The sequence below is a fragment of the Rhizobium tibeticum genome (assembly GCF_900110205.1).
Classification (GTDB): Bacteria; Pseudomonadota; Alphaproteobacteria; order Rhizobiales; family Rhizobiaceae; genus Rhizobium; species Rhizobium tibeticum.
The window spans coordinates 113,770-226,208 of the sequence record NZ_FOCV01000001.1 but is presented as its reverse complement, the minus strand read 5'-3'; the positions used below and the strand labels follow the sequence as shown (position 1 = coordinate 226,208).

Genomic DNA, 112,439 nt, shown 5'->3' with positions numbered 1-112,439 from the left:
GGTGAACCTGGTGCCGGAGCCAGGAGTACTGTCCACGGTGATGCGGCCACCCATCGCGCGGCACAGGCGTTGGCTGATGGCAAGCCCTAGCCCGGTGCCACCGTACTTGCGGGTCGTAGAACTGTCGGCCTGACTAAACTCTTGGAACAGATTCGCCATCTGTTCCGGCGTCATGCCGATACCGGTGTCGGCGACGGTAAATATCACGCCATCGCCTTCATCAAGCGTCGCGCAGGTCGCCCCAATCGTCACCTTGCCATTTTCCGTGAACTTGCAGGCGTTACTCAATAGGTTGAGGAGTATCTGGCGCACCCGAAGCTGATCGGCGCGCATGTTGCCAATTTCATCTGGGCATCGGATGATGATGCGGTTGCGGTTTTTCTGCGCAAGTGGCTGCGCGGTCATCGCTGCATCTTGAACCACGCCTGCGATATTGAATTCCTCAACATGCAATTCCAGGCGGCCGGCCTCGATCTTTGAGAGATCGAGGACCTCATTAATGAGCTTGAGCAGGTGCTTGCCGGCGCGCGCGACCCGCTGAAGCGGTTCGATCAGTTCGCCTTGGCCAGCCTCGCTGGCATCTTCCTGCAGCATTTCGGTAATGCCCAGGATGGCGTTCAGCGGCGTGCGCAACTCGTGGCTCATGCTGGCAAGGAATTTGCTCTTGGCCTGTGTCGCCGCCATGGCCGCGTCGCGGGCGATCTCGAGCTCCGTTTCATGCCTCTTTAGCTTACTGATATCGGTGTAGACCGCGACCGTGCCGCCGCCGGTAATGCGCCGCTCATTTACCTGAACCCAGCGGTCATGGCTGCGATGTTGAACCAGCGTCTGCTTAGGGTTGCAGTGTGCCGCAAGCCGCGCGGCGAGCCATTCCTCCTCCTGACCTTTCGCATCCTCGACGAGGCCCTGTTCCACTGCCTTACGGACAATCGTCTCAAATTGCGCACCCGGCACGACGGCATCGGCTATGCCGGGATAGAGGATTTCCCTATAGCGGCTGTTGCACAAAACAAGCCGGTCCTCACCGTCGTAAAGGGCGAAGCCCTCGGAGATGCTCTCGATTGCATCGACGAGTCGCTGGCGCGCTTCGGCGACCTCTCGCAGATTTTTTTCCTCGACTTCGACCGCAGTGTCACGGAACAGCAGAAGCGCCTTGGCCATGCGGCCGATTTCGTCGCGGCCCGTGGCTGGCAGTGGTGCCCGAAGATTGCCGCCAGCGATGGCAAGCATGCTTTGGCTCAGCCCCGACAAGCGGGCAAGAAGATTGCGGTCGACATACAACCAGACGATCAGAACTGAACTCAGGAGGCTCAGAACGGCTGAGCCAAGAACAACTCCGGTACCGTAGCGCTGGACGGTCGCAGCTTCACGACCAGCCTCGGTGATGTCACGGTTAGCTGCAGCTACCAGGCGATCCACGGCAACGGTTAAATTGCGCGAGAGCTGAGCGTTCTCGACCAAAAGCTTCCCGCCATCTGTTAGTACTGCCAGCTCCTCCTCACGCGCTTGTACAATGCTCTTCGGACCTTCGATAAGCGCACTGTATTCGGCCACACGCTGGCGAAATCGTGTCCGCAGCTTCTCATCCATCTCGGGCGTCACCGCCGCAAGCGATTCGACCGAGCGGCGCATCGGAAACGACATCAGCGCCAGGTCGCCGGACGTCGGCGCGACTGCCGTTTTGAGCAGCGCTTCGTTGATCGCCGAAATCTCCCGTTGTGCCTTTTGTTGCGGGATGTAGGCGGAAATTGCCTGCGCAAGGTCTGTCGTAGCCGCCGCGCGTGCTTCGGGTGGTGCGGCGGCATCCGCCACGGTTACACGCCACTGGGGGGCCTTGGAGTTCATCACGAGGATGCCGGGGGCTACAAGACGCTCGCTTGCGATTGTCGTAGCCGACAACCGGCGCAGCAGCTCCTCTTTGCGTGCAACCACGGTGAGGCGAGCGGCGACAAGATCGTTGAGAGCGTTCAGGTTGCGCCGCAGACCAATCACCGCGGCTTCGATCTCCGCCACCGCCGCCGTGCTGACTGCTGTGCCTTTGAGCGCGGCAAGCAACTCTTCGAGGCGCGCCATCTCCACCCCGATCGCAGCCGAGACCTCGTTGTGCTGAGCCGTGCTGGTCGTCGCAAGTACGGCCGGCGCCGTGGCGGCGACCCGCTCGGCTTGGCGGGAAAGCTCCAGCGATGCAAGCGCGAATGGGACCCGGCGCTCCGTGATCCGCTCGACGACATCGCCTACTTGGAGGAAGGCATACACGGCGGCGGCGGTCGCGAGGACCGCGAAGGTACTGATACCAAAGAAAGCGAGGAGCAAGCGGCCACGTATGCCAAGACGTTTAACCATCGCGGCAACCATCGATCCGGCTGATGTGCTCAAAATGGCCTGCACAGATTTTTGTCTCGAGCGCGACCCACAGTGATCAGCGTTGGGTTATTCCAACGGCACGTATTCGCCACCCTTCCAAACATACCATACCCAGCTCTGAACCGTGAGGTCGCCCTTGTCGTCAAAGTCGATACGGCCCAATACCGTATCAAACGAGTGGGCGCGCAATGAAGCAACCACCTCGCGCAAATCCAGCGAGCCGGCTTTCTCGACCGCCTGCGCCCAGGCCTGAACCGCGCCGTAACTCAATAGAGTGTAGCCTGCAGGTTCGAAGTTTTCTGCACGGAACCGCTCCACGACTGGGGCGGCTTCGGGGTTTCGCCGTGCGTCCGAAGAGAAGGTGAAGAGGGTTCCCTCGGCGGCTGAACCGGCGATCAGAGCAAATTCCTCGGTGGCCATTGTATCGCCTGAGATGAACTGAACCGCGTAGCCATGGTCGTGCGCAGCGCGAACCATCAGGGCAACCTCAGTGTGATAACCGCCGACATATACCACGGCGACCTTCGCAGCCTTTAGTGCCGCGATTTCAGCCGAATAGTCGCTCTTCGCAGGACTGTACGCCTGGTAGATCGCTTCGCTCACGCCCCGCTTGTTCAACTGCTTTCTGGTCTCATCGGCAAGGCCCCTGCCATAGGTGGTGCCATCGTGAAGGATCGCAATCTTCTTGTCGCCCCAATGATCGGCCAGGTAGTTGCCGGCCACAACGCCCTGCGCATCGTCACGACCAATGACGCGGAACACGTTGGCACGGCCTTGTTCGGTCAGCAGAGGATTGGTCGACCCCGGTGAAATCTGCAGAACTCCCGCCGCCTCATACACCTTTGATGCTGGGATCGAGGCTCCAGAGCAGTAGTGCCCGACGACGAGCATCACACCGTCAGCCACGAGTTTATTGGCGACGGCCACCGCTTGCTGTGGATCGCAGAAGTCGTCGACCGCGATGAGCCGAACCTGCTGGCCTAAAACGCCGCCCGCCGCATTGATATCGGCCACGGCCAATTCTGCGCCACGCTGTCCCTGCTCGCCGATCCACGCGAGCCGTCCGGTCATCGCGGCTGAAACGCCGATCAGCACCTCAGCATGCGCGGTATAACTGACCACCGCTGCAAGTGCGAGAATAGCGACGGCAACGATGCGGTGCATGGAAAAGCCTTCCGCCTTGATACCGGAATTTTGTGTACGAGAGCGGTACCGCAACCGCGCGGCGAGGCGCCGCCGTCATGATGTGACAATCGCGACCAGCCCGATCAGCAATCCACTCCCAGCGGCGCCTGATCGCCATCCCTCAAAATATACCATGCGGTGCTGGGGAGTGATATGGCCTCTGGTATCGAAGGCGCTGAGCAGGGCACGTTCATGGCGAGCGCGTGAGCGGCTCCGTCGCGAACAGGGCTGTCGGCGGGGCTTGCCGAGCTCGGTTCTGAGCAATGTCGACGCTTTTAGATGCCTGCGTTCTCTGCGTGCTCACGTGGCACGTGATGGGGTGTGGAGCGGCTTGGTTGAAATCGCAGTCGGCCGATGCGAACGGCCGTGCGCTACAGAATCGGCGCCGCTCGGGAGCTCGTTTCGGTCTCCTGTCTCGTCGGCGGTGCTCCGTTAGGCGGCCGTGAAGACGGTGTCGTGCCTGAGCATCGCATGCATGATGATGGCCAGCCGCCTGGCGAGCGCGATCCGTGCCTTGCGCATGGTGGTGCGCTTGACAATCGCCAATGCCCAATCCTTCAGCTTCAATGCGCCTCGATATCGTGTCAGAATGACATTCGCCGCCGCATACAGCAGCATGCTGACTCGTCGGTCGCCGCATTTGGCGATGCTGCCCGGGTAGTCGACCTCGCCCGACTGGAAGCGACGTGGCACCAGGCCGAGATAAGCGCCCAGATCGCGGGGCGCGCCTGAAGCGGCACGGGTCATCCACGACGGCAAATGAAGGCGAGCGCAGTGGGGTGGCCGACGCCGGGGATCGTCCTCAGTGGCGGCATGCCGTGGAAACTTTGGCCATCTTCTTGATGTCGGCATCGATTGCCGCGACGGCCGAGAGCACCGCGGCACGCGCTGCAATGAGGCCCTGCATGGCGGCAGACAGTCCGGCTATTCCCGCGCTGGCCCGCAGCGCCTGTTTGATGACGGCGGGCTGAGTGCCCGCGGCAGGCGGACACCGAAGGTCTCTTCCAGCACCTGAACGGGAAAACGTGCACCTGGTCTAAGTCAAATTTCCGTCGCTTCTTCGAAGCTGACATTTGCATGGCGAGAAATGTCGGCTGAACTCGATCCTTTAGCTATCCGCGCCTCTCTGCCTTCAAATCTCTTTCGAAGCGACGTAAACTCCCCCGGTGGAGGGGCTTTGGCAGATGTAGCAAAACACGCACTCCTGCCCCAGAATTCCGGGGGCCGGGGAGCGGATCGGACGGGTGGTGGCATGAACGAGGCGACGGGGGATTTTCGCGACAGTTCAGGCGCGGCAGTACGGCCGCCGATCGTCTGGGCGCTCGCGGCGATCGCCGGGCTCGCGCTCGACTGGCTCTATCCGCGGCCGTTCCTGCCGGCGGCAGTGCCGGGCGGCTGGCTCGGCGGCATCGTGTTCGTCGCCGGCCTGGCGCTGCTGATCTGGGCGGCGGCGACCTTCCGCCGCGCCGGGACGCAGGTCCCGACCACCCAGCCGACGACGAAGATCGTCGACGCGGGCCCTTACCGCTTCACGCGCAACCCGATCTATATCGGCATGTTCCTCGGCCTCATCGGCCTCGCCGTCGCCTTCGACAGCCTGTGGCTCATCGCCCTATTGGTGCCGTTCTGTCTTGTCATCCGCTACGGCGTGGTCGCCCGCGAGGAGGCCTATCTCGAGCGGAAGTTCGGTGACGTCTATCTCGCCTACAAGGCCCGCGTCAGACGGTGGCTGTAGCGAGACGAAGAGGGGTCAACCTGCTGGAATGTTAGACCGTTTCGAGCAGACCAAACTGAACCGGGATAAGTTTGCGGATCTTGAGTTGCCCTGCCGCATTTTTGTCAATGACAGTCAGGAGCTGTCCTTTTTCAGATCCCAACGGCATAACCAGGCGTCCGTCGGGTTTGAGCTGCTCAAGTAATGCCGGGGGCAACCGCTCGGCCGCCACCGTGACCAGTATCTTGTCGAACGGGGCGTGCTCAGGCCAGCCGCGAGATCCGTCTCCGACACGAATGCCGACATTAACATAGCCCAGGCCCAGCAGCAGAGCCTCGGCACGGCCTGCAAATTCCTCGATGATTTCGGCGCTCCAGACCTGCCCGGCGAGCTCGGCGAGGATTGCGGATTGGTAGCCCAGGCCGGTGCCGATCTCGAGCACTGCCTCGTGCGGTTGGGGCGCGAGGAGATCGGTCATGAGAGCGACGATGAACGGCTGCGAGATGGTTTTATCGAAGCCGATCGGCAGCGGCGTGTCCTGGTAGGCATACGGCGCAAGCGGGGCTGGCACGAAGAGATGCCGCGGCACCCGCTGCATCGCAGCCATGACCCGCTCATCGAGCGACGCCCTGCCAAGCTCTTCGCTCGCAAGGTCGACATGGATTGCAATCAACTCGACCATGTGCCTACGCAGGACCGCGAGGTGCTCTTCATTCATTGGTTTCATGATCACGGGCTTTCCTCAGACAGTTTATTCCCAGATAGCTCTGTGATCAAACTCAGGAATGACCGGAATGGAGTCCACTTGTGCCATAGCGCGAGCAAACCCCAGTGGCCGCAACGGGTCGATACGCGGACCTTGGAGACATCATCGGCGAAGGTCCCGATGTGGCGCATTTGAGCCGTGACGGCATTCAGCTCCAAAGCGAACCTTGTCTCCTATCCAGTTTTCCAATCGGTCACCGAATTCCAAACGTGGATTCATGAAATCACTCGATCGACGCGGACAGCTTCTGAAGTCGAGGAACCTTCGAGAAAGCGGCGGTTCGACCCCAATGGACCGAGTGAGCGCTGGCGAATCCGCGAAAGCCAGCGCCTGATCAAGGATTTTTCTGCCAGAACGCGAAGCCGCTTGGCTCTAGCACATAAACCTGCCGCCCAGTCGCGGAGGAGCGGAATCATCTTCCGCCACGAAATCCAACTTTCCGGCCAGCCAGGGAGTAGCGCCACCGGTTCGCCCGACCAGCGACCACATAGTGTACACGCACGCCGTTCACACGCACAACGTGACGCAGGACATCGGCAAAGGGATCGGTTTTTGGCGCATGGGGTGTGCCCTTGCCTGCCACCTGCGACGCCGCCCATGCTTTTGCGGGGGCATCACCTGTGGGCTACGGTCCTGGGCATCAGGTCGCTATTAACGCCGAAACGGGATCCGGCACGTCCGAAAAACTAAGGGAATTTAGCGAAAATTGGCTGGGGAACCTGGACTCGAACCAAGATTAACGGAGTCAGAGTCCGTCGTTCTACCATTGAACTATTCCCCAGCAGAAGCTGCCGAAGCATGGCTTGGCTGCTGTGCGGCGCTTATAACCAAAACATCACGGATTGCAAATACCCGTTTCGAAAAAAATCCACAGCGACTTGGTGATGTGTTTTTGATGCGCGCCAAAAGGTCCATTCTCGCCCGTGGCAAAAAGAATTTGGCGATTTCGCCATGCGCTGGTATCTTCGCGGCAACGCAAAATCGAATGAGCGCCTGCTGCATACCTTTGGACTTGCGCGGCGCGATGGAAAAAGAACGTGGAAGACCCCGAAGGCGGCTCAAGGCCGCAAGGTAACGGGGCGTTGGCGGCAGGGCGCAAGGACGGCAAGAAGTCCAGGCGCCGCAAAGGCAAGCGTGGCGGGCAATCCCGCAATGCGAACCAGTCCGCTCAGCATGTCCTCTCCGGCGATACCGGAGAGGCGGCACGCCCAATCGAAGCCGGCAACGCGGCGCACAAGCGAAAGCGTCGCCGTCGTGGTGCGAGCGCCTCCGGCACAGCCGGACAGCAGCCGCAACGGACAAGCAATGAAATCTCCGCAACCGCCGGACAAGGCGTTCGCAGCGACAGCGAATCCGTGCCGAGCCGCCGCAATCGCCGCAATCGCCGCAAGCATCGCGGCAAGCGCGGCCTCCAGGGACGTCCGCTGGTGCATGAAAAGCCGGTGGGACATCCCGCCCAGCCGCAGCAGCCGGCGCCAACCGGGCGGAACGGCGTCGCTGAATCGCGAACCGGCCAGAACGACAATCGTGCGGCACGCCAGTCCGATGGCGGGCAGCGCAGCCAAGTCGAACATCCATGGCCGGATGAGCTTTATGCTGCTCTCGATCTCGGCACTAATAATTGCCGTCTGCTGATCGCGCAGCCAACGCGGCCGGGCCAGTTTCGCGTTGTTGACGCCTTCTCCCGAATCGTCCGCCTTGGTGAGGGATTGGCGGCAAGCGGTCGCCTCTCCGACGACGCCATGGATCGCGCCGTCGATGCGCTGCGCGTCTGCGCCTCCAAGCTGAAGAACCGCGAAATCCGCCGCATGCGGCTGATCGCGACCGAAGCCTGCCGGCAAGCGAGCAACGGGGCGCAATTCCTCGAGCGTGTGATTGCCGAGACCGGTCTTGAACTCGAGATTATCGATCGGGAAACCGAAGCGCGGCTCGCCGTTTCCGGCTGCTCGTCGCTCGTCGGACGGGAGACGCGCTCGGTCGTCCTCTTCGATATCGGCGGCGGCTCCTCTGAAATTGCGGTCATCCGCATCGGCGACAACCGTTTCAATCGCCTCGCCAATCACATCACCCACTGGACCTCGCTTCCCGTTGGCGTTGTCACGCTTTCGGAGCGCCATGGCGGACGCGATGTCACGCCGGATGTCTTTGAAGGCATGGTCGTGGAGGTGGAAGGCATGCTTGGCAGCTTCGATTGCCCTGCAATCGATATCGGTCATGCGGACGATTTCCATCTCATCGGCACCTCGGGAACCGTGACGACGCTTGCCGGTGTTCATCTCGACCTACCACGCTATGACCGGCGCAAGGTCGACGGCATCTGGCTTTCAGATGACGAGGTCTCGGCGATGCAGGCAAAGCTGCTGTCGTGGGATTTCGCCAGCCGCGCCGCCAATCCCTGTATCGGGCCCGATCGCGCCGATCTGGTGCTGGCCGGCTGCGCCATTCTGGAGGCGATCCGCCGCCGCTGGCCGAGCCCGCGCATGCGTGTCGCCGATCGCGGCTTGAGGGAAGGCCTGCTCACGGACATGATGGCGGATGACGGCGTCTGGCGGCGCCACCGCAACCGCCGCGGCCAGCGCGGCAAATAGGGGACAAGCATGGCGAAGCCAACGATTGCGGGTAACCGCACCGGCCGCAAACTCGGCCAGCGCGTCAAGAATAAGAAGATGAAGGCATCATCGCGGCAATGGCTGCAGCGCCACATCAACGATCCCTATGTGCAGCGTGCACAGCTGGAGGGTTATCGCGCACGCGCCGCTTTCAAGCTGCTCGAGATCGACGAGAAGCACAGCATCCTGAAGGGCGCTCGTCGCATCATCGATCTAGGTGCTGCACCCGGAAGCTGGTCGCAGATCGCTGCCAAGGTAACAGGCTCCACCGATGAGGATATCCGCGTCGCAGCGATTGACTTTTTGGAGATGACTCAACTGCCGGGCGTGAAGATCCTGCAGCTGGACTTCCTGGATCCCTCAGCGCCGGCTCAGTTGATCGAAGCCGTCGGCGGCACCCCGGATCTAGTGATCTCAGACATGGCGGCGCCCACCACAGGCCACCATCGCACGGACCATCTGCGCACCATGCACCTCTGCGAAGTGGCGGCTCAGTTTGCCGTCGAAGTGTTGGGTGAGGGCGGTCATTTCCTGGCAAAGACCTTTCAGGGCGGCACCGAACGCGATCTGCTCAACATGCTGAAGCGACATTTCAAGCAGGTCGTCCACGTCAAGCCGGCGTCGTCGCGCGCCGAATCCGTGGAGATGTTCCTGCTGGCGAAAGGCTTCAAGGGCCGCCAAGCGGAGCCCGACGTCACGGAAGCTTGATCTTTGGGCTGGTCTTGAGTGATGATCGGCCTCCCAAGACTTGGAACGCCCCGGTACCATGCTCTTATACGTCACCCTCGGAACCAACGACATCGATCAGGCGCGGCGGTTTTACGACATCGTCCTGCCGTTGCTCGGCTACCGCCGCCAACGCTACTCCGAAGAGGAAATCGGCTACGCGGCAGATGGTGATGCCCGCTGCCGGCTCTGGATCGTCACCCCATTCAACCGCCGGCGGGCGTCGAGCGGAAATGGTTCGATGGTCGCGCTTCATGCCGCGCGCCGCGCGGATGTGGATGCATTCCATGCCGCGGCGCTTGCCGCCGGCGGTGTCGATGAAGGCGAGCCGGGATTGCGGCCGTTCCATGCCAATTTCTATGCCGCCTATGTTCGCGATCCGGACGGCAACAAGCTCAGCGCCGTCTGCGAGACTCCGGAATAGCCCTTACTTCACGGCCTGTTGCTCTGCCTCGATCGCCGCCGGGGCGAGGCGCTTTGCCTGGTGACCAGAGACCAGCGCGCCAGCGCTCTTGTCCATCCGGATGAAAGGGATAGTCGCCACGACGGTCAGGATCGCGATCACGTAAAAGGCGATGTGGAAGTCGGCAACCTGCAGCGCCTCGCCGCGGAAGTAGATCGACGTCTCCAGGATCGCGGCGGCAACCGCGACGCCGAGCGCCAGGCTGATCTGCTGCATCACCGAACTCATCGACGTTGCCTGGCTCGCCTGCGCATCATCGATATCGGCAAAGGCCAGGGCATTAACACCGGTAAAGAAGAACGAGCGCGAGAAGCCGCCGACGAGAAGGATGGCGATGATGACGAGGTGCGGCGTCTGTGGCGTGAAGAAGCCGGTCGCGACAGTCACGATCGTCGTCACTCCTGCTGCCGAAAGAAGCGTGGTGCGGAAGCCGGCCGCGGCAAAGACGCGGCGCGCCATGAACTTGGTGGTGATCGCACCGATCGCGCCGGCAAAGGTGATCAGGCCCGATTGGAACGGTGTCAGGCCGAAGCCGAGCTGCAGCATCAGCGGGGTCAGGAAGGGCATGGCGCCGATACATATGCGAAACAGCGTGCCGCCGGTTGTCGATGCGCGGAAGGTCGGATTGCGGAACAGGTTCAGGTTGAGGATCGGCGCCGGATGTCGTTTGGCGTGGCGCACGTAGAGAAAGCCGCAGACGAGACCGATTACCGTCGCGGTGATGCCGATAACAGGCGGCAAGGCCGGCAGGCTGACGACGGAAAGGCCGAAGACGACGCCGGCGGCCGAAAACGATGTCAACAAAAAGCCGATGAAGTCCAGCCTCGGCGGCGCCGTCGCTTCAACCTCAGGCAGGAAGATCGTTGCGAGCCAGACACCGATGATGCCAACCGGCACGTTGATCAGAAAGATCCAATGCCAGGTGAAATAGGTTGTGACGAAGCCGCCGAGCGGCGGGCCGGCCAACGGTCCGACGAGTGCCGGAATAGTCAGCAGCGCCATCGCGGAGACAAGCTCGCTTCGTTTCGTCGTTCTTAGAAGCACGAGGCGCCCGACCGGCGTCATCATCGCGCCGCCCATGCCCTGCAGGAAACGCGCGAAGACGAACTCGATCAGGCCGGATGAGATCGCGCAGAAGATGGAGCCGATGACGAAGACGCAGATGGCCAGTCGGAAGATGCGCTTGGCGCCGAACCTGTCCGCCATCCAGCCGCTGATCGGAATGAAGACCGCGAGTGACACCATGTAGGATGTCAGCGCCAGCTTCAGCGTGATCGGCCCGACGTGGAGGTCGTTGGCGATTGCGGGCAGGGCGGTCGATATGACGGTGGAGTCCATCTGCTCCATGAAGAGAGCGACGGCGAGGATCAGCGGAACGATGCGGTTCATGCGCGAAATGCCTTGGAGGTCGTGCGAAGGCGGCTCGGGAAGCCAGTGCTCTGTATTCCTAGGGAAAGGCTCTGCCAACCCCTCATTCCGCTTCTGAAAGACGTTTGCATCACGTCTGCGTGAGACCGCTTGCTCAGCAATTTCAACGACAAGATTGACCTATGTTTGTTTCGGTCGGCCGAAAGAAACATGGGCTGCGCTTCGTAATTTGGGGGCTGTGCGACAAAGATGCCGCGCGTGATCGGAAGGATGGGATATGCGAGTAGCGTCGGGGATGAAGTGGCGTGCGTTGTTTGCAGCGGGCATCGGTCTGCTGGCGGCGCCGATGATTTTGAAAGAGACGGCCGCAATGGCCGCAAGTGGAGAAAAGACCAAGATGAATGCGACGACGCAGCCCCAATTTAATCAATTCAAGCTCGGCTCTTATAGATTTACGGTCTTCAAGGACGGCGCCAGCATTGGTGAAAAACCCTATGAGACCTTCGGGGCCAACCAGAAGCCAGAGACTGTCCAGGAACTGCTCGCGAGGAATTTCCTGCCCACCGATAAATTCGTCAATTCCTATGCGCCGACACTGATCGATACCGGATCGGATGTCATCCTCGTCGATACCGGCTTTGGTGAAAGCGGCCGCGCCCGCGGCAGCGGCCAGCTTCGCGATGGGCTTAAGGCTGCCGGCTATTCGGCAGACGACATCACGCTGGTGGCGCTGACCCACCTGCATGTTGATCATATTGGCGGCCTGATGGAAGCTGGCGCTCCAGCTTTCAAGAATGCGCGGTATCTCATCGGCCAGATCGAATACGATTTCTGGACTGACAAGGCCCGCGAGGGCACGCCCGCCGAAGGCGGCCACAAAGCAGTTCTGGCCAATGTCGTGCCTCTTGCCGAGAAAGCGACCTTCATCGGTGACGGCGGCAAAGTTGCAGGCGGCATAACGGCGATGCTGGCGCCAGGGCACACGCCCGGACACATGGTTTTCCATGTCGAATCGGAAGGCAAGCGCCTGGTCGCGACGGGCGATACCGCCAATCACTACATCTTGTCGCTGCAGAAGCCCGACTGGGAGGTTCGCTTCGACGCGGACAAGACGCAGGCAGCAGCCACGCGGCGGAAGGTATTCGACATGATCGCCACCGATAGGATCGCTTTCCTGGGCTACCACATGCCGTTCCCGGCAGTCGGCTTTGTCGAGACGTACGAGGATGGATATCTCTTCGTTCCGAAGACCTACCAGTTCGACCTGTGAGGTCGCTGCATGGCAGCCATACCACGCCCGGCGGACAGGTCGGGCTTTTTGCTATTCCCTTCCTGCCATAGACGTGTTACCAGCCCTCGCCAACTTCCAAAGCAACCCTTGCACACCGCCGGTGCGGACGATTCGTTCCGGGAGGCGTTGCATTTTTCTTAATTGAAGGAAATTGGCCATGGCTCGCATCATAGAAACGCCAACCGGTTTGGACGCACTCACCTTCGATGACGTGCTCCTGCAGCCCGGTCATTCCGAGGTCTTGCCCGGTCAGACGAGCGTCGCAACGCGGATTGCGACCGATTTCGAGTTGAACATCCCGATCATCTCCTCGGCGATGGACACCGTCACGGAAAGCCGCCTTGCCATCGCCATGGCGCAGGCGGGCGGGCTTGGCGTCATCCACAAGAACCTGACGCCCGCCGAGCAGGCCGAGCAGGTCCGCCAGGTCAAGAAGTTCGAAAGCGGCATGGTGGTCAACCCGGTGACGATCGGTCCCGATGCGACGCTGGCCGATGCGCTCGGGCTGATGAAGACCTACAGCATCTCTGGCATTCCGGTCGTCGAAAAGTCCGGGCGTCTCGTCGGCATCCTGACCAACCGCGACGTCCGCTTCGCCTCGGACCCGAAGCAGAAGATCCACGAGCTGATGACCCATCAGGGTCTCATCACCGTCAAGGAGAACGTCGATCAGCAGGAAGCCAAGCGCCTGTTGCACGCGCACCGCATCGAAAAGCTGCTGGTGATCGACGGCGAAGGTCGTTGCGTCGGTCTCATCACCGTCAAGGACATTGAAAAGTCGCAGCTGAACCCGAATGCATCCAAGGATGCGCAGGGCCGCCTGCGCGCCGCTGCCGCCGTCGGCGTCGGTGATGACGGTTTCGAGCGGGCTGAACGCTTGATCGAGGCAGGCGTTGATCTCCTCGTCGTCGATACCGCGCATGGCCATTCGGCCCGCGTTCTCGAGGCTGTCACCCGCGTGAAGAAGCTTTCCAACTCCGTGCGCGTCATGGCCGGCAACGTGGCAACATCGGAAGGCACCAGGGCATTGATCGATGCCGGTGCGGATGCCGTCAAGGTCGGTATTGGTCCGGGCTCGATCTGCACGACGCGCATCGTCGCCGGTGTAGGCGTTCCCCAGCTCGCTGCCATCATGTCGGCCGTCGAGGCTGCGCAAGCACAGGATGTTCCCGTCATCGCAGACGGCGGCATCAAGTTCTCGGGCGACGTCGCCAAGGCGATTGCATCAGGCGCCTCCGCTGTCATGATCGGTTCGCTGCTCGCCGGCACCGATGAAAGTCCCGGCGAAGTTTACCTCTACCAGGGCCGTTCCTTCAAAGCCTACCGCGGCATGGGCTCGGTCGGTGCCATGGCGCGCGGCTCGGCAGACCGCTATTTCCAGGCTGAAGTGCGCGACACGCTGAAGCTCGTGCCTGAGGGCATCGAAGGCCAGGTTCCCTACAAGGGCCCGGTCTCTGGCGTCCTGCACCAGCTTGCAGGCGGCCTCAAGGCCGCCATGGGTTATGTCGGCGGCAAGGATATCAAGGACTTCCAGGAGCGTGCGACCTTCGTGCGCATCTCCGGCGCCGGCCTTCGCGAAAGCCATCCCCACGACGTGACGATCACCCGCGAGAGCCCCAACTATCCGAGCTCCGGCGGCTGAAAATGAACCCGGGCAGCCGTATTCCGCTCTGGATTATCGCGCTGCTCGCAGCCATCTGCCTCGGTGTGCTTGCGTGGACGACATTCGGCTTTGTCGTCCCCTTTAAACATGAGACCGGGCAGGCCGTTCTCGACGTCTATTTCGCCGGTTATGACGAATTGACCGTCGGCCGGATGCGGCAGCTCCTCGACCACAACGAGATCGCCAGCAATTTGCTGCAGGCGATGTATGCCGGTCCGGAGATGATCTTCCCGGCGCTTCTGACCGCACTCCTGCTGCTGGTGTTGATGAGGTTGAGACCTAACGGCTCCCACTTCAATCGCCCGATCCGTCCTTCCCTGATCGCGCTCGTCTATGCGCTTCCTTTCATCTATGGCCTTGCCGACTACGGCGAAAACATCTCCAGCCTGATTGCTTTTGGAGACAGCGCCTGGACGGATCATGCCGCACGCCTGTTGCCGTGGATGACGCGAGTGAAGTTCGCGAGCCTCGCCATCTGCCTGATCGTCATTGCCCGCTTCGCCATCGTTCGCGCGATGCATCGCGAAGAGGGCGAGACATAGTCTCACCGCTGCCATGGCCATGCCCGGCCCGACGGAAACAATGGGCCTGGTCGAACTCGCCGGCAAGGAAAAGGAACAGCAGCAGGGCCTCCTTGACTACCTCAGTTCGCAGGTCGCGATGGGTCGCGTCGGTCGCGCCGAAGAGATCGCGCCGCATTTTATCTAGACTGGCGTCGGACGAATCAAGCTTCGTCATGGGTGCCGAGATCTTCGCCAATGGTGGCATCGCCCAGATCTGATGCAGCCTTGCCCACCGCTGAGTTGCCGCGGGCATTTGCGGCGCCGACGCTTTTCCTCTACAGCACGGAAACCAAACGGAAAGCGGCAGGAAGAGACAGCATGACCGGCTACGAAATGTTCTGGCCCATCATTGCCCACGTAGCCCTAGTCTATTTCCTCTACATGCTTCTCGGCTTTCGCCGCCGGAAACTGGTTCAGGCGGGAAAGGTTCGCCGATCGAACTACCGCGAAAACCGCGATGAACCGCCAGAAGGCCTCTTCGTCAAGAATTGCCTCGCCAATCAGTTCGAGTTGCCGGTGCTTTTTTACGCCTGCTGCGTCCTCCTCTACATCACGCAAGCCGACAACCTCGTTGCTGTCGTGCTTGCCTGGGTCTTCGTGGCGCTGCGCTATCTGCATGCCTTCGTGCATGTCACCAGCAACAACCTCCGCTACCGCAGCCCGCTCTTTGCAGCCGGCTATGTGGTGCTCGGTGCAATGTGGCTGTGGCTTGCCGTCTGGATGGTCTTCCCGAACGGCTGAGCGACTTGAAGTAACGCAGTTTTGTTCCTGCGTTACCGGCCACTGACCTATCTTCCCTCGCAGGTGAAAGCCGACAGGTAGGGAACAGGAGGACTCAAATGGGCAGGCCGGAAATCACGCAGGCGATGATCAACGCCTACGACGAATACACGCATCTGACACTCGACCGCCGCGGCTTCATGGACAAGCTGACGAAGTTGGCCGGTTCCGCCGGTGCCGCCGTCGCCATCGCGCCGATGCTCGCCGCCAACAAGGCAAGTGCGGAAATGGTCGCCGCCGACGACCAGCGACTGGTTGGGAAGGACGTAACCTATCCGGGCGGTGCCGGTGAGATGAAAGGCTATCTGGTCGAACCGAAGGGTGCTTCGGGCAAACTTGGCGCGGTGATCGTCATCCACGAAAACCGCGGCCTCAACCCGCATATCCGTGATGTCGCGCGCCGCATGGCACTGGAGGGCTTCATCGCGCTGGCGCCGGATTTCCTTTCGCCCCAGGGCGGCACACCGCAGAATGAGGACAAGGCGCGTGAGATGTTCAGCACGCTCGATCGGGCCGCCACCGTGGCGAACGCCGAGGCGACGCTCGCCTATCTGACCAAGCTCGACAATTCCAATGGCAAGGTCGGCGTAATCGGATTTTGCTGGGGTGGTGGGCTGGTAAACGACTTCGCCACCAAATCGCCGGAGCTGAAGGCCGGCGTCGCCTACTATGGGGCGCAGCCGCAGGCGGCCGACGTGCCGAATATCAAGGCAGCACTGATGCTGCACTATGCCGGTCTCGACGACCGCATCAATGCCGGCATCGACGCCTACAAGAAGGCGCTGCAGGAGAACGGCAAGGACTTCCAGATCTTCGTTTATGACGGCGTCAATCATGCCTTCAACAACGATACATCGTCGGCCCGCTACGACAAGAAGGCCGCCGATCTGGCCTGGAGCAGGACGGTCGAATTCCTGAAGAAGAATCTCGCCTGATCAGGCCACCAGTTCGTGCGGGGCAGGGGCGACGGCGATGATCGCCTCTGCCAGCGCCTCCATCTCCTTGCCGCGATGATTGCTGCGCCGCCAGGCGAGGCCGATTTCGCGCGACGGCTGCGGATCGGTGAACGGCAGTATGCGAATGGAATTGCGGCTGGTTTCCGTGGGAATGGCCATTTCAGGAATGAGCGTCATGCCCATGTCGTGCGACACCATCTGCAGGAGCGTTGCCATCGACGTCGCGCCGAAATTCACAAGGCTGCGCTTGCCGGCGCTGCAGACGGCGAGCGCCTGATCGCGTAGGCAATGTCCCTCCTCGAGTAACAGGAGCCGGTCGACGTTCACCTCATGCTCGGTCAGCGGCGACATCAGCACTGCCTCTCCGTTGTCGGCCACTGCCATGAAGAAGCGGTCGGCGAAGAGCGGCCGCGTCTGGATGCCTTCAATGTCGAGCGGCAACGCCGCGATCACGGCATCCAGTTTCCCTGTCAGAAGATCTGCCATCAGGCGATCGGTCACCGCCTCGCGCAGTTCCACCTCGACGCCGGGGTATGTCCTGCGCAGATGTGGAACGAACTGGGGGACGAGGTAAGGTGCGACGGTGGGAATAATTCCGATGCGGATCAGACCTTCGAGTGTTCCGCCGCCTTTTCGTGCCGTCTGCTCGAGCAGGTCGACTTGATGCAGGATGGCGCGGACGTAGTGCAGCACCTCTTCGCCCTTTGGCGTCAGAAAGGTGTTCTGCCGCGTGCGCTCGACGAGCTTGGCGCCGAGATATTCTTCCATCTCCATGATCTGGGTCGACAGCGCGGGCTGGCTGATGTGGACCATTTCGGCGGCCCGGCCGAAATGGCGCGTCGTTGCCAGCGCATCGAAATAGCGCATCTGTCGAAGTGTCAGCATGATAATTTCTTCCAATCGAATGTCTCAATGAATACGACTGGAGATTATCGAAGGTCAATGGCCAACTATTCCGGTGGCGCTGGGCGGACAATCATCAATAGCCGACTTCAAGCGCGCCCACGCGGATGCGAACCGCGCCTTCGTCGAGGACGGTTATAAGATCGATACGATCAGCACTGAGGCGGAGGCAGCCGGGTAAATTCGCGGCCTGAAGATGATCAAATCGGGGCGTATCACCCCGATTTTTTTATACTTTTCCCGATTCAGACAATCCGATCTATCTCGTTTACGAGTCGTGAAGACCTGCATGTCATATCGGCCGGATGGCGCCGGCATGAACCACCTCCGTCGCTTCAAATAGAACAAATGGGAACGACATGAAGGTCGGAAGTTTGGATCGTATTGGCCTCCGCCGGAAGCCGAAGCAGGAACGCAGTATTCAGAGACTCGACCTCATCTTGGCGGCCGCGGCGGCAATCATTGCCGAGAAGGGTGTGAGCGCCATGCGGATGACGGAACTGGCCGTCGCCGCCAAGGTGCCGATCGGCTCCGTCTATCAGTATTTTCCCGAGAAGGCCGCGATCGTCAAAGCTCTCTTCGACCGCCATGCGTTGACGATCCAGACGCGGATAGCCGATGCCTTTGCGTCCGTGCACTCCGTCGATCATGCGCTCGATGTGCTCGCCGCAACGATTGACTGGCACTACGACGACTATCGCAGAGACGCCGCCTATCTCGGCATCTGGATGGGCACCGAGACCGACCACGACCTGCTGCGGCTTAACATCGAGCACAGCAAGCGGATTGCGGACATTTTCCAGGACGCCGTCCGCCGCGTCGCACCGGAACTGTCCACAGCTGACATGCAGGCCCGCACCTACCTGTTCAGTCACCTGCTGGGGGCCTCGATCCGCCTTGCGGTCGTCAGCGAGGATTCCCTTGCCAGGCGCATTCTGGATGAGTGGAAGCGCGTGATCCGCACGGCCTTCCTCTCGCCTGTTGCTGCCTGAGCGCCTACCAGCTGGGCACGGCGTTGGCGATCTTGAGGCGGGGTTGCACCCGCCCATAGGCGTTTTTCACATCAGGCTCGAGATTGTCGTCGACGACGGCGGGCGTGATGTTGTCGAGGCAGGCGGTGATATGCGCGGTAATGGCGTTCATCAGCGAGATCGAGACACCGGGCCGTTTCATGATGCCGATCTGAACCGGGGGCAGGGCGGGGAAACCATCCGCCTGGCTCAGTACCTTCATCCCCGTGCGCAGCGCCGATTCCGGCATAACGGAAACGGCCATGCCGGCGAGGACTGCGGCCGCAACCACGGTGCATGACCAACTGGTGAACAGGATCTGGTGCTCACGTCCGACCGCATCGAGCGCCGAGCAGGCGAGCTGGCGCCACTGGCAGTCGCGGCGACCGACGGCAAGTGGCACCGGCGCATCGTCACGGATCGGATGGTTGGCCGAACCAACCCAGCAGAGCGGTTCGGTCCGCACGACGTCCGACATGCGCTCGCGCGGGTTATGCGTCACCAGCGCGATATCGAGCTCGCCGCGATGAATGCGCTCGGCAAGGTCCACCGAGGGCTCGCAGACGATGTAAAGCTCGACATTCGGATGCGTCTTGGCGAAGCGGCCGATGATCTCCGGCATGTAGCGGTCGGCGTAGTCATCGGGCGTGCCGATGCGCAACGTGCCCTCGAGACGGTTGTCGTCAAAGGCTGCAATCGCCTCGTTGTTCAGACGAATCATGCGCCGCGCATAGTTCAAGAGCTTTTCGCCCTCGGCGGTCAGGCGGTTGCCGCGACCGTCTTTGATGAAAAGCTGCTTGCCGATGCGTTCTTCCAGCCGCCGCATCTGCATGGAAACGGCCGACTGCGTCTTGTAGACCCTGTCGGCAGCCTTGGTGAAGCTGCCGGAATCGACAATCGCGATAAAGGTCTGCAACTGATCAATATCAAGAGGTGCGGACATGAGTTCACCTATAACAATCTCTGATGATAATCATTAGAAACATTCGTTGGACTGATCAATAGGTGTTTGGCATCTTCGGGGTGCAAATCAAACAAAGTGAAGGACAGACACCCCGCCTGTCCGCTCCGATTTCAACCCGATGCCTTCCCGCTCGACCTCGCGGGAGGGGTGGGTTGTTGCGCGCCAATGAAAGGATCAACCATGCGCACGACAGACCGGATAATCGAACTCGACTGCAGCCAGACTACGCTGACGTTTTCCCAGCGTCTCGCAAATGGCTTTGCAACGTTGTCATCCGTACTGCGCGTGTTTCGCAACCGTATGGAGATCAACCGGCTGCACGAGCTCGATGACAATCAATTGAAGGATATCGGCCTTAGCAGGGCCGATCTCACCTCGGCGTTCCTGGCGTCCACCTTCTTTGAGGATCCGTCGGAACATCTGACGCGTTCCGCGCACAATCGCGGACCAAAGTCGCTCTTCCGGTCCCGAAAGGATTAAGGCCGGCTCAGTTTTTCCCCGCAGGGTGATAGCCAATAGCCCTGCCTCTTGCCCGGTGACCGGCCTCCCAGCCGTCTCCGGGTTTTTTTATGCCTTTGGAGGAGTGGAAGGAGGTGTCTTCGGCATATAGGTCTCAAAGATGGCTTCCATGCTTTTCTGGTAGCTCTTCTGCACCTCGAGCCCGCTGTCGAACATGCTGTTCAGCATGTCCATATAGGTTTCAGTCTCTGCCTTTGCCTGCTCCTTCGGAGCGTCCACGGGTTTCGGCTCAACCGGCTTTCCGAGCGAGCCCATCATTTCCTGAAAGGCTTTTGCGAAAGGATTGTCGAAAAACGGGTTGGTGACCGCCCTCTCTGCCTCCGGTTTCCGCATACCGAACATCAGCTGCATGGCCTGAGTGAAGGGGTTATCGAAGATGCTGGGCTCGGGAGTGGGCTTCTGCTTCGGTGCGAAGCCGGTACTTTCGAGCCATTTCTGGATGGTTTCGCCCATCGCCGTGTCGACGAACGGGTTGACCGGGGTCGTCATCTGCCCCATCGACTGCTTGAACAGGCCGCCCATCAGCGTATCGGCCATCACCGGCAGCATCTGCTTGTAGATTTCCTGTCCGATACCCGTCATCTGGGCCGCCTGCGCGGCCACCGCGCGCGAGACCTCCTTGGAGCCGAACAGCTGTGCAAGGATGTTGTTGCCGTCCGATATCCCCTGCGGCGTGAAGGCTTTGCTCATGTCCTCGAAATATTTGGCATAGTTGCCGGAGGCGACCGCCTGCATCAGCCCCATGAAGTCGTAAGGGTTGCTGGTGCTGCGCTTCAGGCCGGCGGAAAACGCCGGCATGAGCGCTGCCATCGCCTTGGCGGCCTGCTCCTGAGCAAGATTGAACTGCTTGGAGACAGCATCCATCGCCGCGCCGTTTTGGGCCTGCATCATCATGTCGAAGAGTGGCAGCATGGAAATCCCCTTCCCGGTTCGCAACGCGCAATTGCGTCACTATAGCCGGAAAAAGGAATGCGCAAACCGCTTTTTGCAGAAGCGCTTAGTATTGATATTCTTCGAAGACCGGCTCCACGGAACCGTTCCAGCGGCCGTGGTAAAGCGCCAGCAGATCCTCGGCCAAAGTCGCCTTCTTTGCCATGACTTCGTCGAGCGGGGCAAGGAAGATGGTTTCGTCCTGGCCCTCCCTGTTGAGCTTGTTGCGCGCCCTGAGACCCGCCTTCGAAACGGCGATGACCTCACGCGCTGTCTCATAGAGTTCATGCCCGCGGAACTTTGCCCTCAAGCCCTGCGCCGGCACGGCATCGCGCAAGGCGTTCACCTCCTCGAACGTCCAGTCTTTGGTCAGCATGTCCGCATCTTCGAGCGCCGCGTCGTCATAGAGAAGCCCGACCCAGAAGGCCGGCAACCCGCAGATGCGCCGCCAGGGGCCGCCATCCGCGCCACGCATCTCGAGGAAGCGCTTCAGCCGCACATCCGGGAAGAGCGTCGAGAGATGATTCGTCCAGTCTCCCATCGTCGGCTCCCAGGCGGCGATTTCGCCCTTCAGTGCGCCGTTCATGAACTGCCGGAAGGTAACATGGGTACAGTCGTGATAATGCCCGTCGCGCACCACGAAATACATTGGCACGTCGAGGGCCCATTCGACATAGCTGTGAAAACCGAAGTCGTCGCGGAAGGTGAAGTCCAGCAGACCGGAGCGATTGTTGTCGGTATCGCGCCAGATATCGCCGCGCCATGAAAGCAGGCCGTTGAGCTTTCCTTCGGTAAAGGGCGAGGAGGCAAAGAGGGCGGTTGCCAGAGATTGAAGCTTCATCGAGACGCGCATCTTCTTGCGCATGTCGGCTTCCGAGGAGAAGTCGAGGTTCACCTGGATCGTGCAGGTACGGTACATCATGTCGAGACCCTTGGCTCCGACCTTCGGCATGTAGCGGGTCATGATCTCGTAGCGTGATTTCGGCATCGCGGGCGTTTCGGCCAGCGTCCATTTGGGGCTGCCGCCGATGCCGAGGAAGCGGATGCCCATGGGCTCGGCGATTTCGCGCAGCGTTGCCAGGTGCGTGTTCGATTCCTTACAGGTCTCGTGGATCGTTTCCAGCGGTGCGCCGGACAGTTCGAACTGGCCGCCGGGCTCGATCGATATCGCGCCCATTCCCTTCGGCTCGCCAAGGCCGATGATGTTGTCGCCGTCCGTGATCGGGTCCCAGCCGGATTTCTTCTGTAGGCCTTGCAGCAGCGCCGAAATGCTGGCCTCGCCGAAGTACGGCACGGGGCTGTTGTCGGCCCGGAAGAAGGCAAACTTCTCATGCTCGGTGCCGATGCGGAATTTTTCCCTCGGCTTGTTGCCCGCGGCGAGATAATCGGTCAGCTCCTGAACCGAAGAGAGCGGGGTCTGGTCGGTGGTATCGCGAGCCATTCAAGTCTACCTGCAATGGGAGAGCGCCTGGGAAAACCCGGGCAATTGGAAGGGTGATTAGGACCGCTCCCACGTATGTTGCAAGTGAAATTGTTTCAACGGCCCATCAAAAAAATAGCAGCATATTTCGGCCGCAAGCGATCCTAAGGTTAATTCCAGTCGCCGATCGACGCCTGAATGACTGCCATGGCAGCAACCGCAGCTGTATCGGCCCGCAGGATCCGCGGCCCGAGCGGGATTGCAGTGATGAAATCGAGGCTGCGAAGCCGCGCGCGTTCCTCCTCGGAAAAACCGCCCTCGGGGCCGACGAGCAGAGCCAGCTTGCGTTCGCTGATTGCGGACAGCAAAGGCAGCGGGTTCTGCCCTGCGTCGCCCTCGTCGCAATAGATGATGCGGCGGTCGCTCGGCCAGGTATCCAGGAGGTCGAACAGCTTCACAGGCTCGGCAACATCAGGGATGTCTAGTATGCCGCATTGCTCCGCCGCCTCGATGACATTTGCCTTCAGCTTATCGCGATTGGTGATCTTGCCCTGCACATGCTGGGTCATCACTGGGCGCAGAACGCCTGCTCCCATCTCCACCGCCTTCTGCACAAGATAGTCGAGGCGCCCGACCTTCAGGGGGGCAAAAAGATAGTGCAGATCGGACGGCGCGGGTTGCGGCCGCGTCTGCACCTCGGCAATCAGCACAATGCGTTTTCGCGTCGGAAAGGAGAGACGCGCCTTCCACTCGCCGTCGCGGCCGTTGAAGACAAGCAGCTCGGCGCCCTCGGCCATACGCAACACGTTGGCGAGATAGTTGAAGTGATCTGCCGTCGTCTCTACCGTCGCCCCGGCGGCGAGGGGAGCCTCCACGAACAGCCTTTGCATCCGAAAATTGGCGCGCATTGAGAAGTCCTGCTCAAACAAAGAGCGCGAACATAGCCCAATAGATGACGGCTGCAAGCGCTGCCGAGGCCGGCACAGTGATGATCCAGGCGGCGATGATCGTCATGAAATGCGACCGGCGGACGAGATAGCGCCGGCGAACTTCGTGCGTGTTCGGATCTTCCGGTTCGTCGAGCGCCCAGCTCTCCGCCCTGCGGTGCATGTATTCGATACGACGCTTTGAATGCCGCGTATACCACTCACGGAAGAAACCGACACCAAACACGGAACCTACAGCGATATGCGTCGTACTGACCGGCATGCCAAACCATGAGGCAACGATAACCGTGAGGGCCGTTGACAGCGCCACGCAATAGGCGCGCATGGGGTTGAGCTTGGTAATCTGCTCGCCGACAAGCCGGATCAGGCGCGGCCCGAAAAGCAGAAGGCCGACGGAGATACCGAAGGCACCGATCAAGAGCACCCAGACAGGGGGATTGCCGTGCACATCTCCGGCGGACGCGCCGACCGCACGCACGATTGCCGAGAGAGGGCCGACGGCATTGGATACGTCGTTCGCGCCGTGCGCAAAGGAAAGCAGTGCTGCCGAACCGATCAAGGGGATTTGAAAGAGAACGCGTAGCGAGCTGTTGCGGTTTTCCAGTCCCACGGCCTGCCTACGGACGAACGATCGTGCGGCAAGCCATCCGAGGCAGCCGACCGCAATGCCGAAGAGAATGATTGTAATCGGCGAAAACTCGTTGGTCGCTTCGATCTGCAGGACCATGTACGACGCGAAGCCGCCGATCATCATAGCGATCAGCACGGGCACCCAACGCCGCGCTGCAGCGATCTTGTCATCACGATAGATGATGAAGGTCTTGACTATGAAAAGCAGACCGGCTGCGATCACGCCACCAAGCAGGGGCGATGTCACCCAGGCCGACGTGATCTCGATCATGACGCGCCAGTTCACCGGTTCGGGGCCGACCGCGCCGACGCCCGCTCCTATCACCGCTCCGACGATCGCATGCGTGGTCGAGACCGGCGCATTCAGCCAGGTGGCGAGGTTGATCCACAAGGCGGCGGCCATCAGCGCCGCCATCATGATCCAGCTGAGCGTCCCCGGCGGCACCTGCACCGTATCGACGATGCTTGAGGAAATCGTCTTGACGACCTCGCCGCCGGCAACCGTCGCCCCGAGAATTTCGAAGATTGCGGCGATGACAAGCGCTTGGCCCATGGTCATCGCGCGCGCACCGACCGCGGCGCCCACGTTGTTGGTGACGTCGTTTGCGCCGATGTTCATGGCCATGTAGGCGGCAAGTGCTGCAGCGGCGATCACGAGGACGGCACTTGGCCGGTCGAAGACGTACACGCCCGCAAAAAGCATGGCCAGTCCGAGGAAGATCAGCCCGAGGCCCGGGGCCACCAGTTTGCGCGAGACAAACTTCGTCGCGTCCTCAACATGCGTAAGCTTGTCGAGATCCTTGTCGAGAGTTCGTTTCGTGAGGACGGCTGGTCGGTCGGGCATGCTATTCCTTGGCGTTCAATCCCTTTAACGTCGCCAAGGTTAGCAGCGCAAGATGGCAGTATCATTCCGCGGGAATTTGCTTCGGCATCCTTGCCGCAAGCCGCTCCGCCATACGGCGCTTGAAGAGCAAAAAGATCTCCCGCAGCTCGGGCTCGTAAACCCGTTTCGCGGCTTCGGCACAGGAAACCCACTCGGTCTTGCGCTCGCCTTTTTCCTTGAAATTCTTGGCGATGTTGACGACCTCAAGTGCATAGACCTGAACCTTGCAGGTCACGCTGAGCCCATTCTTCAAAGCCTTCGGATACGAGTAAGTGCCAAGGATTTCGTTCTCGACCGTCCCGCGCACGCCCGCCTCCTCAAAGGCTTCGCGGGCCGCAACCTCGTAGGCTGTACGCCCATCCATCGGCCAGCCCTTGGGAATGACCCACCGGCCGGTATCGCGGCTCGTCAGCAAAAGTACCTCAAGCTCGCTTGTCTTCTTCTTCACCCGATAACAAAGCGCAGCATATTGTTGACGCGGTGGGCGTCTGAACATCAGCTGTACGTCTGAAGCGAGGCGGGCAAGAAGAGTCAACGGTCGGGTCACCTTTTTAGTTCAGCTCCTTGAAGCGGCTATATTAGTATCCACTGGAAAGCTTGCGCAATCCATACGTGTTTCAAGTTTTCCAGTGGGATTTGATACTTATCAATAGGCAGCTTCCGTTTCGCCACGGTTCGGAAAACCCGCCAAATACCATCCTGATTCCGCCATTGCACAGGCGTTCAATATGGGCCTGTCTTGCATTTCAATCAATGACGGCGTCATGTCGTGCACTGTTATGTCAATACTATGGTACCCATGCGTCTTCCTCCCTTAAAAGCGGTCCGGGCCTTCGAAGCCGTCTGCCGCCACGGCAGCATTCTCGGCGCTGCCGCAGAACTTGGTGTCGTGCGCGGCGCCGTGCGCCAGCAGCTTGCCATCCTGGAGAGCTATTTCTGCGAGAAACTGTTCGAGCGCGATGGACGGAAATTGACTGCTACGGCGAAAGCGGCACGGTTCGCGGAGGCAGCCAACGCGGCCCTGGTTGCGCTCGAGCGCGCCGCGGCGGAATTTGCGGGCGGCGAGCATCGCCGCATCCGCCTCGGCGTGCCCTCGGCCTTTGCTATATGGTGGCTTGGGCCGCGACTTTCAAATATGCAGGCTGCACTCGGCAGCGTCGATGTCGATATCGTGCCGATGTCGATCGTCGAGCCGTTGTCGCTGCATCCGGAGCTTGATGCGGTCATCATGGGCGGTGAATACCGACCGGCGGCGGGCGTGACGGCGGTCAAATTCATGGAGGATGAATTCGGACCCGTTGCCACGCCGGATCTTGCGGACGGGTTCGCCGACGATCCCGCGCACATGGCGCAGCTCACCGCTGTCGTCAGCCGTAGCGCGCTAACTCTCTGGCAGGAATGGTTTGCAGAAAGCGGCACTCAGGCCGTGACGTTCCGGCGCAAGCAGGAGTTCGAGGATTTGCCGCTCGCACTCGGGGCGGCGCGATCGGGTGTGGGTGTCGTGCTCGCGCCCCGCGCCGCCATTGAGGATGATTTGCAGCGCAATCTGCTTGTGGCGCCCTATGGCTTCGTTCGCCGGCCGGCAGGCTATAGCCTGTCGTGTCGCAACGCCGACGCCAGGAAGCCCGCGTTCACCGCTCTTCGCGACTGGCTGCTCCGTTCCGGTGTGTCGACGCAATAGGGCAGATTTTCTGCCCTATTGCGAAGAATTATCTCCATGGCCGAAAGCCGCTGCCGGGTCTAACACTGCGTTGAGAGCAGAAGGACATGGATATGCAGAGAGACGCAACCCGCATCGAATGGATCGGCAACAGCTGCCGGTTGCTGAAGGCAACGGCGGCAGAGTTCGCGAAAACCCAGCCGTTCGGCGGCTTGACCATCGGCACGGGTATCCATCTGGAGCCGAAGACCGTGGCGCTTCTGATGACGCTGAGGGCCGGCGGTGCACGGCTCGTCTGCACCGGCAATCTGAACACCACGCAGCCTTCGACCGTCGAGTTCCTCCGTTCACAGCGGATCACTGTGTTTGCAACCGAGACGACGGACCCGGTCACGCATCACAAGAGCCTGGAGGCGGTTGTCGCCGAAAAGCCGGATCTGCTGCTCGACAATGGCGGCGACCTCTTTACCATCGCGGCCGAGTCTCCTTACGCCGGCCTTCTCGGTGGCACCGAGGAGACGACATCAGGCTGCACGCGCCTGTTGCCGCTGCGCGAGAAGCTCGGCATGCCGATCTTGATCATCAATGATAGCCCCATCAAGCAGTTCGCTGAAAACAGGCATGCGGTGGGGCAGAGCCTTTTCGAAAGCTACATGCGCTTCACCAACCGCTCCACCAACGGCAAGCGCGTGACCGTCTTCGGCTACGGCGCCTGTGGGAAGGGGACCGCAGCCTGCTTCCGCAACGCGTTTTCAAGCGTCAGCGTCGTCGATATCGATCCCGTGACAGCGCTGGAAGCAAATCTCGACGGCTTCTCCACGCCGCTGCGCGGTGAGGCGATCTCCTCCGCCGACGTGCTCATCACGGTTACGGGCGTCGCCGGCATCGTCACTGCAGCCGACCTTCCATTGATCAAGGATGGTGCCATCCTGATGAACGGCGGGCATTTCCCGCATGAAATCGACGTTGCCGCGTTCCGGCAGCACCCCGATGTGGTGCGGATCGATCGCTACGAGGCTGATCGTATCGAGAGCTTGCACCTGAAGGATGGTCGCTGCTTCCATATTCTCGGTGGCGGGCATATGGCGAACCTTGCTGGTCCGCGCCCGCTTGGCAATTCCGTGGAGTCGATGGACCTCGGCTTCACGCTACAGGCGCGCTGCCTCGAGCGTGTCGCCAGGCGCGAGGTCGGCGCCGAGAGCTGCATTGTTCCGGTGCCGAAGGATATCGATGCCATGGTGGCAAGCGCCTATCTCGATCTGGTGCGGTCGGAAAGTGCGGCAAACATGCGCCGCACTTCGTGACCTCAAGCGATCTCAACCACGAGCTTCCCGTTTGCCTTGCGGGTTTCGATGAGCGCATGTGCCTCGGCCACATCGGAAAGTCCGAAGCGGTGCGCGTCCAGCCTCGGCATCACCTTTCCGGCCTCGACGAGCTTGCTCACCTCCCGCAGGATTTCGCCGTGATGGCTGCGCCCTTCGCCGGTCAGAAGCGGCAGCAGCGTGAACACGCCCGAATAGGTCGCCCCCTTGAACGACAGAGGGGCGAGGGCATGCGTCCCCCATCCGAGCGCGCTGACGACGTGACCGAACCGACCGACAGCCTGGAAGGCTGTATCGAGGCCGGTGCCGCCGACGGTGTCGTAGACGACATCGAAGCCTTTGACGCCCGCATGATTGCGAACATAGTCCCCCACCGTCGCTGCCTTGTAGTCGATCGGGGTTGCTCCAAGGCTTGCGAGGTAGGCAGCCTTGGAAGCGCTGTCGACCGCAAAGACATCGGCGCCTCCGGCTTTTGCGATCTGCACGGCAATGTGCCCCACACCGCCGCCAGCGCCTAGGACAAGAACCTGCCGGCCATTCCGGACATTGGCGCGATCGACCAGCCCTTCCCAAGCTGTAATTGCGATCAGCGGCAGGGCCGCTGCCTCACGCATCGAGAGATTGTGGGGCTTCGGCGCGATCAGTCGAGCGTCGACGGCCGCGAATTCAGCCAGCGAGCCCTGGATGCCGCCGACTCCACCGGTCATCCCGTAGACTTCATCGCCGCGGTGGAACCCGGTGACGCCGGGGCCTACTTGTTCAACGACCCCAGCCATATCTATCCCGAGAACTGCTGGAAACGGATGGCGCGCATGGGCGGCATTGCCGGCGCGGATCTTCGTATCCAGCGGATTGACGCCGCTCGCCTTGATCCGGACCAGCACTTCACCCTCACGCGGAATCGGCCTGGCGATCTCGGCTGAACGGAAATCGGCTTTCGGCGCGTCAATCAGCAGCGCCTTCATCCTAGTGGTCGCAGACATGCAACAATCCTTTCGTCCGTATCGGAAGGAGAATGCACGGTTGAAATGCGAATGGGAATGAAAGAGATTGCATGAAGTCCATGCGCTTGTGTTTGGGAGATGGGTCATGGAATGGAGTGATCTCAAGCTGTTCCTGGCGATTGCGCGCCAGGGCACTCTGGGTGCGGCTGCTCGCAGCCTTGGCCTGACGCAGCCGACGATGGGCCGCCGTCTGCGCGCTTTGGAAGTCTCGCTGGGCCAGACCCTGTTTCAGCGGACTGCGGACGGCTTCGTGCTGACGGATGAGGGCGCAGCCGTCTTTGCGCACGCCGAGCGCATGGAAGAAGAAGCACTCGGCCTTGAGCGGGAACTCGCCGGGCAGAACCGGCAACTGAGCGGCTTTCTGCGCTTGTCCTCTTCGGATTGGTTTGGTGCGCATGTGCTTGCGCCGGTGCTTGCGGAATTCTCGCTGAGCTATCCGAAGATCGTCGTCGAATTGCTCACCGATAGCCGCCTGCTGAGCCTCTCCCGCCGAGAGGCGGATGTCGTTTTTCGGATCGCGCCCTTCACCGAGCCGGAGGTGATATCGCGCAAGCTGCTCCACATCGACTATCGGCTCTACACAAGTCGTGGCGAGGAGCATCCGAAAGCAGGCGATGGCACAGGCGCGCGTCTGGTAACGATGGACGAGGCATTTGGCGGCATGCCGGATGTCGCATGGCTGACGCGCCTGCTGCCAAAGGCCGAGATTGCCATGCGTAGCAACAATCGCGATGTGCAGGCGACGCTTTGCAGGAATGGCGCCGGCCTGGCCGTTCTGCCGCGCCCTCTTGGCGATTCAATCGCTGACATCGAGCCGGTCGACCTCGGCGAGGCTCCGCCCGGGCGCGACACCTGGGTCGGCTATCACCGGGACATGAAGCGGCAGGCGCGCTTGCGGGCACTTCTCGATCTCGTAATCGGGAGGCTGGCGAAGTGAGCGTCTCTGTGACGGGTTCTCCCGAACCAATCCCTTGTGAGCTCAATCGCTCGCCGAGTGCTTGCTTCTGTGTTCCCAGTCGGCGCTTCCGCGACACCATCATTGTGAGGGACGACACCAGCCATTCGAATCGAGCTGGCTGGGCTCCGTCCGTTCCACCATCTAGCGTTCCCAATAGGGAACCGGTCCGTAAACTTCGGCGAGATAATCGATGAACAGCCGCACCTTTGCCGGCAGGAACTGGCGGCTCGGGTAAACCGCGGAAAGCGTCACGTGGCGCGATCCTTCGAAGGCCGTAAGGATGTGCACGAGCCGGCCATCCTTCAGTTCCCGGCTGATGTCCCAGGTGGAGCGCAGCGCGATGCCAAGCCCTGATATGACAGCCTCCCGGACGACCTCGCTCGAATTCGTGACGAGCATCCCTTCCGGCCGCAAGGAAAGCGGGCCCTCGGGCCCTTCCAGGCGCCAGGCGTCGTTGTTGTGCGCGGGCAGGCAACGATGTTGCTTCAGGTCTTCGATCGTCTGCGGTGTACCGTTGGCCGCGAGATAGTCTGGCGAAGCGCAAAGCAGGCGCCGCACAGGCGCAAGTCGCCGCGCGACAAGACTCGAGTCCGTCAGTTCCGCGATGCGGATCGCAAGGTCGAAGCCTTCGCCCACGATGTCGGTGAATTCGTCACTGAGTACGAGTTGAATCGCAAGCCCAGGATGCATATCCATGAAGGACTTCAGGTGCGGGGCGACATGCGTGCGTCCGAACGAGGTCGGTGCCGTCACCTTCAGCGTCCCCTGCATCTGCGCTGAGCGTCCGGAGATGTAGTATTCTGCCTCCTCGATGCCGGCGAGAATGCCGAGCACGCGGTCGTAGAAGCCCTGGCCCGCCTCGGTCAGCGAAATCTGCCGGGTCGTGCGCTGCAGGAGCCGCGTGCCCAGCCGATCCTCAAGCCTTTTGATCCGCTTCGAGACGACCGCCGGCGAAAAGCCGAGCGCCCGGCCGGCGAGCGACATGCTTCCCGTCGAAACGACTTTTGCGAAAATTTCGAGGTCACCGAGATTGGTCATGCGTCTGATTGTTTATCCTTTTGGAATAAGTGCTTAGCATTTGCGCCGCAATCGCGAAAGTGCTAAGCCGATTGAGCCGGAAGCGTGGAGGATGCGTCCGGTTTCGCTGTCGCGAGCGAAGGGAGAGAGAGCCATGTCCAACACCATTTCGTTTCTCGCCCCGCGTGCCGATGTGCTTGCCCGCCGCCGGCAGATCGTTGCTGATCTCATCGACCTATTACCGCCGGAATGCCTGGTGCACGAGGCTCGCGAACTGATGCCGTTCGAGACCGATGCCTTCGTTTCCTATCGCCGGATGCCGCTGGCGGTTGCCTTGCCGCGGACGACCGCCGAGGTGGCCGCAGTCATGAAGTACTGTCATCGCTATGGGGTTCCAGTTGTCCCGCGCGGCGCGGGGACCTCGCTCTCGGGCGGAGCGATCCCGCAGGAAGATGCAGTCGTGGTTTGCGTTTCCAAGATGAACCGCATTCTCGAAATCGATCTCCCCAATCGTGCGGCGGTCGTCGAAGCCGGCGTCACCAATCTGAATATTTCGGAATCCGTCTCGGCGGACGGTTTTTTCTATGCTCCTGACCCGAGCTCGCAGCTGGCTTGTACGATCGGCGGCAATATCGGCATGAATTCGGGCGGCGCGCATTGCCTGAAGTATGGGGTGACAACCAACAATCTGCTCGGCGTAAAGATGGTCCTCACCGACGGCACCGTCATCGATCTCGGAGGCAAGGCACTGGATGCCGCAGGCTACGACCTGCTTGGCCTCGTGTGCGGGCACGAAGGCCAGCTCGGGATCGTCACGGAGGCGACGGTCCGGCTGATCGCCAAGCCGGAGGGGGCGCGACCGGTCCTTTTCGGCTTCGATACCTCGGAAGAGGCGGGGTCCTGTGTCGCCGATATCATTGCATCAGGCATCATCCCCGTCGCCATCGAATTCATGGACAAGCCGGCGATCGAAATCTGCGAAGCCTTCGCCAAGGCCGGCTATCCCCTTGATGTCGGCGCGCTGCTGATCGTGGAGGTCGAAGGATCGGAAGCAGAAATGGACGACATGCTGAAGAGCATCGTCGAAATCTCGCGCAGGCATGGCGTGAAAACCGTCCGTGAGTGCCAGTCGGCAACCGAGGCGGCGTTGATCTGGAAAGGCCGGAAATCTGCCTTCGGTGCAACCGGCCGCATTGCCGACTATATCTGCATGGATGGAACCGTTCCGCTCAGCCAGCTTTCGTATGTACTGAGGAAGACGTCCGAGATCGTCGATCGTCATGGGCTTCGCGTCGCGAATGTTTTCCATGCCGGCGATGGCAACATGCACCCGCTCATCCTCTTCAATGCCAACGATCCTGAAGATGCCGCCCGCGCGGAAGCTGCGGGGATGGAAATCCTGAAGCTCTGTGTCGATGCGGGCGGTTGCCTGACAGGCGAACATGGCGTCGGTATCGAAAAGCGCGATCTGATGCGCCACCAGTATTCCGAGGCGGATCTCGCACAGCAGATGGCAGCACGCGCTGCATTCGATCCGGCCTGGCTCCTTAATCCGTCCAAGGTCTTCCCGCTTGAGGGACGTCCGGCCGCATGATCGATCTATCGCCTACGACGGACGAAGAGGCTGCGGCAATCGTCCGCAGTCATGCGCGGGAAGGCAAGCCGCTTGCAGTCTGCGGCGGCAACACCCGCTCCGGTTTCGGAAATGCCGTCGCCGCGGGAAACCGCCTGCGTTCGTCCAATCTCAGCGGCATCACTTCCTACAATCCCGGAGAGATGGTTTTGACCGCCCGTTCCGGAACGCCGCTCGCCGAAATCGAGGCTGCCCTGGCGGAGAATGGTCAGATGATGGCCTTCGAGCCAATGGACCATCGTCCGATCATGGGCACATCAGGTGAGCCGACGATCGGCGGTGTCTTTGCCGCCAATGTGTCCGGCCCGCGCCGTTTCGTGGCCGGGGCCGCGCGCGATAGCTTGCTTGGCGTGAGCTTCATCAATGGCAAGGGCGAGGTGATCAAGGCCGGCGGCCGCGTCATGAAGAACGTCACCGGGCTGGACCTCGTCAAGCTGATGGCCGGCTCGCATGGCACGCTGGGCTTCCTCACCGAAGTGACCTTTCGCGTGCCGCCGCGCCAGAGAACCGAAGCAACGATCGTCATCTCCGGCCTGAACGACGCCGAGGCTGCGAACGCCATGGCGGCGGCGATGGCACTGCCCGCTGAAGTCTCCGGTGCCGCGCATTTGCCGATGACCGTCGCCTGGAAATTTCTCGACAGCACGCTCTCCGAAGGCGAGGGGACCTGTCTGCGGATCGAAGGCCTACACGGCTCCGTCGATGCCAGGGCAACCAAACTCGCTGCCGCCATGGGGGCGTTCGGATCCGTCACGCGCCTCGAGCAAGAAGAGAGTGTCCGTCTCTGGAGAGATATCCGGGATGTCGCTCCCTATGCCGACCATACGCCGCGACCGGTCTGGCGCGTCTCCGTCGCCCCAGGCACCGGCCATCAGCTGGTCGCCGCACTTCGCCTCGAAGTCGGGGTCGATGCGTTCTACGACTGGCAGGGCGGCCTGATCTGGATGCGGATGGAGGCCGACGCGGATGCAGACCTCCTGCGCCGTTTCATCAAGGCGCTGGGCGGCGGCCACGCGACGCTCATCCGCGCATCCGAACAGATGCGGGCAATGACCGCCACCTTTCAGCCACAGCAGGAGGCGGTGGCCTTGCTGTCGCGGCGGCTGAAACTGAAATTCGATCCAGCCGGTATCTTCAATCCTGGGAAGATGGCAGGAGCCTGAGGCAATGCAGACCAATTTCACGCCGGCCCAGCTTACCGATCCGCAAGTCGCCGAATCTGAAAAGATCCTGCGCAAATGTGTGCATTGCGGCTTCTGCACCGCGACCTGTCCGACCTATGTGACGCTCGGCAATGAGCTCGACAGCCCGCGCGGGCGCATTTACCTGATCAAGGATATGCTGGAAAATGGGCGCCCGGCAGACACTGAAGTCGTCACGCATATCGACCGCTGCCTTTCATGTCTGGCCTGCGTAACGACCTGTCCCTCCGGCGTCGACTACATGCACCTCGTCGACCATGCGCGGGCGCATATCGAGAAAACCTACAAGCGTCCTTTCATGAACAGGCTCGTGCGCGCCATCCTCGCTGCTGTTCTGCCCTATCCCGATCGATTTCGCCTGGCGCTCAAGCTGTCGTCGGCGGGCCGTCCGTTCGCAGGCCTTCTGCGGCGCACGCCCGCATTGAAACCATTTGCCGCGATGTTGGCGCTCGCGCCGCGTCGCATTCCTCCGGCTTCCGCCTATGCCGTGCCGGCGAGCCACCCCGCGGTCGGTGAGAAGCGTGGCCGCGTGGCGATCCTGACCGGTTGCGCGCAACCGGTGCTGGATCCCGGCATAAACGAAGCGACGATCAGCCTGCTCACGCGGTTCGGACTCGAAGTCGTCGTTCCCGAGGGAGAGGTTTGCTGCGGCTCGCTCGTCCATCACATGGGACGCGAGGAGCAGGCATTGGCGAGCGCCCGTGCCAACGTTGACGTGTGGACGCGGGAAATCGACAGGGGTGGGCTCGATGCGATCATCATCACCGCCTCCGGCTGCGGCACGACGATCAAGGACTACGGCCATATGCTGCGGCTGGATGCGGCCTATGCCGAAAAGGCGGCGCGCGTCTCGTCCCTGGCGAAGGACATCACCGAATATCTCGTATTGCTCGAGCTGCCCGCGCAGATGCCGAAGGGCATCACCGTGGCCTATCATTCGGCTTGTTCGATGCAGCACGGCCAGAAGATCACAATGGCGCCGAAGCAGCTGTTGAAGGCTGCGGGCTTCAATGTCCGTGACCCTTCCGAAGGTCACCTCTGTTGTGGCTCCGCCGGCACCTACAACATCCTGCAATCGGATATTTCCGATGCGCTCAAGGCCCGCAAGGTGAAGAACCTCGAAGCGACGAAGCCGCATGTGATTGCCACCGGCAATATCGGCTGCATGATGCAGATTGCGACGGGGACGGCCGTTCCGATCGTTCACACAGTCCAACTGCTGGATTGGGCTTATGGCGGCGATGTAACGGAAAAATTAAAGGGTTTGCCCCTAGCTTAGCGGCGCCGGATCGTCCGGCGATCTCGGGAGCCCGATATGCATCGCACAATCCTCGCGCTTATGGCTTTCTGCAGCGCGGCTGGAGCCGCCCACGCAGACACTCGCTTTTTTTGCTCGGCGGATGACAAGGATGTGCGCTTCACGGTGGAAAGCGGCTTCGAGGCTGGTGGCGGGCACAAGCTCAATCATTTTCGCGGCGCCCTGGTGGTGAAGAGCGGCGACATCCCGCAAGCGCTCAAGAAGATTGCCGTCAATTCGGAAAACCTGACGCACCATTGGTCACATGATGGCGAACTGCGGCTGGAGGTGTTCTATGACGGCGGCGACGATGCGAGAGGTCAAGGTCTCAGCCTGGTCGTGACGGCCGGCCAGCGCGGCAAATCCATGACCGCGTTCTCAGGGACCTATGAACTGGCAATCGAGGGCGGTGTAAAGCCGCTTGCGGCCAGCGGCAAGGTTAGCTGCGGATCGAAATAGGCGACCGGTTGCCCAGCCGCCTTGTGGTTTGCCTCAGCCGCCGAACAGCGTCCGCAGCACGTCGATGCCGCGATCCTCGAAGCTTACCTCGCCCTGCTTGTTGCCGGGGCCGATGACGATGACCTTCGTGCCGACAGGGGCACGATCGTAGAGATCGATGACATCCTTGTTCATCATTCGGATGCAGCCGGACGACATGTTGAGGCCGATCGTCCAGGGTTGGGTCGTGCCGTGAATGCGAAAGATCGTATCGCGGCCGCCCTTGTAGAGGTACATGGCGCGCGCGCCGAGCGGATTGTCCTCGCCGCCTTCCTGGAAGGCCGGGATGATATGACCCTTCGCCGCCTCGCGAACGCGCATTTCAGCCGGCGGCGTCCAGGTCGGCCACTCTGCCTTGCGGCCAATCTTGACCACACCGGACCAGCCGAAGCCTTCACGGCCGACGCCGATGCCGTAGCGGGTCGCGCGGTTCCTGCTTTCGACCAGGTACAGGAACTTATTGTTGGTATCGATGATGATCGTTCCGGGCGCTTCATTCGTGACGAGGTGCACGCGCTGGCGCTTGAACTGCGGCTTGACCGACTTCGGCGGCGAGGCGACCCGCACGACAGGGGCGCCATCGTGAGCAGGCGTGATCGGCTGCGCCGAAGCCGATGCGGACATGGAAGAGACCAGAAGGCCGGCGGCTGTAAGAGCCGTCGCGAATTTCAGCATGGTTGATTCCCTCAAAGCAAAACCGGACCGAAGCTACCCGAACTTCGATCCGATTCAAGATATTAGACGTCGAATGAAGCAGTAGCGATGTTTAATTGCAACTGTTCTTGGCGACGCACCGGTATTGATGAGCCTTTACATGACGATCACGCGGGTTCCGACGTTTACGCGTTCGTAAAGGTCAACGACGTCTTCATTGCGCAGCCGGATGCAGCCGGAGGAAACGGCGTTGCCGATCGTCCACGGCGCATTGGTTCCATGAATGCGATAGAGCGTCGAACCGAGATACATGGCGCGCGCGCCAAGCGGGTTCCCAGGACCACCGTCCATGCGCGCCGGGAGATAATGGCCCTTGGCGGCTTCGCGGCCAATCATTTCCGACGGCGGCGTCCAGTCCGGCCATTCGGACTTGCGGGTGATCTTGTGCACGCCGGCCCATTCGAAGCCCGGCTTGCCGACGCCGACGCCGTAACGCCGCGCTTTGCCGCCGTCCATCACCAGATAGAGGAAGCGGTTGTTGGTATCGATGACGATCGTGCCAGGCCGCTCCTTGGTGTCGTAGGTGACGATCTGCGGCAGGTATTGCGGCTCAAGCTGGCGACGGATGACGGGAACGCCAGGGTTGATGGCGGACACCGGCTGCGCCGTGGCGGCGGGAGCGCGGCGGAAGGCGCCGGGCGTGAACAGCCCGCGCTGCGCAACGACCGGCCGCTGGTAGACGACGGGGCGAACCTTGCCGCCGAGCTGCATGATCCAGGGCGCTGCAAGGTCTGGGCTCAAGACCACCGGCGGGCGCGTTGCGTAACGGTCGTCGCCAAGCGCGGCCGTGGAAAAGACGCCGAGCATTGCTGCGGCGAGCAGAAGCGATTTGATCATCGGACGGACTCTCTACAAATGGCCGAACATGTGCGGACGGCAGCGGCCGCCTGCCTTCAAGCTGCCATCGTTCCCGCCAGCGAATGGTAAATTTGAATTCATTCAAGTCAGAAGCGAGAGATAAACTTTTCGTCAGGGTTATCGTTCGGTTTGGAAACAGAGTTTGCAAATGGTAAAGCCGGATTCGGAGCAAGAAAGCGAAGCGGGATCATGAGCGATACGGGCATCATCATCGGCGAAGACGGCAGGGGCCGCTGTCACTGGCATGCCAACCTCCCGGATTATCTCAGGTATCACGACGAGGAATGGGGACGGCCGGTAACGGATGATCTCCGCCTGTTCGAGAAGATCTGCCTGGAAGGGTTCCAGTCCGGCTTGTCCTGGCTCACCATCTTGCGCAAGCGCGACAATTTCCGTGCTGCCTTTGCCGGCTTCGATTTCGAGAAGGTTGCGCTCTTCGAAGACAAAGATATCGACCGTTGCCTTGCCGATCCCGGCATCGTCCGGCATCGCGGCAAGATCGTCTCGACGATCAACAACGCCCGGCGAGCGATCGAACTCCGCGCGGAATTCGGGTCGCTGGCGCATTATTTCTGGAGCTTCGAACCCGGTCACAACGAACGGCCGAAGGTGGTCGATCGTGCCGCTGTCATGGCAAACCCGACGACACCGACATCGGTCGTCATTTCCAAGAATTTGAAGAAACGCGGCTGGACGTTTGTCGGCCCGACCACAGTTTATGCCTTCATGCAGGCAATGGGACTCGTCAACGATCACATCGAAGGTTGCTTCTGCCGCGCCGAGGTTGAGGCGATGCGCGACGCGTTGGTGCGCCCATGAAGCGGCTCGCGGTCACCGTTGCCTTCTGCGCCCTTATGGCGTCTGTGTCATTTGCTCAACAACAACCAGAGCTGCAGCCAGGAGAGCGACTGGAGAAGCTGCAATTCCCGGCCGCGACCATGGAACTCAAGGGCTGGACAAAGTTCGGCAACGGCCCCGTCTACACGCTGCCCGTCAAGGCGGGCCAGCATGTGAAGGTCAGCTTCGCGACGAAGAGCAAGTTTGCCTTTCTCTCGATATTCGATCTCGCGATGCCTGACGAGGAGGCAATCTTCGGTACCGACGAGGATGGCAGCAGTTACACCATCACTGTGAAGGACAGCACCACCTGGCTGCTGCGGCCTTACTATTCCAAGGTATCGCCGCGCCGCGGCCTCGGCGCACCCTACAGCATTCTCGTCGAGCCGCAGGCAACGCCGCCGCAACCCACCGCTCCGACCGAAAAGCAATCGCCGTCGCCGCTCTTTCCCTCAAGGCAGTGACAACGGGTTAGTCTAGCCCCTCGATCAGGCCGCGCAGCTCTCCGAGATGTTCGATCTTGCGAAAGCGCGGTGCGTCCTTCGGTTCCTCGACATGCTCGACGACCCAGGTGAGTTCATGCGGCACGAACACCCCGTAGCTGCCGGCGGCGATTGCCGGGACAATGTCTGATTTCAGCGAGTTGCCGACCATCATGGCCCGTTCCGGACCGCCGCCGACTTTGGAGAAGATCCGCCGGTACGTTACCGCGGTCTTGTCGGAGACAATCTCGACGGCGTGAAAGAAGTCGCCGAGCCCGGATTGCGCAAGCTTGCGCTCCTGATCGAACAGGTCACCCTTGGTGATCATCACCAGCAGGTAGCTTTCCGAGAGCGCCGCCAGCGTCTCCTGTACGTGCGGTAGGGTCTCGACCGGGTGGGAAAGCAGGTCGCGGCCGGTGTCGAGAATACCGGCAATGACGCTGGCAGGAACCTTGCCCTCGGTGATCTCGATCGCAGTCTCGATCATCGACAGGGTAAATCCCTTGATCCCGAAGCCGTAGTGGCGGAGATTGCGCTTCTCTGCCTCCAGCAAGCGCTCCGAGATCCTAGGGCCGTCTGCAAAATCGGCCAGCAATTCGGTGAAATGCGCCTCGGTAAGCCGGTAGTATTGCTCATTCTGCCAGAGCGTGTCGTCGGCATCGAAGCCGATGGTCGTCAGCGTGCGGGTCGTCATCGCCCATCTCCGAGTGATCTAATTGGAATCTATTGAAAGATGGCCGCGAAACAAGGGGATCGCAAAGCCGTGAGGCGAGTACACGGTGTGTTGAAATGCCGCTCTCTCGCCTTACATCGATAGTGCCTCCCGCGCAGCCGCATTCGGGCTGTTCCTGTCACGGGCAGGCCAATAACCAAAAAATGAATTCATCTGTCCGTGGACAAGCCCGCGGCCGTCACAAGGAAATGTTCGATCATGCGTTACAACCAACTTGGAAATACGGGCCTATTCGTCTCCGAAATCTGCCTCGGCACGATGACGTTCGGTGCCGCAGGCGAAGGCAATATCTGGGGCGCCATTGCCGACGTCGATCAGAAGGCAGCCGACCAGATCGTCGAAAGATCGCTTGCCGCCGGCGTGAATTTCATCGACACGGCTGACGTTTATTCCTTCGGGGAATCCGAAAAGCTGCTCGGCCAAGCCCTGAAGAACCTGCGCGTTCCTCGCAAGGACGTCGTCATTGCCACGAAGGTCTACGGCGTCATGGGCGACAAGCCGAACGATCGCGGCGCCTCGCGTGGCCACATCATGGATTCGGTCGAGGCAAGCCTGGAGCGCTTGCAGACCGATCATGTCGATCTCTATCAGATCCACGCCACCGATACGGTTACGCCAATCGACGAGACGTTGCGCGCGCTCGACGATCTCGTGTCCCGTGGTCTCGTGCGCTATGTCGGCGTCTCGAACTGGCAGGCATGGCGCATCGCCAAGGCGCTCGGTATTTCGGACCGCCGCGGCTTCGCGCGGTTCGAAGCCGTGCAGGCCTACTATTCGATTGCCGGCCGCGACCTCGAGCGCGACATCGTGCCGATGATGCAGGAAGAAAAACTTGGTCTGATGGTCTGGTCGCCGCTGGCTGGCGGCCTTCTCTCCGGCAAATACGGGCCGGGAGCACCCGGCAACGGGGAAGGTCGCCGTGCCTCGTTCGACTTTCCTCCGGTCGACAAGGATCGCGCTTGGGCCTGCGTTGCCGTCATGCGCGAGATTGCCGAGAAGCACGGCACGGGCGTCGCGACCGTGGCGCTTGCGTATATTCTGGCCAAGCCTTTCGTGACGACGGTGATCATCGGTGCCAAGCGCGTCGAGCAGCTCGACCAGAACCTGGCGGCTGTCAATCTGAAACTCGATGCCGCCGACCTGAAGAAGCTGGACGAGGTCAGCGCGCTGGCGCCTGAATATCCGGGCTGGATGCTTGCGCGCCAGGAAGCCGGCCGCCGGCCAGAGCCATTCCAGCCGAAGGCCTGATCTGCCGTCTTGTGGCGGCGGACGCCGGGGCTTGCTCCTCCGGCGTCCTTCGCATGCTACTTGCCGTGTGCCTTCAGCCAGGCCAGCATGTCGGCGATCTCCGCCTCCTGGGCCTTGATCACGGCTTCTGCGAGCTTGCGAATTTCAGGATCCTTGCCGTATTGCAGCTCGATCTTCGCCATGTCGATTGCGCCCTGATGGTGCGGGATCATGCCGCGGACGAAGTCGACGTCGGTGTCGCCTGTATACTCCAGCGTCATGTCCTTGTGCATCTTTGCGTTCGCCTCGGCAAAGGCGTGGCTTGCTGCGCTGTGGTCGCCCGTCGGCTTGCTCATGTCCATCTGCATATCTTCCGCGAAGGCAGCCGCGGTGGAGAGTGCAAGAGTTGCAGCAATGGCGAGAACTTTCAGAGACATGGGATTTCCTTCCTCTATCTGATATTGGAATTCAATGCGCGGCGGGGCGCCGCAACTGTTCATGAAAACCCGTCAGACAGCCGAGGAGGAGGCGCCAGCGGCGCAGGGCGTGCATCCCGCATGGCATGAGCCGGTCCGGGAGCAGGATACGAAAACACTTGCTTGCCGGCCGCGGCGACAACGCTCGACGGCGGAATGACAAGACAGGCAGAACAGAAGGGCATGTGCACCATGCCGCTGGCTGAGCAGGGATCCTGTTGTGGGGGCGGCGATTTGGCTTTCTCGCCCACATCCATCCCGGTCATGTGCTGATGCTCGCCGCTGACATTCGAAGCGACCGTCTGCATGGATAGGCATGTCGGACAGCCAGCCCAGGCTGACATGGTGCCGTAAGCGAGCCAGGCGAATACCATCGCTATGATTGCAAGAAAGCGCATTCGGTCAAGATAAGAATACGACGCGAAGAAGCCAAGGTGCTGTTTGCGGATTTGGCAGACGCTCCCAGTGCAGCGGCGGCATTCGGTCCCCAAGCGGCCATCCCATTGGGCGATGGGCCGAGGATGATAAAAAATATCAAGAGTTATCGGCAAGACAGCCGGTGGAACGTCCTCTGAGGTGCCGGGGTTGCAAACGCACGGTGTTGTAGTTGGAGCTCATTGGGGAGTATCATTCAAAGCTAAAATAGAAGCTCATGAGCGGGATGCGAGCGGAGAGCTGCCATAAGCGCGAGGAAGCCCATGCTTCGGGAGGAAAAGATGAAACATACGGAGACCAGAGGGAGACCGTCGCGCCGCAGATTTCTAAGCGGGACGGCCATGGTCGGTGCGGCGATGATCGCGGCACCAAGCGTCGTCAAGGCGCAGGGACCGGTCAACATGCGTTGGCAGAGCACATGGCCATCCAAGGACATCTTTCACGAATTCGCGCTTGATTTCGCAAAAAAGGTCACCGACATGACCGGCGGCGATCTCAAAATTGAAGTGCTGCCGGCGGGTGCCGTGGTGCCCGCCTTCGGCCTGCTCGACGCGGTCTCCCAGGGGACGCTCGATGGAGGGCACGGCGTGGTTGCATATCATTACGGCAAACAAGCGGCGCTGGCGTTGTGGGGCTCGGGGCCGGGATTTGCCATGGATGCCAACATGTTGCTCGCCTGGCACAAATACGGCGGCGGCAGGGAGCTCCTCGTAAAGCTCTATGAATCGATCGGGGCCAAGGTGGTTTCGTTCCTCTATGGGCCGATGCCGACACAGCCGCTCGGCTGGTTCAAGAAGCCGGTCGCCAAGGTCGAGGATATTCAGGGACTCAAATTCCGCACCGTCGGCATTTCCATTGATGTGTTCACCGGCCTCGGTGCCGCGGTCAATGCGCTGCCGGGTGCCGAGATCGTGGCGGCATTGGACCGCGGCCTGCTTGACGCGGCCGAGTTCAACAACGCGTCGTCCGACCGGGCCCTCGGTTTCCCGGACGTCTCCAAGATCTGCATGCTGCAAAGCTATCACCAGAATGCCGAGCAGTTCGAGGTGCTGTTCAACAAGGCGAAATATGATGCATTGCCTGACCAGATGAAGGCGATCATCTCCAACGCCGCGGAGGCGGCCTCCCAGGACATGGCCTGGAAGGCGATCGACCGCTATTCGACCGACTACGCCGAGATGCAGACCACCGAAAAGGTCAAGTTCTACAAAACGCCGGAAGCGATCCTCAAAAGGCAACTGGAAGTCTACGACGAGGTCGTGAAGAAGAAGGCGGCGGAAAACCCGCTGTTCAAGGAGGTTATCCAGTCGCAAATAGCTTTTGCGGCGCGGGCAACGCGGTGGGAACAGGATACCGTCGTCAACCGCCGACTGGCCTTCGATCACTACTTCGGCCCGAACGGGGTTGCCAAGGAACTATAACGTCATCACCGGACAACATGCTTCTGACGAAGGTATGGGCTATCTCGGGGGAGACCCGTGGACGTTCAGCAGTTTCTCATCAGGATCGATGCGATCAGCGTGTGGGTCGGCAAGGCTGCGGCGTGGCTGATCATCGGCCTGATGACGCTCGTGTGCATCGAAGTCTTCAAGCGCTACATCATGAACATGCCGACGGCGTGGATCTTCGATGTCAGCAACATGCTCTATGGCACCCTGTTCATGCTCGCCGGAGCCTATGCGCTGGCGCAGAATGCCCATGTACGGGGCGACTTTCTCTACAGCTCGCTGCGGCCTCGCATACAGGCGGCGCTCGATCTCCTCCTGTATGTCCTATTCTTCCTGCCGGGCGTCGCCGCGCTCATCTATGCCGGTTACCACTATGCGGCGCTATCCTGGCGGATCGGCGAGCATTCGACTGTCACGGCGGAAGGCCCGCCGATCTACTACTTCAAGACCGTCATTCCGGCAGCGGGCGTACTCGTCATGCTTCAGGGCCTTGCCGAGATAGCGCGCTGCATCATCTGCCTGAAGACCGGCGAATGGCCGCGCCGGCTCAAGGATGTGGAGGAAATCGACGTTGTCGCCGAGCAGCTTGCGAATAGCGAGCACATAGACGCGCAGACGCGAGACGACGCGATCGAGCGCGCCCAGGATATCGACAGGGCGGCGCGGCAACGGGGCCGGGGGGGAGACATCGAGACGTGAGCGATCCGTTCCTCGGACTGACGATGCTAATTCTCATCGTGGTCGTCATCGTCATGGGATTCCCGACAGCCTTCACGCTGATGGGGCTCGGCATGCTGTTCGGCTTCTATGCATTCTACAATCCGGCCGAGCACTGGATCGACAACCGCGTCTTCGACCTGATGGTTCAGCGCACCTATGGGGCGATGACCAACGATGTCCTGATCTCCATCCCGCTGTTCGTGCTGATGGGCTACGTCATGGAGCGCGGTGCGCTGGTGGACAAGATGTTCTACAGCATCCAGCTTTCCTTCCGGCGGGTCCCCGCCTCGCTTGCCGTTGCAACACTCATCGTCTGCACCTTCTGGGGCATTGCCAGCGGCCTTGTCGGCGCCGTGGTGGTGCTGATGGGTGTCATTGCAATGAACCCGATGCTGCGCGCCGGCTATGACGTCAGGCTTGCCTCCGGGGTGATTACCGCCGGCGGCACGCTGGGCATTCTGATCCCGCCATCGGTGATGATCATCGTCTATGCGGCGGTTGCTGGACAATCGGTCGTCAAACTCTATGCCGCCGCGATGTTTCCCGGCTTCTTCCTCGCGCTTCTCTATCTTGCCTACATCCTCGGCTGGGCGGCGATCAGTCCGAAAATCGCGCCCGCATTGCCCGAGCAGCAGACAAAAGTCCCCGTGCCCACCTGGATGAAGAGCTTTCAGGCGCTCTATTCCCACAACATGTTGGTCGGGCTTCTCCGCGCATTGCTCTCGCCATCAAAGGCGATGGCGCTCGAAACGGGCGAGGGGCGGCTCAGCTACTGGAAGCTGGTCAAGAACGCTTGCGCAGCGCTCGTGCCCTTCTTGCTGACGGCATTCACCCTCACGCTCGTGTGGTGGTATGTCGTCATCTATCCTCAGGCATCGGCGGAGGCGGAAGCACCGGAAGGGCTGGAACAACTCGGCGCACCCGCATCTGACGCCGCACCGGTGGCGGTGAACGGGCCAGCAACCACTTTCTACGTGGCCTTCGGGATCATCGCCGCAATCGTAGCGGCGGTGCTTGTGCGCTACTACAGGAATATGAGTGCGGAGCGGCTGCAGGTTGTGAAACTGCTGGTTTCGTCGGTCATGCCGCTCGGGATCCTCACCGTCGTCGTGCTCGCCGTCATTCTGTTCGGCATCACGACGGCGACCGAGTCCGCCGCGGTCGGTGCCGCCGGCGCCTTTCTGCTGGCGTTTCAGGCCCGGACGCTCAACTGGAAACGCACGAAGGAGGCGGTCTTCCTGACAGCGAAGACCACGGCCATGGTTTGCTGGCTCTTCGTCGGTTCGGCGCTGTTCTCCGCTGTCTTCGCCATCCTCGGCGGCCAGGCGCTGGTTGAAGAGTGGGTGCTGGCGCTCGATCTCACGCCTGTGCAATTCATGATCCTGTCGCAGGCGATCATCTTCATTCTCGGCTGGCCGCTCGAATGGACCGAGATCATCATCATCTTCGTGCCGATCTTCCTTCCGATGCTGAGGCACTTCGATATAGATCCGATCCTCTGGGGCGTGCTCGTCTTCGTCAATCTGCAAGCGGCGTTCCTGTCGCCGCCGGTGGCAATGTCGGCCTATTATCTCAAGGGGGTCTCACCACCGCACGTCACCCTCAACCAGATCTTCGCCGGCATGATGCCCTACATGCTGATCGTCATCCTGTGCATGATTATCATGTATGTGTGGCCGGGCATGACACTCTGGCTTCCGGAATATCTTTACGGCTAAGAGACATTGCCGTTGGCGGCGGCCCCTGCCGCAACCTTCACGACGATGCCCTGTGCTGTGAGGTTGCTCGGACTTCACCGACCGTGCCCAGGTGTCGGATGGGCCTCCCGGCGTGACGGCCGAGGTGGGCCACCAACGTCAATAAGCGGCAACGACCTCGTGGACGATCCGGTAGTCCGCGCTCTCTTCTCCGAGCGGCGCCACGGGCCATTTCCAGTTGGCTTGAACCGATGACAGCGACACGCCGTGCAGCAAGTCAGGCTCCTCGTGAACCTTCCCATTGCGGTCGATGACGGCATAGGAGATATCGGTAATCAGGCAAGTTCTGCACGGCGCTGCCTCCAACGCCGACCGGTGCGCCTCGATCAGTTGCGTGACGGTATCGGCGGGCATGGCGCCATTCTCTTCCGCCTCGTAGCGGCGTTTTGCGCCGCGACCGATCTGGGAGAGGAGGTTGGCCGAGACGACGAAGTCGAGATACGGAACTGTTCTGAGAAACGCGAGCGGCTCCGGCTGCCTACCCACGGCGAGCTCGTCATAGCCCGAGAGATCGCGCTCGATCAGCCGAACATTGCTGTAGCCTTTAAGCCGGAGCCACAGGCGCACCGAGGCAAGATGCACGAGGTCGACGAGCACAACGGTGTCGAAGTTCTCGGACAGTTCCTCAATCGGGACGTCGCGCAGCAGGCCTGACCCCAGGACGACCGCGGTCCTTTTCTGCCGCAGGCCCGCCATGGCGCTCGTTACGGCGTTTCGGCTCCGCTCCTCGTGCTCCGCCCATTGCCGGCTGCAGCGGCCGGCGCGGGACCATAGATCAACGGAGTATCGGATGAACCGGCGATGCTCCTTCAATGTCATCGGAACGGTCGCAGCATAAAGAAGCGCCTCGGCGATCATGATAGAGCTCCTGCCATTCGATCCATTCTCTCTCGTTCAATCGATTCTGTGTTCCGGATCAAGGGCCTTCGCCCTTGCCGCACCGGGTCCAATCCGCTAGGAAACCGCCACTGTCACAGTGAGCGGAAGACGTTGGAAATGAACGACAAGCAGAAGAAACCACAAAAGCTCAAGGCCAGACTTCCCCGCGGCTTCGTCGATCGTTCGGCAAACGATATTCGCGCCGTCAACGAGATGACCGCGAAGATCCGGGAAGTCTATGAGCATTATGGTTTCGATCCTGTCGAAACGCCCCTGTTCGAATACACCGATGCACTTGGCAAGTTCCTGCCGGATGCCGACCGGCCGAACGAAGGTGTTTTCTCGCTGCAGGACGACGACGAGCAGTGGATGTCGTTGCGTTACGACCTGACGGCGCCGCTCGCCCGTCACGTCGCCGAAAACTTCAACGAGATCCAGCTTCCATACCGCACCTATCGCGCTGGCTATGTCTTCCGCAACGAAAAACCAGGCCCGGGCCGCTTCCGCCAGTTCATGCAGTTCGACGCCGATACCGTCGGCGCGCCCGGCGTGCAGGCCGACGCGGAAATGTGCATGATGATGGCCGATACGCTGGAAGCCCTCGGCATCAAGCGCGGCGACTACGTCATCCGCGTCAACAACCGCAAGGTTCTCGACGGCGTGCTGGAAGCGATCGGCCTCGGCGGCGACGACAAGGCAGGCCAGCGTCTCAACGTGCTGCGCGCCATCGACAAGCTCGACAAGTTCGGGCCGGAAGGTGTGCGGTTGCTTCTCGGCCCTGGCCGTAAAGATGATAGCGGCGACTTCACCAAGGGCGTTGGACTAGACGCCACAAACATTGAGTTTGTCATGTCGGTTGTTGAAAAGCAGCCATACGTGGCTGTTGGTAATCGTTCGGCAGAACAAGTTGCGAAATTGAATGAGCTTACCGAAAGAAGCTTCTCCGCGAAGGAAGGCTTCTCGGAACTCGATATGATTCACGGGCTCGTTACTGCGGCGGGCTATCAGTCCGATCGCATCAAGATCGACCCATCGGTCGTCCGCGGCCTCGAATACTACACTGGTCCGGTCTATGAAGCCGAACTTCTGTTCGACGTTACCAATGAGAAGGGCGAAAAGGTCGTCTTCGGCTCCGTCGGTGGCGGCGGGCGCTATGATGGTCTCGTCTCCCGCTTCATGGGCCAGCCGGTTCCGGCCACCGGCTTCTCGATCGGCGTCTCGCGCCTGATGACGGCGCTGAAGAACCTTGGCAAGCTCGGCCAGGCCGATACCATCGAGCCTGTTCTGGTCACGGTCATGGATGGCGACGTCGTTTCCATGGGCCGCTACCAGCGCATGACACAGGAACTACGCAAGGCCGGCATCCGCGCCGAAATGTATCAGGGCAACTGGAAGAAGTTCGGCAATCAGCTGAAATATGCCGATCGCCGCGGCTGCCCCGTTGCCATCATCCAGGGCGGCGACGAGCGCGCCGAGGGCGTCGTGCAGATCAAGGACCTGATCGAGGGCAAGCGCCTGTCGGGCGAGATCGAGGACAACGCCAGCTGGCGCGAGGCACGCGTCGCCCAGGAGACCGTTGCGGAAAGCGACCTCGTCGCGAAGGTGAAGGAAATTCTGGCGGCGCAGGCCGAAGACCGGAAAAGGGCGGGCTGAGATGGCCCTGATCAACCTGCCGGAATTCTCCGGCGAACTTCTGTCAGAGTTTGCGGCGCGAAAGACGGAGCGGGTCGATACGCCCGTCATCCAGCCGGCCGAACCGTTTCTCGATATCGCCGGTGAGGATCTTCGCCGGCGGATCTTCATGACCGAGAGCGAGACGGGCGCCAGCCTCTGCCTGCGTCCCGAGTTCACGATCCCGGTCTGTCTGCGGCACATCGAGAGCGCGACCGGCACACCGAAACGCTATTCCTATCTCGGCGAGGTCTTCCGCCAGCGGCGCGAAGGCGGAAGCGAGTTCTATCAGGCCGGGATCGAGGATCTCGGCGATATCAACATTGCCGCTGCCGATGCGCGTGCGATCGGCGATGCAATCGGTGTGCTGGAGTGTGTCGTTCCCGGCAAGCACCTTTCAGTCACGCTCGGTGACCAGGCGGTCTTCGAAGCGGTCGTGCAGGCGCTTGGCCTACCGCTTGGCTGGCAGAAGCGGCTCATCCACGCCTTCGGCAACATGAGCCAGCTCGAGGCGCTGCTGGCGAGCCTTGTCAGCCCTCAGTTCGTCACCGGACTGAGTGACGAGATCGCGCATCTGATTGCCGCCGACGACGAAGCCGCGCTGGTCGCTCACATTGACGCGACGATGCAGGTGACGGGCTATTCGACGAATGCAAGCCGCTCGCCGCTGGAAATCGCGCGTCGCTTGAAAGAGAAGCTCATCCTCTCCGAAACGCGCCTCGATGATGCAGCCTTCCGCGTACTGGAGGAATTCCTGTCGCTGAATGTGCCGCTGATCAATGCTTCGGCGGCGCTGGCCGGCTTTGCCGATGCCGCGGGCCTCAAGCTCGGCAACGCGCTTGCGCGTTTCGACGGTCGCGTCGCCGCTCTGGCGAATGCCGGCGTCGATCTCTCGCTGATCGACTACCGCGCAGCCTTCGGACGTCCGCTGGATTACTACACCGGTCTGGTTTTCGAGATCGGCGTCCGCGGCATGTCGCCCGTTCTGGCCGGTGGCGGCCGTTTCGATCGGTTGATGACCTTCCTTGGCGCCAAGGACCGCATTCCGGCAGTCGGTTTCTCGCTATGGCTGGATCGCATCGAAGCTGAGAGGGCTTCCTGATGACGCTTACCATTGCACTGCCCTCCAAGGGCCGCATGAAAGACGATGCCTCGGCGATCTTTGAACGCGCCGGCATCAGGATCACCGCCGTTGGCAACGACCGCTCCTATCGCGGACGGGTCGAAGGCTGGGACGACGTCGAAGTCGCCTTCCTCTCCGCTTCCGAGATTTCCCGCGAGCTTGGCAACGGCACGGTCGATTTTGGCGTCACCGGCGAGGACCTTGTCCGCGAGGGCCTGGCGGATGCGGACAAGCGTGTCGAATTCTGCGCGCGCCTCGGCTTCGGCCATGCCAATGTCGTGGTTGCCGTTCCTGAAATCTGGCTCGATGTCGACACCATGGCCGATCTTGGCGATGTCGCGTCCGACTTTCGCGCCCGCCACGGCCGGCGCCTGGCGATCGCCACGAAATACTGGCGGCTGACGCAGCAGTTCTTCTCCAGCCAGCATGGCATCCAGCTCTACCGCATCGTCGAAAGCCTTGGGGCAACGGAAGGGGCGCCGGCCTCAGGCTCGGCCGACATCATCGTCGATATCACCTCCACCGGCTCGACCCTTCGTGCAAACAACCTGAAGATCCTGTCCGATGGTGTCATTCTTCGCTCCGAGGCTTGCTTCGTCAGGGCGCGCAAGGAAAACCACGTTAACGACCCCACAGTCCAGCGACTGGTAGACGCCGTTCGTTCGGCGCTCTGACCATCGCTAAAATCAACGCACGAAAAACCCGCCGTTCATGATGACGGCGGGCTTTTCGTGCTTGGGAGGATGCTTGATCGCTTAGGCCGCTGCGTAGGCGCCGCGGCGCGCGTCGAGCGAGTAGACGCCCGGGCCGAAAGTGGCAAGGAAGATGTAGGCGCCAGCCAGCGTGACGTTCTTCATGACCATGATCTGGTTCAAAATGTTAACCAGTTCGGTGCCGCTGGCGTACGGAAGGTGGAAGAGGATGGCCGTAAAGACACAAAAGCCAGCCAGCAGCCAGCCGACGATCTTCGTCTGGAAGCCGACGAGAACGGCAAGGCCAGCCACGAGTTCGAAGGCGCCTGCGAAATAGGCGAGGGCGGTGGACGCCGGAAGACCAGCACCGGCGATCATGCCAGCGGTGCCGGCGGCGTCGGCGAGCTTGCCGAAGCCGGCAAGGATGAACATGAAGGAGAGGAGGACGCGAGCAACAAGAATGATGGCGTTGTTGGTATTCGACATGGGACATTGTCTCCGTTTGAATGGCAATTGAGGTCTTTGTGCCCCCGGCACGGTTTCTACCTCGTTGCCGCTTTGTCGCCTTTTTTTTCCGTTGTGGAAAGATAGACGGGAGGGGACGCTTCGTTCGCTAATATTGAACGACGGATCTCTGGCGAAGTCGGCTTGCCATCGGCGACGCCCCTCTCTTATGTTGGCCCGCCCAAGATGGAGACCCCTATGGCAGATCTTTCCGCATTTCCGATCACGACGCGCTGGCCGGCAGCGAACCCGAACATTATCCAGCTTTACTCGTTACCGACGCCGAACGGAGTGAAGATATCGATCGCGCTTGAAGAACTCGGCTTGGCCTACGAGCCGCACCCCATCTCGTTCAGCACAAATGACCAGAAATCTCGGGAATTCGTGTCGCTCAACCCGAACGGCCGCATTCCGGCGATCATCGATCCCAATGGCCCGGATGGAAAGCCGATCGGTATTTTTGAATCCGGCGCAATCCTGCTCTACCTCGCGGAGAAGACGGGCAAGCTCATTCCGACCGACGCGGCAGGGCGCTACGAGACGATCCAGTGGGTCTTCTTCCAGATGGCCGGTGTCGGACCGATGTTCGGGCAGTTCGGGCATTTCTACAAATTCGCAGCCGACAAGGTCGCCAACAACTCCTACCCGATGGAGCGCTATCGCGACGAATCCAAGCGGCTGCTCAGTGTGCTGGAAGGGCGGCTGCAGGATCGCCAGTGGATCATGGGCGACCTTTACACGATCGCCGATATCGCCACCTTCCCGTGGCTGCGCGGCGCCGACGTATTCTATGGCGGCCGCGACGTGCTGGACTATAAAAGCTTCCCCGCGGTGATGGCCTGGCTCGAGCGTTGCATCGCCCGGCCGGCATCCGAAAAAGGATTGAATATCCCTCAGCGCCCCGCGTGATACCGAGGAGGCCAATGAAGAAAGCCGGTCCTAAGAGGCCGGCCTTATTGGTTAAGAGCGGAGCCTTTACTGGCGCCGCGCAAATTCGCTGCCGGCATTCGTCTTGAAACGAGGAAAGACGAAGACCCCAAGCATGCTGCCGTTATAGGCATCCTCCTGACCGTTTGATTCTCCCATGCAGAACAATGGCTGACGGAAGCCGTTCGGCATCATGATCGTGGTCGAGAAGCAGAAGGATGAAGAGAGCGTCGCTGCCTGCTCGAAGAGTTCCAGGATGTGGTCGTGATCCTTCGGATCGTAGCAGCGCATGAGGCTGAGAAGGCCGCATTCGCGGGCCGGCAGCCCGTGCAGCATGGCGCTCCATTCCTTGAGGCGGATCACGCCGCTGCAAAAATCGCCGACCCAGGTTTCCGAAATGGAAAACTGCGCCAGCATTTCAGGATCATGGTTGCTGACATCCAATGAGCCCGGCATCAGCGGTGCGGCGGGGTTGGTTTTCGCGATTTTGAACAAATTTTTCCCCAGCTTAGGTGCAGCTTCCCCCGCTGCACGTCCGGCAAAAATGAGCAGGTTCACACTGCGCCGCGCATCATGCTCGGGCGACCGAGAAATGGGGTTTGGATTGCTGGTCCTCTAGCGGAACCGCGTCCAATTTCTAGGCACATTACACAACTTATGATCTATTTCGGGAGGGGCTTTCCCGAACCCGGTCTCGCGCTCTCGTGGTCAGGATCGATATGAACCGCGACCGTCGGCTGATGAACGCGCGCCGAATGCAGCGCGGATTTATAGGGATTTTTATGAAACGGCAATCGGCTTCTTGCGTGCCGCAGACCTCTACTGTGAGTGGAAAATCCATCTTGAGGCTCTGGTTGATGACACGAAATGGCGAAAATGCGCTAAATCTTGAAGTGGAAGCGGTTTCAGCGCGGTTCGTTGCGACCAGATGTGCACAAAATTGCACTGCGAGAGAAATCCGCCTGTGAACGAAAAAATACAACTTCACAAGTTTTGCGAAAGCTTCGCTCAACGCGAGGAGTGCTCACAACGCTGATTAAACGTTTCAGCTGCCGATTGAAAAAAGCTCGAAGGCGATGTCTGGCGAATCAGTCGCGAGAGACAAAAAAGGGCGGTCCGAAGACCGCCCTTCCTATTCCGGGATACCGGAAGTGGACTAGTGAAGGCTTTCGCCTATCACATCATGTCCATTCCGCCCATTCCGCCCATGCCGCCAGGCATGCCGCCAGGAGCATCCTTCTTCGGCAGTTCGGCGATCATGGCTTCGGTGGTGATCAGCAGCGACGCAACCGAAGCTGCGTTCTGCAGAGCCGTGCGAACAACCTTGACCGGATCGACGATGCCCATGGCGATCATGTCGCCATATTCGGACGTCTGGGCGTTGTAGCCATAGTTGTCTTCGTTCTTTTCGAGGATCTTGCCGACAACGATGGAGGCTTCATCGCCTGCGTTTTCAGCAATCTGGCGAACCAGCGACTGCAGCGCCTTGCGAACGATGTTGATGCCGGCTTCCTGATCCTGGTTTTCACCCTTGACGGTGATCTTCGTGGACGAACGAAGCAGAGCGACGCCGCCGCCGGGGACGATGCCTTCCTGAACAGCAGCGCGCGTCGCGTTGAGCGCGTCGTCGATGCGGTCCTTCTTTTCCTTGACTTCGACTTCCGTCGAGCCGCCGACGCGGATCACGGCAACGCCGCCAGCGAGCTTGGCAAGGCGTTCCTGCAGCTTTTCGCGGTCATAGTCCGAAGTGGTTTCTTCGATCTGAGCCTTGATCTGGGCAACACGACCTTCGATGTCGGACTTGGCGCCAGCGCCGTCGACGATCGTCGTGTTTTCCTTGGAGGTCGAAACCTTCTTTGCACGGCCGAGCATGTCGAGCGTGACGGATTCGAGCTTGATGCCGAGGTCTTCGGAGATGACCGTACCACCGGTCAGGATCGCGATGTCTTCGAGCATGGCCTTGCGGCGATCGCCGAAGCCAGGAGCCTTGACGGCAGCGATCTTCAGGCCGCCGCGCAGCTTGTTGACGACGAGCGTAGCAAGCGCTTCGCCTTCGACATCTTCAGCGATGATCAGCAGCGGCTTGCCGGTCTGGACGACAGCTTCGAGAACCGGAAGCATTGCCTGCAGGTTCGAGAGCTTCTTTTCGTGCAGCAGGATGAAGGCGTCTTCGAGATCGGCAATCATCTTTTCCGGGTTGGTGACGAAGTAGGGGCTGAGGTAGCCGCGGTCGAACTGCATGCCTTCGACGACTTCGAGTTCGGTTTCGGCGGTTTTGGCTTCTTCAACCGTGATGACGCCTTCGTTGCCGACCTTCTGCATGGCTTCGGCAATGTCGAGACCGACCTGCTTTTCGCCGTTGGCGGAGATCGTCCCGACCTGGGCGACCTCTTCCGAGGTGTTGATCTTCTTGGCCTTGGCCTGGAGATCCTTGACGACTTCGGCAACGGCGAGATCGATGCCGCGCTTCAGGTCCATTGGGTTCATGCCGGCTGCGACCGCCTTGCCGCCTTCGCGAACGATCGCCTGGGCGAGAACCGTTGCAGTCGTGGTGCCGTCGCCGGCGATGTCGTTGGTCTTCGAAGCAACTTCGCGGACCATCTGGGCGCCCATGTTTTCGAACTTGTCTTCCAGTTCGATTTCCTTGGCGACCGAAACGCCGTCCTTGGTGATGCGCGGAGCGCCGAAGGACTTGTCGATGATGACGTTGCGGCCCTTCGGGCCGAGCGTTACCTTCACCGCGTCAGCGAGAATGTCGACGCCCTTGAGCATCTTTTCGCGCGCTGTGCGGCCAAACTTGATTTCTTTAGCTGCCATGATTGAAACTCCTGAATTCGAGTTGTCCGGGCTTTAGGGCCCGTGGCTAAAATCGGAAAGGGAACCGGCTGATCAGCCGATGATGCCCATGATGTCGGCTTCCTTCATGATCAGAAGGTCTTCGCCGTTGATCTTGACTTCGGTGCCGGACCACTTGCCGAACAGGACGCGGTCGCCAGCCTTGACGTCGAGAGCGACGACCTTGCCGGACTCGTCACGAGCGCCGTTGCCGACGGCGACGATTTCGCCTTCCTGCGGCTTTTCCTTGGCGGTGTCGGGAATGATGATGCCGCCCTTGGTCTTTTCTTCGGACTCAACGCGGCGAACAACGACGCGATCGTGAAGGGGGCGGAAGTTGGTGCTTGCCATTGTCTAATCCCTCGATCAAATGACACTCGCAGGCCGGGAGCGGCCCGCACGGATGGGTGTTAGCACTCGTCCTTGGTGAGTGCTAGCGAGGCAGCATTTAGGAGTGGCCCGGCGGGGAGTCAAGAACGGCCGCAATTTTTCTTCGCCGGACTTCGCGACAGCCTTAACGGCATATCCTTGTTGGAAGTAAGACGGGCTGCGCTGTCGCCGAGGTTTCCGAACGTCCTGGCGCTGGAAAGCCGTGTATTCTTTGAACGCTTTCCGCGCCTCGCTGGCTGATGGCGGCAGGATTGCCGCGCATGCACGCAGATGGTATCGAGCCGCTTGGAGCGGGAGGGGCAGCAACCGTGGACAAGGCGATCGCGGCAGGCGACATCGTGGCGACACCGACGCTGCGAGAGGCGGTTGGCGTCTGGGCGCGTATCGGCTGTCTGAGCTTCGGCGGGCCGGCCGGTCAGATCGCCCTCATGCATAAGACCATTGTCGATGAGAAGCGCTGGATTTCCGAGGACCGCTTCCTGCACGCGCTGAATTTCTGCATGTTGCTGCCGGGCCCGGAGGCCCAGCAATTGGCAACCTATATCGGCTGGCTCATGCATGGCGTACGCGGCGGCTTTATTGCTGGTCTCCTGTTCATTTTGCCGGGCTTCCTCGTCATCCTGATACTGTCGAGCCTCTACGCCGTCTTTCAGGAGGCGGCGTGGCTTCCCGCCCTTTTCTTTGGGGTGAAGGCTGCGGTTCTGGCCATCATCGTCGAGGCACTTCTTAGGGTAGGGCGCCGAGCGCTCAAGGGGCGCTTTCACTACTGCGTGGCCGGCGCGTCGTTTCTGGCGCTCTTCCTACTGAACCTACCGTTTCCTCTGGTTGTCATTCTGGCCGGAGCAGCCGGGCTGCTATGGATGAAGTATCGCCAACGACGATTGGAAGCTCCATCCGTGCCGCAAACCTCTCCGCCCCGGCTTGTTCCTGCGGTCACGACGCATGCGATCGCAAGGCCGCTTGTGGTGCTCGTGTTCTGGATCCTCGTCTGGCAGTCGCCGCTTCTTTTCATTCGTGGCCTTGACGCGAAGCCGGACCTGATCGCTGAAACGTTGAGCGGCGAAACCAATGTTTTCGGTGCGGTCTTCATCTTCTTCTCCAAGATGGCCGTCATTACCTTCGAAGGCGCCTACGCCGTCCTTTCCTACGTCGCTCAGATCGCCGTCGGGCACTACGCCTGGCTCCAGCCCGGCGAGATGCTCGACGGGCTGGCACTTGCCGAAACGACGCCCGGGCCATTGGTCCTTGTCCTCTGTTTTGTCGGTTTTCTCGCCGGCTATCGCAACCCCGTCCTGATGGCGCCGCTTGCCGGCGGCGTTCTCGGCGCTTTCCTCGCCGCATGGGCGACCTTTGTGCCGAGCTTCATCTGGATCTTCGCTGGAGCTCCCTACATCGAGACGCTGCGCAACAACGCGAACCTCTCGGCCGCCGTTTCGGCGATCACCGCGGCAGTCGTCGGCGTCATTCTCAATCTTGCACTGTGGTTCGGCCTGCACGTGCTCTTTGCCGAGGTTGGGCGCGTGGGACTCCTCTCCGGGAAGACCGGTCTGCCGATCGCCAGCTTCGCCTGGCCACAGTGGTGGACGCTCGATATCGCGGCACTCGGGATCTTCGTGTTGGCGTCCGTCCTGCTCTTTCGCTTCAAGGCTGGCATTCTTACGGTCTTCGGTGTCTCCACCGCCGCGGGTCTGTTGGTCAAGGCTGCCGCCGCCGTCCTCTAGTCGGCGGCTTCCGGTTTTTTGCAGCAGGCCACCGCAAAATGCCTTGCCATCCCCGCATGCCTTTGCGATGTCACCCGTGACTTAAACGAGATCGGGAAATCGGAATGGCCAAGCGGATCGAGAACTTTGCGGAAATCACCAGCCAGTATGATGCGGTGTTCTGCGATGTCTGGGGTGTCTTGCACAACGGTGTCGATCCTTTCCCGAAGGCGGCTGCAGCGCTGGAGGCAGCGCGCGGGGAGGGGCTGACGGTCGTTCTGATCACCAATTCGCCGCGCATCGCTTCGCAGGTCGTGACTCAGCTTCGCCAGATCGGCATCCAGGATGGCGCCTACGACCGTATTGTCACATCGGGCGACGTCACGCGGGGCCTGATTGCAGAGGGGCCGAAGAAGGTATTTTTGCTTGGACCGGATCGCGACCTGGCGATTATCGAAGGGCTCGGTGTGGAGCGCGTCGACGCCAAGGATGCCGACTCCGTCGTCTGCACCGGTTTCTTCGACGACGAAACCGAGACCCCGGAAGACTACACCGAGATGCTGAAGGCGTTCCAGACGCGTGGCGTGCCGATGATCTGCGCCAACCCCGATCTGGTTGTCGAGCGCGGCCATAAGATCATCCCTTGCGCCGGCGCGATGGCGGCCTACTACAATCAGCTCGGTGGTGAGACGCGCATTGCCGGCAAGCCGCACAAGCCGATCTACGAGGCCGTCGTGTCGGTCGCCCGCGAGGCCCACGGCGACTTTCCGCCGAGCCGCGTCCTTGCAATCGGGGACGGCATGCCGACAGATGTTCGTGGCGCTCTCGATTACGGCCTGGACCTCCTCTATATCAGCGGCGGCATCCACGCGAAGGAATACACGCTGAACGGAGAGACCGACGAGGCGATCCTCACGGCCTATCTGGACCGCGAAAAAGCGACACCGAAGTGGTGGATGCCTCGTCTCGCATAAAGAGCCTCGCATAAGAAAAGCCAGCCGATGACCGTTTTTCACCGCAACGAAACCCGTGAACCCCTGCCGGCCCACCTGCGTGGCGGCGTGATTGCCATCGGCAACTTCGACGGTGTGCATCGGGGTCACCAGTCCGTCCTGAACCGGGCCTTGGAGATATCGAGGCAGCGCGGTATTCCGGCGCTGGTCCTGACATTTGAACCACATCCCCGCACGGTCTTTCGCCCTGACCAGCCGGTCTTTCGCCTGACGCCGGCACCGCTCAAGGCGCGTATCCTTGAAGCGATCGGCTTCAACGCAGTCATCGAATATCCCTTTGACAGGGAATTTTCGCAGCGCTCGGCGGACGATTTCATCCATTCGATCCTGAAAGATTGGCTAGGCGCATCCGAGGTCGTAACGGGCTTCAACTTTCATTTCGGCCGTGGCCGGGAAGGCGGTCCGGCCTTCCTGATGGATGCCGGTCAGAAATATGGCTTCGGCGTGACGTTGATCGACGCCTTTCGTGACGAGAATACCGACGTGGTGTCCTCGAGCCACATTCGCGAACTGCTGAAGGACGGCAATGTCACCGAGGCGGCTGCCATGCTCGGCTATCACTATACGGTGGAGGCGGAGGTGATCGGCGGCGAGAAGCTTGGCCGCCAGCTCGGCTTTCCGACCGCGAATATGCAGTTGCCCGCTGAAGCCGACCTCAGGGCGGGTATCTATGCCGTTCGCTTCCGCCGTGCCGATGGCACTCTCCACGATGGTGTCGCCAGCTATGGCCGCCGACCGACGGTAACCGACAACGGCGCGCCACTGCTCGAGACCTACGTGTTCGATTTCAGCGGCGACCTTTACGGGCAGACCTGTTCTGTATCCTTCTTCGGCCACCTGCGGCCGGAACTGAAGTTTGACGGCCTCGATCCTCTTGTGGAGCAGATGCATCGCGACAAGGAAGAGGCGAGGGCGCTGCTTGCGGGCGTGCAGTCGCTCGGCGAGCTCGACCGGAAGATCTGCTTCACCTGACGTTCAGCCGCTTCGAAAATTGTGGCTCTCTCTGGGCGGCGGCGCTGCCGCGCTCGCTCATGGGGATATGTCATCTATTTGATAAGACGCGGATTCGCTGCGCCCCCAGCACCAACGGCGGCATGCTGGCTGCCGGGTGCCTCTGGGGACGCTTCCGTAACTTTCACGACCTGGTTCTCTTCTACTCGCATTGGCGCTGAACATCATCGTCGCTGTCGTTGTCAATGTGCTGACCCCGGCAAAGGTGCCGGCGCGCGCCTGATCGTCGCTCGAAGACGGAAGCTGCGGATGAAAATGCCCGCGGTTTTCCATGCGACGACGTCATGGAATCCCTCTTCCTTTTCACTGCAAAAGCGCCTATGAACCGGCGCGATGAACACGTTCCGGCTGGCGATCACGATACGAATTATCGGCCCGGCCTTCCGCGCGCGCTAAGCGGCCGGAAGGTCCGGGTTTTCGGCGCTTGGACGACGAGCGCCTCCGTCACCAATTTTCAAGCCTGTTGCGCCCGCTCCCCTGGCGCCTAGAGACGATTGCTAGACATGACAGATACAGCCGAAAAAATCGACTACTCGAAGACCCTCTATCTGCCGGAAACAGACTTCCCGATGCGCGCCGGCCTGCCGCAGAAGGAGCCGGAAACCGTTGCCCGCTGGCAGCAGATGGGCCTCTACAAGAAGCTTCGGGCGTCCGCCGCGGGCCGCGAGAAGTTCGTGCTCCACGACGGCCCTCCCTATGCCAACGGCAACATCCACATCGGCCACGCGCTGAACAAGATCCTCAAGGACGTCATCAACCGCTCGTTCCAGATGCGCGGCTTCGACGCCAACTACGTTCCCGGCTGGGACTGCCACGGCCTCCCGATCGAATGGAAGATCGAGGAGAAGTACCGCGAGAAGGGCAAGAACAAGGACGAGGTTCCGGTCAACGAATTCCGCCGGGAATGCCGTGACTTTGCGGCTGGCTGGATCAAGGTGCAGTCGGAGGAGTTCAAGCGCCTCGGCATCGAGGGCGACTTCGAAAACCCCTACACGACGATGAACTTCCACGCGGAATCGCGCATCGCCGGCGAACTGCTGAAGATCGCGAAATCTGGCCAGCTTTATCGCGGCTCGAAGCCGATCATGTGGTCGGTCGTCGAGCGCACGGCGCTCGCTGAAGCCGAGGTCGAATACGCCGATGTCGAAAGCGATATGATCTGGGTGAAGTTCCCGATCGCCGAAGGCCCCAGCGAACTCAAGGGCGCCTTCGTGGTGATCTGGACGACCACGCCGTGGACGATCCCGGGCAACCGCGCGATCGCCTATTCCTCGCGCTATGGTTACGGCCTCTACGAGGTCGAAACGGCTGAGAACGACTTCGGACCGCAGCCCGGCGAGAAGCTGATCTTCGCCAAGCGCCTCGCCGAGGAGTCAGCTGCCAAGGCGAAGGTAACCCTTAAGTTCGTCCGCGATGTCGCGGCGGCGGAATTTGCGGCGATCACCTGCGCGCACCCGCTGCACGGGCTCGGCGGCGGCTACCACTTTGGGGTGCCCCTCCTCGACGGCGACCATGTCACCGATGAGACGGGAACCGGCTTCGTCCATACCGCGCCGAGCCATGGCCGCGAAGACTTTGACGCCTGGATGGACAACGCCCGGGCCCTCGAAGCACGCGGCATCTCCTCTGCGATCCCGTTCCCGGTCGACGACGCGGGCTTCTTCACTGTCGACGCACCCGGCTTCGGCCCGGATGCGGAAGGCGGTGCGGCGCGCGTCATCGACGACAGCGGCAAGAAGGGCGATGCCAACGAGCGTGTCATCAAGGCGCTGATCGGCCGTCATGCCCTGTTCGCGCGCGGCCGTCTCAAGCATTCCTATCCGCACTCGTGGCGGTCGAAGAAGCCGGTCATCTTCCGCAACACGCCGCAGTGGTTTGTCTACATGGACAAGGAGCTTGGCGACGGAACGACTTTGCGTTCCCGTGCGCTGAACGCGATCGACGAGACCCGCTTCGTGCCTGCTGCTGGCCAGAACCGTCTACGCGCCATGATCGAGCAGCGTCCGGACTGGGTGCTTTCGCGTCAGCGCGCTTGGGGTGTGCCGATCTGCGTCTTCGTCGATGAGCAGGGCGAAATCCTGCAGGACGATGGGGTCAATGCGCGCATCCTCGATGCCTTCGAAAGGGAAGGCGCCGATGCCTGGTTCGCGCACGGCGCACGTGAGCGCTTCCTCGGCGAGAAGGCAAACGAGCCCTGGACGCAGGTCATGGACATCCTCGACGTCTGGTTCGACTCGGGCTCGACCCACACGTTCACGCTCGAAGACCGTCCGGATCTCAAGTGGCCGGCCGACGTCTATCTGGAAGGCTCGGACCAGCATCGCGGCTGGTTCCATTCGTCTCTTCTGGAATCGGCCGCTACGCGCGGCCGCGCGCCTTACAATGCCGTCATCACCCATGGCTTCACCATGGATGAGAAGGGCGAGAAGATGTCGAAGTCCAAGGGTAACGTCACATCGCCCCAAGAGGTGATGAAGGACGCCGGCGCGGATATTCTGCGCCTTTGGGTGATGACCTCGGACTACGCGGAAGATCTGCGCGTCGGCAAGACGATCATCCAGACGAACATCGATGCCTATCGCAAGCTGCGCAACACGATCCGCTGGATGCTCGGCACGCTGGCACACGATAAGGGCGAAGTCATCGCGCTTGCCGATCTGCCCGAGCTCGAGCAGCTGATGCTGCATCGCCTGTCGGAACTCGACCAGCTCGTCCGCGAAAGCTACGACGCCTTCGAATTCAAGAAGATTGCCCGCGCGCTGATCGACTTTGCCAACGTTGAACTCTCGGCTTTCTACTTCGACGTCCGCAAGGACGCGCTCTACTGCGATGCACCGTCGAGCCGGCGCCGTCGTTCGGCCCTCCATGTCATCCGCAATATCTTCGAATGCATGGTGACTTGGCTGGCGCCGATGCTGCCCTTCACGGCGGAAGAGGCTTGGCTGTCGCGCAATCCTTCGGTTGTCTCGATTCACCTCGAGCAGTTCCCCGCCATTCCGGCGGAATGGAAGAACGACGCTCTTGCCGAGAAGTGGAAGAAGATCCGGGCCGTCCGCACGGTGGTCACCGGCGCACTGGAAATTGAGCGCAAGGACAAGCGCATCGGATCCTCGCTGGAGGCAGCCCCCGTCGTCCACGTCGCCGATGCGGAGCTTCTGAAAGCATTGGAGGGTCAGGACTTCGAGGAGATCTGCATCACCTCTGCAATCGTTATCGATAGCGCCGAAGGTCCGGCCAATGCCTTCCGTCTCCCCGAGGTATCGGGTGTCAGCGTCGAGCCGAAACTGGCCGAAGGCACCAAGTGCGCCCGCTCCTGGCGGATCACGACGGATGTCGGCTCGGATCCGGCCTATCCCGATGTCTCGGCGCGCGATGCGGCCGCTCTGCATGAACTTGCGGTGCAAAACTGAAGAATATTACCGGGTGAATTGCCTAAACGTGGTTCATCCGGTAAAAGCTGCCTGAAAATGGCCGGATTTTTGCGTCAGGGGGACGATTATCCGGGTGGGCGATGATTGCACCGGCATGGCTGGAAGGGTTTTCATGTTTTCAACGCGTTGGTTCCGTGTCGGCGTCTGCCTGACGGTTGCTGTGGCAGGCGGCTCGATGATCACCGGCTGCATGGGGAGCCCCCGCTACGGAACGGACAAGACCGCAATGGAGCAGTTGACCGACGATCTTGGTCAGTCCGTTTCCCTGACCGGCGACGGACCGAAGAACAAGGGCGTCAAGTACAGCGCGCGCCCGGGCCTCGTTCTGCCGTCTGACGCCGCCAAGGAAGCTCTCGTCGAGCCGCAGCAGAGCATCGCCAGCAAGGAAAATCCGCAGTGGATCGAATCCCCGGAAGAAACCCGCGCGCGTCTCGTCAAGGAAGCTGACGAAAACAGCGACAACCCGGGCTACCGCTCGCCGCTCGCAAGCAACCAGGTCGAGGGTGGCCGACGCACGACCGAAGCCCAGACCAAGGCCTATCGCGAAGCCCGCGCCATCCAGAAGGGCGCCTATATCGATCAGCGCCGCTACATCTCGGATCCGCCGACCGAGTATCGTCAGGTCGATGATGCCACGAAGCTGGACGATCTCGGCGAACCGGAGCTGAAGAAGCAGAAGAAGCGGAAGAAGGAAGCTGCGATTGCCGGTTCCGGCAAGCAGTGGTGGAACCTCCTTCAGTAGAGTTTCGAGCGGGGCCTGTCAGCCCCGCTTTGCTTTTGACCACCTGTCAACCGGCAAGACGTGTAGGATCTGCAGGCGAGGAAGATCCCGTCCGCCAAGCCGAGGGCTGACGGATCGATCGTTCCGCCTGATGCAAGAAGCAGCATCGCCGCAAGAGCAAGTATCGGTATGAAGGCAAAGGCGAGCAGCCGAGGCGCCGACCAGTTCACAATTCCCGTAAGCGACCATTGCATCGGGATCGATCCGCTATCGGGGGCGATCCTCTGATGGGCATAGATGGCGACGGCGACCATGAGAACGAATTCGCCGGCGAGCACGTCACGGCACATCCCGTTTTTGCGCGAAGAACGTCCGCAGGATATCGGCGGATATCGTCTCCTGCAAACCGGAATACACGTCCGGCGCGTGATGGCATGTCGGTTGCGTGTAGAAGCGTACGCCGTTGTCGACGGCTCCGCCCTTCGGGTCCTCCGCACCGTAGTAGAGCCTGCGAATGCGGGCGAAGGAAATGGCCGCGGCACACATCGTGCACGGCTCCAGCGTCACATAGAGATCGGCGCCGGTCAGGCGCTCTTGGCCAAGCTCGTCGCAAGCCATGCGAATGACGGCGACTTCGGCATGCGCAGTCACATCGTTGAGCTCGCGCGTACGATTGCCGGATGCCGCGATCACGGCCCCGTCAATCACCAGAACCGCTCCGATCGGCACCTCGCCGCGCTCTGCGGCGGCGCGGGCCTGGTCGAGCGCCAGCTCCATAAATTGATTTGTCTTCACGATCCGACAATTTCCACTTAACCGCAGGGGCGCGACCTGATAGGAAGGCCCGAAAAGGCAGGCAAACAACAAATGACATTCAAAGACAAGCCAAAACGGCCGGGCGGCAAGCCATCTCCGCGCAATGCCGGCCCGAAATCCGGCGAAAAGCCGGCAAAGGCGCTCGTCAAGACCGAGGCAAGCGACGTTGCCGAGGGCGACTCCAAGGCCGAGCGCATCTCGAAAGTGATGGCGCGCGCCGGCGTTGCGTCGCGCCGCGATATCGAACGCATGATCATGGACGGCCGCGTCAAGCTGAACGGTAAGCTCCTCGACAGCCCGGTCGTCAACGTGACGCTGGCAGACAAGATCGAAGTGGACGGCGTTCCGATCCGCGGAATCGAGCGCACGAGGCTGTGGCTCCATCACAAGCCCGCCGGCCTCGTGACCACGAATGTGGACCCGGAAGGGCGCCCCACGGTTTTCGACAATCTGCCGGACGACCTGCCGCGCGTCATGTCGATCGGTCGCCTCGACATCAACACCGAAGGCCTGCTGCTGCTGACCAACGATGGCGGCCTGGCCCGCGCGCTGGAATTGCCGACGACAGGCTGGCTGCGCCGCTACCGCGTGCGCGCCCACGGCGAGATCGATCAGGAGGCTTTGGACAAGCTCAAGGACGGCATTGCCGTCGATGGTGTCCTCTACGGCTCGATCGAAGCAACGCTCGATCGCACTCAAGGGTCAAATGTCTGGCTCACCATGGGCCTGCGCGAAGGCAAGAATCGCGAAATCAAAAACGTGTTGGGTGCGCTCGGTCTCGACGTCAATCGTCTGATCCGCATCTCTTACGGCCCCTTCCAGCTCGGCGACCTGCCGGAGCGGGATGTGGTCGAAGTACGCGGACGCACCTTGCGCGACCAGCTCGGCCCACGCCTGATCGAGGATGCGAAGGCTAATTTCGACGCGCCGATCTACAACTCGCCGGCCGTTGCCGCCGACGAGGAGGTCGAAGCGAAGCCGGAGCGCCGCGAGCGCTCATGGAAGCCGGAAGACAAGCGCGAGCGTGCACTGAGCCGCCTCGACACCAAGCGTGACGATCGCCGTGATGACCGCCGCGACGGCGGCCGCAAGGAAGATGACCGACCGAAGCGCCCTGCGCTCGGCAGCCGCCGCAATGCGAATGTCTGGATGGCTCCCGGCGCGCGCCCGCTTGGCGAAAAGGCAGCCGCCAAGGCCGAAAAGAACGCCCAGACCGCGCTTAGGCGCGGCGAGAAGCCCGGCCGCACGAAGCCACAGCCGACCCGCTACGACGACACCGGTCCGCGCGTCCAGATCAACCGCGCCCGCGATGACGAAGGGGAGTGGATCCGTTCCAGCGAAGTGACGAGCAAGGATGAAGGCGGCCGCAAGCGCTCTGGCGACCGTCCAACACGCGGCGACAACCCTTTCCGTGGCGACCGTCCTCCCCGTGGTGACAGGCCAGCCGGTGATCGCCCCTCGCGAGGCGACCGTCCGTTCGGCGATAGGCCCCGCGGTGATCGCAAGCCGCGCGAAGAGGGGGCCGAACGCCCGCGTTCCTACGGCGACCGTCCGGCGCGCAGTGACCGACCTTACGGTGACCGCCCAGCGCGCAGCGATAGGCCATCCGGCGATCGTCCTGCACGTGGTGACCGCCCGTTCGGTGCAAAGCCTGGCGGAGACCGCAAGCCGCGCGAAGAGGGCGACGAGCGTTCCCGCTCTTTCGGGGATCGTCCCGCACGCGGAGACCGTCCGTTCGGCGACAAGCCTCGCGGCGATCGCCGGCCACGTGCAGAGGGGGACGAGCGTCCGCGCGCCAAAAGCTTCTCCGGCCAAGCGCGGTCGGAGCGTCCAGCTGGTGACCGACCCTTTGGCGATAAGCCGCGCGGCAAGAGCTTCGGCGGCAAGCCCGGCGGCGGCAAGAATTTCTCCGGCAAGCCCAAGGGCGACAGGCCGGGCGGCGGCAAGCCTTCCGGCGGGCCGTCGCGGGGTGGACCGAAGGGAAAGGGAATGACGCGCGGTGCGGATCGTCGGCGGTGAGTTTCGCGGACGGCCGCTTGCCGTACCAAAGTCAAACGACATCCGGCCGACTGCCGACCGGACGCGTGAGAGCCTATTCAACATTCTAAGCCACGCCTATCCGGAGTGCGTCAATGGCACCCGGATCCTGGATCTTTTTGCCGGTACGGGCGCCGTCGGCCTGGAAGCCGTCTCCCGCGGCTGTCGGCACGCGCTGTTCGTCGAAAACAGTGTCGAGGGCAGGGGGCTCCTCTGGGAAAACATCGATGCGCTCGGCTTGCATGGCAGGACCCGCATCCTGAGGCGCGATGCGACCGATCTTGGCAGCGTCGGCAACCTCGAGCCTTTCCAGATGCTGTTTGCCGACCCGCCTTACGGTAGGGGTCTTGGCGAAAAGGCAATGGCCGCCGCCGCCAAGGGCGGCTGGTTGCAACCGGGCGCGATTGCGGTTCTTGAAGAACGCGCGGATGTTGCCGTTTCGGTCGACCCTTCCTATCTGTTTCTGGAAAACCGGACGTTCGGCGATACCAAGGTTCATTTCTTCCGCTATCAGCCTGAGTAGGCCGCGGAAATCGGGGGCAGCGGTGCAGCAGGCAGAAAAGATCGAAACCGAGTTGCCTGCCCCCCGCGAGATATCACGGCGTCAGACGCCAACTGTCGCGGTTGCCTTCGGCGGCGGCGGCGCGCGGGGCTTGTCCCACATCCACATCATCGAAACGCTGGATGAACTCGGCATTCGCCCCGTGGCGATTGCCGGCTCCTCGATCGGCTCGATCATGGGAGCGGGAATGGCGGCCGGAATGACGGGTGAAGCCATTCGCGAGCATGTCATGATGACGGTCGGCAACAAGGCCGCGGTAGTCAGTCGCCTGTGGGGCTTGCGTCCGCAGACAGTGCGCGATGCCGTCGCCAACGGCGTGCGCATCGGCCAGTTCAATCTCGAGCGTATCCTGAAAGCCTTCCTGCCCGCCGATTTGCCGGATCGCTTCGAGGATCTGCCGATCCCGATGACCGTGACCGCGACCGACTATTACGGTCAGTGCGAGGTGCTGACGAGCAAGGGCGCGCTGTTCCCGGCGCTGGCCGCTTCCTCGGCCATTCCCGCCGTGTTCATGCCGGTACGGTTGCACGGCCGCGTGATGATCGATGGTGGCATCAGCAATCCCGTGCCTTACGAATGCCTGATGGATCGCGCCGACATTGTCATCGGCATCGACGTCGTCGGTGCGCCAGAAGGAGACGGGACCCACATTCCTAACCGAATGGAGAGCATCTTCGGCTCCGGCCAGTTGATGATGCAGACCGCGATCTCGCTGAAACTGCGGTTGCAGGCGCCGCATATCTTCCTGCGCCCCGCGGTCGGGCGCATCGGTGTAATGGACTTCCTCAAGGCGCGCGCGGTCCTGTCCATGTCGGTCGGCATCAAGGACGAACTCAAATACGCGCTCGATCGCGAGATCGAAGCGCGCATCACGTCTTAGTGCGGGATGCCGAAACGTGTGAGCGGTTTTTCGGCTGAAATCCTGATCTACGCATCGGCGGTTACCTCTGCCGTGCCCGCCAACGGATCCTCGTCGAAGTTCGCGGCGCGCTTTGGTTTGACGAGAGGTTCGGGTCGAACCGGCTTGGAGAAAAGCATGTCGCGACCGGCCTGCAGTCCTTCCGAGACCTGAAGCACAAGGCGCTGCTCGTCGCGCTTGCGGATATCCTCGCCGATTTCATAAGCGTCCGCTTCGCTGATGCCCAATGCCTCGAGCGTTCGCCGGCCGAAGAGCAGACCGGATTCCAGTGTTTCGCGCAGTTCATAGTCCACGTTGAGGTTGCGCAGCGCGATCGAATGGATGCGGTCATAGGAGCGCACGAAGATTTTGGCGTGGGGATAGTCCGCCTGCACCAGCTCGATGATCTTGTCGGTGATCTCGCGCTTCTGCGTGCTCACGACGACGATCTTCGCACGATCGATGCCGGCCGCCCTCAGCACGTCCTTGCGGGTGCCATCGCCAAAATAAATTCGGAAGCCAAAGGACGAAGCCTGCCGGATGCGATCGGCTGAAAAGTCGATGACGGTCACATCGCGACCGCCGGCAAGCAGGATCTGAGCGGCGATCTGGCCGAAACGCGAGAAGCCGACCATCAGCACGTCGGCGCCCGCTCCCTCGAAATCCTCATCCAGCGTTTCCTGCTCTTTGCCCGACAACAGCCGCTTGGCCAGCATCGTTCCGATCGGGGTGAGCGCCATGGAAAGAGTGACGATCGCAATCAGCAGCGAAGCCGTGCTCGTTGGCATCAGGCCCGCGATGCCGGCGGCCGAAAACAGGACGAAGCCGAATTCGCCGCCCTGCGGCAGTAGGAAAGCGATGCGAATGGCGTCGTCATGAGGCGAGCCGGTTGCGCGGCAGAGAAGGTAGATAACCAGCGCCTTCGCGGCCATGACGACCGGTACGGCGACGATGATGAAGAGCGCGTTGTCGTGGAGCACCTCCAGCTCGATCGACAACCCGACCGCAATGAAGAAGATAGCGAGCAACACACCGCGGAAGGGCTCGATATCGGCTTCCAGTTCGTGCCGATAAGAGGACTCGGCCAGCATCACGCCGGAAAGAAAGGCGCCCATCGCCATCGAAAGTCCGGCAAGTTGCATCAGACTTGCCGACCCCATCACCACGAAAAGGGCAGCGGCGATCATTGCCTCGCGGGCGCCCGTACGGGCAATGATCTGAAAGAGCGGGGTGAGCAGATAGCGCCCCATGACGATCATCGCGGCAACGGCGCCGATCGCAATCGCGAAGTCCAGCAAAGGCGTTCCGCTGCTTTTGCCGCCGTCGAGGATGCTGACAAGGGCAAGCAATGGTACGATCGCAAGATCCTGGAACAGCAGCATCGAGAACGAACGCTGCCCGTAACGGGTATTCACGTCGCCTTCATCCTCGAGAATCTGCATGGCAAACGCAGTGGAGGAGAGTGCAAGCCCAAAACCTGCGACGATGCTGCCGCGCCAGTCGAGAACGCCGGAGAGATAGGTCAGCAGCGTTAGCAACAGACCTGTCGTCACCACCTGGGCGGTTCCGAGCCCGAAAATGTCGCGTCGCATCTGCCAGAGACGCGTAGGTTTTAGCTCCAGCCCGATGATGAATAGCAGAAAGACGACGCCGAGTTCGGCAACGTCCAAGATTTGCTCGCCATCCGTCAGTCCGTGGAAGATCGGGCCGATCACGACGCCGGCGGCCAGATAGCCGAGCACTGTACCGAGCCCGAGGCGCTTGAAGATCGGCGCTGAAACGACGGCGCCACCGAGCAGCAGGATAGTCTCTGTAAAAAGAGTGTTGGGCTCTGACATGCGGCGAGTTTCTTTCAACGCGGGGAGGCATTCAAGCGGCGGGCAAAAGAATCGGCGCACGCGGCCTTGATGCTTTTCGTAGTGCACAATAAATGGAACGCGAAGGAAAGGCCAAATCATGTCCTCAGAAATCGACTCCTCGACGCTTCTTTCCCGCGCCAGCCAACTGATCGACCTGGCAAAGAAGGCTGGTGCCGATGCCGCCGATGCGGTGGTCGTGCGCTCACGATCGCAATCGGTCAGCGTGCGTCTCGGCAAGGTCGACGGCACGGAATCGTCCGAAAGCGACGATTTCTCCCTGCGCGTCTTCATCGGCAAGCGCGTTGCAAGCGTGTCCGCAAATCCCGGCTTCGATCTCTCCGCTCTCGCCGAACGCGCCGTGGCGATGGCCAAGGTGTCGCCGGAAGACCCGTTCGCCGGCTTGGCGGATGCGGACAAGCTCGCGAAGTCCTATCCGGATCTTGAGCTTCTCGATACGACCGAGGTCTCCTCCGATCAATTGCGCGACGCCGCCCTTGAGGCGGAAACTGCGGCACTTGCGGTCAAGGGCGTGACCAATTCGTCCGGTGCCGGGGCTTCGGCCGGCATGGGCGGCCTTGTGCTCGTTACCTCCCACGGTTTCGAGGGCAGCTACATGGCCTCGCGCTTCGGCCGATCCGTCAGCGTTATCGCTGGCGAAGGCACGGCCATGGAGCGTGACTATGATTTTGACAGCCGCATCTATTTCGGCGAGCTGGATGATGCCGCGGAGATCGGCCGCAGAGCAGGCGAGCGCACGGTCAAGCGCATCAACCCGCGCCAGGTGGATACGGGCAAGGATGTCACGGTTGTTTTCGATCCGCGGGTTGCGCGCGGCTTTGTCGGACACATTGCCGGGGCCATCAACGGCGCTTCCGTCGCGCGCAAGACGAGCTTCCTGCGCGACAAGATGGGCCAGTTGGTCTTGAAAGCGGGGCTTTCGATCTCGGACGATCCGCTTATCGTCCGGGGCCCGTCGTCGCGACCATTCGACGGCGAAGGCGTATCCGGTGAACGATTATTGATGATCGAGGACGGTATCCTCAAGCACTGGTTCCTCTCCACTTCGACTGCCCGCGAGATCGGAATGGAAACCAACGGCCGCGGCGTGCGCGGCGGCAATTCAGTGACGCCATCGGCGACGAACCTTGCTCTCGAGCCAGGCGACATCTCGCCGGAGGACTTGATCCGCAGTGTCGGCAACGGCTTCTACGTGACCGAGCTGATCGGCCAGGGCGTCAACATGATCACTGGTGAATACAGCCGTGGTGCAACCGGCTTCTGGATCGAGAATGGCGAACTGACCTTTGCCGTGTCTGAGGTGACGATCGCTTCGAACCTCAAGGACATGTTCATGCGGGTTACGCCTGCAAACGACATCGACCGCAAGTTCGGTGTCGCCGCTCCGACACTTGCGATCGAAGGAATGACGCTCGCCGGGCGTTGATGGATTGGATTGCCGAAATGACTGACGAGGACACAGCCGTCTGGCGGAGCGATCTGGGACTGATCGCAGATGCCGCCAGGCAAGCCGGCGATGTCGCACTCGGTTACTTCAATCGATCGCCGGAAGTCTGGTGGAAGAACGAGGGGCGATCGCCCGTCAGTGCCGCCGATTTCGCAGCCAATCAGAAGCTCGAATCCATCCTGCGCGCAGCCCGGCCGGATTATGGCTGGCTTTCCGAAGAAACCGATGACGATGGCGATCGCCTCTCACGGGAAACGCTCTTCATCATTGATCCGATCGATGGCACGCGGGCATTCCTGGCCGGCCAGGAACTATGGTGCGTCAGTATCGCGGTCGTGCGCCGTGGCCGGCCTGTCGCCGGGGTTCTCTACGCACCGGCTTTGGAAGAACTTTATGAGGCGGTCGAAGGTGGCGTGGCGTTGAAGAACGGTCGACCGATAACCGTATCGACAACACCGCTTGATGCACCGGGGCGCTTTGCGATCGCCGAAGACGTGCTCAAGGCATTTCCGGAAGCGCTCAAGCATCGTATCGAGCGCGTCAGGCACGTACCGTCCTTGGCGTATCGCATCGCCATGGTTGCCGACGGGCAGATCGACGGAACCTTCGTCAAGCACAACTCACATGATTGGGATCTCGCCGCCGCCGATTTGATATTGGAGCGCGCCGGCGGCCGGCTTGTCGATCTCCACGGTGAGGCGCCGCTCTATAACCGCATTCAGGTCAGCCACGGCGAACTCTGCGCCGCCGCCGCCCCGCGACTCGCCGATCTCTTGACGGGGATCGGTGAACGACGAGACAGTTGACGTTTCCGTCAAAATCCCTCAGATGAAGCGGCGGAGGAGAATAGAGCAGAAAGAGAAGAAAATGACGGAATCCGGCGGCAAAAAGCAGCTCTTACATCTCGTGTTCGGCGGCGAACTGGAAAGCTTGGACGAAGTTCAGTTCCGCGATCTGAAGGACCTCGATATCGTCGGCATTTTTCCGGACTATGCCAGCGCACTGACGGCCTGGAAGGCCAAGGCGCAGTCGACCGTGGATAACGCGCATATGCGCTACTTCATCGTCCACATGCACCGTTTGCTGGACCCGGAAAGCAAGTCTGCGCAGTAACCCTCCTCTGGTCGCGGCTCATCGAGAGCCGCGAACCGACCGACTGCCTGACGCATTCTGGACAAACTGATCGGCCATTGCGGCCGCAACAATAATTGGGAATGGGCGATGTCGATCATTTGTGATCGGAGAATTGGCAGATGAGCGGTCGCATGGCGCGTTTTGCGCTGGGCGCCTATCAGGCAACGGGAACGCTGCTGACGCCGTTCGTCGGGGGATACCTCGCCTATCGGGCGGCCAAGGGCAAGGAAGACCGTGCGCGCCGGCTGGAGCGCTCAGGCTATGCCAGCGCCGACCGCCCGGCCGGACCGCTGGTCTGGTTTCATGCCGCGAGCGTCGGTGAAACGAACGCCGTCATTCCGCTGATCCGCGAAATTCGCCGCCGCGACATCCACGTCATTCTGACGACGGGAACGATCACCTCCGCCAAGCTGGCCGCTGAACGTATCGGCAACGACGCGATCCACCAGTATGTGCCGCTCGACCTGAAACCGGCCGTCAGCCGCTTCCTCGAATACTGGCAGCCGGACTGCGCGCTGATCGCCGAATCCGAAATTTGGCCAGCGACCCTGATGGAACTCGGCCGCCGCCGTATCCCGCAGATACTCGTCAACGCCCGCATGTCCGATCGCTCCTTCGAGCGATGGGGGCGGCGTCCGGCACTTGCCGAGGCCCTGTTCGAAAACCTTGCGCTCGTCATTGCGCAGTCAGACGTCGACGCCGAGCGCTTCCGCGATCTTGGCGCGCGCCACGTCATGATGTCGGGCAATCTCAAGGTCGATACCGACGCTCCGCCTTATGATGCTGACGTATTCGCCGACTACAAGAAGCAGCTCGGCGGCCGCAAGACCTGGGCGGCAATCTCCACCTTCGACGGTGAGGAAAAAGCTGCAGGCATCGTTCATCGGGCGCTGAAGGAACGAAACGGGCAATTGACGATCATCGTTCCCCGCCATCCCGAGCGCGCCGAGGAGATTGAAGCCGAGCTCGTCAAGCTGGGTCTCAAGGTGGCCCGCCGCACGCGCGGCGATGCGCTTGCGCCTGATGTCGATGTGTTTCTCGGAGATACGATCGGCGAAATGGGCCTCTACCTGCGCTTGACGGAGGTTGCCTTCGTCGGCCGTTCGCTGTTTGCCGAGGGCGGGCAAAATCCGCTGGAGCCGGCGATGCTGGGCTGTGCGGTCCTGTCGGGCAGCAATGTGCAGAATTTCCGAGAAGCCTATCAGAAGCTGGCGCGCCGTGGCAGCGCGCGCATGGTCCGCGATACGGAGATGCTCGCCAAGGGTGTCCATTATTTGCTCACCAACGACGACGCGCGCCGCAACATGATCGAGGCCGGGATCGGCGCCGTGCAAGAAATGCGTGGCGCGCTGACAGCGACGGTCAAGGGCCTCGAGCCCTATATCAATCCGCTGACGGTGAAGGCGAGGCTGTTGCCGAAGGCGGCTGTGCAGCGCTGAGGGCAGGGGCGGATATGAAAGCGATCAAAGGGATTCTCTTCGACAAGGACGGCACGCTTCTCGACTACGACGAGAGCTGGCTGCCGGTAAACCGCGAACTGGCGCGCATCGCTTCGGAAGGCGATCCCGAACTTGCGGACCGGCTGCTCCTGGCCTGCGGGATGGATCCGGTCACCGGCCACATCGTCCCCGACAGCCTGCTTGCCGCCGGCAACACGCGTCAGATTTCGGAAGGGCTGATCGCTGCCGGTTCGAAGCTCGACGCAGTAGAGCTCACGATCAAGCTGGATGATCTCTTTTCTCACGCCGCCGAGTTTTCCGTCGCGGTCACCGATCTTGCCGCTTTTTTTGGTCGCCTGCATGCGCGCGGCTTTCGCCTTGGCGTTGCCTCGAGCGACAACGAGCGCTCGATCAGGCAGACCGCCCAGCGTTTTGGCTTTGCGCCGTTCATCGATTACGTGGCCGGATACGACAGCGGCTTCGGCACCAAGCCGGAACCGGGCATGGTGCTTGGTTTCTGTGCGGCGACCGACCTTGACCCCTCCGCGGTCGCCGTCGTCGGTGACAACAACCATGATCTGCATATGGGCCGCAACGCCAAGGTCGGCGTCACCGTGGCTGTGCTGACGGGCACCGGCTCGCGCGAATCGCTCGCCGCCGCATCCGACTACTGTCTGAACGACATCACCGAGCTCGAAGGCTTGCTGCCCGATCTTCAGCCTGCCTGATGGACCAAGGGCTTGCTTTTTCTTGAAAATTACCTTCTCTTTCCGCCCGGTCGAGGACATAGCCCGTCAGCATGATGCTCGGGGTCCGAAAGGCAGGACGGGGAAAATGGTATCCGAAGCGCCACCCTTCTGGTGGTCGAAAGCCGATTGGCGTGCCTGGACGCTTTATCCGATTTCCTTCCTGTATGGGCGCATTGCCGGCTATCGCATGGCCAACGCCAAGCGCGCCTCAGTTCCGGTGCCCGTCATCTGCGTCGGCAATTTCACCGTCGGCGGTGCTGGCAAGACGCCGACGGCGCTGACCATCGCCCGCGCGGCAAAGGCGAAAGGGCTGACCCCCGGTTTCCTGAGCCGCGGTTATGGCGGTTCGCTCGACGTTACAACGGTCGTCGATCCGGCGCATCACCGTGCACTAGCGGTCGGTGACGAACCCCTACTTCTTGCCCGCGAAGCTCTGACCGTGATCTCCCGCCGCCGCGTGGAAGGCGCCCAGCGCCTCGTCAAGGAGGGTGCGGACCTGATCATCATGGATGATGGCTTCCAAAGTGCGCGACTGGCGATCGACTACGCGCTGTTGGTCATCGATGCCATGCGCGGGCTGGGTAACGGCCACATCGTTCCGGGCGGCCCTGTGCGCGCGCCCATCCGCCAGCAGCTGCGCTACGCCACGGCGCTCCTCAAGGTTGGCGCGGGCGAGGCCGCCGACAACATCGTTCGGATCGCCGCGCGCGCCGCCAAGCCGTATTTTACGGCCTCGCTGAAAGTTTGCGACAGCGCCGATCTCTCAGGCCGCAACGTGCTGGCCTTCGCAGGTATTGCCGATCCGTCGAAATTCTTCCGCACGGCCGAATCCGTCGGAGCGCAGATCGTCGCTCGCCGCTCGTTCGGCGATCACGAGCATCTGACTGATGATGAGATCGACGACATCCTTTCAACGGCAGAACGCGGTGGCCTTCAGATCGTTACGACCGCAAAGGATTTCGTTCGCCTCGCCGGCCATCACGGCAAAGCCGCGGAGCTTGCTTCAAAATGCCGGGTGATCGAGGTGGAGATGGCGTTCGCGGACACCCTGGCGCCAGGGCTTATCATCGACCGCGCGATCAATGCGTGCCGCGACCGGCGTTTGAGGGAAGGGCGGAAGGCCTAAACAGCATGTCTTTTCGAAGGCGTGGCAAGCGAATCTGCCGCCGCGCTGCGCTCAACGCTTCTGGTTGGGCAAAACGCCAGCGCGCTTGTCTGCCTCCAGCGAAGCCACGGCATCGGCATAGGGTTCCTGGCGCGCGACGCTCCAGTAGCGCAGTTCATCAAGCGGGATCTGCCTGCCGGTCATCGCGCAGACGACGTAGGAGCCCGGCGACAGGATCTGAAAATCCGCATCGAGATAGCGTATCTGCGCTTCGCGGTTTCCATTCCCTTCGAACAAATTCATGCGCTCCGTTTCCTTACAGGCTGTCACATCCCTGCCATAACGCGCCGCCGCGGCCTTTTCCAGCTTTTTCAACTGCGGCCGAACAACCGCTCGATATCCGAAAGCTTGAGCTCAATATAAGTCGGTCGTCCGTGATTGCACTGTCCGGAACCGGGGGTGACTTCCATCTGGCGCAGAAGCGCGTTCATTTCTTCCGGGCGCAGTCGCCGTCCTGAGCGCACGGATCCGTGGCAGGCCATGGTCGCGGCCACATATTCGAGCTTGGCCGAAAGGCCGGACGCCGTATCCCATTCGGCGATCTCGTCCGCCAACTGCCGGATGAGCCCCGTGGCGTCCACTTCGCCGAGCATGGCGGGTGTTTCGCGCACGGCGATCGCGCCTGGGCCGAAGCGTTCGATCGCCAGCCCCAGCTCGCCGAGCTCCGTGGCAAACTGCATCAGCCGATCGCAATCCTCTTCAGGCAGATCGACGATTTCAGGAATGAGAAGCACCTGCGAGACAAGCCGCTTCGAGTGCAGTGCCTTGCGCATCGCCTCGAACACCAGGCGTTCATGCGCAGCGTGCTGGTCGACGATGACGAGACCATCATCCGTCTGCGCCACAATGTAGTTTTCGTGGATCTGCGCCCGGGCGGCACCCAGCGGATAGCGCTGCGGCGGCTCTTCTGGCGCGGGCATTCTCGGAGGCGGCGCGGCGTCGCTGCGTGCGGTGGGCGTCGCCAGTCCGTCGAAGGAAGCCTGCGGGCGTTCCCAAAAGCCGCTGTTTGCGGCCTGGTTAAATGGGCGCGAGGGGGATGTCGCGGCCGACCAGGGCTGTTGCGGCCGTTGGGCGCCTGCGTGGAAGCCGGGCCGGAAGGAGCGCAGCATCCCGTCTGCGCCCGTTGTCGCTGCTCGACTGCCGCCACGTGCCAGCGCTTCGCGCACGGCCCCGACGATTAGGCCACGCACCAATTGCGGGTCGCGGAACCGCACGTCCGATTTGGCCGGATGCACGTTGACGTCGACAAGCACCGGATCGAGTGCGATCGACAGCACGGAGACCGGATAGCGGCCGGCCGGGATCGTCTCGGCATAGGCGCCGCGGATCGCCGACAGGATCAGCTTGTCCTGCACCGGGCGGCCGTTGACGAAGGCGTATTGGTGGGCCGAGTTGCCGCGGTTGAAGGTCGGTACGCCGGTAAAGCCGGTCAGCGATATGCCTTCCCGCTCAGCATCGATCTCGATGGCATTCTCGCGGAAGTCCTTGCCCAGGATCTGCGCCATGCGCGCCAGGTGGTCCTCGCCCGTCGCCGGTAATTCCAGCGTCGTGCGGTCAGTCCCGGAGAGCACGAAACGCACTCCTGGAAAGGCGATCGCCATGCGCTTGACGACTTCCGTGATCGCCGCAGCCTCTGCCTTCTCGGTCTTGAGGAATTTCAGGCGGGCGGGTGTGGCGAAGAAGAGATCGCGAACCTCGACGATCGTGCCCGGATTGCCGGGCGATGGTCGCAGATACGCAATCCTGCCGCCCTCGACGGCTATCTCGTTGCCACCGGCGCTGTCGCGGCGGCGGCTGGAAATGCTGAGCCGGGCCACCGAGCCGATCGATGGCAGCGCCTCGCCGCGAAAGCCGAGCGTGCGGATGTCGTCGAGCGAATCGGAGATCTTGGAGGTGCAGTGCCGCCGTACGGCAAGCTTCAGATCGGCAACATCCATGCCGGAGCCGTTGTCTGAAACCCGCAGCAGGCTCTTGCCGCCGCCGGATGTCGCAATCTCGATGCGCGTCGCCGCTGCGTCAAGGGCGTTCTCGATGAGTTCCTTGGCAGCGCTCGCCGGCCGCTCGATGACCTCGCCGGCGGCGATTTGGTTGATGAGGGTCTCTGAAAGCTGTCTGATGGCCATGCGCCTATTGTCTTGGATTCGCGGCGCCGAGGGAAGTGTGAAAGCGTTGGCGATCATTGTTGTGCACGCTCCAAATTCCGCCTGCTTAACGTTAAGCGCGCCTTAAGACAAAGGTGCCATTTTGCGACTTAATTCCGAGGACTGGGTTTAAATCGGACAGATGTGGGACGCGTAAGAATGAGTGCCGGCTTCGAAAAAGCGGACACATCATCTGTTGGCAGCGAAATGCCGGCTGACACCAGCCTGCAGACGGCGTTATTCGACGCGGTTTGCGAGAGCCTCGGCGACGCGTTCATCGTCTACGACAAGACCGACCACATGATCTTTGCGAGCCGTCAGGTCCTCGATTTCTTTCCGATATCGGCGACCATGCTGAGGCCGGGGACGCGGTTGCGAGACTTCCTGGGCGCGATCTACGATACCGGAATCCGCACTCCGTCGGCCAGCAATCATGGTGCGCCGAGCCGTGAGGATTGGTTGTCCCAGAAGATCGCCTCGCATTGGCGGGAACGCTTCGAAGCCGTCGAACGGCACGGTACCGATCGCTGGATTCGGTTTGGCAAACGACGCCTCGCAAGCGGCTATGGCGTCTGCGTCATCCAGGACATCTCCGAGGACAAGAAGCGCGAGGAACAGTGGCGTTCCGATCTCGAGCGCGTGCAGCTTACCGAGGATATCCTCGACAATTTGCCGTTCCCGCTCTTCGTCAAGGACCGTAATCTGAATTACGTCGCCGTCAACATCGCCTTCTGTGAGAAGTACCAGACGACGGTCGATGAAGTGCTCGGCCGTAAGAGCGGCGACCTGTTCTCCAAGGAGGTCGCCCAGCGCTTCGAGGAAAGCGACTGTCATGTTCTGGAGACCGGTGAGATGTCGGTTTCCCGCCAGCGGCAGGTCTCCCGCGACGGCGTGGAACGCGATATCGTCACTCGCAAGCACCGCATCGGCAAGCCAGGCCGCTATTTCCTCGTCTCGACAATGCAGGACCTGCCGCGCGACGGCGCCGATCTCGATGAATTCCGGTTCGCATCGACGGTCATAACGTCGAGCAAGAATTCCTATCGGCGTGCCTACGTGCCCATGAACGGCAGCGGCGAGCGTCGCGAACCGGCGGCCATGGAGGCGATCGTCCCGGAGAACTTCTCGGGCCGCAAGATCCTGGTGGTGACGTCGGATGTCGTGGCTGAAGCAGCGGCGCTACGGACCCTTGCCAAATACGGTTTCGAGGCATGTTCGGTCCGCGGCGAGGACGAGGAGGAGCACTTCCTGGAAATCGCGAGTTCGTCCGGCATCTCGCTCGACCTGCTGGTGATCGACAATCAGCTTGGCATGCGTTGCTTGGAGCTCGCCAAGCAATACGGCATCCCGGTGCTGGTGATGGATGGCTTCCAGCTCGCAAATGAGCTCACCTTCCAGATCGCGCGCCATTTCAATCGCAGCAATCACGGCCAAGTCGCTGAGAGCATCGACGCCGATTGGGAATTCACGACCGTCGAGGAGATGAACACGCTCGAGGTGCTCGTCGCCGAAGACAACGACATCAACCAGATCGTGTTCTCGCAGATCCTCGAGGGTCTCGGCTACCGGTATCTGATCGCTCCAAGCGGTGATGAAGCGGTCCGCCTGTGGACCGAGCATCAGCCGAAAATCATCCTGATGGACATATCGTTGCCAGGTTTCAACGGTTTCGAAGCGGCGCGGTTGATCCGCCAGACAGAGGAAGGCGGCAGTTCAAGAACGCCGATTATCGGCGTTATTACTCAGGCTTTCGAGCGTGATCGGGCCGAGTGCGCAAAGGCCGGAATGGACGATGTGATCATGAAGCCGGTGAGCCCCGATATTCTTCAGGGGATCTTTCAGACATACCTTGCCGGGGATATCAGACAGGCCACTATGTGACGAACAAAGCGCGTCAACTCCCTAAATCTTGGGACAGAACACGGTTTCAACGCGGCCGCGCCACTATCGAATTCTTAAGACTTGCCCGCCATCCTTTCCCGCATTGGTGCAGTCTGGGTCTGAAGAATTATGTCGGCTGAAATGCCTTTGGTGCCCGTAAGTCAGAATGAACTTCAGACGATGGCCTATACCGATCCACTGACCGGGCTCGGCAACCGTTACCGCATGCGCGACCGGATTGCAAAGATCGCCGCGGAACGCGCGAGCGATCCGGCACCCTTTACGATCGGCATCGCCAATCTTGATTCCTTCAAACCGATCAACGATCTCTTCGGCTCATCGGCGGGCGACGAGATTCTCTGCCAGGTCGCCCATCGGCTGAAGGCCTGCATTCCGGATGGCGCCCTGGTCACGCGTCACGACGGCGACGAATTTGCCTTTGTCCTGCCGCTTGTGTTCGAGCGGGCCAGCGCCGAGAAGTTCGGCCAGATGATTCGCGAGGTGCTATCGGCGCCATACGATCTTGGCGACCGCAATGTGAGGCTGTCGGCATCTTTCGGGTTTTCGATCTATCCCTTTGCCGGCGAGGAGTTCGAGGAATTGCTGAAAAGCGCTGAGACCGCACTCTACCGGTCAAAGCGGCGTGGCCGTGGCCAGATCACCGTCTATTCCCGCGAGATCGCCCAGGAAATGAAGCGCGCGACGCAATTGGAACAGGCGCTGCGCAACGCCATCATCTCCGACGCGATCGACGTGCATTTTCAGCCGATCGTCGCACTCGGCAATAGCCAGGTCGTGGGCTTCGAAGCTCTGGCGCGATGGAACGATCCGGATCTGGGCTTCGTTTCACCGGGTGTTTTCGTCCCGCTCGCGGAAGAACGCGGTTTCATCGACGCTCTGTCTGAGGCGTTGTTGCGCAAGGCGGCGGAAGCGGCACTTTCCTGGCCGCGCGAACTCTTCCTCTCCTTCAATCTCTCCTCGGCGCAACTGATGGATCCGGGCACGAGCAGCAGCGTCCTGTCGATCCTCGGCCGGGTCGGTTTCGACCCGCACCGGCTCGAACTGGAGATCACTGAAACTGCGGTGATGGGCTCGGCAGATACGGCAAATCGGATCATCGCGGATCTGCGCCAGGCGGGTGTGCGCATCTCGCTGGATGATTTCGGGACCGGCCAGTCGAGCCTCGGTCGCCTGCGTGATTTCATGTTCGACAAGATCAAGATCGATCGTGCCTTCGTGTCGCGGATCAACTCCGACCGCGCGTCCGAGCACATCATCAAGGCCATCCTCACGATGTGCGAGGGGCTTGACCTGGAAGTGGTCGCGGAAGGAATCGAGGATTATTCCGAAGCCGTCAAGCTACGCTCGCTCGGCTGCGGGATGGGGCAGGGCTATCACTTCGGCAAACCCGCCGATGGCATAGCGACGCTGCGGTTCCTGCACGAAAATTACTACGATACGTCAGATCGCGTCAGCGCCTGAAATGGTGATGGCGCCCTTTCGGACGCCACCTGGTCCTCATTGCGCATATCTTACTTGTTCGTTGTCGAGCCAGTGGCCGTGGTGTCTGTTGTGCCCGCTGGCGCAGGGGCCTTCTCGGCTGCCAGCATCTGAAGCGTCTTGAACTGCGGGGCCGCCTTCAGCGATTCCGCGGTCTCAGAGGTGCTCAGCTTGACGCTGCCGTCCTGCGTGTTCTGGGCGATCGTGATCTTATCTATCGGAACGGCCACGTCCTTCTCGCCGATTCCGAGGAAGCCGCCGACACCGACGATCGCTGCTACCAAGCCGCCGTCCTTCTTCATGATCAGGTCGTTGACGCTACCGATGCTTTCGTTCTGACCATTATAGACGGACTGACCGATATAGGTGTTGGCACTCACTTGGTCGGCAGCCTGCTCGGTCAGGTATGAGCCACCACCCGCTTTCGCTGTGTCGGTCGTGGCAGCCGGTGCCGGAGCCTGAGCCTCACCAGCCGGGGCCGGAGCCGTGGCATCTGGAACCTTCGGCGGAGCTGTCGGATCGCTTGGCGCCGCCTGTGTGGCCGGAGCGTTCGGATCTGCCGGCTGGGTTGCGCTCTGTGAGAATGCCGCCGGTGCGAAAGCCGTGGCAAACAGGGCACCAGCGGCAACGGTTGTGAGAAGCTTGCGTGTCATTTCGAACCTACCTTTCATTGCAATAGTATACTCTGGCCAGTTCAGCCGTCCTTCGCAGTCGGGCGTCCACTTGGCCAGTTCCTATCGAAATGAATGGGAATTCTATTGGTTCCCGAAAAAAATCGCGCAAAAATTGCTAATTTCGCGAAACTTTTAGCGCAGCTGCTGCACAGGGCTTCAAACTCAATCATACCGGGGAACAACAAGGGCGCCGCAGGCAGGCGCCCTTACTATTGTGCCTGGTGTCGCGTCAGATCAGATAAACGGGGTCAAAGACGCCCTTCACTGTGACGTCAAGCTCAAGCAGGGATCCAGCCTGCGGTTGCATGGACCGAGCGTCGTCATCCAGTCCCTCCCACGCCGTGGTGACGGCGAGGCGGTCGCCGTTCGTTCCGATGAAGGCAGGGCAGGATGGCTGGGCCGCTGGCACCTTGTAACGTGATATGCGCAGTCCGTCCGGGCTGTAGCGATCGACCGTGCCGGCACCCCAGCGCGCGTTCCAGATGTATCCGTCGGCGTCGACCACAGAACCGTCGATGCCGCCCGGCTCATCCATGGTATCCACGAGGACGATCGGTTCACCGGTCGGCAGACCGGTCTTAGCATCGACCATCACCCGCATCAGGCGGCTGAGGCGGGTGTCGGTGAAATATCCCATGGTTCCATCCGGCGAGAAGCAGATCGAGTTCGGAATGCTGATGCCGTCGAAGATCTTGGTCACGCGACCGCCGGCGACATGATAGATGGAGCCTGCGCGGGTTTCCGCCCGCTTGCTCATCGTGCCGATCCACAGTGCGCCAGATGGATGCGTGCGGCCGTCGTTCGAGCGGTTTTCCGGCTTGTCGCTTTCGAGTGCCGCATAGAAGGTGAGATTGCCGCTCTTCGTGTCGCGGACGAAGAGGCCTTGTTCGGTCGCAAGCAGCTGGCGCCCGGCATCGATGCGGGCAAGCACACTCGCCATCATCGGCAGTGCGTGCACCTTCTTCTCTTCCGTCGAAAGGTTCAGCTCGTGCAGCTCCTTGCCGAGAATATTGAACCACCAGACGGTGTTCGTGTCCGGATCGTAGGTGGGGCCTTCACCCAGCGCGGAGTTGGTGTTGCACAGTGTCCTGCCCGCGAACTCATGAATTTCCGTCATACGCCTTAAGCTCCTACCGCTGCGTCATAGGCGTAAATGGTCGCCTTGGCACGCTCGGCAACCTCTGCGGCGGTCATTCCCGGCTTGTACAGGCTCGTGCCGAGGCCGAAGGCATGAATGCCGGCCTTGGTGTAATCAGCGAAATTCTTGTCCGAGACACCGCCGACGGCTGCGATCACGAGCTCCGGCGGCAGAATTGCGCGGATTGCGGTGATGCCGGACGGTCCCAGGACGCTGGCCGGGAAAAATTTCAACCCCGTCGCGCCGGCGCGGGCTGCAGCCAGCGCTTCCGTTGGCGTGAAGACGCCGGGCATCGTGACCATGCCGTAGTTGCGGGCGAGCACAATGACCTCAGGCTCGACGTTCGGCGTAACCAGCAGCTTGCCACCCGCGGAGTGGAGGCTGTCGACGGCTTCGGTGGTCAGTACTGTTCCGGCGCCAATCAGGCAATCGGCAGGCGCCATTTTCGCGGCGATCTCGATCGACTTGAAGGGCTCGGGTGAGTTCAGCGGGATTTCGATCGCGGTCAGCCCGGTTTCGATCAGTGCGCCGACCACGCTTTCGGTTTCTTCGGGCTTAATCCCTCGTAGAATGGCAATCAGCGGGCGCTTCATCGTGGGGAAAGGGATGCGGTTCATCGCTTTGGTGCTTTCTTCAGTTCGGCCAAATGGCTTTGGCGGCGGCAGCAAGGCCGCCACGGACAGCCGTGTCAGCGTCGATCGTGTTAAAGGATAAAGAGAGTGCCTTGAAGGCCGCTTCATAAAGGCCCTTCAACTGCCCGGCGGCGACAAGGGTGATGTTGACGCCGGCCCCCGTATTTGACATGGCGCCCGCAATTTCGAGGCCGATCAAGGTTCCGGAGATCTTGGCCTGTGCGGCCGCGGCGGTCAGACCGTGCAGCAGCTGGCCCGAGCGCGCCGTAAAGAAGAGGTTGGTCGCCATTGCGGGATGCTCATAGGCTACCCTGATCGCCGTTTCGAAAGCTGCCTCATCTGCCGGCGTCTGATCGGCGCCGGCTACGGCATGTGACAGGATCGTATACTTGGAGATCGCATCGAAAAGCTCGCCGGTCATGAAACTGGAGAAGCCCGCGACCCGCCCATCCTTGACATGCACCCATTTCGAGTGCGTACCGGGCATGCAGACCGCGTGTGATCCGGTGCTTGCGGGGCCAAGCGCGCCAAGAAGCTGCGTTTCCTCGCCACGCATGACATCGGGCCTTTCCTGATCCCTCTGGGCTAGTCCCGGAAGGATACGTACCTCCCCGCTCTGACCGGGAACGGATACCGCGCCGGTCAGGATAGAAGAAAGCGATGCCGGGACGTCGATATAGCCTGCCTCGACCCATCCCTGTTTTGCGCCTGCCATGCCGCAGATGATGACCGGAAGATTTTCCGGCGCATTCACCTTGGCCAAGTGCGAGGCCAGAACCTCGGCAAAGCCGGTCTTTGCAGCCGTGGTCATGCCTTCGTTGCTGCGGCTTTCGCCAAGGATGCTGTCATCCTTGCCCATCAGCCAAAGCCGGAAACTGCTCGTTCCCCAATCCACCGCGACATAAGCGGGATTCGCCATCAGAAAATGCCTCCATCGACAATAAGGGATTGTGCGCTGATCGCTGCCGCGCAGCTGGACGCCAGAAACAGGCACGGACCAACGATGGCGTCTGCGTGCAGAACCTTCTTGACGCACTGGCGCTGCACAGCCCGAGCAATGCCTTCCTCGGTGAGCCAGAGTTTCATCTGACGATCTGTCACGATCATCCCCGGCAGAATGCAATTGACGCGGATGTTGTCAGGTCCGAGCTTGCCGGCCATGCTCTTGGTCAGCCCGATCACACCCGCTTTTGCTGTCGAATAGGCAGGGAATTCGGGCATGTTAAGGAGAAAGGCGATCGACGACATGTTGATCACCGCGCCGCCGCCGGCGGTGCGCATAGAGGGCGCAACGGCCTGCGTGGTGAAAAAGACGTGGCGCAGATTGATCGCCTGGTTGTCGTTCCAATATTCCTCGGTCACCGCCTCGAAATCGTGCCGGTCGTCGCGCGCGGCGTTGTTGACGAGTATGCTGATCGGGCCGGAGTGAGCGACAACCTCATCGACCGTCCTGCGGATGGCGGCAACATCCCGCAAATCCGCCTTGTGGAAGCGAACGGGGTGGAGCGTGTCGCGCGACAGCCTCTCGACAAGGTCATGGCTTTCCGCTTCATCGATGTCGATGAAGGAAACCTTGGCGCCCTGCCGGGCAAAGCCCCCAACAATCGCTGCCCCGATGCCTGACCCGCCGCCCGTGATCAGGACCGTGCGATCCCTGAATTCCGGAAACTGCGCAACAACGTCCACCGCTCTTTCCTCCCGGGTAGTTCTATTATATGGAACGTAATTTGACTATGTGGAATTATCCAATTATCCTGGCGTTTCTGTCAAGGCGTTTGGGGCAAGGATGAGTGCGGCAAAAGAGAGTGCATCCGAGGCGCGCGACACGGGCACCCTCGGCAAGCTGATGGTCCTTCTCGACCGGGTGACCCATGCAGACGAGCCTATGCGCTTCACCGACATACTGGCGGTCGCCAATCAGCCCCGTGGTACGGTTCACCGTCAGCTGAGCCATCTCGTGGAGGAAGGTCTGCTCGAGATCGATACAGACGGCCGCTACTCGCCGGGCTTGCGGCTATTGGATCTCGCCTCTCGCAGCTGGGCGCGCAACGAGTTCCGTCTCATTGCCGAGCCGCATCTTAAAGCTCTGCAGGATCTGACCGGCGAAACCGTTCACCTCGGCGTGCTGCGCGGCACCTCGATCATCTATCTCGACAAATTCGAAGGGCAGCAGCCTGTCAGAATGTACTCGCAGATCGGCAACGCCTCACCGGTCTATTGCACCGGTGTCGGCAAGGCTGCCCTGTCCATCCTGCCCAGAGAGCGGGTTAAGGCGTTGGTGGCGGACCTCGCCTTCCATCGGTTCACGGCCAACACCCATACCGCCGAGTCGCTTCTTGCCGAGATCGAGGAGATACGAAAGCAGGGCCATGCCTTCGACCGTGAGGAGCACGAGGTTGGGATCAGGTGCATTGCTGCCCCGATTTGGTCGGAAAACCTGTCGCTTGTCGGCGGCGTTTCCGTAACTGGCCCGGCTTACCGGCTCACCGTGGAAAGGCTTTCGGAATGGGCCGCCGCGATCCAGGAGTCGGCCGAACGGATCATGGAGGCGATGCGCATCGGGCTTGGTCCTCGTCGCTGACGATGTCCCACGATCGGCAGGGACCCACCTAAAGCATAATATTGAGATTTTCTGACGAATCATCACAATTGACGCTCGTCAATCCCCCGTCCTGGGGTGTATGTGCTGGTAAATCGTCACCGGCGATACAAATTAGCGACGGCGCGGACGAGACGCCGCCTCCTTCAGCAATCCATCTTTCGAGTCGAATAAGTAAATGACCCCATCGCAGCCAGGATCTTCCGTGGACGTACACGTTAGTGAGATCGCCGCACTGAAAACGCAGTTCGATATTTTCCGCTTCATGAAGAAAGTAACGGAAGCCTATCGTGCGCGGGCCTTTATGGTCTTCAATATCCCCTCCGTGACGGCGCGTGATCTGCAGAGTAACGCGGTCATCTCGAGTTGGCCGGTGGAACTTCTTGCCGCCTACGACCACGAAGGACTGGTGGCCAACAGCCCAGTCATGAAGCGACTCCGGACCTCGACCACGCCGTTCTTCAACGACGTGTCACAGGCAAAGCTGGATCGGCCTGATGGAAAGGCTGGCATCGTCAAGGCGCTCTTTGAACGCTTTCGCATGATGCGTTGCGCTTATTTTCCAACCCACGAGGCCTCCGGTGGCCGCGGTGCCGTTTCATTTTCAGGCGATCGCGAGGCATTCACCGCCGAGGAAATGCGCGAACTCCACTATATTTCCATCCACGTCTTCGACCGGCTGGCAGAGATCCGCAGCTATGACAATCGGGTCACGGGCACCTTGACTGATCGCGAGATCGACTGTCTGAACTGGACTGCCGCCGGTAAGACCAGCGTTGAGATTGCCGAAATCCTCAGCCTGTCCGAACACACGGTGAACCACTACCTCAACCGCGCGACCAAGAAGCTCGATACGGTGAACCGCACACAAGCAGTCGCCAAGGCCCTGCGGATCGGCCTTATAAAGTAAGGGTTGCGCAAATTGTGGGCTTCACTGGCATTCGCGCCTAAATCTTCGCCAATGCCGACCACTTTGTCACCGGGTCACATCGGCATTTGCGAATGTTTGCCAATTGGCACGCTTTCTGCATCCTTGTCTCCAGCGGTCCAGAGGGGACCTGGTAACGACGCCGGATAAACGGCGCGACCGAACACCGCCAGCCGATGCCACGATGCCTGATGTTGGGCTTGGGCGTCGGCGGCGGTTGTTGCTTTTGAGACACGCCGTTGACGGCATATCCCTGCGTATGGTCTTCCAATGGGCGTTTTGTGCTGGCCTTTTGCCGCGCTTGCTCTAGTTCGCAAGGCTTACCTCGGTATCCTGGAAGGCCGTTGCGACCATCAGGGCGAAAGCCCGGCGGACTTGGTGGACGCAGTGGCCTTCCGGTTGGCCTCGTTTCCCTCAATTGCCATTCGATCAACGATTTTGTTTGGCGAAGGCGCGGCGCTCCTCTATCTAGAATGCCAACATAGGCAGTGAGGATGGAATGACCGGCGTCACCAAGGAACAGGTTCTCGAAACGCTGAAGACGGTCCGCGGCCCCGATCTCGAACATGATATCGTCGAGCTCGGCATGGTGTCTGATGTCTTCATTTCCGATGGCAAGGTCTATTTCTCCATTACGGTTCCGGCGGAGAGCGCCAAAGAGCTGGAACCGCTTCGCCTCGCGGCCGAACGGGTCATCAAGGAGATGCCGGGCGTCAAGGGAGCGCTGGTTGCGCTGACGGCAGACAAGAGGGCCGGTTCAGGCGCGGCGCCGGTTTCGCGCCCTCAACCCCAGGCGGGACATGACCATCATGGCCATGCACACGCGCCGCAACAGCAGCCCCGTGCGGGCAAGCTCGGCGTTCCCGGTATCAACGCGATCATCGCCGTTGCCTCGGGTAAAGGAGGCGTAGGCAAGTCCACGACCGCCGTCAATCTTTCGCTCGGTCTCCAGGCAAATGGTCTGCGTGTCGGCATTCTCGATGCCGATATCTACGGCCCGTCGATGCCGCGGCTGCTGAAGATCTCCGGCCGCCCCACCCAGATCGATGGCCGCATCATCAATCCGATGGAAAATTACGGGCTGAAGGTCATGTCGATGGGCTTCCTCGTCGACGAGGACACGGCCATGATCTGGCGCGGCCCGATGGTGCAATCGGCGCTGATGCAGATGCTGCGCGAGGTTGCCTGGGGCGAGCTCGATGTGCTTGTCGTCGATATGCCGCCCGGCACCGGCGATGCGCAGCTGACGATGGCACAGCAGGTGCCGCTCGCCGGCGCCGTCATCGTTTCGACCCCGCAGGATCTCGCCCTCGTCGATGCCCGCAAGGGGTTGAACATGTTCAAGAAGGTCGAGGTTCCCGTGCTCGGCATCGTTGAGAACATGAGCTATTTTATCGCGCCCGATACCGGCACGCGTTATGATATCTTTGGTCATGGCGGCGCTCGCAAGGAAGCCGAACGCATTGGCGTTCCTTTCCTCGGCGAAGTGCCGCTGACGATCAACATCCGCGAGACGTCGGACGCCGGAACGCCACTTGTTGCCACCGAGCCGAACGGCATTGTCGCCGGCATCTATCGAGAGATCGCCGCCAAGGTCTGGCAGCAGCTCGGTGGGCAGCCGCAGCGGGCCGCGCCGGCGATTGTTTTCGAGTGAATGCTTCGGCGCCGCTCGACTCCCAATTGCGGAGGAAATGTGGTCAAACGGCGCCGCGGACGGAAGATGTCTTGATTCTTTCGCAGCTTTCCGTCATATGGCGCGCCGTCGCCATGAGGCGGCTTTTTGCGAATGCTCGATGATGGCCAACCCGATGGGGACCGGTCTCACCTGCATGTTCGGAGTTATCTTGGTCGAAGGATTGGTGACTGCGATGCGGTTGAGCACGTTGCATATCTCGGCGGTTGCCGGATGTGCCAGGAGTCGTATGAATTTTCGTCAATCGCTTTCGTTAAGATCGGGAACTTGCATCCCGCGCGCGCTCGCAGGCGGCGCGCCGTGGAAGGGCTTTCGATGAAAGCAGCGTTGTGCGCAACACACCCGGATTGCCGGAGGTCCAGCCGGTGATCACGGCCTACTGTTCCGATTGTAAGCCGGTTGAAATCGGCGATCTGTCGCAAGGTTCGTTGCGTGACGATGTGATGTGGATCGACATGATCGAGCCTTCGCGCGAGGAGGAACTCTTCGTCGAAAGAACCCTCGGTGTCGAGGTTCCGACGCGAGACGATCTCAAGGACATCGAGCCGTCGGCCCGCCTCTACATGGAAAACGATGCCGTGTTCATGACCGCATCCCTCGTCTGGAAGGTTGAAACGGACGCGCCGACGCTGACCGACGTTGCGTTCATCCTGGCTGGCAAGCGGATGATCACGATTCGCTACGCGCAACCAAAGTCCTTTTCGCTGTTCATCGCCGCTCTTCACCGCGTGCCGCAGCAGTGGCGAAGTGGCGCCGCGTTGCTGGCAAAGCTCTTTGAAACCGTGATCGATCGGACTGCCGAAATCTTGGAGTTGTCGGTCGCGCGTATCGACATCCTGTCGACACATGTGTTTGGCGACCGCGCCAGGAAAGTCCGCAAGCCGTCGAACTATCTGGAAGAAAAGCTCAGGGACATCGCAGGCCATCATCGCCTCGTCAGCAAGGTCCGGGACAGCCTCGCGTCGCTGTCGCGGCTGATGACGTTTTTCTACACCGTCCCGGCCGTCCAGCAGGATCGCGACACCAAGGAACTCTGCAAGACGGTTTCGCGTGACATCCAGTCGCTCAATGAGCATGCGTCCTTCATCGCCGGCAATATCACCTTCCTGCTCGACGCCTCGCTCGGCCTGATCAACATCGAGCAGAACGCGATCATTAAGATTTTTTCGATCGCGTCCGTGGTGTTCTTGCCGCCGACGCTGGTCGCCTCCATCTACGGTATGAATTTCGAATTCATGCCGGAACTGCACTTTGCCCAGGGATATCCGTATTCGCTTGGGCTCATGGTGCTGTCCGCCGTCATTCCCTTCTTCTTTTTCCGATGGAAAGGCTGGCTCTGAAGAGCCTGTTTTCATTTCATGCACGAAGGCAGCCATTCACACGAACGAAAAATGAAGCCGCGCAAGCTGTTCTATCTGGCGCTGGGCTCCGTCGGCGTCGTCTATGGCGATATCGGAACCAGCCCGCTCTACGCGTTTCGCGAAGCATTGAAGCCCGTCGCGATCGACGGCCTCACACGCTTCGAGGTGATCAGCCTCATCTCGTTGATGATCTGGGCTCTGACCATTATCGTCACCATCAAATACGTGCTCTTCCTGCTGCGCGCCGACAACGAAGGCGAAGGCGGTACGCTCTCCCTGCTGGCGTTGCTGATGAAGACCGCCAACGGGCATACCGCGCTGCTGATGCTGCTTGGTCTCGTCGGTGCAGCATTGTTCCTCGGCGATGCGATGATCACACCGGCGCTGTCGGTTCTGTCGGCCGTTGAAGGGCTGAAGCTCGTGGCACCTAGCCTGACGAGCTATATTGTGCCGATTTCGGTCTTCATTCTGGCCTTGTTGTTTGCTGTGCAGTCGCGCGGAACCGGCGCCATGGCCCGTTTTTTCGGGCCGATCACGGCGCTCTGGTTCATCGTGATGGCCGCTGCCGGCATTTCGCACATCTCGGATGACTTCGGCATCCTTGCCGCCTTCAACCCCTATTATGCGATCAGTTTCCTGCTGCATGAGGGATTTTACGGCGTCGTCGTGCTTGGCGCAGTCTTCCTGACCGTGACGGGCGCGGAAGCGCTTTATGCCGATCTTGGCCACTTTGGCCGGCGGCCGATTCAGTGGGCGTGGTTTGCACTGGTTTTCCCGGCATTGACGCTGAACTATTTGGGGCAGGGCGCTCTCGTGCTCGGCAATCCGATGGCGATGTCTGATCCTTTCTACCTGATGTATCCGCAATGGGCGCTGCTGCCGGTCGTCATCCTCGCGACCGCTGCGACGATCATCGCCAGCCAGGCCGTCATTACCGGCGCTTTTTCGCTTGTTCGACAGGGCATCAACCTCGGCTTCTTGCCGCGTATGGAAATCCTCTTCACGTCGGAGACCAATACGGGACAGATCTTCGTACCGTCCGTCAACGCTGTGCTCTTCTTCGGCGTCATATTCCTCGTCATCAGCTTCAAGACGTCGGATGCGCTGGCAACCGCCTACGGTATCTCGGTGACGGGCGCGATGGTCGTCACTTCGATCATGGCCTTCGAGTTCGTGCGCGTTCGCTGGAACTGGTCTATCCCGGTCGCAACACTCGCCTTGGCGCCGCTCGTCGGTCTTGAACTCATCTTCCTTGGCGCCAACCTGCTGAAGATCCACGACGGTGGCTACATTCCGATCATGATTGCCACGGCGTTCACCGTGATCATGTGGACCTGGCGACGCGGCTCGGCTCTGCTGATGGAGAAGACGCGCCATACCGATATCCCGCTGGCGTCGTTCGTCAGTTCGATCGAGCGCAAGAGCGACCATTCCCCCGCCCAGGTGCCCGGCACCGCGATCTTCCTGACCAGCGATCCGGAATCGGCTCCTGCCGCGCTATTGCATAATCTGAAGCACAACCACGTTTTGCATGACAAGAACGTGATTCTGACGATCCGCACGATCAACAAGCCGCGTGTTTCGAGCGCCGATCGCTACAAGGTCGAGCAGATCTCGGAGCGGTTCTCGCGCGTCGAACTGCTGTTCGGATTCATGGAATCGCAGAACGTCTCGCAGGCCTTGGCGACGCTGCGCAAGACCGGCCTGAAGTTCGACATCATGTCGACCTCCTTCTACCTCGGCCGCCGCAAGCTGGTTCCCGATGCCAAGTCCGGAATGCCTTACTGGCAGGATCGCCTTTACATTGCGCTCGCCAATGCTGCAGCAAATCCGTCGGATTACTTCCGCCTGCCGGCAAATCGCGTGGTGGAACTCGGCTCGCACGTCATTATCTAGCCGAACCAGTGCCCTTCACAATCCCGGCAAACTGAACTGACCCCCGAAAGCAACCTTCGGGGGTTTTGCATGTCCAAATACATCCGGCCCTTATTTTTGCTGCCGCTAATGCTTTCGTCCCTGGAAGGCGCCCGCATTAACCAAGCATCAAGGTTAATGAGACATTTTCAACGGCATGTTCATGCGTCTCATGCCGGAGTCTCGCGTTGCGTCGAAATAGCCGTTCCCGTGGCAAGCTGCGCCGCTTGCTTCAAAACTGGAGTTCACCCGCGCTCTTCGGCGTTTTCGGGTGGCTGATGTCGCCGACGATGGTGTCCCATGCGGACCTCGCTGCTCTGCTTGCCGGCCTCGATCAGGAACGGGAAAACTGGCGTATGGTATTGACCAATTCGCCGGCGGGGTCGATCCATCAGGCGGAACTGACCTTTGCCGATCCTGTCGTGACAGGCACGATCGCCGCCGGTGCAGGCATGGTTCTGCCTGACGGGCGCAAGGTCGCTTTTATGGCGAAGCAAAAGGGACATGAGGCGACGCCGGATGAAGACCGGGTCAATCGCCCGTCTAAAAAGGGCCGCGTCGTTGCCGTCGAAAAAGTGCAGCCGCCAAAGGATTTCTCTGCCGGGTCTATCCTCCACAGAACACGCCTGCTTTTTCAGCCCGCCTTCGACGTGAAGGATAAGTCGGCCTTCGTGAAGCCGAAGATCAAGGGCAAGGAAATCCAGATCGCCTCGAATTTCTACAAGAAGGAGCCGCCGAAGCCCGATCGCGGCGTCTCTCCCATGCTAGCCGGCCTCGTGACCAACACAAAGGCCGACGTGCTGGCAACGGCCTATGCGCCGGCCGCTCCTGATTATTCCCGTCAGTCGCCGTTCGATTCGATTCTGACCGACAAGGCCGACGATGGTCGCTTCGTGCCGCAGATTGGCCCGCGTGACCACGCCTGGGCTGCAAGCATCCTGTCGCCCTCCGTATTCTCGGCGGCCGAGCAGCAGTGCCTGGCATCCGGCATCTATTTCGAAGCCCGTGGCGAAACGGTGAAGGGGCAAGCCGCCGTCGCCCAGGTCATTCTCAATCGCGTCCGCAATCCGGCCTACCCGAAGACGATTTGCGGCGTCGTCTATCAGAACGAGGATTGGCGCAACCGATGCCAGTTCTCCTTTGCCTGCGACAACATCAAGGATCGCGTGAATTCGCAGTATCATTGGAGAATCGCCCGCGAAGTCGCCATGGCCGTGACCGCAGGCAAGATCTGGTTCCCGCAGGTCGGTTCCGCCACGCACTATCATGCTGTCTACGTTCGTCCGAAATGGGCCAAGACGATGGAAAAGGTCGGTCGCATTGGCCTGCATGTCTTCTATCGCACCTATGGCGGCGGCTGGAGCTGAGGAAGAAGCTGATCCTGACGCGATTTCGCGTCTCATCGCCGCACACAAAAGCGGATTCTTTCGGTCGATTTTGGCTAAGCTCGTCGAGATCGGCCTAAGCATATGTTTTTTATCGCCTATTTTATGGCTGGACATCGACCTCCTACGCCTTGACTATGCTTTTTGCTAAAACTATGTTGCGCGCGACTTCAGAACGGGCCGAAAGGTTCTCAAACCTTGGGGTCGTTGTCGGTAAACCGGGGTAGCGGGCAGACAGCGGCTGGCGGAGGAGAGCACCATGGCGGATGACCGCGAGGAAAGTCTTGAGAAGCGCCGGGCGCAATTGGAAGCGAAGCTCGCAACCAAGCGCGTAGAGGCGGGGAAGGAAGAGGCTATCGAAGCCAGCGCCGAGGCGAGCCGCAAGGGCTATGCCGAGGCGATGAAGCTTTCGAGCGAATTCATCTCCGCAATCGTCGTCGGCGCCGTTCTTGGCTATGTCCTCGACCGTTTTGTCGGCACGGCGCCTTGGGGATTGATTGTTCTTCTTCTTCTTGGATTTTGTGCCGGCGTACTGAACGTTCTGCGTGCTGCGGGGAAGGTTGCAAAGCCCGATCCTGCTAAGGGCGAGAATGGCGGAAAATAGGGCAGGGCGCTCCAGCGTTCGATCCAGTGCAATGATCCCGTTTCGCGCGGGCTAAAGATAGAGAGAACAAGCGGTGTCTAACGATCCGACCCATCAGTTCCTGATCCAGAAGATTGTGCCGATCGAAGTCGGCGGAATTGATTTCTCGTTTACGAACGCATCGCTCTTTATGGTAGCGTCCGCTGCCGTCGCCGCTGGCTTTTTGTATTTCTCGACGTCGAACCGGGCGATCGTGCCTGGCCGTTCCCAGTCGGTGGCGGAGATGTCCTACGAGTTCATCGCCAACATGCTGAAGGAAGGCGCTGGATCCAAGGGAATGAAGTTCTTCCCGTTGGTCTTCTCGCTCTTCATGTTCGTGTTGACGGCAAACCTGCTCGGTATGTTCCCGTACTTCTTCACGGTCACCAGCCAGATCATCGTCACCCTCGCGCTGGCGCTGCTCGTGATCGGTACCGTTCTCGTCTACGGTTTCTACAAGCACGGCTTCCACTTCCTGAATATCTTCGTGCCGCAGGGCGTTCCGGGCATTCTTCTGCCGCTCGTCGTGACGATCGAAATCATCTCCTTCCTCTCCCGTCCGATTTCGCTCTCCGTTCGTCTCTTCGCCAACATGTTGGCGGGTCACATCACCCTTAAAGTGTTCGCAGGCTTCGTCGCCTCGCTTGGAGCGCTGGGTGCACTCGGCGTCGGTGGTGCCATTCTTCCCCTCATCATGACGGTCGCCCTGACCGGTCTCGAGTTCCTCGTTGCCTTCCTCCAGGCTTACGTCTTTGCGGTGCTGACTTGCATGTACCTCAATGACGCGATCCATCCGGGCGGCCACTAAGGATACCGATATTGACGTCCATGGGCGTCAGTCAATTCGCCGTAACAACCATTTCAAAGGAGTGAAAATATGGATCCCATCGCAGCAAAGTACATCGGCGCAGGTCTGGCTTGCCTCGGTATGGCCGGTACGGCTCTCGGCCTCGGCAACATCTTCGGCAGCTACCTGTCCGGCGCACTGCGCAACCCGTCGGCTGCTGACAGCCAGTTCGGCCGTCTGGTTTTCGGCTTTGCCGTTACGGAAGCTCTGGGCATCTTCTCGCTGCTCGTCGCTCTCCTCCTGCTCTTCGCCGTCTAAGACAGGCGCATTGAAGGATCACGGCCTGCGACCCGCAAGCCGTGATCCTTTGCATTTGCAGTACACCTGGAGGTGAGCATGTTTTTTGTGACCCCGGCTTACGCCGAAGAGGCCCCGGCGGGAACCGCAGAAACTGGCGCAGCGACCGGTACAGACACGCATGCCGCTCCGGCAGCAGGCGAGGTCCACACCGAGACCGGCGTACCAGCCGAGCATCACGGCGGCGGCGTATTCCCGCCTTTCGATTCGACGACCTTCGCCTCGCAGCTTCTGTGGCTGGCGATCACGTTCGTTGTCTTCTTCGTGCTCATGCAAAAGGTCATCACGCCGCGCATCGGTGGTATTCTCGAGCAGCGCCACAATCGCATCTCGCAGGACCTCGATGAGGCAGGCCGCCTGAAGGCGGAAGCCGACGCCGACGTTGCTGCTTACGAAGCCGAATTGGCCGCTGCTCGCGCCAAGTCAAACTCGATCGGCACTGCCGCTCGCGATGCCGCCAAACTGAAGGCGGAGGCCGACCGCAAGGCCGTTGAAGCAAGCCTGGCTGAAAAGCTGAAAGCTGCGGAAGGTCGCATCGCCGACATCAAGGCGAAGGCATTCGCTGACGTCGGTTCCATCGCCGAAGAAACCGCAACGGCTGTTGTAGAACAGCTGATCGGCACCACAGCAACGGCAGAGGTTGCTGCTGCGGTTGCTGACATCAAGAAGGGGGCTTGATCGATGGAATTTGCATTGGACGCAACATTCTTCGCATTCGTCGGTCTTGTGCTGTTCCTGGCGCTGATCGTCTACCTCAAGGTTCCGGGCATGATGGCTAAGTCGCTCGACGACCGTGCCGATCAGATCCGCAACGAGCTGTCGGAAGCCAAGCGCCTGCGCGAAGAGGCCCAGCATCTGCTGGCCGAGTATCAGCGCAAACGCAAGGAAGCTGAAGCAGAAGCTGCACACATTGTCGCGGCTGCTGAGCGTGAAGCCGAAATGCTGACGGTGGAAGCCAAGAAGAAGACGGAAGAATTCGTCGCAAACCGCACCGCGGTTTCCGAGCAGAAGATCAAGCAGGCGGAAGCCGATGCGATGAAGGCGGTTCGTTCCGCTGCTGTTGATCTGGCGATCGCCGCTGCCGAAAACGTTCTGGCGAAGAAGGCCGACACGAAGGTGCAGGCCGATCTCTTCAAGGGGGCGGTCGGCGAAGTGAAGACGCGTTTGAACTGAGCGCTCGGTTCTTGTTCAACCGAAAAGCCCCGTTCAACGACGGGGCTTTTTTGCTATTGGCGGCACGGCCGTCAAGGTGAAGGTGCCAATGCTGACGGATGAGACGCATCGCGGACCGATCTGTCAACGATCAGCGCACCGCCATGTCCGATCTCGTTGTCGAGCGTTTGGATGCGCTCGTCGCCTTCATGGAAGAGGAGGCGACGCGGGGACCGGAAAATATTGCAGGGATATCGAGCAGCGCCATCACACGCTTTGTTGCGAGGACATCGACTGCATCCGCGCACATCGGAGCTAAATCCTGGGCGGGCACATGGCCGCCTGATCAGCTGAATAGCAGGCGGCTGCCATAAAGCCGCCATTCCATGGTCGGCGGATCGCCCCGCTATTGCCGCACCAAAAACGTCTCACAATCATATTGTCGCCGGATCGTTCCTCAACCCTAACCAACGGCCAAGGCAGCTCGCTGCCGTTCACGCCGTATCATCACGGAGGAATGACTATATGACCATTCGTTACATTGCTGCTGCGTTGTTGACTGCCGCAGCCTTCGGTTTGGTGCCTTTCAGCACGCCTGCGTCCGCACAGGAGGCAGCTCCGGAGAAGCAACCGATCCAAGCGCAGCCAGAAAGCAAGGGCGAGGCCGCAGCCGTCAGTGATCAGAAGATCGAGGCCTTTGCGGTCGCCTATCTGCAGGTCGACAAGATCAGGCAGGAATACGCGGCCAAGCTCGAAGCAACGCAGGATGCTGGGGCAAAGCAACAACTACAGACCGAGGGCAGTAAGCAAATGGTTCAGGCCGTGGAAGGCTCTCCGGGGATATCGGTAGAGGAATATAATTCAATTCTAACAGCCGCGCAGAACGATCCGGCGCTCGTCAAGAGAGTTCAGGAAAAGCTCCAGAATTCGGCACCTACGCAGCAGCCCGCGACACAACAGCCCGCGACACAGCAGCCCGCGACACAGCAGTAGGCGGTCTCCTGGACTGCGTGCTTGCACTCTGGGTCACGCATGCGAAGCGGTCTGATGGCCGCTTCGCATGCGATCTGTCGTCGTTACGACAAAGACGGCCACGCAGGGCCCCGTTCTCATAGCTGGGCTACACGGCCAGACGCTACTCCTGCAGCATCTCTTCCGTCGCGCCGCCCTCGATTCCGTCCTTCTTCAACGGCCTGAAACTCATGCGGTGAAGCGGGCAGGGGCCATGCCGCTCAATCCTGGCGCGGTGCTGCGCTGTGCCATAACCCACATGTGCGGCAAAGCCATAGGCGGGGAAGACGGCGTGCGCACGCGCCATCATTCGATCGCGCGTCACCTTGGCGACAATGGAGGCGGCAGCGATGGAAACAGAGCGCGCGTCACCCTTGACGACCGCTTGGCCGGGACAGGCGAGACCGGGTGGAACGTCTATCCCATCGGTCAGCACATAGCTTGCAGGTATCGACAAGCCGCAGATGGCGCGGCGCATGGCGTCTAGGCTGGCCTTGCGGATATCCGTCTCGTCGATGCGCGTCGAGCTCGAGGAGGCGATCGATACGGTCGCCGTCGCAAGAATCTGAACGAAAAGCTCCTCGCGCTTCTGTGCCGAAAGCTGCTTCGAATCGTTCAAGCCATCGGGAATGCGCTTTGGATCGAGAATGACGGCTGCTGCCACCACCGGGCCGGCCAGCGGGCCGCGTCCCGCCTCATCAGCGCCCGCGACCGGCCAATGACCGGCCTTGCGCGCCTTCAGCTCCAGCCGGAAATCCGGCACGAGGGGGACATCTTCGAAAAGCATAGGAGAATCGGGTGACGTGCGAGGTTTCATGCGGCTGAACCTCGCACGCCAACCCGATTTCCTGCAAGTCCCCGGATCAGGGCGGCGGGCCGGGGACTTGGGCGCGGACGGGCAGGGCGACCATCCGCAAAGCTCGAATATCAAAGCAGCGATAGCTGCACGCCGCTGCCATCAGGCGGAACGAACAGGTCGTCGCGCAGCGGCATGCTGCGCCGGGTCATGCCAAGCCGTTTCGTGGCCATCTCGAAACGACGCGCAATCTGCCACGCATAGGGACCAGCTCCCTTCATCCGCTTGCCGAACTCTGCGTCATAATCCTTGCCGCCGCGCATCGAACGGACAAGCGACATGACGTGCCGGTAACGGTCGGGGTAGTTTTGCAGCAGCCAGTCGCGAAACAGCGGCGATACTTCGAATGGCAGGCGCAGGATGACGTAACCTGCTTCCTTCGCGCCCGCCGAATGGGCTGAGTCGAGAATGCGCTCCAGTTCGTGATCGTTGAGCGCGGGAATCATGGGCGCTGCCATCACCGATGTCTGGACACCCGCATCGGAGAGTGCGCGGATAGCCTCCAGCCGACGCGTCGGCGTCGAGGCGCGCGGCTCCATGGTCCGCGCGAGCTTGCGCTCGAGCGTCGTTACCGACAGCGAAACACGAACAAGGTTCCTCTCGGCCATCGCCGAGAGAATATCGAGATCGCGCAGGATCATTGCCGACTTCGTAACCACCGAAACCGGATGGTTGGCCTTCTCAAGCACCTCGAGAATCTGCCGCATGATGCGCCATTCCTTCTCGATCGGCTGGTAGGGATCGGTGTTGGTCCCGATCGCGATGACGCGCGGCTTGTAACCGGGCTTCGCCAACTCTCGCTCCAGAAGCTTCGCTGCATCTGGCTTGGCAAAGAGTTTGGCTTCGAAGTCCAGACCGGCGGAAAGACCCATATAGGCATGTGTCGGCCGTGCGAAGCAGTAGATGCAGCCATGCTCGCAGCCGCGATAAGGATTGATCGAGCGGTCGAAGGGAACGTCTGGCGATTCGTTGCGCGTGATGGCCGTCCGCGGCTTTTCGACCTGCACCTCGGTCTTGAACGGCGGAAGATCCTCAAGGTTCTGCCAGCCATCGTCGAACGTCTCACGGCGCAGAGGCTCGAAGCGACCACTCGGATTGAGTCCGGCCGCACGCCCGCGGCGACGGTCGACATCGATCCGCAGACCGGCAGATACGATCATCGCATCGGCAATATCTGCCGTATTGGCAGGCGCAAATGCGGCCTGCCCTGCAAGGGACTGCTCGTTCATCGGATTCTCCGCTGGCGGAAGCTTTGCTTCCATCCGGTTTGATGATTAAATTCCTATCGGCAAAATGAGAACAATGCAAGAACAAAATGAGGAAAGTGCCGCTGGCAAAATTTTGTGCGGCGCTCTATGGATAGGCAATGTTGACTGTTGTACTTGAATGCCAGGATCAGGAGCCTGAGCTGGCGCAGACGTTATCGGTGTTGGTTGCAGGCGCAGTGGAGGGGCTCGTCAGTGACGTCGTGGTGCTTGACCATGGCTCGCACGATGGGACGTCGAAGGTGGCCGATGCTGCCGGCTGCCGGTTTCATTCGCAATGGGATATCAGGGATATAGTGCGCTCGGCGCGAGGCGAGTGGCTGCTTTTCGTCGAGCCCGGTGCGCGTCCGCAGACCGGCTGGATCGACGAGATTGCCGAGTATATGGCGCTGAACAAGCTGCCTGCACGGTTCACCGCTTCGCGCGGATATCGGCGTCCTTTTCTGCAGCGCATCCGCCGGGCGTCGTCGCCGCTGGAACTCGGGCTTCTCCTTCCCAAGAAACAGGCGATCGCCGCAGCACGAAGCGGAATGAGCCTCCGCGAATTCGCAAAAGGGCAGAAGCTCCGCAAGCTTTCCAGCGAACTCGTTCCCTCTTGGGTTGCGCGCGCAGCGCGGTAGCTGCGCGTGCTCTCTTTCGACGCCGCCGCAAATGATGGCGCCCGATACAATTTTGCGCTATAATTCCCGCATGGCGCCGCCCGAGCGCCTCGCTTCGTGACGGTCGACCATGAATGCCGGCAGACGGCAGAACAGGTCAGCGGAAGTCTCCTCTTCTGCCGGTTTCCGGCAAAAGGAGGTGCGTCATGAAACGCAATATGATCCGCGGCCTGTTGTCGGCCGTCATATTGACGACATCGATGATCGCGCATCCGCATTCGGCAGCATCGCAGATGATGCGCAGTTGCGCAGGCCGATCCGAGATCGTCAATTTCCTCGACAAGAACTTTGCCGAGAGGCTGACGGCAGTTGGGTTGGTCAACCAGAACGCCATGCTGGAGGTCTACGCCGCGCAGAGCGGCACATGGACGCTGCTCATCACGGATGTTCGCGGCGTAAGCTGCATCCTGCTGTCCGGTGATAGCTGGGAAACAATGCCTGCACTACCCGGCATAGGGACATAGGACGGTGGCCTGTCTTCGTCTGCCGAGGCAGTCCGCTACTTGCCTGTGCCGCGCTTTAGATGCTCGTCGAGACGCGGCATGATCTCCACGAAATTGCAAGGCATGTGGCGGTAGTCGAGTTGGGATTTGAGGATGCCATCCCAGGCGTCCTTGCAGGCGCCGGGCGAGCCCGGCAGCGCGAAGATGAACGTTGCGTTGGCAACGCCCGCCGTGGCGCGCGACTGGATCGTCGAGGTGCCGATCTTGTCGTAGGAGATACGGTGGAACACCTCCGAAAAGCCATCCATCCTCTTTTCGAAAAGCGGCTCTAGAGCTTCCGGCGTGACATCGCGGCCGGTAAAGCCGGTTCCCCCGGTGGTGATGACGACGTCGATATCATCGCGTTCGGTCCATGCCTTCACACGCGACGCGATCGCCTGTGGGTCATCAGGGACGATTCCCCGGTCGACCAAGCGGTGACCTGCCTCCTTGATCCTGGCGGCCAGCGTATCGCCGGAGCGGTCGTCGGCGAGCGTGCGGGTATCCGAGACCGTCAACACGGCAATGCCGACAGGAATGAAGGGGCGCGTTTCATCCAGCCCTGGCATCGTGTCCTCCAGCAGTCGTTTCCGTTGCTTCGAAATACCAGTCCTGCCGTTCGCTGTGAAGCGCGGCGGCCGCCGTCTCTGCCGCTACAAGTGTATCAAAGATGCCGTAGCACGTGGCGCCGGAACCGGACATGCGAACGATGGAGGCGCCCTGCTTCTTCAGCATCGCCGAGATCTCGGCAATTTCGGGCAGCAGGTCTCGAGCGACCGGCTCAAGGTCATTGCGCATCGAGCCTATCGTCTCGATCCAGGTGGAACGCAGCGTCATGTCGAGTGCCGGATTGGTCTTGCTCGTCAGCCTTCGGAAAACCTCGGGCGTCGATACGCCTTTCAACGGGTTCGCCAGCACCATGGCAAAGGCCGGCATGTCGTCGACAGGGGTGATCTGCTCGCCGATGCCACGCGCGATCAGTGGTCTGCTCGCCAAGCACATGGGCACGTCGGCCCCTAGCCGGATGGCGACCGCCTCGATGATCGCATTCGGAAGCGACACGTTCCAGAGCCGCGTCAGGCCGCGAAGTGTCGCCGCCGCATCCGCCGACCCGCCGCCGATTCCGGACGCAATCGGCAGGTTCTTCTGGAGATCGATGCGAACCGCGGGAGCGATGCCGCTCTCGCGAGAGATCGCACTGCGCAGGAAATCCCGGGCCTTCAGGACAAGATTGTCGTCGCGGTCGGCGATGAGCGCCTCGGCAAAGCGTCCTGATATCACGAACTCGTCTCGCTCAGCCGGCGTAAATTCAAGCCGGTCGGCATGCCGGGTGAAGGTCACCAGCATATCGAGCAGATGATAGCCGTCGGATCTCTGGCCCGTCACATGCAGGGCCAGATTGATTTTTGCCGGAGCGTCCTCGATGACGGTCAGGTCATCGCCCATACTCGCCTTAGGCATCGCCTATCAGGACTTCTTGTCCGTGGGCTTCGGTTCGACAGGCGCCGGATCCGGCTGCTTCTTGTCAGCCGCCTTGGAGCTGTCCGTATCCTGCGGCAAGCCGTTGGCGATCTTTTCCTTGATCTTCGGGATCTCGGATGCCTCGGGTTCGGAGCCGAGCGCCCGGTTCCACTGGTAGACAGCTTCGAGCTTGCGGCCGACACGCCAGTAGGCATCGCCCAGATGGTCGTTGATCGTCGCGTCGCCGGCCTTGATCTGTGCTGCTTTCTCCAATTCCTCGACCGCGTCGTCGAAGCGGTTCAGCCGGAAATAGGCCCAGCCAAGCGAGTCGATGATGTAGCCATCATCCGGACGCAGATCGACCGCCTTCTTGATCATCGCCAGTCCCTCGTCGAGGTTCCGGTTCATGTCGATCCAGGAGTAGCCGAGGTAGTTCAGAACCTGCGGCTGGTCGGCGTTGAGTTCCAGTGCCTTGCGGAAATTCGGCTCTGCCTTGTCCCATTTCTTCAGGCGTTCATAGGCAATGCCGCGCTGGAAGAAGACCGTCCACGCGCCCCTGCCCGGCAAGGGGCCGAGGACTTCGACAGCCTTGTCGTAATTGTCGGCCATGGCGGCGTAGTCCTTCGCATCCGACAGCACGCTGCCATAGGCGAGGTAGCTGCGAACGTCTTTCGGATCAGAGGCGATCAGGCTCTGAAGGTGCTTGCGCGCCTCTTCCACCTTGCCGCCTTGCGCAAGGGCGAGGCCGAGCTGCAGCTCGGAGATGCGGCGCATCGGCGAGTTCTCCGGCACCTGCTTGTAGAGCGCGATCGCGCGGTCCATCTGCTCCTGCTTCTCGGCAATGCCGCCGAGCATGACGAGCGTATCGGCGCTATCCGGATCCAGCGTCTTGGCTGTCTGAAGGTAGAGAGAAACGATATCCTCGGCACCGTCGCGGTTCAGCGCTCCACCGATAGAGAAAAGTACGCCGGCAGCGCCCTGCTTGGCGGTCTGAATCTGCTGCTCCTGCTTCTCGCCCTTTTCGATGCTCTGGCGCAGCGCATTGAGCGGAGCGTAGTTCGGCAACAGGTTGTCGCCGACGGAAATCGCGTCGAGCGCCTTCTGCTTGTTGCCCTGCGAGGCTTCCAGTCGGGCGAGAGCCATGACGGCGCGCATGAAGGTATCGGGAGCGGTCGCACCGCCGTCCTTGTCGAGTACGGCGTCGTTGAGGTTCTGGCGGGCGGCCCTTATGTCGCCGTTCACGATCGCGATCGCGCCGGCGTTGTAGGATTTGAAGATGCCGACCCAATCCGGCCCCTTCATCCTCTGAACCATGGAGAGAGCTTCCTTGCCACGGCCGGCGCCGACGCGGGCCCAGGAGGCGAGCAGATCGTTCATCATTCGGTCGAGATCGTTCGGGCCGGTATATTTCAGAAGCGATTCAGCCGTCTTGTATTCGCCGCGACGAATGGCATCCATGCTGCGCACGATGGTCGTGATGCGTTCGACCGTTGCATCGCCTTTCAGGTCGTTGGCGTACTTCACGCCATCCTTGATGTCGCCGTTCAAAAGCAGCGAGATCATCAGGCGCTGGCGGATTTCCGGATTTCCCGGCTCGATCTGCAGCGCCTTCTTGTAGAGTTCAATCGCCGTCTCGTAGTCATGATCGACATCGGCAGTCCGGGCGGCCAAAAATGCGCCGGAGAAGCTCGTGACGCTATCCGGATCGAAGATCACCGTGGCGGCATCGTCCTTCTTGGCCGTCTCTTCGGCATTCACGCCGCCGAGCGCTGCCAGCGATAGGACCGCTGCCATGGCTGCGCTCGAAAGAAGACGGATGGCAAGTTTTTGCCGCATTAGAAAACCTCTCTTGTCGGGCAGCCGGCCTCGTCCGACTGCAAAATCAGTTGAAATGACTGACTCACAACAGGATGGCTTTTTTGGAGCGGCCCTGCAATAAATTCAGCCCGCGATCAGTGACCGTCGATTAATTGACGCGCTCGATGCAGAAGTCGATGACTTCCAGCAGGGCTGACTTCCATCCCGTTTCGGGAAGCGGCGCGAGCGCATCGCGTGCGATCGTGCCGTAGTGAACCGCCCGGGCAATGGTGTCGTTCAGCGTGCCATACTTGGTAATCAGGCCAAGCGCCTTTTCGAGATTCTGGTCGCTGCTCTCGCCGCCTTCAATGGCGTGTCGCCAAAAAGCGCGCTCTTCCTCGGTTCCGCGGCGATAGGCCAAGATGACCGGAAGCGTAATCTTGCCTTCGCGGAAGTCGTCGCCGACATTCTTGCCGAGATCGGCCGCCTTGCCGCCGTAGTCCAGTGCATCGTCGACGAGCTGGAAAGCGAGACCAAGGTTCATGCCATAGGACTTCAGCGCGTTGCGGCCGGATTTGCCGGCATCGGCGACGATCGGGCCGACTTCGGCGGCTGCGGCAAACAACGCTGCCGTCTTCGCGCGGATGACGGCGAGGTAGTCGTCTTCCGTCGTTTCCATGTTCTTGGCGACGGAAAGCTGCAGCACTTCGCCTTCGGCGATCACGCAAGCCGCCGAGGAGAGCACATCGAGCGCATCGAGCGAGCCGACATCGACCATCATTCGGAACGCCTGGCCGAGCAGGAAGTCACCGACAAGCACGCTCGCCTGGTTGCCCCAGATCATGCGGGCGGTGGATTTGCCGCGGCGAAGGTCGCTCTCATCGACGACGTCGTCATGCAGCAGCGTCGCCGTGTGCATGAACTCGACTGATGTCGCAAGCTTAATGTGGTTCTCGCCCTTGTAGCCGAATAGCGCAGCAGACGCCAAAGTCAGCATCGGACGAAGGCGCTTGCCGCCGGACGAGATGAGATGGTTGGCCACTTCGGGAATCATCTGGACGTCGGAACCGGCCTTGGAGAGGATAAGCTGGTTCACCCGTTGCATGTCCGCTTTGGTCAAATCGACCAGCGGCTTGACAGATGCCAGTTTGTTTTTGCTTTCTTCAAGCGGTATGACCACGCCCAACGACCCGGACTCCTGTTAAATTATTGAGTTCGACAATAGAAAGGGGCGATTGGCGCGGCAAGGGGTGAATTGTCGCGTCGCGCAGATTTGAAAGGGATTTTCCGGCAAATGCATGAACTTATTCGCGCCAATGATCCCGTGTTGCTCTCCTACGCGGAGAGCCTGCTGAAGGATGCGGGGATCCACTGCTTCATTGCCGATCAAGGGATGAGCATTCTGGAAGGGTCGCTCGGCATGCTGCCGCGCCGGCTCCTCGTCGATGACGAACAGGCTGACCAGGCGCGGCGCATTCTCGTGGATGCCGGGCTCGGCGGCGAATTGCGCGCTCCGAAGTGAGCCTGAGATGACCGGAGAACCTGGCGAGACGATTGACGCCTTTCACCGGGGGCTGTTCCATGTGGTGCAGCCGAAGGGCAGGGGGCATCGCTCCGGCATGGATGCAATGCTGCTTGCTGCGCTCGTCGCCGACGACCGTCCGATCACGGTCGCGGATCTCGGTGCCGGCGCAGGCGCCGCCGGCCTGGCCGTCGCGTCACGGCTGCCGGCCGCCGAAGTCGTGCTCTTCGAGCGTTCCGGCCAGATGGCCGACTATGCCCGCCGCAGCATCCTCCTGCCTGAAAATGCGCATATGGCAGGCCGCGTTTCGGTCGTCGAGGCGGATGTGACGCTAAGGGCGAAGGCGCGAAACGAGGCCGGTCTCCCCGACGAGAGTTTCCATCATGTGATCATGAACCCGCCGTTCAACGATGCGGGCGATCGCCGGACACCCGATGCCTTGAAGGCGGAGGCACATGCGATGACGGAGGGGATGTTCGAAAGCTGGGTGCGGACGGCCGGGGCGATCATGGTCCCCGGCGGGCAATTGTCGCTCATCGCACGGCCAGAATCGATTGCCGAGATCATCGACGCTTGCGGACGCCGCTTCGGCGGCATCGAGGTGACCGCGATCCATCCGCGCGACGGCGAGAGCGCCGTGCGTATCCTCGTCACGGCGATCAAAGGATCGCGCGCGCGGCTTTCGCTGCGCGCGCCATTTATCATGCACGAGGAGGGTACGCATAAATTTTCCCCCTTCGTGGATGATCTCAACAATGGCCGGGCGGCCTACCTCAGGCGCTAGCCGACGACGAAGTCGAACAGCAGCTTGACGTTGAGACCCGCAATCAGGACCGCGATCACGTAGGCAATCGCACTCAACCAGCGTGGGGCGACCAGCGCGCCCATCTTCGCCCTGCTTGCCGTAAACATCACGAGTGGGAAGACGGCGAAGGAAAGCTGGAGGCTGAGCACGACCTGCGTCAGGATCAGCAGTTCCGCCGTGCCCTTGTCGCCATACCAGATCGTGACGAAGGCGGCCGGAACGATGGCGATCGCACGGGTGATCAGGCGGCGAACCCACGGCTGAAGCCGGATCTTCAGGAAGCCTTCCATGACGATCTGACCCGCAAGCGTTGCTGTAACCGTCGAATTCAGGCCGCAGCACAGGAGCGCGATGCCGAAGAGCGTTGGAGCGATTGCCAGTCCAAGCAGCGGTGCGAGTAACGAAGATGCCTCGCCCAGTTCCACGACATCCGTTTTGCCGTTCGCATGGAAGGCAGCAGCGGCCAGGATCAAGATCGATGCGTTGATCAGGAGCGCGAAGCACAGCGCTACCGTCGAGTCGATCGTCGCGTAGGTCAGCGCCTGGCGCTTTTCCGGCACCGTGTGGCCATAGGCGCGGGTCTGGACGATGCCGGAGTGCAGGTAGAGATTGTGCGGCATCACGGTGGCGCCGAGAATGCCGAGCGCGAGGTAGAGCATCTCGGGGTTGGAAACGATCTCGGTCGTCGGGAAGAAGCCCCGGATCACCGCACCCCATTGCGGGTCCGCCAGGAAGATCTGCACGCCGAAGCACACGGCGATGATGGCGAGCAGGGCGATGACAAAGGCTTCCACCCAGCGGAAGCCGATCTTCTGCAGATAGAGGATGAGGAACACGTCGAGCGATGTGATGAGCACGCCGAGTTCGAGCGGGATGCCGAAGAGAAGGTTGAGGCCGATCGCCGTGCCGATCACTTCGGCGATGTCGGTCGCGATGATGGCAATTTCGGCAAAGGCCCACAGCGGAACAGAGACGTATTTCGGGTATGCGTCACGGCAAGCCTGGGCAAGGTCGCGGCCGGAAGCGATCGCAAGGCGCGCACAGAGCGATTGCAGGACGATCGCCATCAGGTTGGACAGCAAGGCGACGGTCAGCAGGGCATAGCCGAACTTCGAACCGCCGGCGAGCGAGGTCGCCCAGTTGCCGGGGTCCATATAGCCGACGGCCACCATGTAGCCGGGGCCGAGGAACGCGGCGATGCGGCGCCAGCGTGTGCCATGTGTTTGCGTCTGGACGGACCGGTAGACATCGGAAAGCGATGCCTCTTCGCGTTCGTGTCGCCAGCCGGCCTTCGCGTTCGGATTTACGATGTCCATGCAGTCTCCGCCTATTATCAATGCGTCCAGTATGTCTGAATGGAATGATAATGCAAGTCATTCGCAACAGATTTTGTGAACGACAGATGTTTTATGCTGCGACCATTGCGTTTGTCGCTCCGTTGCATACATGGAAGACGTTCGCTGACATCGTCGCAAAGGATGGAAAATGGCCGGATTTTTGAAGAGGTTGCTGCCGAAGCGTTTCCGCAAGGAAGGTATGGTGATCCCCGTCGTTCGACTTCACGGCCCGATCATGAGCGGCGGGAGCCAGTTCCGGCCCACCCTCAATCTCGCCTCAACGGCGCAAGTCCTCGAAAAGGCCTTCAGTTTCAAGGATGCGCCGGCGGTTGCCATCTCGCTCAATTCGCCCGGCGGCTCCCCGGTGCAGTCGCGTCTCGTCTTCACCCGCATCCGCGAACTCGCGCGCGAGAAGCAGAAGAAGGTTCTCGTCTTCGTCGAAGATGTTGCGGCATCCGGCGGCTACATGATCGCGCTTGCCGGCGACGAGATCATCGCCGATCCCACCTCCATCGTCGGCTCGATCGGCGTCGTCTCCGGCGGCTTCGGATTTCCCGAGCTCTTGAAGAAGATCGGCGTGGAGCGCCGAGTCTATACGGCCGGAGAAAACAAAGTGATCCTCGATCCCTTCCAGCCGGAGAAGGAAAAGGACATCGAATACCTGAAGACCCTGCAATTGGAGATCCATCAGGTTTTCATCTCAATGGTTCGCGAGCGGCGTGCCGGCAAGCTGAAGAACGACGACGTCGTCTTCTCCGGGCTTTTCTGGACCGGGATGCGCGCACTTGAGCTGGGCCTGGTCGATGGGCTCGGCGACATGCGGCAGGAATTGAAGCGCCGCTATGGCGTCAAAAGCAAGCTAGAGCTGGTGATGCCAGCGCGTGGACTTTTCGGACGACGCATTCCGGGTATATCGTCAGCTAGCTTGGAGGGCGCCGGCGCCGGTCTTGCAACCGGACTTGTCGAGGCTGCCGAGGAGAAGGCATTGTGGAGCCGATTCGGGCTCTGAGGGAGTGAAGGCTGGCATCATGCCGCAACTGATAATAATCGTCGTGCTGGTGGTCAGCGCCTGGCTTCTCTACCGCCGCTTCATCGCTGATGCAAAGCGGCTCGCCGAGCGATCCCGTCGTGCCGAGAAGGAGCGCCAGACGGGCGCCATCGGCACGCTGGTCAAGGATCCGGTTACCGGCGAATACCATCTGAAGAAGGACGAGGACGAGTAGGGCTGCAAAAGCCTTGACCCGTTTGGCGCGGCATGGCACCTGTCCGCGCACTTTTTGTACGAATTCGGAAGCCGTTCCATGTCTGCAGCCGCACTCCCCGACCATATGAACCCCAAGCGCTCGTTTCAGGCGCTGATCCTCACGCTCCACACCTACTGGGCGGACAAGGGGTGTGCGGTTCTGCAGCCTTACGACATGGAAGTCGGCGCCGGTACGTTCCACCCGGCAACGACCCTGCGTGCGCTCGGGCCCAAGCCGTGGAAGGCTGCCTACGTGCAGCCGACGCGCCGCCCGTCCGACGGCCGCTACGGCGAGAACCCGAACCGCCTGCAGCACTATTATCAGTATCAGGTCATCCTGAAGCCGAACCCGCCAAACCTGCAGGAACTCTATCTCGGCTCGCTCGCAGCGATCGGTCTCGACCCGCTGCTGCACGACATCCGTTTCGTCGAGGATGACTGGGAAAGCCCGACGCTCGGCGCCTGGGGTCTCGGCTGGGAGTGCTGGTGCGACGGCATGGAAGTGTCGCAATTCACCTATTTCCAGCAGGTCTGCGGCATCGAATGCTCGCCTGTCGCGGGCGAGTTGACCTATGGTCTGGAGCGCCTCGCCATGTATGTCCAGGGCGTAGACAACGTCTATGACCTGAACTTCAACGGCCGCGAGGGCGACGAGAAGATCAGCTACGGCGACGTCTTCCTGCAGGCTGAGCAGGAATATTCACGTCACAATTTCGAATACGCCAATACGGAGATGCTGCACCGTCACTTCGTTGACGCCGAGAAGGAGTGCCAGGCGCTTCTCGCCGCCGGCGCGCCGGGCGACAATGCGAACCAGCTGCTGCACAAGTGCGTGTTCCCGGCCTATGACCAGTGCATCAAGGCAAGCCACGTCTTCAATCTCTTGGATGCGCGCGGCGTGATCTCGGTCACCGAGCGCCAGAGCTACATTCTGCGCGTGCGCACGCTGGCCAAGGCCTGCGGCGAAGCCTTCCTGCTGACGGACGCGGGTGGGGTAAATCTGGCGAAAACCGCCGCTTGACGGTGGCGGTCAGCGGCGTTCGTCGCTTCTGACCTCGACACGGCGTTCCACCGGACGCGCCATTTTCTGGACAAAGACGTACGAAGCGATGGCCAGCATGTTGAGCAGGAAAAATACTGCGCTCATAGTCTGAATGATCCTCGTCGCAAGTTTCTCACGCACGTCCATCTCGATCGTGCAGAATGAAAATATGATATCCGCGCACCCGGCGGTATCGTGATTTTTCACTACCCGTTGCTATCGATCGCCCCAAAAGAGACCGGAAATGCGGGATGACAATCTGCAGTAACGCGCATAGTCTCCCGGCATATTTTTTGTCGTTGCGGGGGATTCGCGATGTATTTCGTTCTTGGTCTTGTCGTTCTGGCCGCGCTCTATGCCGTCTTTATTTACAACGGCCTTGTTCGTGCCCGGCAGATGGCTGAGGAAGCCTGGTCCGGCATCGATGTGCAACTGAAGCGCCGCGCCGACCTGATCCCCAACCTGATCGAGACCGTCAAGGGTTACGCGGCGCACGAAAAGACGACTCTCGAAGAGGTCGTTGCGCTGCGCAACAAGGCCCAATCAGTTCCAGCAGGCGATGTCGCCGGCCGCGCCCAGGCGGAAGGTCTGCTCGGTCAGGCGCTTGGCCGCGTGCTGGCGCTGGCCGAAGCCTATCCTGACCTGAAGGCGAACGAGAATTTCCGCGAGTTGCAGTCCTCGCTCGAAACGATGGAAAGCGAAATCCAGATGGCGCGCCGCTACTACAATGGGGCGGCCCGCGATCTGAACGTCAAAGTCGAGAGCTTCCCATCCAATCTGGTCGCCGGCCAATTCGGCTTCCAGAAGCGCGAGTATTTCGAGATCGCCAACGAAGCGGATCGCGCCGTTCCGACGGTAAAGTTCTGATATCGGCCATTTGCCTTTGCGCAAAAGCTGCTATGAGCAGGACATGATCGTGGCTGAAAACGGCCTTCGCGCGAAGACGGAAAAGACAAGGTAATGAGTAAAGACAAGCTCACCATCATCCCTCCGGGCAAGCCGCTGACAGGCCGCGCCGTCCCGCCCGGGTCGAAATCGATCACCAATCGGGCGCTGCTGCTGGCTGGTCTTGCCAAGGGCACCAGCCGCTTGACCGGTGCGTTGAAGAGCGACGACACGCGTTATATGGCCGACGCTCTCCGTGCCATGGGGGTGATTATCGATGAGCCTGATGATACGAGCTTCGTCGTCACCGGCAGCGGTAAACTGCTGCCGCCACAGGTGCCACTCTTCCTCGGCAATGCCGGAACCGCGACCCGCTTCCTGACGGCTGCCGCCGCCCTGGTGGATGGCACGGTTGTCGTCGATGGCGATCAGCATATGCGCAAGCGCCCGATCGGCCCGCTCGTCGATGCGTTGCGGTCACTTGGCATCGACGCATCGACCGAAACCGGCTGCCCGCCCGTCACCGTCAAGGGCACCGGTCGTTTTGTGGCGAGCCGCATCCAGATCGATGGCGGCCTGTCCAGCCAGTATGTCTCGGCGCTCCTGATGATGGCCGCTGGCGGCGACAAGCCGGTGACGATCGAGCTGCTTGGCGAGGATATCGGTGCGCTCGGCTATATCGATCTGACGACCGCGGCGATGCGCGCCTTTGGCGCCAAGGTCGAGAAGACGAGCCCGGTGACCTGGCGCGTCGAGCCGACCGGTTATACGGCAGCCGACTTTGTGGTCGAGCCGGACGCCTCGGCCGCAACCTACCTCTGGGCGGCGGAGGTGCTGACATCGGGCAAGATCGATCTCGGTGTCGCGAACGGAGCGTTCACGCAGCCGGATGCGAAGGCCTACGATCTGATCGCCAAGTTCCCGCATCTTCCTGCCGTCATCGACGGCTCGCAGATGCAGGACGCCGTCCCGACCCTTGCCGTTCTGGCCGCTTTCAACGAGACGCCCGTTCGTTTCGTCGGCATCGCCAATCTGCGCGTCAAGGAATGCGATCGCATCCGCGCGATCTCGACCGGCCTCATGCAGATCCGTCCGGATCTGGCACGCGAGGAAGGCGACGACCTGATCGTCCAGTCCGATCCGGCTCTCACGGGCCAGCGCCTGCCGGCCAAAATCGACACCTTCGCCGATCACCGCATCGCCATGAGCTTCGCGCTTGCCGGCCTGAGGATCGCCGGCATCACGATCCTCGATCCGGATTGCGTCGGCAAGACCTTCCCGGCCTACTGGCGGACGCTTGCAGGGCTTGGCGTGACCTATGCCGACGCGGGCTGACATTATCTGATGCGGCCAGGACGCCGCAGGCGAGGAGTATGATGATCCGACGGCTTTTCGGCCTTTGCTTCGTTCTGTTTCTGATGCTTGCGGCGCGTGGCGCCACCGCTGCGGAGGCGATCAACGCATTCGCCTCCGACATCGCGCTGGAAAAGGGCGGCGCGATGACGGTGACGGAGACGATCAGCGTCAACGCCGAAGGCAACCGGATCAGGCGCGGCATCTTCCGCGATTTTCCGCTGACCTATCAGGACGCGGAGGGCCGCCTCCGCCGCGTCGATTTCGACGTGGTCTCGGTCAAGCGCGACGGCCGCGACGAGCCCTGGCACACCGAGTCCATCAGCGGCGGCATCCGCATCTATGCCGGCTCGGAAGATGTGTCGTTAAGCTCTGGCGGCCACCAATACGTCTTCACATACCGCACCAATCGCCAGATCCGCTACTTCGACGATCACGACGAGCTCTATTGGAACGTGACCGGCAACGGCTGGATCTTCCCGATCCTGACGGCCACGGCGGTGGTGAACCTTCCGGATGGGGTCAGCGCGACGGATACCGCCTTCTTCACCGGCCCGCAGGGCGCGGCGGACAGGAATGCAAGCGTTTCCGGAGACAGTAATCGACTGCTGTTCTCGACGACCCGGCCGCTCAACGCCGGCGAAGGGCTGACGATCGCCGTCAAGATGCCCAAAGGTTCTATCAATACGCCGAGTGCCGACGACGAGCGGCGCTGGTGGCTGAGCGACAACCGCGACTACTTCCTCGGTTTCGGCGGCCTCATCCTCGTCTTCCTCTATTACACGCGCTCCTGGCTGAAGGTCGGCCGCGATCCGGCCCGTGGCGTGCTGGTGCCGCGCTGGGATCCGCCCGACGGCATCTCGCCGGCGCTGGTGAACTATGTCGACAATCGCGGCTTCTCGGGGCAGGGCTGGACGGCGCTGTCGGCCACGGCCCTCAACCTGGCTGTGCGCGGATACGTCGTGCTGGAAGACCTGAAGAACGCGATCATCATCCGCCGCACCGACAAGCCGGTCGGCAAGGAGAAGCTGGAAGCCGGCGAAGCGAGCTTGCTCAACGCCGTCGGAGCCAAGGGCTCCCTGACGATCGACGAGGCCAACGGAACGAAGGTGAAGTCGGCGGGGGACAGTTTCCGGGCCGCCATCGAGCGCGAGCACCGCGGCAAATACTACAATGCGAATACTGGATACACGACAGGCGGTATCGCACTCAGCGCCGTCTCGTTGGTGGCCCTCTTCGTCTTTGGAACGTTGGAGCCGGAGACCATCGCTTTGATGATCATTCCGATCATCGTCGTTGTCTTCATTTCTGTCTTTGTTGCCGGCTTTGCCAAGTCGTTTCGCCCCGGCAGATCGCTCGGCGCCAAGATCATGTCCGTGATCGCCATCAGTATCGCCGCCTTTATCGGCTTCAGCATCGTGTCGTCGCTGGCATTGGCGCTGTTCTCCTCACTGGTCGAGCTCCACGAGACGCCGATGCTGTTTGCCATCGGCGGCATCATCTTGCTGAACTTACTCTACGTCTTCATCATGGGCGCGCCGACCCCGCTCGGGGCCAAGCTGACCGATGGCATCGATGGTTTGCGTCAGTACATGACGCTGGCCGAGAAGGACCGCATGAATATGGAGGGGGCGCCCGAGATGTCGCCCCAGCATTTCGAGAAGCTCTTGCCCTATGCTGTGGCGCTCGGCGTCGAAAAGCCCTGGTCGCGCGCCTTCGAGACCTGGCTTGCTGCAGCGGCGGCGGGCGCCGCTGCAGCGGCCTATGCCCCCTCGTGGTATTCCGGCAATTTCGGCAGCGGCAACTTCTCCGATCGCATCGGCGGCTTCTCCTCGTCGATGGCGTCGACGATCGCTTCCACCATTCCGGCACCGCCCTCCAGTTCGTCTTCCGGTTTTTCCGGTGGCGGCTCCTCGGGAGGCTTTTCCGGTGGTGGCGGTGGCGGCGGTGGTGGCGGCGGCTGGTGAGCTTGACCCCGGGGCAAGCATTCTCGCTTGACCTTTC

General features: G+C 61.0%; 105 protein-coding genes, 1 tRNA gene and 4 pseudogenes (1 of these 110 running past the window's edge). 67 read left to right on the top strand and 43 right to left on the bottom strand.

Features of this window, described 5'->3' with window-relative positions; genetic code table 11:
- The 4 genes and pseudogenes from BSG20_RS38590 to BSG20_RS01110 form a co-directional block, all read right to left on the bottom strand.
- Nucleotides 1-312 (bottom strand): annotated as a pseudogene (locus BSG20_RS38590) (ATP-binding protein) (its annotated part extends 408 nt beyond the left edge of the window); the annotation flags it as partial.
- Between the two features lie 162 nt (nt 313-474).
- Nucleotides 475-2,343 (bottom strand): annotated as a pseudogene (locus BSG20_RS37185) (PAS-domain containing protein); the annotation flags it as partial.
- 87 nt (nt 2,344-2,430) lie between these two features.
- Nucleotides 2,431-3,528, bottom strand: coding sequence for a branched-chain amino acid ABC transporter substrate-binding protein (locus tag BSG20_RS01115; RefSeq protein WP_072370713.1), 1,098 nt, complete (start codon nt 3,526-3,528; stop codon nt 2,431-2,433).
- Between the two features lie 453 nt (nt 3,529-3,981).
- Nucleotides 3,982-4,551 (bottom strand): annotated as a pseudogene (locus tag BSG20_RS01110) (transposase); the annotation flags it as partial.
- Between the two features lie 250 nt (nt 4,552-4,801).
- Between BSG20_RS01110 and BSG20_RS01105 the strand changes: the two are divergent.
- Complete coding sequence (locus BSG20_RS01105; RefSeq protein ID WP_072370711.1) at nt 4,802-5,284, top strand: methyltransferase family protein; 483 nt, start codon at nt 4,802-4,804, stop codon at nt 5,282-5,284.
- A gap of 31 nt (nt 5,285-5,315) precedes the next feature.
- On the opposite strand, the gene BSG20_RS01100 is transcribed toward BSG20_RS01105, so the two are convergent.
- Both BSG20_RS01100 and BSG20_RS01090 read right to left on the bottom strand, forming a co-directional pair.
- The gene (locus BSG20_RS01100) at nt 5,316-5,990 is read right to left on the bottom strand and encodes a protein-L-isoaspartate(D-aspartate) O-methyltransferase (RefSeq protein WP_072370708.1); all 675 of its coding nucleotides are present in this window, start codon (nt 5,988-5,990) and stop codon (nt 5,316-5,318) included.
- A gap of 746 nt (nt 5,991-6,736) precedes the next feature.
- Nucleotides 6,737-6,810: transfer RNA gene (locus BSG20_RS01090), tRNA-Gln, on the bottom strand.
- 256 nt (nt 6,811-7,066) lie between these two features.
- On the opposite strand from BSG20_RS01090, the gene BSG20_RS01085 reads away from it, so the two are divergent.
- The 3 genes from BSG20_RS01085 to BSG20_RS01075 are packed head-to-tail and all read left to right on the top strand — an operon-like array spanning nt 7,067 to nt 9,788.
- Nucleotides 7,067-8,617: a Ppx/GppA phosphatase family protein gene (locus BSG20_RS01085; RefSeq protein WP_072370702.1), complete on the top strand. Its 1,551-nt coding sequence runs from the start codon at nt 7,067-7,069 to the stop codon at nt 8,615-8,617.
- A 9-nt stretch (nt 8,618-8,626) separates the two neighbouring features.
- On the top strand, nt 8,627-9,346 hold the full coding sequence (locus BSG20_RS01080; protein WP_037113982.1) for an RlmE family RNA methyltransferase: 720 nt from the start codon (nt 8,627-8,629) through the stop codon (nt 9,344-9,346).
- 58 nt (nt 9,347-9,404) lie between these two features.
- Nucleotides 9,405-9,788 (top strand): VOC family protein, encoded by a 384-nt coding sequence (locus BSG20_RS01075; protein WP_072370699.1) that lies wholly within the window; start codon nt 9,405-9,407, stop codon nt 9,786-9,788.
- A 3-nt stretch (nt 9,789-9,791) separates the two neighbouring features.
- On the opposite strand, the gene BSG20_RS01070 is transcribed toward BSG20_RS01075, so the two are convergent.
- On the bottom strand, nt 9,792-11,216 hold the full coding sequence (locus tag BSG20_RS01070; RefSeq protein ID WP_072370697.1) for a DHA2 family efflux MFS transporter permease subunit: 1,425 nt from the start codon (nt 11,214-11,216) through the stop codon (nt 9,792-9,794).
- Nucleotides 11,217-11,472: 256 nt separating this feature from the next.
- Between BSG20_RS01070 and BSG20_RS01065 the strand changes: the two genes are divergently transcribed.
- The 6 genes and pseudogenes from BSG20_RS01065 to BSG20_RS01040 all read left to right on the top strand — a co-directional run bounded on the left by BSG20_RS01065 (nt 11,473) and on the right by BSG20_RS01040 (nt 16,427).
- Nucleotides 11,473-12,465, top strand: a complete 993-nt coding sequence (locus BSG20_RS01065; protein ID WP_072370694.1) for an MBL fold metallo-hydrolase — start codon at nt 11,473-11,475, stop codon at nt 12,463-12,465.
- A gap of 178 nt (nt 12,466-12,643) precedes the next feature.
- Complete coding sequence (guaB, locus tag BSG20_RS01060; RefSeq protein WP_024318879.1) at nt 12,644-14,128, top strand: IMP dehydrogenase; 1,485 nt, start codon at nt 12,644-12,646, stop codon at nt 14,126-14,128.
- A gap of 2 nt (nt 14,129-14,130) precedes the next feature.
- A complete protein-coding gene (locus BSG20_RS01055; RefSeq protein WP_072370691.1) occupies nt 14,131-14,691 on the top strand; it encodes a hypothetical protein in 561 nt (186 codons plus the stop codon).
- Nucleotides 14,692-14,713: 22 nt separating this feature from the next.
- Nucleotides 14,714-14,930: pseudogene (locus BSG20_RS01050) on the top strand (SDR family oxidoreductase); the annotation flags it as partial.
- 100 nt (nt 14,931-15,030) lie between these two features.
- A complete protein-coding gene (locus BSG20_RS01045; protein ID WP_072370688.1) occupies nt 15,031-15,453 on the top strand; it encodes an MAPEG family protein in 423 nt (140 codons plus the stop codon).
- Nucleotides 15,454-15,551: 98 nt separating this feature from the next.
- Nucleotides 15,552-16,427: a dienelactone hydrolase family protein gene (locus BSG20_RS01040; RefSeq protein ID WP_072370685.1), complete on the top strand. Its 876-nt coding sequence runs from the start codon at nt 15,552-15,554 to the stop codon at nt 16,425-16,427.
- Here BSG20_RS01040 and BSG20_RS01035 read toward each other — a convergent pair whose 3' ends face one another.
- Entirely contained in the window at nt 16,428-17,333 is a 906-nt protein-coding gene (locus tag BSG20_RS01035; protein WP_072370682.1) for a hydrogen peroxide-inducible genes activator, read from the bottom strand.
- Between the two features lie 377 nt (nt 17,334-17,710).
- Here BSG20_RS01035 and BSG20_RS01030 point away from each other — a divergent pair, with 377 nt between their 5' ends.
- Nucleotides 17,711-18,343, top strand: a complete 633-nt coding sequence (locus BSG20_RS01030) for a TetR family transcriptional regulator (RefSeq protein WP_072370679.1) — start codon at nt 17,711-17,713, stop codon at nt 18,341-18,343.
- A 4-nt stretch (nt 18,344-18,347) separates the two neighbouring features.
- On the opposite strand, the gene BSG20_RS01025 is transcribed toward BSG20_RS01030, so the two are convergent.
- Nucleotides 18,348-19,304, bottom strand: a complete 957-nt coding sequence (locus BSG20_RS01025; protein ID WP_029710342.1) for a LysR substrate-binding domain-containing protein — start codon at nt 19,302-19,304, stop codon at nt 18,348-18,350.
- A 201-nt stretch (nt 19,305-19,505) separates the two neighbouring features.
- Here BSG20_RS01025 and BSG20_RS01020 point away from each other — a divergent pair, with 201 nt between their 5' ends.
- The gene (locus BSG20_RS01020; protein ID WP_024317766.1) at nt 19,506-19,805 is read left to right on the top strand and encodes a YjiS-like domain-containing protein; all 300 of its coding nucleotides are present in this window, start codon (nt 19,506-19,508) and stop codon (nt 19,803-19,805) included.
- A gap of 87 nt (nt 19,806-19,892) precedes the next feature.
- On the opposite strand, the gene BSG20_RS01015 is transcribed toward BSG20_RS01020, so the two are convergent.
- The 5 genes from BSG20_RS01015 to BSG20_RS00995 all read right to left on the bottom strand — a co-directional run bounded on the left by BSG20_RS01015 (nt 19,893) and on the right by BSG20_RS00995 (nt 25,189).
- Nucleotides 19,893-20,756: a DUF937 domain-containing protein gene (locus tag BSG20_RS01015; RefSeq protein WP_072370676.1), complete on the bottom strand. Its 864-nt coding sequence runs from the start codon at nt 20,754-20,756 to the stop codon at nt 19,893-19,895.
- Between the two features lie 85 nt (nt 20,757-20,841).
- A complete protein-coding gene (locus BSG20_RS01010) occupies nt 20,842-22,215 on the bottom strand; it encodes a glutamate--cysteine ligase (RefSeq protein ID WP_072370673.1) in 1,374 nt (457 codons plus the stop codon).
- A 149-nt stretch (nt 22,216-22,364) separates the two neighbouring features.
- Nucleotides 22,365-23,102, bottom strand: a complete 738-nt coding sequence (locus tag BSG20_RS01005) for a 16S rRNA (uracil(1498)-N(3))-methyltransferase (protein WP_072370670.1) — start codon at nt 23,100-23,102, stop codon at nt 22,365-22,367.
- Nucleotides 23,103-23,115: 13 nt separating this feature from the next.
- A complete protein-coding gene (locus BSG20_RS01000) occupies nt 23,116-24,615 on the bottom strand; it encodes an inorganic phosphate transporter (RefSeq protein WP_072370666.1) in 1,500 nt (499 codons plus the stop codon).
- Between the two features lie 61 nt (nt 24,616-24,676).
- Complete coding sequence (locus BSG20_RS00995; protein WP_072370663.1) at nt 24,677-25,189, bottom strand: NUDIX hydrolase; 513 nt, start codon at nt 25,187-25,189, stop codon at nt 24,677-24,679.
- A gap of 255 nt (nt 25,190-25,444) precedes the next feature.
- On the opposite strand from BSG20_RS00995, the gene BSG20_RS00990 reads away from it, so the two are divergent.
- Together BSG20_RS00990 and BSG20_RS00985 are read left to right on the top strand one after the other, a co-directional pair.
- On the top strand, nt 25,445-26,335 hold the full coding sequence (locus BSG20_RS00990; protein WP_072370660.1) for a LysR substrate-binding domain-containing protein: 891 nt from the start codon (nt 25,445-25,447) through the stop codon (nt 26,333-26,335).
- Between the two features lie 92 nt (nt 26,336-26,427).
- A complete protein-coding gene (locus tag BSG20_RS00985; RefSeq protein ID WP_072370771.1) occupies nt 26,428-27,618 on the top strand; it encodes an adenosylhomocysteinase in 1,191 nt (396 codons plus the stop codon).
- Nucleotides 27,619-27,620: 2 nt separating this feature from the next.
- Here BSG20_RS00985 and BSG20_RS00980 read toward each other — a convergent pair whose 3' ends face one another.
- Complete coding sequence (locus BSG20_RS00980) at nt 27,621-28,619, bottom strand: zinc-dependent alcohol dehydrogenase family protein (RefSeq protein ID WP_072370657.1); 999 nt, start codon at nt 28,617-28,619, stop codon at nt 27,621-27,623.
- A 106-nt stretch (nt 28,620-28,725) separates the two neighbouring features.
- Between BSG20_RS00980 and BSG20_RS00975 the strand changes: the two genes are divergently transcribed.
- Nucleotides 28,726-29,577: a LysR family transcriptional regulator gene (locus BSG20_RS00975; RefSeq protein ID WP_072370655.1), complete on the top strand. Its 852-nt coding sequence runs from the start codon at nt 28,726-28,728 to the stop codon at nt 29,575-29,577.
- 162 nt (nt 29,578-29,739) lie between these two features.
- Here the strand turns inward: BSG20_RS00975 and BSG20_RS00970 are convergent, their stop codons facing one another.
- Complete coding sequence (locus BSG20_RS00970; RefSeq protein ID WP_072370652.1) at nt 29,740-30,636, bottom strand: LysR family transcriptional regulator; 897 nt, start codon at nt 30,634-30,636, stop codon at nt 29,740-29,742.
- A 133-nt stretch (nt 30,637-30,769) separates the two neighbouring features.
- Between BSG20_RS00970 and BSG20_RS00965 the strand changes: the two genes are divergently transcribed.
- Genes BSG20_RS00965 through BSG20_RS00950 form a run of 4 tightly spaced genes read left to right on the top strand, consistent with a single transcriptional unit; the run spans nt 30,770 to nt 35,206 of the window.
- Nucleotides 30,770-32,209, top strand: coding sequence for an FAD-linked oxidase C-terminal domain-containing protein (locus BSG20_RS00965; protein ID WP_072370650.1), 1,440 nt, complete (start codon nt 30,770-30,772; stop codon nt 32,207-32,209).
- Entirely contained in the window at nt 32,206-33,411 is a 1,206-nt protein-coding gene (gene glcE / locus BSG20_RS00960) for a glycolate oxidase subunit GlcE (protein ID WP_072370647.1), read from the top strand. The genes BSG20_RS00965 and glcE overlap by 4 nt, the downstream gene beginning before the upstream one ends.
- Nucleotides 33,412-33,415: 4 nt before the next feature.
- The gene (glcF, locus tag BSG20_RS00955; protein WP_072370644.1) at nt 33,416-34,729 is read left to right on the top strand and encodes a glycolate oxidase subunit GlcF; all 1,314 of its coding nucleotides are present in this window, start codon (nt 33,416-33,418) and stop codon (nt 34,727-34,729) included.
- A 36-nt stretch (nt 34,730-34,765) separates the two neighbouring features.
- The gene (locus BSG20_RS00950) at nt 34,766-35,206 is read left to right on the top strand and encodes a hypothetical protein (protein WP_072370642.1); all 441 of its coding nucleotides are present in this window, start codon (nt 34,766-34,768) and stop codon (nt 35,204-35,206) included.
- Between the two features lie 33 nt (nt 35,207-35,239).
- Here BSG20_RS00950 and BSG20_RS00945 read toward each other — a convergent pair whose 3' ends face one another.
- Together BSG20_RS00945 and BSG20_RS00940 are read right to left on the bottom strand one after the other, a co-directional pair.
- A complete protein-coding gene (locus BSG20_RS00945) occupies nt 35,240-35,920 on the bottom strand; it encodes a L,D-transpeptidase (protein WP_072370639.1) in 681 nt (226 codons plus the stop codon).
- Between the two features lie 135 nt (nt 35,921-36,055).
- Nucleotides 36,056-36,796 carry a L,D-transpeptidase gene (locus BSG20_RS00940; protein WP_072370636.1) on the bottom strand — a complete coding sequence of 247 codons (741 nt, stop codon included), beginning with the start codon at nt 36,794-36,796 and terminating at the stop codon, nt 36,056-36,058.
- 210 nt (nt 36,797-37,006) lie between these two features.
- Between BSG20_RS00940 and BSG20_RS00935 the strand changes: the two genes are divergently transcribed.
- Nucleotides 37,007-37,636: a DNA-3-methyladenine glycosylase I gene (locus tag BSG20_RS00935; protein ID WP_072370633.1), complete on the top strand. Its 630-nt coding sequence runs from the start codon at nt 37,007-37,009 to the stop codon at nt 37,634-37,636.
- On the top strand, nt 37,633-38,118 hold the full coding sequence (locus BSG20_RS00930) for a hypothetical protein (RefSeq protein ID WP_072370630.1): 486 nt from the start codon (nt 37,633-37,635) through the stop codon (nt 38,116-38,118). The genes BSG20_RS00935 and BSG20_RS00930 overlap by 4 nt, the downstream gene beginning before the upstream one ends.
- 7 nt (nt 38,119-38,125) lie before the next feature.
- On the opposite strand, the gene BSG20_RS00925 is transcribed toward BSG20_RS00930, so the two are convergent.
- Nucleotides 38,126-38,830, bottom strand: a complete 705-nt coding sequence (locus BSG20_RS00925; protein WP_072370628.1) for an HAD family hydrolase — start codon at nt 38,828-38,830, stop codon at nt 38,126-38,128.
- Between the two features lie 237 nt (nt 38,831-39,067).
- Here BSG20_RS00925 and BSG20_RS00920 point away from each other — a divergent pair, with 237 nt between their 5' ends.
- Complete coding sequence (locus tag BSG20_RS00920; RefSeq protein WP_072370626.1) at nt 39,068-40,117, top strand: aldo/keto reductase; 1,050 nt, start codon at nt 39,068-39,070, stop codon at nt 40,115-40,117.
- 56 nt (nt 40,118-40,173) lie between these two features.
- Here the strand turns inward: BSG20_RS00920 and copM are convergent, their stop codons facing one another.
- Nucleotides 40,174-40,533, bottom strand: coding sequence for a CopM family metallochaperone (gene copM / locus BSG20_RS00915; protein ID WP_072370625.1), 360 nt, complete (start codon nt 40,531-40,533; stop codon nt 40,174-40,176).
- A gap of 755 nt (nt 40,534-41,288) precedes the next feature.
- Between copM and BSG20_RS00905 the strand changes: the two genes are divergently transcribed.
- Genes BSG20_RS00905 through BSG20_RS00895 form a run of 3 tightly spaced genes read left to right on the top strand, consistent with a single transcriptional unit; the run spans nt 41,289 to nt 44,893 of the window.
- Nucleotides 41,289-42,428 carry a TRAP transporter substrate-binding protein gene (locus BSG20_RS00905; RefSeq protein WP_083539850.1) on the top strand — a complete coding sequence of 380 codons (1,140 nt, stop codon included), beginning with the start codon at nt 41,289-41,291 and terminating at the stop codon, nt 42,426-42,428.
- A 57-nt stretch (nt 42,429-42,485) separates the two neighbouring features.
- Complete coding sequence (locus BSG20_RS00900) at nt 42,486-43,154, top strand: TRAP transporter small permease subunit (RefSeq protein ID WP_072370620.1); 669 nt, start codon at nt 42,486-42,488, stop codon at nt 43,152-43,154.
- Nucleotides 43,151-44,893 carry a TRAP transporter large permease gene (locus tag BSG20_RS00895; protein WP_072370617.1) on the top strand — a complete coding sequence of 581 codons (1,743 nt, stop codon included), beginning with the start codon at nt 43,151-43,153 and terminating at the stop codon, nt 44,891-44,893. Before BSG20_RS00900 ends, BSG20_RS00895 begins: the two co-directional genes overlap by 4 nt.
- A gap of 138 nt (nt 44,894-45,031) precedes the next feature.
- Here the strand turns inward: BSG20_RS00895 and BSG20_RS00890 are convergent, their stop codons facing one another.
- On the bottom strand, nt 45,032-45,790 hold the full coding sequence (locus BSG20_RS00890) for a hypothetical protein (RefSeq protein ID WP_072370614.1): 759 nt from the start codon (nt 45,788-45,790) through the stop codon (nt 45,032-45,034).
- 138 nt (nt 45,791-45,928) lie between these two features.
- On the opposite strand from BSG20_RS00890, the gene hisS reads away from it, so the two are divergent.
- Genes hisS through hisG form a run of 3 tightly spaced genes read left to right on the top strand, consistent with a single transcriptional unit; the run spans nt 45,929 to nt 49,279 of the window.
- Nucleotides 45,929-47,464, top strand: a complete 1,536-nt coding sequence (gene hisS / locus BSG20_RS00885; RefSeq protein WP_072370611.1) for a histidine--tRNA ligase — start codon at nt 45,929-45,931, stop codon at nt 47,462-47,464.
- A 1-nt stretch (nt 47,465) separates the two neighbouring features.
- Nucleotides 47,466-48,584 (top strand): ATP phosphoribosyltransferase regulatory subunit, encoded by a 1,119-nt coding sequence (locus tag BSG20_RS00880; protein ID WP_072370608.1) that lies wholly within the window; start codon nt 47,466-47,468, stop codon nt 48,582-48,584.
- Nucleotides 48,584-49,279: an ATP phosphoribosyltransferase gene (hisG, locus tag BSG20_RS00875; RefSeq protein WP_072370605.1), complete on the top strand. Its 696-nt coding sequence runs from the start codon at nt 48,584-48,586 to the stop codon at nt 49,277-49,279. The genes BSG20_RS00880 and hisG overlap by 1 nt, the downstream gene beginning before the upstream one ends.
- Nucleotides 49,280-49,360: 81 nt before the next feature.
- Here the strand turns inward: hisG and BSG20_RS00870 are convergent, their stop codons facing one another.
- Entirely contained in the window at nt 49,361-49,783 is a 423-nt protein-coding gene (locus tag BSG20_RS00870) for a DoxX family protein (protein ID WP_072370602.1), read from the bottom strand.
- Nucleotides 49,784-49,999: 216 nt separating this feature from the next.
- Here BSG20_RS00870 and BSG20_RS00865 point away from each other — a divergent pair, with 216 nt between their 5' ends.
- Nucleotides 50,000-50,710 (top strand): glutathione binding-like protein, encoded by a 711-nt coding sequence (locus BSG20_RS00865; protein ID WP_072370600.1) that lies wholly within the window; start codon nt 50,000-50,002, stop codon nt 50,708-50,710.
- Between the two features lie 66 nt (nt 50,711-50,776).
- On the opposite strand, the gene BSG20_RS00860 is transcribed toward BSG20_RS00865, so the two are convergent.
- The 3 genes from BSG20_RS00860 to groES all read right to left on the bottom strand — a co-directional run bounded on the left by BSG20_RS00860 (nt 50,777) and on the right by groES (nt 53,914).
- Nucleotides 50,777-51,223, bottom strand: a complete 447-nt coding sequence (locus BSG20_RS00860) for a hypothetical protein (protein ID WP_177309798.1) — start codon at nt 51,221-51,223, stop codon at nt 50,777-50,779.
- Between the two features lie 681 nt (nt 51,224-51,904).
- The gene (groL, locus tag BSG20_RS00855; RefSeq protein WP_093040990.1) at nt 51,905-53,545 is read right to left on the bottom strand and encodes a chaperonin GroEL; all 1,641 of its coding nucleotides are present in this window, start codon (nt 53,543-53,545) and stop codon (nt 51,905-51,907) included.
- Between the two features lie 72 nt (nt 53,546-53,617).
- Complete coding sequence (gene groES, locus BSG20_RS00850) at nt 53,618-53,914, bottom strand: co-chaperone GroES (RefSeq protein WP_037113883.1); 297 nt, start codon at nt 53,912-53,914, stop codon at nt 53,618-53,620.
- A gap of 299 nt (nt 53,915-54,213) precedes the next feature.
- Between groES and chrA the strand changes: the two genes are divergently transcribed.
- The 5 genes from chrA to BSG20_RS00820 all read left to right on the top strand — a co-directional run bounded on the left by chrA (nt 54,214) and on the right by BSG20_RS00820 (nt 61,850).
- The gene (gene chrA / locus BSG20_RS00845; protein ID WP_083539849.1) at nt 54,214-55,674 is read left to right on the top strand and encodes a chromate efflux transporter; all 1,461 of its coding nucleotides are present in this window, start codon (nt 54,214-54,216) and stop codon (nt 55,672-55,674) included.
- A gap of 104 nt (nt 55,675-55,778) precedes the next feature.
- Nucleotides 55,779-56,627 (top strand): TIGR01459 family HAD-type hydrolase, encoded by an 849-nt coding sequence (locus tag BSG20_RS00840; protein ID WP_072370591.1) that lies wholly within the window; start codon nt 55,779-55,781, stop codon nt 56,625-56,627.
- A gap of 27 nt (nt 56,628-56,654) precedes the next feature.
- The gene (locus tag BSG20_RS00835; protein ID WP_072370580.1) at nt 56,655-57,638 is read left to right on the top strand and encodes a bifunctional riboflavin kinase/FAD synthetase; all 984 of its coding nucleotides are present in this window, start codon (nt 56,655-56,657) and stop codon (nt 57,636-57,638) included.
- A 542-nt stretch (nt 57,639-58,180) separates the two neighbouring features.
- Nucleotides 58,181-61,087: an isoleucine--tRNA ligase gene (ileS, locus tag BSG20_RS00825; protein WP_072370573.1), complete on the top strand. Its 2,907-nt coding sequence runs from the start codon at nt 58,181-58,183 to the stop codon at nt 61,085-61,087.
- A 133-nt stretch (nt 61,088-61,220) separates the two neighbouring features.
- Nucleotides 61,221-61,850, top strand: a complete 630-nt coding sequence (locus tag BSG20_RS00820) for a hypothetical protein (RefSeq protein WP_072370570.1) — start codon at nt 61,221-61,223, stop codon at nt 61,848-61,850.
- Here the strand turns inward: BSG20_RS00820 and BSG20_RS00815 are convergent.
- Nucleotides 61,844-62,179, bottom strand: a complete 336-nt coding sequence (locus BSG20_RS00815) for a hypothetical protein (RefSeq protein WP_072370567.1) — start codon at nt 62,177-62,179, stop codon at nt 61,844-61,846. The genes BSG20_RS00820 and BSG20_RS00815 overlap by 7 nt on opposite strands.
- Nucleotides 62,169-62,606, bottom strand: coding sequence for a nucleoside deaminase (locus BSG20_RS00810; RefSeq protein WP_072370564.1), 438 nt, complete (start codon nt 62,604-62,606; stop codon nt 62,169-62,171). The genes BSG20_RS00815 and BSG20_RS00810 overlap by 11 nt, the downstream gene beginning before the upstream one ends.
- Before the next feature lie 90 nt (nt 62,607-62,696).
- Here BSG20_RS00810 and BSG20_RS00805 point away from each other — a divergent pair, with 90 nt between their 5' ends.
- Genes BSG20_RS00805 through BSG20_RS00795 form a run of 3 tightly spaced genes read left to right on the top strand, consistent with a single transcriptional unit; the run spans nt 62,697 to nt 66,124 of the window.
- Nucleotides 62,697-64,664, top strand: coding sequence for a pseudouridine synthase (locus BSG20_RS00805; RefSeq protein ID WP_072370562.1), 1,968 nt, complete (start codon nt 62,697-62,699; stop codon nt 64,662-64,664).
- Nucleotides 64,645-65,205, top strand: a complete 561-nt coding sequence (gene rsmD, locus BSG20_RS00800; protein ID WP_072370559.1) for a 16S rRNA (guanine(966)-N(2))-methyltransferase RsmD — start codon at nt 64,645-64,647, stop codon at nt 65,203-65,205. The genes BSG20_RS00805 and rsmD overlap by 20 nt, the downstream gene beginning before the upstream one ends.
- Nucleotides 65,206-65,227: 22 nt before the next feature.
- Nucleotides 65,228-66,124 carry a patatin-like phospholipase family protein gene (locus tag BSG20_RS00795; protein WP_072370556.1) on the top strand — a complete coding sequence of 299 codons (897 nt, stop codon included), beginning with the start codon at nt 65,228-65,230 and terminating at the stop codon, nt 66,122-66,124.
- 47 nt (nt 66,125-66,171) lie between these two features.
- On the opposite strand, the gene BSG20_RS00790 is transcribed toward BSG20_RS00795, so the two are convergent.
- Complete coding sequence (locus tag BSG20_RS00790; RefSeq protein ID WP_072370763.1) at nt 66,172-67,980, bottom strand: monovalent cation:proton antiporter-2 (CPA2) family protein; 1,809 nt, start codon at nt 67,978-67,980, stop codon at nt 66,172-66,174.
- Between the two features lie 118 nt (nt 67,981-68,098).
- Between BSG20_RS00790 and BSG20_RS00785 the strand changes: the two genes are divergently transcribed.
- The 6 genes from BSG20_RS00785 to lpxK all read left to right on the top strand — a co-directional run bounded on the left by BSG20_RS00785 (nt 68,099) and on the right by lpxK (nt 73,914).
- The gene (locus BSG20_RS00785; RefSeq protein WP_072370554.1) at nt 68,099-69,445 is read left to right on the top strand and encodes a TldD/PmbA family protein; all 1,347 of its coding nucleotides are present in this window, start codon (nt 68,099-68,101) and stop codon (nt 69,443-69,445) included.
- Nucleotides 69,446-69,462: 17 nt separating this feature from the next.
- Nucleotides 69,463-70,272 (top strand): 3'(2'),5'-bisphosphate nucleotidase CysQ, encoded by an 810-nt coding sequence (locus BSG20_RS00780; protein WP_072370760.1) that lies wholly within the window; start codon nt 69,463-69,465, stop codon nt 70,270-70,272.
- Between the two features lie 61 nt (nt 70,273-70,333).
- Nucleotides 70,334-70,579, top strand: coding sequence for a DUF4170 domain-containing protein (locus BSG20_RS00775; RefSeq protein WP_024314328.1), 246 nt, complete (start codon nt 70,334-70,336; stop codon nt 70,577-70,579).
- 140 nt (nt 70,580-70,719) lie between these two features.
- Nucleotides 70,720-72,039 (top strand): lipid IV(A) 3-deoxy-D-manno-octulosonic acid transferase, encoded by a 1,320-nt coding sequence (gene waaA, locus BSG20_RS00770; RefSeq protein ID WP_072370550.1) that lies wholly within the window; start codon nt 70,720-70,722, stop codon nt 72,037-72,039.
- Nucleotides 72,040-72,053: 14 nt separating this feature from the next.
- The gene (locus BSG20_RS00765; RefSeq protein ID WP_072370547.1) at nt 72,054-72,767 is read left to right on the top strand and encodes an HAD family hydrolase; all 714 of its coding nucleotides are present in this window, start codon (nt 72,054-72,056) and stop codon (nt 72,765-72,767) included.
- Between the two features lie 106 nt (nt 72,768-72,873).
- On the top strand, nt 72,874-73,914 hold the full coding sequence (gene lpxK / locus BSG20_RS00760) for a tetraacyldisaccharide 4'-kinase (RefSeq protein ID WP_072370544.1): 1,041 nt from the start codon (nt 72,874-72,876) through the stop codon (nt 73,912-73,914).
- 51 nt (nt 73,915-73,965) lie between these two features.
- Here the strand turns inward: lpxK and BSG20_RS00755 are convergent, their stop codons facing one another.
- On the bottom strand, nt 73,966-74,196 hold the full coding sequence (locus tag BSG20_RS00755; RefSeq protein WP_072370757.1) for a DUF2093 domain-containing protein: 231 nt from the start codon (nt 74,194-74,196) through the stop codon (nt 73,966-73,968).
- A 68-nt stretch (nt 74,197-74,264) separates the two neighbouring features.
- Nucleotides 74,265-76,076: a DNA mismatch repair endonuclease MutL gene (mutL, locus tag BSG20_RS00750; protein ID WP_072370754.1), complete on the bottom strand. Its 1,812-nt coding sequence runs from the start codon at nt 76,074-76,076 to the stop codon at nt 74,265-74,267.
- A gap of 177 nt (nt 76,077-76,253) precedes the next feature.
- Between mutL and BSG20_RS00745 the strand changes: the two genes are divergently transcribed.
- Both BSG20_RS00745 and BSG20_RS00740 read left to right on the top strand, forming a co-directional pair.
- The gene (locus tag BSG20_RS00745; protein ID WP_072370541.1) at nt 76,254-77,975 is read left to right on the top strand and encodes a response regulator; all 1,722 of its coding nucleotides are present in this window, start codon (nt 76,254-76,256) and stop codon (nt 77,973-77,975) included.
- Between the two features lie 180 nt (nt 77,976-78,155).
- Nucleotides 78,156-79,457: a putative bifunctional diguanylate cyclase/phosphodiesterase gene (locus BSG20_RS00740; protein WP_244541256.1), complete on the top strand. Its 1,302-nt coding sequence runs from the start codon at nt 78,156-78,158 to the stop codon at nt 79,455-79,457.
- 50 nt (nt 79,458-79,507) lie between these two features.
- Here BSG20_RS00740 and BSG20_RS00735 read toward each other — a convergent pair whose 3' ends face one another.
- From BSG20_RS00735 to BSG20_RS00715, 5 genes are all read right to left on the bottom strand, one after another.
- Nucleotides 79,508-80,128 (bottom strand): PRC-barrel domain-containing protein, encoded by a 621-nt coding sequence (locus BSG20_RS00735; protein WP_072370535.1) that lies wholly within the window; start codon nt 80,126-80,128, stop codon nt 79,508-79,510.
- Between the two features lie 250 nt (nt 80,129-80,378).
- Nucleotides 80,379-81,266, bottom strand: a complete 888-nt coding sequence (locus BSG20_RS00730) for an SMP-30/gluconolactonase/LRE family protein (RefSeq protein WP_072370532.1) — start codon at nt 81,264-81,266, stop codon at nt 80,379-80,381.
- A 5-nt stretch (nt 81,267-81,271) separates the two neighbouring features.
- A complete protein-coding gene (locus BSG20_RS00725) occupies nt 81,272-81,904 on the bottom strand; it encodes a 2-dehydro-3-deoxy-6-phosphogalactonate aldolase (RefSeq protein WP_072370530.1) in 633 nt (210 codons plus the stop codon).
- Between the two features lie 16 nt (nt 81,905-81,920).
- Nucleotides 81,921-82,838 carry a 2-dehydro-3-deoxygalactonokinase gene (locus BSG20_RS00720; RefSeq protein WP_072370527.1) on the bottom strand — a complete coding sequence of 306 codons (918 nt, stop codon included), beginning with the start codon at nt 82,836-82,838 and terminating at the stop codon, nt 81,921-81,923.
- Nucleotides 82,838-83,605: an SDR family NAD(P)-dependent oxidoreductase gene (locus BSG20_RS00715; protein WP_072370524.1), complete on the bottom strand. Its 768-nt coding sequence runs from the start codon at nt 83,603-83,605 to the stop codon at nt 82,838-82,840. Before BSG20_RS00715 ends, BSG20_RS00720 begins: the two co-directional genes overlap by 1 nt.
- Nucleotides 83,606-83,705: 100 nt before the next feature.
- On the opposite strand from BSG20_RS00715, the gene BSG20_RS00710 reads away from it, so the two are divergent.
- The 12 genes from BSG20_RS00710 to BSG20_RS00645 all read left to right on the top strand — a co-directional run bounded on the left by BSG20_RS00710 (nt 83,706) and on the right by BSG20_RS00645 (nt 95,710).
- Nucleotides 83,706-84,500: an IclR family transcriptional regulator gene (locus BSG20_RS00710; RefSeq protein ID WP_072370520.1), complete on the top strand. Its 795-nt coding sequence runs from the start codon at nt 83,706-83,708 to the stop codon at nt 84,498-84,500.
- 196 nt (nt 84,501-84,696) lie between these two features.
- Nucleotides 84,697-85,428 carry a helix-turn-helix transcriptional regulator gene (locus BSG20_RS00705; protein ID WP_024314315.1) on the top strand — a complete coding sequence of 244 codons (732 nt, stop codon included), beginning with the start codon at nt 84,697-84,699 and terminating at the stop codon, nt 85,426-85,428.
- Between the two features lie 517 nt (nt 85,429-85,945).
- On the top strand, nt 85,946-87,100 hold the full coding sequence (gene apbC, locus BSG20_RS00700; protein WP_072370518.1) for an iron-sulfur cluster carrier protein ApbC: 1,155 nt from the start codon (nt 85,946-85,948) through the stop codon (nt 87,098-87,100).
- A 404-nt stretch (nt 87,101-87,504) separates the two neighbouring features.
- Nucleotides 87,505-88,479 (top strand): magnesium transporter CorA family protein, encoded by a 975-nt coding sequence (locus tag BSG20_RS00695; protein WP_072370750.1) that lies wholly within the window; start codon nt 87,505-87,507, stop codon nt 88,477-88,479.
- An 18-nt stretch (nt 88,480-88,497) separates the two neighbouring features.
- Nucleotides 88,498-90,396 carry a potassium transporter Kup gene (locus BSG20_RS00690; protein ID WP_072370515.1) on the top strand — a complete coding sequence of 633 codons (1,899 nt, stop codon included), beginning with the start codon at nt 88,498-88,500 and terminating at the stop codon, nt 90,394-90,396.
- 206 nt (nt 90,397-90,602) lie between these two features.
- Nucleotides 90,603-91,781: a cell wall hydrolase gene (locus tag BSG20_RS00685; RefSeq protein ID WP_072370512.1), complete on the top strand. Its 1,179-nt coding sequence runs from the start codon at nt 90,603-90,605 to the stop codon at nt 91,779-91,781.
- Between the two features lie 277 nt (nt 91,782-92,058).
- Nucleotides 92,059-92,403 carry an AtpZ/AtpI family protein gene (locus tag BSG20_RS00675; RefSeq protein ID WP_072370509.1) on the top strand — a complete coding sequence of 115 codons (345 nt, stop codon included), beginning with the start codon at nt 92,059-92,061 and terminating at the stop codon, nt 92,401-92,403.
- 73 nt (nt 92,404-92,476) lie between these two features.
- The gene (locus tag BSG20_RS00670) at nt 92,477-93,229 is read left to right on the top strand and encodes a F0F1 ATP synthase subunit A (RefSeq protein WP_072370506.1); all 753 of its coding nucleotides are present in this window, start codon (nt 92,477-92,479) and stop codon (nt 93,227-93,229) included.
- Between the two features lie 69 nt (nt 93,230-93,298).
- Nucleotides 93,299-93,526, top strand: coding sequence for a F0F1 ATP synthase subunit C (locus tag BSG20_RS00665; protein ID WP_016552934.1), 228 nt, complete (start codon nt 93,299-93,301; stop codon nt 93,524-93,526).
- A 78-nt stretch (nt 93,527-93,604) separates the two neighbouring features.
- Nucleotides 93,605-94,243 (top strand): F0F1 ATP synthase subunit B, encoded by a 639-nt coding sequence (locus BSG20_RS00660; RefSeq protein WP_072370503.1) that lies wholly within the window; start codon nt 93,605-93,607, stop codon nt 94,241-94,243.
- A 3-nt stretch (nt 94,244-94,246) separates the two neighbouring features.
- A complete protein-coding gene (locus BSG20_RS00655; protein ID WP_072370500.1) occupies nt 94,247-94,738 on the top strand; it encodes a F0F1 ATP synthase subunit B in 492 nt (163 codons plus the stop codon).
- 504 nt (nt 94,739-95,242) lie between these two features.
- On the top strand, nt 95,243-95,710 hold the full coding sequence (locus BSG20_RS00645; protein ID WP_072370493.1) for a DUF4168 domain-containing protein: 468 nt from the start codon (nt 95,243-95,245) through the stop codon (nt 95,708-95,710).
- A gap of 142 nt (nt 95,711-95,852) precedes the next feature.
- Here the strand turns inward: BSG20_RS00645 and BSG20_RS00640 are convergent, their stop codons facing one another.
- Nucleotides 95,853-96,545: a ribonuclease HII gene (locus tag BSG20_RS00640; RefSeq protein ID WP_072370490.1), complete on the bottom strand. Its 693-nt coding sequence runs from the start codon at nt 96,543-96,545 to the stop codon at nt 95,853-95,855.
- A 110-nt stretch (nt 96,546-96,655) separates the two neighbouring features.
- Nucleotides 96,656-97,813 (bottom strand): PA0069 family radical SAM protein, encoded by a 1,158-nt coding sequence (locus BSG20_RS00635; RefSeq protein ID WP_072370747.1) that lies wholly within the window; start codon nt 97,811-97,813, stop codon nt 96,656-96,658.
- A 137-nt stretch (nt 97,814-97,950) separates the two neighbouring features.
- On the opposite strand from BSG20_RS00635, the gene BSG20_RS00630 reads away from it, so the two are divergent.
- Complete coding sequence (locus tag BSG20_RS00630) at nt 97,951-98,469, top strand: glycosyltransferase family protein (RefSeq protein ID WP_072370487.1); 519 nt, start codon at nt 97,951-97,953, stop codon at nt 98,467-98,469.
- A 185-nt stretch (nt 98,470-98,654) separates the two neighbouring features.
- On the top strand, nt 98,655-98,972 hold the full coding sequence (locus tag BSG20_RS00625; RefSeq protein ID WP_072370484.1) for a hypothetical protein: 318 nt from the start codon (nt 98,655-98,657) through the stop codon (nt 98,970-98,972).
- Between the two features lie 35 nt (nt 98,973-99,007).
- On the opposite strand, the gene moaB is transcribed toward BSG20_RS00625, so the two are convergent.
- The 4 genes from moaB to BSG20_RS00605 all read right to left on the bottom strand — a co-directional run bounded on the left by moaB (nt 99,008) and on the right by BSG20_RS00605 (nt 103,434).
- Nucleotides 99,008-99,559: a molybdenum cofactor biosynthesis protein B gene (gene moaB / locus BSG20_RS00620; protein WP_072370481.1), complete on the bottom strand. Its 552-nt coding sequence runs from the start codon at nt 99,557-99,559 to the stop codon at nt 99,008-99,010.
- Nucleotides 99,543-100,451, bottom strand: a complete 909-nt coding sequence (locus tag BSG20_RS00615; protein WP_072370477.1) for a 4-(cytidine 5'-diphospho)-2-C-methyl-D-erythritol kinase — start codon at nt 100,449-100,451, stop codon at nt 99,543-99,545. Before BSG20_RS00615 ends, moaB begins: the two co-directional genes overlap by 17 nt.
- Before the next feature lie 6 nt (nt 100,452-100,457).
- The gene (locus BSG20_RS00610; protein ID WP_072370474.1) at nt 100,458-102,287 is read right to left on the bottom strand and encodes a tetratricopeptide repeat protein; all 1,830 of its coding nucleotides are present in this window, start codon (nt 102,285-102,287) and stop codon (nt 100,458-100,460) included.
- A gap of 130 nt (nt 102,288-102,417) precedes the next feature.
- The gene (locus BSG20_RS00605; protein ID WP_072370471.1) at nt 102,418-103,434 is read right to left on the bottom strand and encodes a polyprenyl synthetase family protein; all 1,017 of its coding nucleotides are present in this window, start codon (nt 103,432-103,434) and stop codon (nt 102,418-102,420) included.
- 108 nt (nt 103,435-103,542) lie between these two features.
- On the opposite strand from BSG20_RS00605, the gene BSG20_RS00600 reads away from it, so the two are divergent.
- Both BSG20_RS00600 and BSG20_RS00595 read left to right on the top strand, forming a co-directional pair.
- Nucleotides 103,543-103,770 (top strand): putative signal transducing protein, encoded by a 228-nt coding sequence (locus tag BSG20_RS00600; protein ID WP_024314297.1) that lies wholly within the window; start codon nt 103,543-103,545, stop codon nt 103,768-103,770.
- A gap of 7 nt (nt 103,771-103,777) precedes the next feature.
- Nucleotides 103,778-104,554: a tRNA1(Val) (adenine(37)-N6)-methyltransferase gene (locus tag BSG20_RS00595; protein WP_072370468.1), complete on the top strand. Its 777-nt coding sequence runs from the start codon at nt 103,778-103,780 to the stop codon at nt 104,552-104,554.
- Here BSG20_RS00595 and BSG20_RS00590 read toward each other — a convergent pair.
- Entirely contained in the window at nt 104,551-105,891 is a 1,341-nt protein-coding gene (locus tag BSG20_RS00590; protein ID WP_072370465.1) for an Nramp family divalent metal transporter, read from the bottom strand. The genes BSG20_RS00595 and BSG20_RS00590 overlap by 4 nt on opposite strands.
- Nucleotides 105,892-106,060: 169 nt before the next feature.
- Between BSG20_RS00590 and BSG20_RS00585 the strand changes: the two genes are divergently transcribed.
- The 3 genes from BSG20_RS00585 (at nt 106,061) to BSG20_RS00575 (ending at nt 108,176) form a co-directional block, all read left to right on the top strand.
- Nucleotides 106,061-106,921 carry a S49 family peptidase gene (locus BSG20_RS00585; protein ID WP_072370462.1) on the top strand — a complete coding sequence of 287 codons (861 nt, stop codon included), beginning with the start codon at nt 106,061-106,063 and terminating at the stop codon, nt 106,919-106,921.
- 19 nt (nt 106,922-106,940) lie between these two features.
- A complete protein-coding gene (locus BSG20_RS00580) occupies nt 106,941-107,135 on the top strand; it encodes a hypothetical protein (protein ID WP_072370745.1) in 195 nt (64 codons plus the stop codon).
- Nucleotides 107,136-107,240: 105 nt separating this feature from the next.
- The gene (locus BSG20_RS00575) at nt 107,241-108,176 is read left to right on the top strand and encodes a glycine--tRNA ligase subunit alpha (protein WP_072370740.1); all 936 of its coding nucleotides are present in this window, start codon (nt 107,241-107,243) and stop codon (nt 108,174-108,176) included.
- A gap of 9 nt (nt 108,177-108,185) precedes the next feature.
- Here BSG20_RS00575 and BSG20_RS00570 read toward each other — a convergent pair whose 3' ends face one another.
- Entirely contained in the window at nt 108,186-108,404 is a 219-nt protein-coding gene (locus tag BSG20_RS00570; protein WP_072370459.1) for a hypothetical protein, read from the bottom strand.
- A gap of 108 nt (nt 108,405-108,512) precedes the next feature.
- On the opposite strand from BSG20_RS00570, the gene BSG20_RS00565 reads away from it, so the two are divergent.
- The 3 genes from BSG20_RS00565 (at nt 108,513) to BSG20_RS00555 (ending at nt 112,402) form a co-directional block, all read left to right on the top strand.
- Nucleotides 108,513-109,064, top strand: coding sequence for a LemA family protein (locus BSG20_RS00565; RefSeq protein ID WP_072370456.1), 552 nt, complete (start codon nt 108,513-108,515; stop codon nt 109,062-109,064).
- A gap of 93 nt (nt 109,065-109,157) precedes the next feature.
- Entirely contained in the window at nt 109,158-110,417 is a 1,260-nt protein-coding gene (aroA, locus tag BSG20_RS00560; protein ID WP_072370453.1) for a 3-phosphoshikimate 1-carboxyvinyltransferase, read from the top strand.
- A 41-nt stretch (nt 110,418-110,458) separates the two neighbouring features.
- Nucleotides 110,459-112,402, top strand: a complete 1,944-nt coding sequence (locus BSG20_RS00555; RefSeq protein WP_072370738.1) for a DUF2207 domain-containing protein — start codon at nt 110,459-110,461, stop codon at nt 112,400-112,402.
- The last annotated feature ends 37 nt before the right edge of the window (nt 112,403-112,439 follow it).

Bases quoted from the DNA above. Each gene is read 5' to 3' on its own strand.
- BSG20_RS00630 (WP_072370487.1), top strand. From the start codon at position 97,951: ATGTTGACTGTTGTACTTGAATGCCAGGATCAGGAGCCTGAGCTGGCG.
- BSG20_RS01010 (WP_072370673.1), bottom strand. From the start codon at position 22,215: ATGGCTCGCGATACCACCGACCAGACCCCGCTCTCTTCGGTTCAGGAG.
- BSG20_RS01055 (WP_072370691.1), top strand. From the start codon at position 14,131: ATGAACCCGGGCAGCCGTATTCCGCTCTGGATTATCGCGCTGCTCGCA.
- BSG20_RS00725 (WP_072370530.1), bottom strand. From the start codon at position 81,904: ATGAACCGCATCCCTTTCCCCACGATGAAGCGCCCGCTGATTGCCATT.
- BSG20_RS00970 (WP_072370652.1), bottom strand. From the start codon at position 30,636: ATGACCAATCTCGGTGACCTCGAAATTTTCGCAAAAGTCGTTTCGACG.
- BSG20_RS00810 (WP_072370564.1), bottom strand. From the start codon at position 62,606: ATGGAGCTGGCGCTCGACCAGGCCCGCGCCGCCGCAGAGCGCGGCGAG.
- BSG20_RS00805 (WP_072370562.1), top strand. From the start codon at position 62,697: ATGACATTCAAAGACAAGCCAAAACGGCCGGGCGGCAAGCCATCTCCG.
- BSG20_RS00600 (WP_024314297.1), top strand. From the start codon at position 103,543: ATGCATGAACTTATTCGCGCCAATGATCCCGTGTTGCTCTCCTACGCG.
- BSG20_RS00645 (WP_072370493.1), top strand. From the start codon at position 95,243: ATGACCATTCGTTACATTGCTGCTGCGTTGTTGACTGCCGCAGCCTTC.
- ileS (WP_072370573.1), top strand. From the start codon at position 58,181: ATGACAGATACAGCCGAAAAAATCGACTACTCGAAGACCCTCTATCTG.
- BSG20_RS00720 (WP_072370527.1), bottom strand. From the start codon at position 82,838: ATGGCGAATCCCGCTTATGTCGCGGTGGATTGGGGAACGAGCAGTTTC.
- BSG20_RS00735 (WP_072370535.1), bottom strand. From the start codon at position 80,128: ATGACACGCAAGCTTCTCACAACCGTTGCCGCTGGTGCCCTGTTTGCC.
- BSG20_RS00615 (WP_072370477.1), bottom strand. From the start codon at position 100,451: ATGCCTAAGGCGAGTATGGGCGATGACCTGACCGTCATCGAGGACGCT.
- BSG20_RS00660 (WP_072370503.1), top strand. From the start codon at position 93,605: ATGTTTTTTGTGACCCCGGCTTACGCCGAAGAGGCCCCGGCGGGAACC.
- waaA (WP_072370550.1), top strand. From the start codon at position 70,720: ATGAGCGGTCGCATGGCGCGTTTTGCGCTGGGCGCCTATCAGGCAACG.
- BSG20_RS00710 (WP_072370520.1), top strand. From the start codon at position 83,706: ATGAGTGCGGCAAAAGAGAGTGCATCCGAGGCGCGCGACACGGGCACC.
- BSG20_RS00665 (WP_016552934.1), top strand. From the start codon at position 93,299: ATGGATCCCATCGCAGCAAAGTACATCGGCGCAGGTCTGGCTTGCCTC.
- BSG20_RS00765 (WP_072370547.1), top strand. From the start codon at position 72,054: ATGAAAGCGATCAAAGGGATTCTCTTCGACAAGGACGGCACGCTTCTC.
- hisS (WP_072370611.1), top strand. From the start codon at position 45,929: ATGAACGACAAGCAGAAGAAACCACAAAAGCTCAAGGCCAGACTTCCC.
- BSG20_RS00780 (WP_072370760.1), top strand. From the start codon at position 69,463: ATGACTGACGAGGACACAGCCGTCTGGCGGAGCGATCTGGGACTGATC.
- BSG20_RS00870 (WP_072370602.1), bottom strand. From the start codon at position 49,783: ATGTCGAATACCAACAACGCCATCATTCTTGTTGCTCGCGTCCTCCTC.
- guaB (WP_024318879.1), top strand. From the start codon at position 12,644: ATGGCTCGCATCATAGAAACGCCAACCGGTTTGGACGCACTCACCTTC.
- BSG20_RS00985 (WP_072370771.1), top strand. From the start codon at position 26,428: ATGCAGAGAGACGCAACCCGCATCGAATGGATCGGCAACAGCTGCCGG.
- BSG20_RS01115 (WP_072370713.1), bottom strand. From the start codon at position 3,528: ATGCACCGCATCGTTGCCGTCGCTATTCTCGCACTTGCAGCGGTGGTC.
- BSG20_RS00785 (WP_072370554.1), top strand. From the start codon at position 68,099: ATGTCCTCAGAAATCGACTCCTCGACGCTTCTTTCCCGCGCCAGCCAA.
- BSG20_RS00690 (WP_072370515.1), top strand. From the start codon at position 88,498: ATGCACGAAGGCAGCCATTCACACGAACGAAAAATGAAGCCGCGCAAG.
- BSG20_RS01005 (WP_072370670.1), bottom strand. From the start codon at position 23,102: ATGCGCGCCAATTTTCGGATGCAAAGGCTGTTCGTGGAGGCTCCCCTC.
- glcE (WP_072370647.1), top strand. From the start codon at position 32,206: ATGATCGATCTATCGCCTACGACGGACGAAGAGGCTGCGGCAATCGTC.
- moaB (WP_072370481.1), bottom strand. From the start codon at position 99,559: ATGCCAGGGCTGGATGAAACGCGCCCCTTCATTCCTGTCGGCATTGCC.
- BSG20_RS00730 (WP_072370532.1), bottom strand. From the start codon at position 81,266: ATGACGGAAATTCATGAGTTCGCGGGCAGGACACTGTGCAACACCAAC.
- BSG20_RS00940 (WP_072370636.1), bottom strand. From the start codon at position 36,796: ATGATCAAATCGCTTCTGCTCGCCGCAGCAATGCTCGGCGTCTTTTCC.
- BSG20_RS00990 (WP_072370660.1), top strand. From the start codon at position 25,445: ATGGTACCCATGCGTCTTCCTCCCTTAAAAGCGGTCCGGGCCTTCGAA.
- BSG20_RS00640 (WP_072370490.1), bottom strand. From the start codon at position 96,545: ATGAAACCTCGCACGTCACCCGATTCTCCTATGCTTTTCGAAGATGTC.
- BSG20_RS00755 (WP_072370757.1), bottom strand. From the start codon at position 74,196: ATGAATTTGTTCGAAGGGAATGGAAACCGCGAAGCGCAGATACGCTAT.
- BSG20_RS00585 (WP_072370462.1), top strand. From the start codon at position 106,061: ATGGCCGGATTTTTGAAGAGGTTGCTGCCGAAGCGTTTCCGCAAGGAA.
- BSG20_RS00775 (WP_024314328.1), top strand. From the start codon at position 70,334: ATGACGGAATCCGGCGGCAAAAAGCAGCTCTTACATCTCGTGTTCGGC.
- BSG20_RS01080 (WP_037113982.1), top strand. From the start codon at position 8,627: ATGGCGAAGCCAACGATTGCGGGTAACCGCACCGGCCGCAAACTCGGC.
- BSG20_RS01025 (WP_029710342.1), bottom strand. From the start codon at position 19,304: ATGTCCGCACCTCTTGATATTGATCAGTTGCAGACCTTTATCGCGATT.
- BSG20_RS00635 (WP_072370747.1), bottom strand. From the start codon at position 97,813: ATGAACGAGCAGTCCCTTGCAGGGCAGGCCGCATTTGCGCCTGCCAAT.
- BSG20_RS00575 (WP_072370740.1), top strand. From the start codon at position 107,241: ATGAACCCCAAGCGCTCGTTTCAGGCGCTGATCCTCACGCTCCACACC.
- BSG20_RS00880 (WP_072370608.1), top strand. From the start codon at position 47,466: ATGGCCCTGATCAACCTGCCGGAATTCTCCGGCGAACTTCTGTCAGAG.
- BSG20_RS00815 (WP_072370567.1), bottom strand. From the start codon at position 62,179: ATGTGCCGTGACGTGCTCGCCGGCGAATTCGTTCTCATGGTCGCCGTC.
- BSG20_RS00625 (WP_072370484.1), top strand. From the start codon at position 98,655: ATGAAACGCAATATGATCCGCGGCCTGTTGTCGGCCGTCATATTGACG.
- BSG20_RS00745 (WP_072370541.1), top strand. From the start codon at position 76,254: ATGAGTGCCGGCTTCGAAAAAGCGGACACATCATCTGTTGGCAGCGAA.
- BSG20_RS01035 (WP_072370682.1), bottom strand. From the start codon at position 17,333: ATGCTGACACTTCGACAGATGCGCTATTTCGATGCGCTGGCAACGACG.
- BSG20_RS00705 (WP_024314315.1), top strand. From the start codon at position 84,697: ATGACCCCATCGCAGCCAGGATCTTCCGTGGACGTACACGTTAGTGAG.
- BSG20_RS00565 (WP_072370456.1), top strand. From the start codon at position 108,513: ATGTATTTCGTTCTTGGTCTTGTCGTTCTGGCCGCGCTCTATGCCGTC.
- groES (WP_037113883.1), bottom strand. From the start codon at position 53,914: ATGGCAAGCACCAACTTCCGCCCCCTTCACGATCGCGTCGTTGTTCGC.
- BSG20_RS00865 (WP_072370600.1), top strand. From the start codon at position 50,000: ATGGCAGATCTTTCCGCATTTCCGATCACGACGCGCTGGCCGGCAGCG.
- BSG20_RS00975 (WP_072370655.1), top strand. From the start codon at position 28,726: ATGGAATGGAGTGATCTCAAGCTGTTCCTGGCGATTGCGCGCCAGGGC.
- BSG20_RS00655 (WP_072370500.1), top strand. From the start codon at position 94,247: ATGGAATTTGCATTGGACGCAACATTCTTCGCATTCGTCGGTCTTGTG.
- BSG20_RS00890 (WP_072370614.1), bottom strand. From the start codon at position 45,790: ATGATCGCCGAGGCGCTTCTTTATGCTGCGACCGTTCCGATGACATTG.
- hisG (WP_072370605.1), top strand. From the start codon at position 48,584: ATGACGCTTACCATTGCACTGCCCTCCAAGGGCCGCATGAAAGACGAT.
- BSG20_RS00580 (WP_072370745.1), top strand. From the start codon at position 106,941: ATGCCGCAACTGATAATAATCGTCGTGCTGGTGGTCAGCGCCTGGCTT.
- BSG20_RS01105 (WP_072370711.1), top strand. From the start codon at position 4,802: ATGAACGAGGCGACGGGGGATTTTCGCGACAGTTCAGGCGCGGCAGTA.
- aroA (WP_072370453.1), top strand. From the start codon at position 109,158: ATGAGTAAAGACAAGCTCACCATCATCCCTCCGGGCAAGCCGCTGACA.
- BSG20_RS01000 (WP_072370666.1), bottom strand. From the start codon at position 24,615: ATGCCCGACCGACCAGCCGTCCTCACGAAACGAACTCTCGACAAGGAT.
- BSG20_RS00790 (WP_072370763.1), bottom strand. From the start codon at position 67,980: ATGTCAGAGCCCAACACTCTTTTTACAGAGACTATCCTGCTGCTCGGT.
- lpxK (WP_072370544.1), top strand. From the start codon at position 72,874: ATGGTATCCGAAGCGCCACCCTTCTGGTGGTCGAAAGCCGATTGGCGT.
- BSG20_RS00590 (WP_072370465.1), bottom strand. From the start codon at position 105,891: ATGGACATCGTAAATCCGAACGCGAAGGCCGGCTGGCGACACGAACGC.
- glcF (WP_072370644.1), top strand. From the start codon at position 33,416: ATGCAGACCAATTTCACGCCGGCCCAGCTTACCGATCCGCAAGTCGCC.
- BSG20_RS00980 (WP_072370657.1), bottom strand. From the start codon at position 28,619: ATGTCTGCGACCACTAGGATGAAGGCGCTGCTGATTGACGCGCCGAAA.
- BSG20_RS00920 (WP_072370626.1), top strand. From the start codon at position 39,068: ATGCGTTACAACCAACTTGGAAATACGGGCCTATTCGTCTCCGAAATC.
- BSG20_RS00835 (WP_072370580.1), top strand. From the start codon at position 56,655: ATGACCGTTTTTCACCGCAACGAAACCCGTGAACCCCTGCCGGCCCAC.
- BSG20_RS00555 (WP_072370738.1), top strand. From the start codon at position 110,459: ATGATCCGACGGCTTTTCGGCCTTTGCTTCGTTCTGTTTCTGATGCTT.
- BSG20_RS00935 (WP_072370633.1), top strand. From the start codon at position 37,007: ATGAGCGATACGGGCATCATCATCGGCGAAGACGGCAGGGGCCGCTGT.
- BSG20_RS00820 (WP_072370570.1), top strand. From the start codon at position 61,221: ATGTTTTCAACGCGTTGGTTCCGTGTCGGCGTCTGCCTGACGGTTGCT.
- BSG20_RS01045 (WP_072370688.1), top strand. From the start codon at position 15,031: ATGACCGGCTACGAAATGTTCTGGCCCATCATTGCCCACGTAGCCCTA.
- BSG20_RS00950 (WP_072370642.1), top strand. From the start codon at position 34,766: ATGCATCGCACAATCCTCGCGCTTATGGCTTTCTGCAGCGCGGCTGGA.
- BSG20_RS00840 (WP_072370591.1), top strand. From the start codon at position 55,779: ATGGCCAAGCGGATCGAGAACTTTGCGGAAATCACCAGCCAGTATGAT.
- BSG20_RS00595 (WP_072370468.1), top strand. From the start codon at position 103,778: ATGACCGGAGAACCTGGCGAGACGATTGACGCCTTTCACCGGGGGCTG.
- BSG20_RS00610 (WP_072370474.1), bottom strand. From the start codon at position 102,287: ATGCGGCAAAAACTTGCCATCCGTCTTCTTTCGAGCGCAGCCATGGCA.
- BSG20_RS01100 (WP_072370708.1), bottom strand. From the start codon at position 5,990: ATGAAACCAATGAATGAAGAGCACCTCGCGGTCCTGCGTAGGCACATG.
- mutL (WP_072370754.1), bottom strand. From the start codon at position 76,076: ATGGCCATCAGACAGCTTTCAGAGACCCTCATCAACCAAATCGCCGCC.
- BSG20_RS01070 (WP_072370697.1), bottom strand. From the start codon at position 11,216: ATGAACCGCATCGTTCCGCTGATCCTCGCCGTCGCTCTCTTCATGGAG.
- BSG20_RS01015 (WP_072370676.1), bottom strand. From the start codon at position 20,756: ATGCTGCCACTCTTCGACATGATGATGCAGGCCCAAAACGGCGCGGCG.
- BSG20_RS01075 (WP_072370699.1), top strand. From the start codon at position 9,405: ATGCTCTTATACGTCACCCTCGGAACCAACGACATCGATCAGGCGCGG.
- BSG20_RS00965 (WP_072370650.1), top strand. From the start codon at position 30,770: ATGTCCAACACCATTTCGTTTCTCGCCCCGCGTGCCGATGTGCTTGCC.
- BSG20_RS01040 (WP_072370685.1), top strand. From the start codon at position 15,552: ATGGGCAGGCCGGAAATCACGCAGGCGATGATCAACGCCTACGACGAA.
- BSG20_RS00740 (WP_244541256.1), top strand. From the start codon at position 78,156: ATGGCCTATACCGATCCACTGACCGGGCTCGGCAACCGTTACCGCATG.
- groL (WP_093040990.1), bottom strand. From the start codon at position 53,545: ATGGCAGCTAAAGAAATCAAGTTTGGCCGCACAGCGCGCGAAAAGATG.
- BSG20_RS00905 (WP_083539850.1), top strand. From the start codon at position 41,289: ATGAAACATACGGAGACCAGAGGGAGACCGTCGCGCCGCAGATTTCTA.
- BSG20_RS00930 (WP_072370630.1), top strand. From the start codon at position 37,633: ATGAAGCGGCTCGCGGTCACCGTTGCCTTCTGCGCCCTTATGGCGTCT.
- BSG20_RS00675 (WP_072370509.1), top strand. From the start codon at position 92,059: ATGGCGGATGACCGCGAGGAAAGTCTTGAGAAGCGCCGGGCGCAATTG.
- BSG20_RS01020 (WP_024317766.1), top strand. From the start codon at position 19,506: ATGCGCACGACAGACCGGATAATCGAACTCGACTGCAGCCAGACTACG.
- chrA (WP_083539849.1), top strand. From the start codon at position 54,214: ATGCACGCAGATGGTATCGAGCCGCTTGGAGCGGGAGGGGCAGCAACC.
- BSG20_RS01030 (WP_072370679.1), top strand. From the start codon at position 17,711: ATGAAGGTCGGAAGTTTGGATCGTATTGGCCTCCGCCGGAAGCCGAAG.
- BSG20_RS00945 (WP_072370639.1), bottom strand. From the start codon at position 35,920: ATGCTGAAATTCGCGACGGCTCTTACAGCCGCCGGCCTTCTGGTCTCT.
- BSG20_RS00925 (WP_072370628.1), bottom strand. From the start codon at position 38,830: ATGACGACCCGCACGCTGACGACCATCGGCTTCGATGCCGACGACACG.
- apbC (WP_072370518.1), top strand. From the start codon at position 85,946: ATGACCGGCGTCACCAAGGAACAGGTTCTCGAAACGCTGAAGACGGTC.
- copM (WP_072370625.1), bottom strand. From the start codon at position 40,533: ATGTCTCTGAAAGTTCTCGCCATTGCTGCAACTCTTGCACTCTCCACC.
- BSG20_RS01065 (WP_072370694.1), top strand. From the start codon at position 11,473: ATGCGAGTAGCGTCGGGGATGAAGTGGCGTGCGTTGTTTGCAGCGGGC.